The sequence below is a fragment of the Rhizobium mongolense subsp. loessense genome (assembly GCF_900099775.1).
In the GTDB taxonomy this organism is placed as follows: domain Bacteria; phylum Pseudomonadota; class Alphaproteobacteria; order Rhizobiales; family Rhizobiaceae; genus Rhizobium; species Rhizobium loessense.
In genome coordinates this window covers 389,472-499,777 of record NZ_FMTM01000001.1, presented here as the reverse complement: position 1 = coordinate 499,777, position 110,306 = coordinate 389,472, and the positions used below count along the sequence as shown (strand labels likewise).

At 61.8% G+C, this 110,306-nt stretch carries 113 protein-coding genes, 2 tRNA genes and 1 pseudogene (2 of these 116 cut by a window edge); 64 read left to right on the top strand and 52 right to left on the bottom strand.

The window, feature by feature from the left end:
- The 4 genes in view from BLP23_RS02555 to thrC are tightly spaced (at most 28 nt apart) and all read right to left on the bottom strand, a layout consistent with a single transcriptional unit that may run on beyond the window.
- Positions 1-1,527, bottom strand: the 5' portion of a protein-coding gene (locus tag BLP23_RS02555; RefSeq protein ID WP_092583407.1) for a sensor domain-containing phosphodiesterase. Its footprint begins 1,386 nt before the window's first position; the window shows 1,527 of its 2,913 coding nt (coding positions 1-1,527); it begins with the start codon at positions 1,525-1,527; its stop codon lies beyond the left edge, outside the window.
- Positions 1,524-2,138, bottom strand: coding sequence for a GNAT family N-acetyltransferase (locus BLP23_RS02550; protein WP_092583406.1), 615 nt, complete (start codon positions 2,136-2,138; stop codon positions 1,524-1,526). Before BLP23_RS02550 ends, BLP23_RS02555 begins: the two co-directional genes overlap by 4 nt.
- 28 nt (positions 2,139-2,166) lie before the next feature.
- Positions 2,167-3,465, bottom strand: coding sequence for a M16 family metallopeptidase (locus BLP23_RS02545; protein WP_092583405.1), 1,299 nt, complete (start codon positions 3,463-3,465; stop codon positions 2,167-2,169).
- 25 nt (positions 3,466-3,490) lie between these two features.
- Complete coding sequence (gene thrC, locus BLP23_RS02540) at positions 3,491-4,882, bottom strand: threonine synthase (RefSeq protein ID WP_407691760.1); 1,392 nt, start codon at positions 4,880-4,882, stop codon at positions 3,491-3,493.
- Positions 4,883-5,088: 206 nt separating this feature from the next.
- Here thrC and BLP23_RS02535 point away from each other — a divergent pair, with 206 nt between their 5' ends.
- The gene (locus BLP23_RS02535; RefSeq protein WP_208603127.1) at positions 5,089-5,739 is read left to right on the top strand and encodes a hypothetical protein; all 651 of its coding nucleotides are present in this window, start codon (positions 5,089-5,091) and stop codon (positions 5,737-5,739) included.
- Positions 5,740-5,758: 19 nt separating this feature from the next.
- Here BLP23_RS02535 and BLP23_RS02530 read toward each other — a convergent pair whose 3' ends face one another.
- Both BLP23_RS02530 and BLP23_RS02525 read right to left on the bottom strand, forming a co-directional pair.
- Positions 5,759-6,448 (bottom strand): HAD family hydrolase, encoded by a 690-nt coding sequence (locus tag BLP23_RS02530; protein WP_092583403.1) that lies wholly within the window; start codon positions 6,446-6,448, stop codon positions 5,759-5,761.
- Positions 6,449-6,568: 120 nt separating this feature from the next.
- Positions 6,569-7,255 carry an ArsR/SmtB family transcription factor gene (locus tag BLP23_RS02525; protein ID WP_092583402.1) on the bottom strand — a complete coding sequence of 229 codons (687 nt, stop codon included), beginning with the start codon at positions 7,253-7,255 and terminating at the stop codon, positions 6,569-6,571.
- A gap of 73 nt (positions 7,256-7,328) precedes the next feature.
- Here BLP23_RS02525 and BLP23_RS02520 point away from each other — a divergent pair, with 73 nt between their 5' ends.
- Positions 7,329-7,658, top strand: a complete 330-nt coding sequence (locus BLP23_RS02520) for an NIPSNAP family protein (RefSeq protein WP_092583401.1) — start codon at positions 7,329-7,331, stop codon at positions 7,656-7,658.
- Positions 7,655-8,002: an antibiotic biosynthesis monooxygenase family protein gene (locus tag BLP23_RS02515; protein ID WP_092583400.1), complete on the top strand. Its 348-nt coding sequence runs from the start codon at positions 7,655-7,657 to the stop codon at positions 8,000-8,002. The genes BLP23_RS02520 and BLP23_RS02515 overlap by 4 nt, the downstream gene beginning before the upstream one ends.
- On the opposite strand, the gene BLP23_RS35045 is transcribed toward BLP23_RS02515, so the two are convergent.
- Positions 8,003-8,512 (bottom strand): nucleotidyltransferase domain-containing protein, encoded by a 510-nt coding sequence (locus BLP23_RS35045; RefSeq protein ID WP_139187027.1) that lies wholly within the window; start codon positions 8,510-8,512, stop codon positions 8,003-8,005.
- Positions 8,513-8,654: 142 nt separating this feature from the next.
- On the opposite strand from BLP23_RS35045, the gene BLP23_RS02505 reads away from it, so the two are divergent.
- Complete coding sequence (locus BLP23_RS02505; protein ID WP_092583399.1) at positions 8,655-9,785, top strand: site-specific DNA-methyltransferase; 1,131 nt, start codon at positions 8,655-8,657, stop codon at positions 9,783-9,785.
- A 120-nt stretch (positions 9,786-9,905) separates the two neighbouring features.
- On the opposite strand, the gene BLP23_RS02500 is transcribed toward BLP23_RS02505, so the two are convergent.
- A complete protein-coding gene (locus BLP23_RS02500) occupies positions 9,906-10,523 on the bottom strand; it encodes an HAD family hydrolase (RefSeq protein WP_092583398.1) in 618 nt (205 codons plus the stop codon).
- A 3-nt stretch (positions 10,524-10,526) separates the two neighbouring features.
- A complete protein-coding gene (mutY, locus tag BLP23_RS02495) occupies positions 10,527-11,618 on the bottom strand; it encodes an A/G-specific adenine glycosylase (RefSeq protein WP_092583397.1) in 1,092 nt (363 codons plus the stop codon).
- A 97-nt stretch (positions 11,619-11,715) separates the two neighbouring features.
- On the opposite strand from mutY, the gene BLP23_RS02490 reads away from it, so the two are divergent.
- The 4 genes from BLP23_RS02490 (at position 11,716) to ppdK (ending at position 19,799) form a co-directional block, all read left to right on the top strand.
- Positions 11,716-12,204, top strand: coding sequence for a DUF721 domain-containing protein (locus BLP23_RS02490; protein ID WP_092584235.1), 489 nt, complete (start codon positions 11,716-11,718; stop codon positions 12,202-12,204).
- A gap of 286 nt (positions 12,205-12,490) precedes the next feature.
- A complete protein-coding gene (locus tag BLP23_RS02485) occupies positions 12,491-13,183 on the top strand; it encodes a DsbA family protein (RefSeq protein WP_092583396.1) in 693 nt (230 codons plus the stop codon).
- A gap of 78 nt (positions 13,184-13,261) precedes the next feature.
- Positions 13,262-16,723, top strand: a complete 3,462-nt coding sequence (locus BLP23_RS02480) for a chromosome segregation SMC family protein (protein ID WP_092583395.1) — start codon at positions 13,262-13,264, stop codon at positions 16,721-16,723.
- A gap of 403 nt (positions 16,724-17,126) precedes the next feature.
- Positions 17,127-19,799: a pyruvate, phosphate dikinase gene (gene ppdK, locus BLP23_RS02475; RefSeq protein ID WP_092583394.1), complete on the top strand. Its 2,673-nt coding sequence runs from the start codon at positions 17,127-17,129 to the stop codon at positions 19,797-19,799.
- On the opposite strand, the gene BLP23_RS02470 is transcribed toward ppdK, so the two are convergent.
- Both BLP23_RS02470 and BLP23_RS02465 read right to left on the bottom strand, forming a co-directional pair.
- Positions 19,787-20,056, bottom strand: coding sequence for a hypothetical protein (locus BLP23_RS02470; protein ID WP_233426615.1), 270 nt, complete (start codon positions 20,054-20,056; stop codon positions 19,787-19,789). The genes ppdK and BLP23_RS02470 overlap by 13 nt on opposite strands.
- 87 nt (positions 20,057-20,143) lie before the next feature.
- On the bottom strand, positions 20,144-20,533 hold the full coding sequence (locus BLP23_RS02465) for a hypothetical protein (RefSeq protein WP_092583393.1): 390 nt from the start codon (positions 20,531-20,533) through the stop codon (positions 20,144-20,146).
- Positions 20,534-20,753: 220 nt separating this feature from the next.
- Here BLP23_RS02465 and BLP23_RS02460 point away from each other — a divergent pair, with 220 nt between their 5' ends.
- Positions 20,754-21,659 (top strand): DUF1499 domain-containing protein, encoded by a 906-nt coding sequence (locus BLP23_RS02460; RefSeq protein WP_092583392.1) that lies wholly within the window; start codon positions 20,754-20,756, stop codon positions 21,657-21,659.
- Positions 21,660-21,668: 9 nt separating this feature from the next.
- Here the strand turns inward: BLP23_RS02460 and BLP23_RS02455 are convergent, their stop codons facing one another.
- From BLP23_RS02455 to BLP23_RS02440, 4 genes are read right to left on the bottom strand one after another with little or no spacing between them, the layout of a single operon-like run.
- Positions 21,669-23,366, bottom strand: coding sequence for a saccharopine dehydrogenase family protein (locus BLP23_RS02455; protein ID WP_092583391.1), 1,698 nt, complete (start codon positions 23,364-23,366; stop codon positions 21,669-21,671).
- Positions 23,363-23,815, bottom strand: coding sequence for a thiol-disulfide oxidoreductase DCC family protein (locus BLP23_RS02450; protein ID WP_092583390.1), 453 nt, complete (start codon positions 23,813-23,815; stop codon positions 23,363-23,365). Before BLP23_RS02450 ends, BLP23_RS02455 begins: the two co-directional genes overlap by 4 nt.
- Positions 23,812-24,735, bottom strand: a complete 924-nt coding sequence (locus tag BLP23_RS02445) for an MBL fold metallo-hydrolase (RefSeq protein WP_092583389.1) — start codon at positions 24,733-24,735, stop codon at positions 23,812-23,814. The genes BLP23_RS02450 and BLP23_RS02445 overlap by 4 nt, the downstream gene beginning before the upstream one ends.
- Positions 24,736-24,738: 3 nt before the next feature.
- Positions 24,739-25,035: a cupin domain-containing protein gene (locus tag BLP23_RS02440; protein ID WP_022716426.1), complete on the bottom strand. Its 297-nt coding sequence runs from the start codon at positions 25,033-25,035 to the stop codon at positions 24,739-24,741.
- A gap of 162 nt (positions 25,036-25,197) precedes the next feature.
- Between BLP23_RS02440 and BLP23_RS02435 the strand changes: the two genes are divergently transcribed.
- A tRNA-Gln gene (locus BLP23_RS02435) sits at positions 25,198-25,272 on the top strand.
- Between the two features lie 156 nt (positions 25,273-25,428).
- Here the strand turns inward: BLP23_RS02435 and BLP23_RS02430 are convergent.
- Positions 25,429-25,839, bottom strand: coding sequence for a hypothetical protein (locus BLP23_RS02430; RefSeq protein ID WP_092583388.1), 411 nt, complete (start codon positions 25,837-25,839; stop codon positions 25,429-25,431).
- Between the two features lie 269 nt (positions 25,840-26,108).
- Here BLP23_RS02430 and BLP23_RS02425 point away from each other — a divergent pair.
- Positions 26,109-26,185: transfer RNA gene (locus BLP23_RS02425), tRNA-Pro, on the top strand.
- 136 nt (positions 26,186-26,321) lie between these two features.
- Here the strand turns inward: BLP23_RS02425 and cysN are convergent.
- The 3 genes from cysN to BLP23_RS02410 form a co-directional block, all read right to left on the bottom strand.
- Positions 26,322-27,806, bottom strand: coding sequence for a sulfate adenylyltransferase subunit CysN (gene cysN / locus BLP23_RS02420; protein WP_092583387.1), 1,485 nt, complete (start codon positions 27,804-27,806; stop codon positions 26,322-26,324).
- 1 nt (position 27,807) lies between these two features.
- Positions 27,808-28,761 carry a sulfate adenylyltransferase subunit CysD gene (gene cysD / locus BLP23_RS02415; RefSeq protein WP_022716380.1) on the bottom strand — a complete coding sequence of 318 codons (954 nt, stop codon included), beginning with the start codon at positions 28,759-28,761 and terminating at the stop codon, positions 27,808-27,810.
- Between the two features lie 154 nt (positions 28,762-28,915).
- Positions 28,916-29,656, bottom strand: coding sequence for a phosphoadenylyl-sulfate reductase (locus BLP23_RS02410; protein ID WP_092583386.1), 741 nt, complete (start codon positions 29,654-29,656; stop codon positions 28,916-28,918).
- Positions 29,657-30,078: 422 nt separating this feature from the next.
- Here BLP23_RS02410 and BLP23_RS02405 point away from each other — a divergent pair, with 422 nt between their 5' ends.
- The 5 genes from BLP23_RS02405 (at position 30,079) to BLP23_RS02390 (ending at position 32,065) form a co-directional block, all read left to right on the top strand.
- A complete protein-coding gene (locus BLP23_RS02405) occupies positions 30,079-30,525 on the top strand; it encodes an RrF2 family transcriptional regulator (protein ID WP_092583385.1) in 447 nt (148 codons plus the stop codon).
- A 136-nt stretch (positions 30,526-30,661) separates the two neighbouring features.
- Positions 30,662-31,048: a DUF6152 family protein gene (locus tag BLP23_RS02400; RefSeq protein ID WP_092583384.1), complete on the top strand. Its 387-nt coding sequence runs from the start codon at positions 30,662-30,664 to the stop codon at positions 31,046-31,048.
- 7 nt (positions 31,049-31,055) lie between these two features.
- Positions 31,056-31,529, top strand: a complete 474-nt coding sequence (locus BLP23_RS02395) for a DUF6644 family protein (RefSeq protein WP_167363837.1) — start codon at positions 31,056-31,058, stop codon at positions 31,527-31,529.
- Between the two features lie 22 nt (positions 31,530-31,551).
- Complete coding sequence (locus BLP23_RS33565; RefSeq protein WP_167363820.1) at positions 31,552-31,701, top strand: hypothetical protein; 150 nt, start codon at positions 31,552-31,554, stop codon at positions 31,699-31,701.
- 121 nt (positions 31,702-31,822) lie between these two features.
- A complete protein-coding gene (locus BLP23_RS02390; protein WP_233426614.1) occupies positions 31,823-32,065 on the top strand; it encodes a PIN domain-containing protein in 243 nt (80 codons plus the stop codon).
- Between the two features lie 166 nt (positions 32,066-32,231).
- Here BLP23_RS02390 and betA read toward each other — a convergent pair whose 3' ends face one another.
- From betA to betI, 3 genes are all read right to left on the bottom strand, one after another.
- Positions 32,232-33,881 (bottom strand): choline dehydrogenase, encoded by a 1,650-nt coding sequence (gene betA, locus BLP23_RS02385; protein WP_092583382.1) that lies wholly within the window; start codon positions 33,879-33,881, stop codon positions 32,232-32,234.
- A 61-nt stretch (positions 33,882-33,942) separates the two neighbouring features.
- Positions 33,943-35,406 carry a betaine-aldehyde dehydrogenase gene (gene betB / locus BLP23_RS02380; RefSeq protein WP_092583381.1) on the bottom strand — a complete coding sequence of 488 codons (1,464 nt, stop codon included), beginning with the start codon at positions 35,404-35,406 and terminating at the stop codon, positions 33,943-33,945.
- Positions 35,407-35,470: 64 nt separating this feature from the next.
- Positions 35,471-36,055, bottom strand: coding sequence for a transcriptional regulator BetI (gene betI / locus BLP23_RS02375; protein WP_092583380.1), 585 nt, complete (start codon positions 36,053-36,055; stop codon positions 35,471-35,473).
- A gap of 141 nt (positions 36,056-36,196) precedes the next feature.
- Between betI and BLP23_RS02370 the strand changes: the two genes are divergently transcribed.
- The 5 genes from BLP23_RS02370 (at position 36,197) to BLP23_RS02350 (ending at position 41,130) form a co-directional block, all read left to right on the top strand.
- Positions 36,197-36,751, top strand: a complete 555-nt coding sequence (locus BLP23_RS02370; RefSeq protein ID WP_092583379.1) for an HdeD family acid-resistance protein — start codon at positions 36,197-36,199, stop codon at positions 36,749-36,751.
- A gap of 178 nt (positions 36,752-36,929) precedes the next feature.
- Positions 36,930-37,172 carry a ribbon-helix-helix domain-containing protein gene (locus tag BLP23_RS02365; RefSeq protein WP_092583378.1) on the top strand — a complete coding sequence of 81 codons (243 nt, stop codon included), beginning with the start codon at positions 36,930-36,932 and terminating at the stop codon, positions 37,170-37,172.
- A 142-nt stretch (positions 37,173-37,314) separates the two neighbouring features.
- Complete coding sequence (locus tag BLP23_RS02360; protein ID WP_208603114.1) at positions 37,315-39,120, top strand: GGDEF domain-containing protein; 1,806 nt, start codon at positions 37,315-37,317, stop codon at positions 39,118-39,120.
- A 76-nt stretch (positions 39,121-39,196) separates the two neighbouring features.
- Entirely contained in the window at positions 39,197-40,195 is a 999-nt protein-coding gene (locus tag BLP23_RS02355; RefSeq protein WP_092583376.1) for an NAD(P)H-quinone oxidoreductase, read from the top strand.
- Between the two features lie 212 nt (positions 40,196-40,407).
- Positions 40,408-41,130, top strand: a complete 723-nt coding sequence (locus BLP23_RS02350) for a class I SAM-dependent methyltransferase (protein WP_233426613.1) — start codon at positions 40,408-40,410, stop codon at positions 41,128-41,130.
- Positions 41,131-41,175: 45 nt separating this feature from the next.
- Here BLP23_RS02350 and BLP23_RS02345 read toward each other — a convergent pair whose 3' ends face one another.
- The gene (locus tag BLP23_RS02345; protein ID WP_092583374.1) at positions 41,176-42,597 is read right to left on the bottom strand and encodes an MFS transporter; all 1,422 of its coding nucleotides are present in this window, start codon (positions 42,595-42,597) and stop codon (positions 41,176-41,178) included.
- A gap of 105 nt (positions 42,598-42,702) precedes the next feature.
- On the opposite strand from BLP23_RS02345, the gene BLP23_RS02340 reads away from it, so the two are divergent.
- The 3 genes from BLP23_RS02340 (at position 42,703) to BLP23_RS02330 (ending at position 45,325) form a co-directional block, all read left to right on the top strand.
- Positions 42,703-43,323, top strand: a complete 621-nt coding sequence (locus BLP23_RS02340; RefSeq protein ID WP_092583373.1) for a helix-turn-helix transcriptional regulator — start codon at positions 42,703-42,705, stop codon at positions 43,321-43,323.
- 115 nt (positions 43,324-43,438) lie between these two features.
- A complete protein-coding gene (locus BLP23_RS02335; RefSeq protein WP_092584234.1) occupies positions 43,439-44,446 on the top strand; it encodes an asparaginase in 1,008 nt (335 codons plus the stop codon).
- A gap of 141 nt (positions 44,447-44,587) precedes the next feature.
- Positions 44,588-45,325, top strand: coding sequence for a hypothetical protein (locus BLP23_RS02330; RefSeq protein WP_092583372.1), 738 nt, complete (start codon positions 44,588-44,590; stop codon positions 45,323-45,325).
- Here BLP23_RS02330 and BLP23_RS02325 read toward each other — a convergent pair.
- Positions 45,300-46,055: a DeoR/GlpR family DNA-binding transcription regulator gene (locus tag BLP23_RS02325; protein WP_092583371.1), complete on the bottom strand. Its 756-nt coding sequence runs from the start codon at positions 46,053-46,055 to the stop codon at positions 45,300-45,302. The genes BLP23_RS02330 and BLP23_RS02325 overlap by 26 nt on opposite strands.
- A gap of 117 nt (positions 46,056-46,172) precedes the next feature.
- On the opposite strand from BLP23_RS02325, the gene BLP23_RS02320 reads away from it, so the two are divergent.
- The 7 genes from BLP23_RS02320 (at position 46,173) to nadC (ending at position 53,101) form a co-directional block, all read left to right on the top strand.
- Complete coding sequence (locus BLP23_RS02320) at positions 46,173-46,538, top strand: DUF4406 domain-containing protein (RefSeq protein ID WP_092583370.1); 366 nt, start codon at positions 46,173-46,175, stop codon at positions 46,536-46,538.
- Positions 46,539-46,626: 88 nt separating this feature from the next.
- Positions 46,627-47,247: a glutathione S-transferase family protein gene (locus BLP23_RS02315; protein WP_092583369.1), complete on the top strand. Its 621-nt coding sequence runs from the start codon at positions 46,627-46,629 to the stop codon at positions 47,245-47,247.
- 491 nt (positions 47,248-47,738) lie between these two features.
- Positions 47,739-48,635 (top strand): LysR substrate-binding domain-containing protein, encoded by an 897-nt coding sequence (locus BLP23_RS02305; protein ID WP_092583367.1) that lies wholly within the window; start codon positions 47,739-47,741, stop codon positions 48,633-48,635.
- A 104-nt stretch (positions 48,636-48,739) separates the two neighbouring features.
- The gene (locus BLP23_RS02300; RefSeq protein WP_092583366.1) at positions 48,740-49,627 is read left to right on the top strand and encodes an NUDIX hydrolase; all 888 of its coding nucleotides are present in this window, start codon (positions 48,740-48,742) and stop codon (positions 49,625-49,627) included.
- A gap of 69 nt (positions 49,628-49,696) precedes the next feature.
- Complete coding sequence (gene nadA / locus BLP23_RS02295; RefSeq protein WP_092583365.1) at positions 49,697-50,668, top strand: quinolinate synthase NadA; 972 nt, start codon at positions 49,697-49,699, stop codon at positions 50,666-50,668.
- Positions 50,665-52,203, top strand: coding sequence for an L-aspartate oxidase (locus BLP23_RS02290; RefSeq protein WP_092583364.1), 1,539 nt, complete (start codon positions 50,665-50,667; stop codon positions 52,201-52,203). Before nadA ends, BLP23_RS02290 begins: the two co-directional genes overlap by 4 nt.
- Before the next feature lies 1 nt (position 52,204).
- The gene (gene nadC, locus BLP23_RS02285; RefSeq protein ID WP_092583363.1) at positions 52,205-53,101 is read left to right on the top strand and encodes a carboxylating nicotinate-nucleotide diphosphorylase; all 897 of its coding nucleotides are present in this window, start codon (positions 52,205-52,207) and stop codon (positions 53,099-53,101) included.
- Here the strand turns inward: nadC and BLP23_RS02280 are convergent.
- The 3 genes from BLP23_RS02280 to BLP23_RS02270 form a co-directional block, all read right to left on the bottom strand.
- Positions 53,084-53,743, bottom strand: a complete 660-nt coding sequence (locus BLP23_RS02280) for a glutathione S-transferase family protein (protein WP_092583362.1) — start codon at positions 53,741-53,743, stop codon at positions 53,084-53,086. The two genes, nadC and BLP23_RS02280, sit on opposite strands and share 18 nt — an antisense overlap.
- A gap of 96 nt (positions 53,744-53,839) precedes the next feature.
- Complete coding sequence (locus BLP23_RS02275) at positions 53,840-55,165, bottom strand: TIGR03808 family TAT-translocated repetitive protein (RefSeq protein ID WP_092583361.1); 1,326 nt, start codon at positions 55,163-55,165, stop codon at positions 53,840-53,842.
- Between the two features lie 92 nt (positions 55,166-55,257).
- Complete coding sequence (locus tag BLP23_RS02270) at positions 55,258-56,232, bottom strand: glycerophosphodiester phosphodiesterase family protein (RefSeq protein ID WP_092583360.1); 975 nt, start codon at positions 56,230-56,232, stop codon at positions 55,258-55,260.
- A gap of 135 nt (positions 56,233-56,367) precedes the next feature.
- Here BLP23_RS02270 and BLP23_RS02265 point away from each other — a divergent pair, with 135 nt between their 5' ends.
- The 6 genes from BLP23_RS02265 (at position 56,368) to BLP23_RS02240 (ending at position 62,316) form a co-directional block, all read left to right on the top strand.
- Complete coding sequence (locus BLP23_RS02265) at positions 56,368-57,378, top strand: ligase-associated DNA damage response exonuclease (RefSeq protein WP_092584233.1); 1,011 nt, start codon at positions 56,368-56,370, stop codon at positions 57,376-57,378.
- 223 nt (positions 57,379-57,601) lie between these two features.
- Complete coding sequence (locus BLP23_RS02260) at positions 57,602-59,248, top strand: cisplatin damage response ATP-dependent DNA ligase (protein WP_092583359.1); 1,647 nt, start codon at positions 57,602-57,604, stop codon at positions 59,246-59,248.
- Between the two features lie 92 nt (positions 59,249-59,340).
- Complete coding sequence (locus BLP23_RS02255; RefSeq protein WP_092583358.1) at positions 59,341-60,267, top strand: alpha/beta hydrolase family protein; 927 nt, start codon at positions 59,341-59,343, stop codon at positions 60,265-60,267.
- A gap of 41 nt (positions 60,268-60,308) precedes the next feature.
- Positions 60,309-60,530, top strand: a complete 222-nt coding sequence (locus BLP23_RS02250) for a hypothetical protein (RefSeq protein ID WP_028739817.1) — start codon at positions 60,309-60,311, stop codon at positions 60,528-60,530.
- A gap of 88 nt (positions 60,531-60,618) precedes the next feature.
- Entirely contained in the window at positions 60,619-61,425 is an 807-nt protein-coding gene (locus BLP23_RS02245) for a L,D-transpeptidase (RefSeq protein WP_092583357.1), read from the top strand.
- 177 nt (positions 61,426-61,602) lie between these two features.
- Entirely contained in the window at positions 61,603-62,316 is a 714-nt protein-coding gene (locus tag BLP23_RS02240) for a L,D-transpeptidase (RefSeq protein ID WP_039844261.1), read from the top strand.
- 51 nt (positions 62,317-62,367) lie between these two features.
- On the opposite strand, the gene BLP23_RS02235 is transcribed toward BLP23_RS02240, so the two are convergent.
- Both BLP23_RS02235 and BLP23_RS02230 read right to left on the bottom strand, forming a co-directional pair.
- On the bottom strand, positions 62,368-63,243 hold the full coding sequence (locus BLP23_RS02235; RefSeq protein ID WP_092583356.1) for a cell wall hydrolase: 876 nt from the start codon (positions 63,241-63,243) through the stop codon (positions 62,368-62,370).
- A 150-nt stretch (positions 63,244-63,393) separates the two neighbouring features.
- Complete coding sequence (locus BLP23_RS02230; RefSeq protein WP_092583355.1) at positions 63,394-64,359, bottom strand: LysR family transcriptional regulator; 966 nt, start codon at positions 64,357-64,359, stop codon at positions 63,394-63,396.
- 116 nt (positions 64,360-64,475) lie between these two features.
- On the opposite strand from BLP23_RS02230, the gene BLP23_RS02225 reads away from it, so the two are divergent.
- Positions 64,476-65,876: an MFS transporter gene (locus BLP23_RS02225; RefSeq protein ID WP_092584232.1), complete on the top strand. Its 1,401-nt coding sequence runs from the start codon at positions 64,476-64,478 to the stop codon at positions 65,874-65,876.
- A gap of 38 nt (positions 65,877-65,914) precedes the next feature.
- On the opposite strand, the gene BLP23_RS02220 is transcribed toward BLP23_RS02225, so the two are convergent.
- Positions 65,915-66,382: a MarR family winged helix-turn-helix transcriptional regulator gene (locus BLP23_RS02220; RefSeq protein ID WP_092583354.1), complete on the bottom strand. Its 468-nt coding sequence runs from the start codon at positions 66,380-66,382 to the stop codon at positions 65,915-65,917.
- A 124-nt stretch (positions 66,383-66,506) separates the two neighbouring features.
- Between BLP23_RS02220 and BLP23_RS02215 the strand changes: the two genes are divergently transcribed.
- Together BLP23_RS02215 and BLP23_RS34225 are read left to right on the top strand one after the other, a co-directional pair.
- Positions 66,507-66,929: an organic hydroperoxide resistance protein gene (locus BLP23_RS02215; RefSeq protein WP_092583353.1), complete on the top strand. Its 423-nt coding sequence runs from the start codon at positions 66,507-66,509 to the stop codon at positions 66,927-66,929.
- A gap of 119 nt (positions 66,930-67,048) precedes the next feature.
- Positions 67,049-67,244, top strand: a pseudogene (locus BLP23_RS34225) (RES domain-containing protein); the annotation flags it as partial.
- Here BLP23_RS34225 and BLP23_RS02205 read toward each other — a convergent pair.
- Positions 67,245-67,688, bottom strand: a complete 444-nt coding sequence (locus BLP23_RS02205; RefSeq protein ID WP_092583352.1) for a MarR family winged helix-turn-helix transcriptional regulator — start codon at positions 67,686-67,688, stop codon at positions 67,245-67,247.
- Positions 67,689-67,777: 89 nt separating this feature from the next.
- On the opposite strand from BLP23_RS02205, the gene BLP23_RS02200 reads away from it, so the two are divergent.
- Genes BLP23_RS02200 through BLP23_RS02190 form a run of 3 tightly spaced genes read left to right on the top strand, consistent with a single transcriptional unit; the run spans position 67,778 to position 69,837 of the window.
- Positions 67,778-68,503, top strand: a complete 726-nt coding sequence (locus tag BLP23_RS02200; protein WP_092583351.1) for a DUF899 domain-containing protein — start codon at positions 67,778-67,780, stop codon at positions 68,501-68,503.
- 32 nt (positions 68,504-68,535) lie between these two features.
- Positions 68,536-69,003: a DUF1579 domain-containing protein gene (locus tag BLP23_RS02195; protein ID WP_208603113.1), complete on the top strand. Its 468-nt coding sequence runs from the start codon at positions 68,536-68,538 to the stop codon at positions 69,001-69,003.
- Between the two features lie 45 nt (positions 69,004-69,048).
- A complete protein-coding gene (locus BLP23_RS02190) occupies positions 69,049-69,837 on the top strand; it encodes a VOC family protein (protein ID WP_092584231.1) in 789 nt (262 codons plus the stop codon).
- Positions 69,838-69,952: 115 nt separating this feature from the next.
- On the opposite strand, the gene BLP23_RS34220 is transcribed toward BLP23_RS02190, so the two are convergent.
- Both BLP23_RS34220 and BLP23_RS34215 read right to left on the bottom strand, forming a co-directional pair.
- Positions 69,953-70,210 (bottom strand): hypothetical protein, encoded by a 258-nt coding sequence (locus tag BLP23_RS34220; protein WP_233426612.1) that lies wholly within the window; start codon positions 70,208-70,210, stop codon positions 69,953-69,955.
- A complete protein-coding gene (locus tag BLP23_RS34215; RefSeq protein WP_233426648.1) occupies positions 70,123-70,380 on the bottom strand; it encodes a transglutaminase-like cysteine peptidase in 258 nt (85 codons plus the stop codon). The genes BLP23_RS34220 and BLP23_RS34215 overlap by 88 nt, the downstream gene beginning before the upstream one ends.
- Here BLP23_RS34215 and BLP23_RS34210 point away from each other — a divergent pair.
- Positions 70,312-71,181, top strand: a complete 870-nt coding sequence (locus BLP23_RS34210; protein ID WP_233426654.1) for a hypothetical protein — start codon at positions 70,312-70,314, stop codon at positions 71,179-71,181. The genes BLP23_RS34215 and BLP23_RS34210 overlap by 69 nt on opposite strands.
- Here the strand turns inward: BLP23_RS34210 and BLP23_RS02180 are convergent.
- Positions 71,110-72,651: an ABC-F family ATP-binding cassette domain-containing protein gene (locus BLP23_RS02180; RefSeq protein WP_092583349.1), complete on the bottom strand. Its 1,542-nt coding sequence runs from the start codon at positions 72,649-72,651 to the stop codon at positions 71,110-71,112. The genes BLP23_RS34210 and BLP23_RS02180 overlap by 72 nt on opposite strands.
- Positions 72,652-73,101: 450 nt before the next feature.
- Here BLP23_RS02180 and BLP23_RS02175 point away from each other — a divergent pair, with 450 nt between their 5' ends.
- Positions 73,102-73,404: an alkylphosphonate utilization protein gene (locus BLP23_RS02175; protein ID WP_092583348.1), complete on the top strand. Its 303-nt coding sequence runs from the start codon at positions 73,102-73,104 to the stop codon at positions 73,402-73,404.
- Positions 73,405-73,512: 108 nt separating this feature from the next.
- Here BLP23_RS02175 and BLP23_RS02170 read toward each other — a convergent pair whose 3' ends face one another.
- A complete protein-coding gene (locus BLP23_RS02170) occupies positions 73,513-75,081 on the bottom strand; it encodes a helicase HerA-like C-terminal domain-containing protein (RefSeq protein WP_092584230.1) in 1,569 nt (522 codons plus the stop codon).
- A 232-nt stretch (positions 75,082-75,313) separates the two neighbouring features.
- Between BLP23_RS02170 and BLP23_RS02165 the strand changes: the two genes are divergently transcribed.
- Positions 75,314-75,706: a hypothetical protein gene (locus tag BLP23_RS02165; protein WP_092583347.1), complete on the top strand. Its 393-nt coding sequence runs from the start codon at positions 75,314-75,316 to the stop codon at positions 75,704-75,706.
- Positions 75,707-75,714: 8 nt separating this feature from the next.
- On the opposite strand, the gene zwf is transcribed toward BLP23_RS02165, so the two are convergent.
- Positions 75,715-77,268 carry a glucose-6-phosphate dehydrogenase gene (zwf, locus tag BLP23_RS02160; protein ID WP_092583346.1) on the bottom strand — a complete coding sequence of 518 codons (1,554 nt, stop codon included), beginning with the start codon at positions 77,266-77,268 and terminating at the stop codon, positions 75,715-75,717.
- Positions 77,269-77,435: 167 nt separating this feature from the next.
- Positions 77,436-78,206, bottom strand: a complete 771-nt coding sequence (tam, locus tag BLP23_RS02155) for a trans-aconitate 2-methyltransferase (RefSeq protein WP_092583345.1) — start codon at positions 78,204-78,206, stop codon at positions 77,436-77,438.
- A gap of 161 nt (positions 78,207-78,367) precedes the next feature.
- Between tam and BLP23_RS02150 the strand changes: the two genes are divergently transcribed.
- On the top strand, positions 78,368-79,030 hold the full coding sequence (locus tag BLP23_RS02150) for a CREC-EF hand family protein (protein WP_092583344.1): 663 nt from the start codon (positions 78,368-78,370) through the stop codon (positions 79,028-79,030).
- 24 nt (positions 79,031-79,054) lie between these two features.
- On the opposite strand, the gene BLP23_RS02145 is transcribed toward BLP23_RS02150, so the two are convergent.
- On the bottom strand, positions 79,055-79,681 hold the full coding sequence (locus BLP23_RS02145) for an isochorismatase family protein (protein WP_092583343.1): 627 nt from the start codon (positions 79,679-79,681) through the stop codon (positions 79,055-79,057).
- Positions 79,682-79,760: 79 nt separating this feature from the next.
- Here BLP23_RS02145 and BLP23_RS02140 point away from each other — a divergent pair, with 79 nt between their 5' ends.
- Positions 79,761-80,645 carry a LysR family transcriptional regulator gene (locus BLP23_RS02140; protein ID WP_092583342.1) on the top strand — a complete coding sequence of 295 codons (885 nt, stop codon included), beginning with the start codon at positions 79,761-79,763 and terminating at the stop codon, positions 80,643-80,645.
- Between the two features lie 90 nt (positions 80,646-80,735).
- Here BLP23_RS02140 and BLP23_RS02135 read toward each other — a convergent pair whose 3' ends face one another.
- Entirely contained in the window at positions 80,736-81,467 is a 732-nt protein-coding gene (locus BLP23_RS02135; RefSeq protein ID WP_092583341.1) for a metallophosphoesterase, read from the bottom strand.
- A gap of 13 nt (positions 81,468-81,480) precedes the next feature.
- Complete coding sequence (locus BLP23_RS02130; protein WP_092583340.1) at positions 81,481-82,521, bottom strand: zinc-dependent alcohol dehydrogenase family protein; 1,041 nt, start codon at positions 82,519-82,521, stop codon at positions 81,481-81,483.
- 251 nt (positions 82,522-82,772) lie between these two features.
- Here BLP23_RS02130 and BLP23_RS02125 point away from each other — a divergent pair, with 251 nt between their 5' ends.
- The gene (locus tag BLP23_RS02125) at positions 82,773-83,666 is read left to right on the top strand and encodes a branched-chain amino acid aminotransferase (RefSeq protein ID WP_092584229.1); all 894 of its coding nucleotides are present in this window, start codon (positions 82,773-82,775) and stop codon (positions 83,664-83,666) included.
- A 37-nt stretch (positions 83,667-83,703) separates the two neighbouring features.
- Here the strand turns inward: BLP23_RS02125 and BLP23_RS02120 are convergent, their stop codons facing one another.
- Positions 83,704-84,282, bottom strand: coding sequence for a hypothetical protein (locus BLP23_RS02120; RefSeq protein ID WP_092583339.1), 579 nt, complete (start codon positions 84,280-84,282; stop codon positions 83,704-83,706).
- A gap of 25 nt (positions 84,283-84,307) precedes the next feature.
- Positions 84,308-85,576 carry an adenylate/guanylate cyclase domain-containing protein gene (locus BLP23_RS02115; protein WP_092583338.1) on the bottom strand — a complete coding sequence of 423 codons (1,269 nt, stop codon included), beginning with the start codon at positions 85,574-85,576 and terminating at the stop codon, positions 84,308-84,310.
- Positions 85,577-86,073: 497 nt separating this feature from the next.
- On the opposite strand from BLP23_RS02115, the gene BLP23_RS02110 reads away from it, so the two are divergent.
- On the top strand, positions 86,074-86,625 hold the full coding sequence (locus BLP23_RS02110) for an RNA-guided endonuclease InsQ/TnpB family protein (RefSeq protein WP_092583337.1): 552 nt from the start codon (positions 86,074-86,076) through the stop codon (positions 86,623-86,625).
- A 161-nt stretch (positions 86,626-86,786) separates the two neighbouring features.
- Positions 86,787-88,880, top strand: a complete 2,094-nt coding sequence (locus tag BLP23_RS02105) for a catalase (protein WP_092583336.1) — start codon at positions 86,787-86,789, stop codon at positions 88,878-88,880.
- Between the two features lie 151 nt (positions 88,881-89,031).
- Here BLP23_RS02105 and BLP23_RS02100 read toward each other — a convergent pair whose 3' ends face one another.
- On the bottom strand, positions 89,032-90,261 hold the full coding sequence (locus BLP23_RS02100; RefSeq protein WP_092583335.1) for an MFS transporter: 1,230 nt from the start codon (positions 90,259-90,261) through the stop codon (positions 89,032-89,034).
- A gap of 168 nt (positions 90,262-90,429) precedes the next feature.
- Between BLP23_RS02100 and BLP23_RS02095 the strand changes: the two genes are divergently transcribed.
- Positions 90,430-90,771, top strand: coding sequence for a nuclear transport factor 2 family protein (locus tag BLP23_RS02095; protein WP_092583334.1), 342 nt, complete (start codon positions 90,430-90,432; stop codon positions 90,769-90,771).
- A gap of 354 nt (positions 90,772-91,125) precedes the next feature.
- On the opposite strand, the gene BLP23_RS02090 is transcribed toward BLP23_RS02095, so the two are convergent.
- Entirely contained in the window at positions 91,126-91,857 is a 732-nt protein-coding gene (locus BLP23_RS02090; RefSeq protein ID WP_092583333.1) for a sulfite exporter TauE/SafE family protein, read from the bottom strand.
- Positions 91,858-92,614: 757 nt separating this feature from the next.
- Here BLP23_RS02090 and BLP23_RS33560 point away from each other — a divergent pair.
- Both BLP23_RS33560 and BLP23_RS02080 read left to right on the top strand, forming a co-directional pair.
- Positions 92,615-92,764, top strand: a complete 150-nt coding sequence (locus tag BLP23_RS33560; protein ID WP_166677401.1) for a hypothetical protein — start codon at positions 92,615-92,617, stop codon at positions 92,762-92,764.
- A 74-nt stretch (positions 92,765-92,838) separates the two neighbouring features.
- The gene (locus BLP23_RS02080; protein WP_092583331.1) at positions 92,839-93,177 is read left to right on the top strand and encodes a GCG_CRPN prefix-to-repeats domain-containing protein; all 339 of its coding nucleotides are present in this window, start codon (positions 92,839-92,841) and stop codon (positions 93,175-93,177) included.
- A gap of 61 nt (positions 93,178-93,238) precedes the next feature.
- Here BLP23_RS02080 and BLP23_RS02075 read toward each other — a convergent pair whose 3' ends face one another.
- From BLP23_RS02075 to BLP23_RS02065, 3 genes are all read right to left on the bottom strand, one after another.
- Complete coding sequence (locus BLP23_RS02075; protein ID WP_092583330.1) at positions 93,239-94,042, bottom strand: COG3904 family protein; 804 nt, start codon at positions 94,040-94,042, stop codon at positions 93,239-93,241.
- The gene (locus BLP23_RS02070) at positions 94,039-95,340 is read right to left on the bottom strand and encodes a hypothetical protein (RefSeq protein ID WP_139187024.1); all 1,302 of its coding nucleotides are present in this window, start codon (positions 95,338-95,340) and stop codon (positions 94,039-94,041) included. Before BLP23_RS02070 ends, BLP23_RS02075 begins: the two co-directional genes overlap by 4 nt.
- A 117-nt stretch (positions 95,341-95,457) precedes the next feature.
- Positions 95,458-95,787 (bottom strand): hypothetical protein, encoded by a 330-nt coding sequence (locus tag BLP23_RS02065; RefSeq protein ID WP_028739543.1) that lies wholly within the window; start codon positions 95,785-95,787, stop codon positions 95,458-95,460.
- Positions 95,788-95,998: 211 nt separating this feature from the next.
- On the opposite strand from BLP23_RS02065, the gene BLP23_RS02060 reads away from it, so the two are divergent.
- The 3 genes from BLP23_RS02060 (at position 95,999) to BLP23_RS02050 (ending at position 98,121) form a co-directional block, all read left to right on the top strand.
- The gene (locus BLP23_RS02060; RefSeq protein WP_022714481.1) at positions 95,999-96,601 is read left to right on the top strand and encodes a superoxide dismutase; all 603 of its coding nucleotides are present in this window, start codon (positions 95,999-96,001) and stop codon (positions 96,599-96,601) included.
- A gap of 100 nt (positions 96,602-96,701) precedes the next feature.
- Entirely contained in the window at positions 96,702-97,547 is an 846-nt protein-coding gene (locus tag BLP23_RS02055; RefSeq protein WP_092584228.1) for a metallophosphoesterase, read from the top strand.
- A gap of 82 nt (positions 97,548-97,629) precedes the next feature.
- Positions 97,630-98,121: an anthrone oxygenase family protein gene (locus BLP23_RS02050; RefSeq protein WP_092583329.1), complete on the top strand. Its 492-nt coding sequence runs from the start codon at positions 97,630-97,632 to the stop codon at positions 98,119-98,121.
- Positions 98,122-98,162: 41 nt separating this feature from the next.
- Here BLP23_RS02050 and BLP23_RS02045 read toward each other — a convergent pair whose 3' ends face one another.
- Positions 98,163-98,858, bottom strand: coding sequence for a helix-turn-helix transcriptional regulator (locus BLP23_RS02045; protein WP_092583328.1), 696 nt, complete (start codon positions 98,856-98,858; stop codon positions 98,163-98,165).
- Positions 98,859-98,985: 127 nt separating this feature from the next.
- Between BLP23_RS02045 and BLP23_RS02040 the strand changes: the two genes are divergently transcribed.
- From BLP23_RS02040 to BLP23_RS02030, 3 genes are all read left to right on the top strand, one after another.
- Positions 98,986-99,627, top strand: a complete 642-nt coding sequence (locus BLP23_RS02040; protein ID WP_092583327.1) for a LysE family translocator — start codon at positions 98,986-98,988, stop codon at positions 99,625-99,627.
- A gap of 296 nt (positions 99,628-99,923) precedes the next feature.
- The gene (locus tag BLP23_RS02035; protein ID WP_092583326.1) at positions 99,924-100,370 is read left to right on the top strand and encodes a c-type cytochrome; all 447 of its coding nucleotides are present in this window, start codon (positions 99,924-99,926) and stop codon (positions 100,368-100,370) included.
- Between the two features lie 99 nt (positions 100,371-100,469).
- Positions 100,470-101,384, top strand: coding sequence for a cytochrome c (locus BLP23_RS02030; RefSeq protein ID WP_092583325.1), 915 nt, complete (start codon positions 100,470-100,472; stop codon positions 101,382-101,384).
- Positions 101,385-101,520: 136 nt separating this feature from the next.
- Here BLP23_RS02030 and BLP23_RS02025 read toward each other — a convergent pair whose 3' ends face one another.
- Complete coding sequence (locus BLP23_RS02025; protein ID WP_092583324.1) at positions 101,521-102,099, bottom strand: type 1 glutamine amidotransferase family protein; 579 nt, start codon at positions 102,097-102,099, stop codon at positions 101,521-101,523.
- Between the two features lie 34 nt (positions 102,100-102,133).
- Positions 102,134-102,628: a GNAT family N-acetyltransferase gene (locus BLP23_RS02020; RefSeq protein ID WP_092583323.1), complete on the bottom strand. Its 495-nt coding sequence runs from the start codon at positions 102,626-102,628 to the stop codon at positions 102,134-102,136.
- 297 nt (positions 102,629-102,925) lie between these two features.
- Here BLP23_RS02020 and BLP23_RS02015 point away from each other — a divergent pair, with 297 nt between their 5' ends.
- The 4 genes from BLP23_RS02015 (at position 102,926) to bla (ending at position 107,345) form a co-directional block, all read left to right on the top strand.
- On the top strand, positions 102,926-104,755 hold the full coding sequence (locus BLP23_RS02015) for a phospholipase D-like domain-containing protein (protein WP_092583322.1): 1,830 nt from the start codon (positions 102,926-102,928) through the stop codon (positions 104,753-104,755).
- Between the two features lie 408 nt (positions 104,756-105,163).
- A complete protein-coding gene (gene dmeR / locus BLP23_RS02010; RefSeq protein ID WP_092583321.1) occupies positions 105,164-105,436 on the top strand; it encodes a Ni(II)/Co(II)-sensing transcriptional repressor DmeR in 273 nt (90 codons plus the stop codon).
- Between the two features lie 20 nt (positions 105,437-105,456).
- On the top strand, positions 105,457-106,377 hold the full coding sequence (gene dmeF, locus BLP23_RS02005; RefSeq protein WP_092583320.1) for a CDF family Co(II)/Ni(II) efflux transporter DmeF: 921 nt from the start codon (positions 105,457-105,459) through the stop codon (positions 106,375-106,377).
- Between the two features lie 77 nt (positions 106,378-106,454).
- Positions 106,455-107,345 carry a class A beta-lactamase gene (bla, locus tag BLP23_RS02000; RefSeq protein ID WP_092583319.1) on the top strand — a complete coding sequence of 297 codons (891 nt, stop codon included), beginning with the start codon at positions 106,455-106,457 and terminating at the stop codon, positions 107,343-107,345.
- Between the two features lie 69 nt (positions 107,346-107,414).
- Here the strand turns inward: bla and BLP23_RS33555 are convergent, their stop codons facing one another.
- Entirely contained in the window at positions 107,415-107,561 is a 147-nt protein-coding gene (locus tag BLP23_RS33555; protein ID WP_167363819.1) for a hypothetical protein, read from the bottom strand.
- A gap of 434 nt (positions 107,562-107,995) precedes the next feature.
- Positions 107,996-110,306: the 3' portion of a glucose/quinate/shikimate family membrane-bound PQQ-dependent dehydrogenase gene (locus BLP23_RS01990; RefSeq protein ID WP_092583317.1), read on the bottom strand. 29 nt of this gene lie beyond the right edge of the window; the window shows 2,311 of its 2,340 coding nt (coding positions 30-2,340); the start codon falls outside the window, past its right edge; its stop codon occupies positions 107,996-107,998.

The following is a 110,306-nucleotide window of genomic DNA, read 5'->3' as shown; positions in this document are numbered from 1 at the left end:
GCCGAGCACCGGCCGCGCGCGGATCAGCAGCCAATGGAAATGCCCGTCCTCGGCGCGGATGCGGAACTCGTGGTTCAGGCGTCCGCGACGATGTTCGAGCAGCACGTCCAGCGTCGCGCGGAATCGGTCGCGATCGTCCGGGTGAAGCCGCGGCAGCCAGTTGCGAGCTGCGCCGTGCATGGTTCCCGGCGACAAGCCCAGCTTGATGGAAACATCCGGAATGGTGACGACGCGGTCGCGCGCCACGTCCCAGTCCCACACCATGTCGCCGGAGCCGGTCAGCGCCAGAGACTGGCGTTCGAGATCGGAAAACAGACCCTGCTGAAAGGCGCCGCCCGCAAAGGCGTGCTGCATCACCGTAAAACCGATCAGCAGAACGATGAGGACGAGGCCGCCGCCGAGCGCCGGCTGGATGATGTCGTTGTCGAGCCGGCCGGTAACGGTCAGCCAAGCCCCGAATATCCACACCAGGATCAGCGCCCAGGCAGGGACCAGCAGGATGGCGCGGTCGTAGCGGTTTAAGCCGAGATAGATGATGAGCACGATGCCCATCGTCGCCGTCAGCGCGAAGGAGAGCCGCGCAATACCGGAGGCGATCGACGGATCATAGATCGCGACACCGAAGAGCAAAGCGAGGCCGAGCACCCAGGCAAGCGTCGCATAGCCGAGATGTGTGTGCCAGCGGTTGAGGTTCAGATAGGTGAACAGGAAGATCACGAAACTCGACGCCAGCGCCACTTCCGCGCAGGCGCGCCATATTCGTTGGTCCGCCGAGGCGACGCTGACGAGTTTGCCGAGGAAACCGAAGTCGACGCAGATGTAGCCGAGCACCGCCCAGGCAAGTGCCGCCGTTGCCGGCAGCATAGAGGTGCCCTTGACCACGAAGAGGATCGTCAGGAACACGGCCAGAAGGCCGGCAATGCCGAGCACGATGCCGCGGTAGAGCGTGAAGGCGTTGATCGTGTCCTTGTAGGCGTCCGGCTCCCACAGGTAGATCTGCGGCAGCTCGGGCGTCGCAAGCTCGGCGACGAAGGTGATGACAGCGCCGGGGTTCAGAGTGATGCGGAAGACGTCGGCCTCGTCGCTCGGCTGGCGGTCGAGCGCAAAGCCCTCGCTCGGCGTGATCGCCATGATGCGCTGCGAGCCGAGGTCCGGCCAGAAAAGCTTGGAATTCACGAGGCGGAAATGCGGAGCGACGATGACGCGCTCGAGCTGTTCTTCCGAGACATTGGCGAGCGCAAAGACGGCCCAGTCGCCCTGATGGTTTTCGGAGCTGGCACGCACCTCGATGCGTCGGCGGATGCCGTCTGCGCCCGCGGCCGTCGAGACCTGGAAGGCCTCGCCCTGATTGGCATAGATTTCCGTGGTCGCCGTTAAGTCGAGCGCGGTGTCGTCGCGGGAAATCTTCACGGGTTCCGCCGCCTGCGCAGTGCCTGCAGCCAATGCAAGCATCGACAGCAAAAGAGCTGCGATCACCGCGATCAATCGGCCGGACGGTGATTTGGGCAGCATGCGGTTCGTGGTCATCGGCTGTCGGTTTTCCTGCCTGTATCCGTATCGGCGGCAAGCAGTGAATACATCACGTGATCATGCCACTGACCGTTTATTTTCAAGTATCCGCGCAGATAGCCTTCCCGCTGAAACCCGGCTTTCTCAAGCAGGCGAATGCTTCGTGCGTTCTCCGGAATACAGGCTGCCTCGATACGGTGCAACTCAAGCCCTGCGAAGATATAGGGTATAACCAACTGAAGTGCGGCGAACATATGGCCTTGGCCGGCATGCTTCTCGCCCATCCAGTAGCCGATCATGCAGCTCTGCGCCGCGCCGCGGCGGATATAGCCGATCGTGATCCCGCCGAGCAGTTCCATGTCTGGTTTCAGGAACAGGAACAGCGGTATCGCCTGGCCGGACGCGTATTCCTGCTTGCCGCGGATGACGCGGGCGCGATAGGCGCCCTCTGTCAGCTCGTCGCGACGCCATGTCGGTTCCCAGGGCTCCAGGAATTTGCGGCTGGCGGAGCGCAGCTTGTGCCACTGGTTGAAATCCTGATAGCGGGGAAGCCTCAGCGCATAGCGGTCGTTTTCGAGCTCCACCGCCTCCGGCTGCCGCGACAGGAATCGAAAAACCGATTTTGGCATCGATCACTCCCGGCAGATGGAACGCGGCTCAGAGGCTTGCAGTTTTCGACTGCGGCAGGGGAGCGGACAGCGAGGCGACGATATCTTCCGTCGGTGCCAGTTGCTCCAGCGGGCCGATTGCCGAAAGCGTCGGCACAGTGTCGAAGAACAGCCGGCCGGCGAGATCGGTGAGACGCTCGATTGTGATGCCCTCGAGCCGTTCCATCATTTCCTGATTGGAGATCGGGCCGCCGTAGAGCATCATCTGGCGGGCGATCTGGCCGGCGCGGGCGGCAGGGCTTTCCTGCCCCATCAGAAGCTGGGCGCGAATCTGCGCACGGGCACGCTCGATCTCCTTCTGCTCGATGAAGCCGGCCGACTTATGTAACTCGTCGATGATCACCGGTACGAGTTCGGGAAGGTTCTCGCCGCCTGTTGCGGCATGGATGCCGAAGATGCCGGTGTCGGAAAAGCCCCAGTGGAAGGCATAGATCGAATAGCAAAGGCCGCGGATCTCGCGCACTTCCTGGAAGAGGCGGGAGGACATGCCGCCGCCGAGGATGTTGGCAAGGATCTGCGAACAGTAGAAGTCGCGGGCATGATAGGCTTTGCCCTCGAAGCCGAGCAGGATCTGCGCGTCCATCAGGTCGCGCGTCTCGCGTACGCTGCCCCCGATATAGCGGGCGGTCTCGATGACCGGCGGCGCGCTCGGCGCGGTCGGCAGGCTCGCGAAGCGCTGTTCCACCATGCGCACGAATTCGTCGTGATCGACTGCGCCGGCGGCAACGACGAACATGCGATCGGTCGTATAGTTGCGGCCGAGATAGTTGCGGATCTGTTGCGGCGAGAAGGAGACGACGGTCTCCGGCGTGCCGAGGATGGCGCGGCCGAGCGTCTGGTTGCGATAGGCGGTCTCGGAAAACTTGTCGAATACCACGTCGTCCGGCGTGTCGTTCGCCGCATTGATCTCCTGCAGGATCACCTGCTTCTCCCGTTCGAGCTCGTCTTCCTCGAAGGCCGATTCGGTCAGGATGTCGGCGAGAATATCGACGGCGAGCGGCACGTAATCCTTCAGCACGCGGGCGTAGTAGGACGTCGTTTCGGTCGAGGTGGCCGCGTTCACTTCGCCGCCCACATCCTCGATTTCCTCGGCGATGTCGCGGGCCGAGCGGCGTGCGGTACCCTTGAAAGCCATGTGTTCGAGCAGGTGGGCTATGCCATGCTCGTCTTCCGTTTCGTTGCGCGAACCTGATTTGATCCAGACGCCCAGTGCGACGCTTTCAAGATGCGGCATTGTCTGGGTTACTACTGTCAGCCCGGATTTGAGCCGGGTGCACTCAACTGTCATTGGCTATCTTTCTGCGCCTGCCGCATCACGTCCGGGCGTGCTTGCCGATAAAGCCTTCAACGGCCTTGAGTTCCGGATCGACGACTTGGAAGCGCTCCTCCTTAAGCATCAGACCAGCAAGCCACGTCGGGAGCGCCGGGTCAATACCGGAGGCGGATTTTACCGCGGCGGGGAATTTTGCCGGGTGCGCGGTTGCAAGCGTCACCATCGGCGTGCTCGGCTTGTCGTGCTTGGCGGCAACGAAGACGCCGATTGCCGAATGCGGGTCGAGGAGATAGCCGGTTTCGGCGTAGGTATTCTTGATCGTCTGCGCCACCTGCTTCTCGCTGGCGCGGCCGGCGCGGAAGTCCTTCTTGATGGCGGCAAGCGCCTTCGGCGCGATCTCGAAGCCATCCGATTGCTTCAGGCTGTCCATCGCATGGCGCACCTTGGAAGCGTCCCGATCATAGGCTTCGAAAAGCAGGCGCTCGAAATTCGAGGAAATCTGAATGTCCATCGACGGCGAGGTCGTCGCCTTGACCTTCTTCATGTCGTAGCGGCCAGTCTTCATCGTGCGGGCGAGGATGTCGTTCTCGTTGGTCGCGATCACCAGCTTGCCGATCGGCAGGCCCATGCGTTTGGCCGCGTAGCCCGCGAAAATGTCACCGAAATTGCCGGTCGGTACCGTAAACGAAATCTTACGATCCGGCCCGCCGAGTGAGATCGCCGTCGTGAAGTAATAGACGATCTGAGCCATGATGCGCGCCCAGTTGATCGAGTTGACACCGGAAAGGCGAACCTTGTCTCGGAAGGCGGCGTCGTTGAACATCGCCTTGACGAGGTTTTGGCAGTCGTCGAAATTGCCCTTGACCGCCAGCGCGTGGACATTGGCAGCCGTCGAGGTCGTCATTTGCCGCTGCTGCACCGGCGAGATCTTGCCGTGCGGGAAGAGGATGAAAATATCGGTGCGCTCGCGGCCGGCGAAGGCGTCGATGGCCGCACCGCCCGTATCGCCCGACGTTGCGCCGATGATCGTCGCGCGCTCGCCACGCTTTTCCAGCGCATAGTCCATCAGGCGTGCCAGAAGCTGCATCGCCACGTCCTTGAAGGCGAGCGTGGTGCCGTGGAAAAGCTCCATGACGAAGCTGTTCGGTCCCGTCTGGACGAGCGGGGCGATCGCCGGATGGCGGAAGGTGCCATAAGCTTCGTCGATCATCGCCCGGAATGTGGCGGCGGGAATTTCGTCGTTCGTAAAGGGCGATAGGATCGCAAACGCGATCTCCTGGTAGCTCTTGCCGCGCAGCGCCCGGATTTCCTTCTTGGAGAAATGCGGCCAGTGCCGCGGGACATAGAGGCCGCCGTCGCGCGCAAGACCCGTCAGCAACGCATCGCAAAAGCCGAGAGATGGGGCCTCGCCGCGGGTCGAGATATAGTCCACGTTCTTCATCCTTGACGTTATGGCCGGAGGAAATCCGGATAGAGGATCCAGGCGCCGAAATTGCAGCAGATTGAAATGTGCGTCAAAACGGTGCTTACCCAATCGATTTTTCTTTGCGCCGCTGATATAGACCATCGCAAACTGTCACGAAAGGCCCTGCGAGCAAGACTTCGGGTCTGCCAGAAACTTTGTAAGAGGGTGGAATAATCGTGTTCGGCAAAGTCTCGCGTCTCATTGTTTCCGTATCAGTCGCCGCTCTTCTTGCAAGCTGCAATTCCCTGGGCGTCGGCGGTGAAAGCAAGTCCGCCGAAGCGCCGGCGCAGCCAAACGGCAATGCCCAGATCATGCCGCTTGCGCCCGCCAATCCGTCTTCCAGCGACAAGCCGATCGGCACCGCGACCAACGTTCAAGGTACTGCGCAGCCGGTCGTCCAGGGCTCCTGCCCGCAGATTTTCATGAAGGATCAGGACGCGATCTTCCGCACCTATGCCAAGGGCAAGACAGGTGACAACAGCCAGATCGTCCATCAGGCGGCAATCGGGGACTACACGCGTCAGTGCACGCTGAACGAACAGAACCTGACGATGACTGTCGTGGCCCAGATCCGCCTGATCGCCGGGCCGGCCGGCGGCCCCGGCCGCGTCACGCTGCCGGTCCGGATCACCGCCTTCGACGGCCAGGATGTGGTCACCTCGGAAGTGGTTCCGTTTACTGCCGAAATTCCGGCAGGGCAGACGGCCGCTCAGGTCCTCTTCCGCAAGGACGGCTTCAAGCTGCCCGTCGGCTCCGGCGCGCTGGTTCGCGTCAATATCGGTTTCGATCAGGGCCTGGCTGCGAAGACCAAGAAGAGCAGCTAAGAGCCGGACTGTTGCGCTTTTAGAGGACGCCAGCCCATTCCGAAAGAGCAGCAACGACGCCCGGCAGATCCTTCATCCGCGAGATGACCGTCTCCGCACCGGCATCCGTCAGGCGGTCGGCATGCGAGGAATAGGTATGCGATGCGCCGGTGAAGCCGATGACGCGCATGCCGGCATCACGCGCCGCATGGATGCCATGGACAGAATCTTCGACGACGACCGTCTTCGACGGCGAGACTCCCATCACCTCGGCGCCATGCAGGAAGATGTCCGGCTTCGGCTTGACGCGATCCGGCCCGAGATCTTTTGCGGAAAAGACGTTTGGAGCAAACAGCTTCTTCAGTCCCACCTTGCCGAGCATCATGTCGAGCCGGTGCGCGCTGGAATTCGAGCAGACGCAACGCTTCAGATCAAGGCGCGAGATGGCGAACTCGACGCCGGGAATGGCCTGCACGTCCCGTTCGAGGCGCAGGTCGAGCAGCTTTTCGGATTTGTCGAGCAGCGAGGCGGAAAGCGGGATGCTTGCTTCGCGTTCTACCTGCAGAAGAATGTTCTTCCAGGTCATGCCTGCGAAGCGCTCCGCCATCTCTTCGCCGCTGATCGGATAGCCTGCGTCAGTCAGAAGCTTGGACTCCACATCCGCCGCTATGATTTCGGAATCGACCAGAACGCCGTCGCAGTCGAAGATGATGAGGTCGAAGCCGTCCATGTACTCTCAAGCCTTGTTGGGGGATGATGCGATTTACACGATGGCCGTCGAAAGCTCAACCGGCACGCCGGCATGGCTGGAATGCGCCGCGCGGGCGGCTCGCCGCTGACGTTTGGCGGCTCAGGCTTCCAGCGGAAAGAGAGACAGGAACTGCTTCTCGCCTTCGGGCGAAAAGATCACCGAGCGGCTTCCCGCCGCCCGCCGCGCCCAGCCCTTGTCGAAGAAAGTCGAAAGCAGCGCCTTGCCGAGACTGCCGGCCAGATGCGCGCGGCGCTCGCTCCAGTCGAGGCAAGAGCGGCAGAGCGGGCGACGGGACGATTTGAGGCAGGAGACATCTATTCCGATGCATTGCAGCCGGCTCTCGCCTTTCGGGGTGACCGACAATCCTTCGCCGATTGCGTCGATCGCACCTGAAGCCACGAGACTGTCGAGCATGCGCACGCCGTAATCGCCGGCCAGATGGTCGTAGCAGATGCGCGCCTTGCGCAGCGCCGGTTCCTTCGGACCCGGCCGGTGGCGCAGATGTCCGCGGCTGGCAGCGAAACCCATCATGCTCTCGATCAGCAGGGCAGTTGCCTCGTCCGCGAGTGTGAAATAGCGGTGGCGGCCTTGCTTTCGCTGGGTAAGCAGGCCGCCGGCTTCGAGCTTCGCGAGATGCGTGCTCGCCGTTTGCAGGGTGATGCCGCCCACTGCCGCAAGCTCGGTCGCCGTTAAGGCCTTGCCGCCCGACAGCGCAGCCAGCATGTTGGCGCGGGCAGGATCACCGATCAGCGCTCCGATCTGGGCAATATCCGGTCCTTCTTTCATACTTCGATCGTAACCGAAGCATCGTCGTCACACAATGTGCGAAAACGCCTTTCACAAGCAAAGGAGAAACGTGATGCTTACCTGCTTCATCCGCTACGAAATCGACCCCTTCAAGAAGGATGCCTTCACCGAGTATGCCCGTGGCTGGGGGCAGGCGATTCCGCGCAACGGTGCCGATCTCATCGGCTATTTCGGCCCCCACGAGGGGTCCGCGACGACGGCCTACGGCGTCTACAACATCGAAACCCTCGCCGCCTATGAAGCCTATCGCGCCCGCCTTGCAGCTGATCCGCTCGGCAAGGAGAACTACGAATTCGCCAAACGCGAGCGCTTCATCCTGAAGGAAGACCGCATCTTCCTGAAGAACCTGTCCGTCCCTCATTCTCCGCCGGTGCTGCCATGATCGCTGTCATCTTCGAAGTCGTGCCCTATATGGGCGAACGCCACAAATACCTCGACCTTGCCGGCGAGCTGCGCGCCGAACTGGAAACGATCGACGGCTTCATCTCCATCGAACGCTTCGAGAGCCTGACGATACGCGGCAAGCTGCTGTCGCTGTCCTTCTGGCGGGACGAGGAGGCGGTCAGAGAGTGGCGCAATCGCGAAGCCCACCGCGCCGCGCAGAAGGCCGGTCGCAGCGGCATCTTCGCCGACTACCGCCTGCGCATCGGCCATGTGGTTCGAGACTACGGCATGTTCGAGCGGGCGGAAACGCCGGTCGATAGCCGGCAGGTGCATGCCGCTTAGTCAGGCTTCATCCACCTGCCTTTGAATGGCCGCGACAGCGATCCGGATTTTGGGACGTTCATCCACGATGACGCCCCAGATAATCCTGTCGGAAAAGCAATGATACTCGTGCTGCAGCGCGGTTTCGATCGCCCTGACGCGCCCCGCCGGGCAATTTTCGGCCGCGCGTTCTCGAGATTGTCCGAATGCCGCGGCTGGCTTTCGAGATGACCCGCTCCAGAGCGAAAGGCAGGATTGTCGTTCCGGTAGTCGCGAACGGCTTGCCGGCAAATTAGGTAGAAGTGCCGGATCTCCCGGGGGACAAAAGACCTGGAAGGCGGAATTTTCGATCCTGTCCTTCGACAGGGGATGGAGGGTTGTCGGATCGGAGTCGATGAAGGGGTCGAGGTCACTCGCCGGGCCTGTCTCCCCACACGCGGCCGAACCGAAAAGGTAGAGCGAAGTTGCACCGAGCGCCCGGATGGCGTCGGCCCGTCGCTTCAGTCTCTCAATGGTTTCGTTTCTTTTCACGAAGGAAGTCTAGCGCGGCGGCGAGTTTATTTCCGCGTCCTGCATTTATTTCCCGAAATCATCCACCGGTTCAGGCTTTAGTAACCAACTTGAGTAACCATAACGGCGAGTAAAAGCGTAATGTGTATAAGCGAGTATCCATATGGCGTCAGTTTTTCCGCTTGCCGATCTCAAGACCTCCGAAACAGCGGGTTCCTGGATCGACACGATCATCAAGGGTGATTGTGTTGCAGCCCTCGAAGCTTTGCCGACCAATTCCGTCGATGTCATATTCGCTGACCCGCCGTATAATCTCCAGCTCGGCGGCACGCTCCATCGTCCGGACCAGTCGCTTGTCGATGCCGTCGATGACGCGTGGGATCAGTTCGCATCCTTCGAAGCCTACGACGCCTTTACCCGCGCTTGGCTGCTTGCCTGCCGCCGCGTGCTGAAACCTACTGGCACGATCTGGGTCATCGGCTCCTACCACAACATATTCCGGGTCGGCGCGACCCTGCAGGACCTGAACTTCTGGATTCTCAACGACATCATCTGGCGCAAGACCAACCCGATGCCGAACTTCAAGGGCCGCCGCTTCCAGAATGCCCATGAGACGATGATCTGGGCGAGCCCGGACGCAAAAGCCAAGAGCTATACCTTCAACTACGATGCGATGAAGGCTGCCAACGACGACGTGCAGATGCGCTCCGACTGGTTGTTCCCGATCTGCAGCGGTGGCGAACGGCTGAAGGGCGACGATGGCAAGAAAGTTCATCCGACGCAGAAGCCGGAGGCGCTGCTCGCCCGTGTCATTATGGCGTCGTCGAAACCCGGCGACATCATACTCGACCCGTTCTTCGGATCCGGCACGACCGGCGCTGTCGCCAAGCGCCTCGGCCGCCACTTCGTCGGCATCGAGCGCGAACAGGACTATATCGATGCGGCGTCTGCCCGCATTGCCGCCGTCGAGCCGCTCGGCAAGGCAGAGCTGACCGTCATGACCGGCAAGAAGCAGGAGGTCCGCGTCGCCTTCAATGCCCTATTGGAAAGCGGCCTCATCAAACCTGGCCAGGTGCTGAGTGATGCCCGCCGCCGCTACAGCGCGATTGTCCGCGCCGACGGCACGGTTGCCTCCGGCGGCGAGGCTGGTTCGATTCATCGTCTCGGCGCGAAAGTGCAGGGGCTTGATGCATGCAACGGATGGACATTCTGGCATTTCGACGACGGGCAATCCCTGCGCCCCATCGACGATTTGAGGTCTGTGATCCGCAGTGATCTGGCGAAGGCGGAATGAGCAGCGGCCTGACCTGATCGAAACTACCTTCTTCCGGTTTTTGTACCTCCAGTTGCGGAAGAGGGCCTACGGCGCCCGGGATCAACACCCCGGGCGCCTTTTCTTTTCAACGCCAGTCCGTCACCTTGCCCTTACGCCATAGTCGGCAAGATCGCTGCGCAACTTGTCGGCACCGGTGAAAAGCACGGCGTTCCATCCTGCCGCCCTTGCGCCTTCGACATTCGCAGGCGCGTCGTCGATGAAGATCGTCGCCGCCGGCTCGAGGCTGAAGCGCCTTGTATGCGTTTCATAGATCGCGATATCCGGCTTGATTAGCCCGACATCGCCGGAAACGGTGACGCCGCGCGGTTTCGTCAGGAAGGTAAAGCGCTTCTGCGCCTCGCGGAACGTATCGGATGCGAAGTTCGTCAGCATTGTGACATCGCGGCCCTCCGCAATCAGCGCTTCCATGATCGCGACGCTGTCTTCGTAGGCATGCGGCACCATTTCGTGCCAATACTTGCGGAAGGCACGAATATGCTCTTCACGCGTCGGATGGGTTTCAATCAGGAGAGCTTCGGCATCGGCCCAGGTGCGTCCGCGGTCCTGTTCGACGTTCCAATCATGCGTGCAGACATTGTCGAAAAACCACTTGCGCTCGGCCGCGTCGGGAATGAGGCGGCTGTAAGGAATATTCGGATCGTAGTGGATAAGAACTTTGCCAATATCAAAAACGATATGATGGATTGATGCCGTCATGTGTCATCCCTTGGGCATTGCAAACGCAAGAGGAATAGCGGTGGCGATTGCTTTTTTCATGATGGTCGGCAGCGCCTGCGCTTCAAGATTTGTAACCGGCTCCCACCATTTGTCATCAGTCTGTATTCGCGACGGGATCGCAGTGCGGTAGATCGAAAGCCGCAGTTCGAAATGCGTGAAGACATGGATGACGCTGCCGCATGGTTCCCATTGTGCCGGAAAGGGCGCTGCATCCGCGGAAGTTTCCCCGTCCGCCCGCGATGTCCAAGCGGTCGTCGGCACCTCCGTCATGCCGCCGAGCAGCCCGCTTGCAATCCGCCGCCGCAGGAGGATTTCGCCGTCTGCGGTCACGGCGACGAAGGCTGCACCGCGCCGGACCGGCCTTTCCTTCTTTGCCGCCTTCACCGGAAACTGCTCGGGATCATGCAGGCGAAGCGCCTCGCACGATCCCCTGAACGGACAGATCGAACAGGCCGGCCGTTTCGGCGTACAGATCGTCGCACCGAGATCCATCATCGCCTGCGCGAAATCGCCGGGTCTGTCGGCCGGCGTCAAGAGCGCCACCTTCTGCTTCATCAGCGGCTTGCCAGCCGGAAGCGATGTCGCGATCGCGTAGAGCCTGGAGATCACACGCTCGACATTGCCGTCCATGACGGCAGCCTGCCTGTTGAAGGCGATCGCCGCGACCGCCGCTGCCGTATAGTCGCCGATGCCCGGCAGCGATTTCAGGCCGTCCTCGGTGTCCGGAAAGACGCCGTCATGATGCGTGGCGACCGCTTCTGCGCATTTCTTGAGATTGCGGGCGCGGGCGTAGTAGCCGAGCCCCGCCCAAGCTGCCATGACATCGTCGTTCGTCGCCTCGGCGAGGTCGCGAACCGTTGGCCAGCGCGCCAGGAAATCGGCAAAATAGGGCTTCACGGCCTGCACGGTCGTCTGCTGCAGCATGACTTCCGAAAGCCAGACGCGATAGGGATCGGCCCTCACGCCATGCGCCGCCATCGGCGGGGAGACGCGCCAGGGCAGGTCGCGGTGGTGGCGGTCGTACCAGGCGAGAAGAGGCGTTGCGGAAGGGGCGTTGAGTTTCGTTGATGTCATCATTTGCCGCAGGACGGGGAAGTGCCCTATACTTGGCGGAGCAATGCTGCGCGATCAAGGTGGTAGCGCCGATTGGCGGCCGCATCCGAAGGTTTCCATGAGTTATCCACGTAAAGCTGAAAAGCAGATATCCGAACTGGCAAACGGCCTGATCGACCCGGTGCTTGCAAAACGGGCCGGCATCAACACCGCGCTGCTCGGTTCCTGGGATGAAATTGCCGGCGAGGATTTCGCCGACTGCACACGTCCGGAAAAGATCGCCTGGGCGCGCAGCAATGAAGTCGGCACCTATAAACCCGGCGTCCTGACGATTGCGTGCGAAGGCGCGCGCGCCCTGTTTTTGACGCACGCGCAGGGCGAACTCATCCAGCGCATCAACAGTTTCTTCGGCTTTGCTGCCGTCCACCAGATCCGCATCGTCCAAAAGCCCGTTTCGCAAGCGATAAAGCGCTCGCGCACTCCGCCGCCACTGAAGGGCGAGGCTGCCCGAAAGCTCGAAGGCATGATGGAAGGCATCGAGGGCGACAAGCTGCGCGAGGCGGTGAAGCGGCTGGGCACTGCGGTGCTGGGGAAGGGGAGCAGATAACGGACTTTGAAAAGCCGTCTTCGTTCGCATTCTTGCATTCGAGAAACGGGTCCCGATCGCTTATAGAATTGAGAAAAGCAGCATTCAAATACGGAGGCTGTTCCAGACTGGCAGAAATACGCCTGCCGCCTTTTGGCGAAACTGAAATTGCAGATGCGGCGCGCAACGTCAGCTTTCGTCCCACCAAGGTCACAATTCTTTGAAGAAAGTTGCCGAAGCGTGCCTTGTTCGCGGCCGCGTGCCGTTATATCGCACATTCAGCCGCCACTCTCGATTAGGGGAACCCATGCTGATCTCTGAAATGCAACTGACGAAACGCCAGCTTCTGAGCGGCATGGCCGTAGCGACCGCGACACTTGTGGTTACCGGCACGGCAAACGCAGCAGCCGAACTTCCGCAACCGGCTGGCGATGTCGACATGGCGGAAGTGCTGAAGCCAGGCCCGCTGCCAGAAATGGCGCTCGGCAAGGAAGATGCGCCGGTGACCATCGTCGAATATATGTCGATGACCTGCCCGCATTGCGCCCACTTCCACAACACGACTTTCGACGTGATCAAGAAGACGTACGTGGACACCGGCAAGGCGCGTTTCATCATCCGCGAATTCCCGTTCGACCCGGCGGCTGCAGCAGCCTTCATGCTCGCTCGCTGCAACGCTTCCAAGCCCGAAGAATTGAGCACGCCGGAACAGTATTTCCCAATGGTTTCCATGCTTTTCAAGCAGCAGGAAACCTGGGCCGCCGCTGAAGATCGCCGTGCTGCACTTCTCCAGATGGCCAAACTCGCTGGATTTAGTGAGGATAGTTTTACGAAGTGCTTGACGAACCAGAAGCTTCTGGATGAAGTGAACGCCACGCGGGAAAGGGGCTCCAAGGAGTTCGGCATCGATGCCACGCCGACTTTCCTCATCAACGGGAAGCGTTATTCTGGAGACATGCCGGTTGACACCATGTCGGCCCTCATCGACAGCCTGCTTTGATCCGTACCGTTTCAAGATGACGGGCGGCGGCGAAAGCCATGCGCCCGTTTTTTGTTCTGCGCGCCGTGAGGGCGCCGCATGAAGTTCAACAAGCTCCGCGTCATCGGATTCAAGTCCTTCGTCGAGCCGACGGAATTCATCATCGAGCGCGGCCTGACCGGCGTTGTCGGGCCGAACGGCTGCGGCAAGTCCAATCTTGTCGAGGCGCTGCGCTGGGTGATGGGCGAGAACTCCTACAAGAACATGCGCGCCTCCGGCATGGACGATGTTATCTTCTCCGGTTCGGGAAACCGCCCGGCGCGCAACACGGCCGAAGTCGCGCTCTATCTCGACAACAGCGAGCGTACGGCGCCTGCCGCGTTCAACGACAGCGACGAAATTCAGGTGACCCGCCGCATCGAGCGCGAACAGGGTTCGATCTATCGAATCAATGGCAAGGAAAGCCGTGCCAAGGACGTGCAGCTTCTCTTCGCCGATGCCTCGACCGGCGCGCGCTCGCCGTCGATGGTCGGGCAGGGGCGTATCGGCGAGCTGATTTCGGCAAAGCCCCAGGCCCGCCGCCAGTTGCTGGAAGAGGCCGCCGGCATTTCCGGCCTGCATTCCCGCCGCCATGAGGCCGAACTGCGGCTGCGTGCCGCCGAAGGCAATCTCGAGCGCCTTGATGATGTGACCTCGCAGCTTGAAGGCCAGATCGAGAGCCTGAAGCGCCAGGCGCGTCAGGCGAACCGCTTCAAGACGCTGTCTGCCGAAATCCGCGCGCGCGAAGCCACACTCCTGCATATCCGCTGGGTGCAGGCGAAGGAGGCGGAAGCCGAGGCCGACAGCGCCCTTAACCAGGCGACCGTCGTCGTTGCTGAAAAGGCCCAGATCCAGATGGAGGCCGCAAAGGCTCAAGGGGTGGCCAGCCTGAAGCTTCCGGAGCTTCGCGAGAGCGAGGCGCGTGCCGCTGCTGCCCTCCAGCGGCTGCAGATCGCCAAGTCGCAGCTCGAGGACGACGCAAACCGCATCCTGCGCCGCCGCGACGAACTCACTCGCCGCCTGGCGCAACTCGCCGAGGATATTCAGCGCGAGGAGCGGCTGGTGTCGGACAATGCTGCGATCCTTTCGCGGCTCGATGCCGAGGAGGCGGATATTGCGGAGATATTGGCCGATTCCGGCCGCCATGCCGACGAATTGCGCGAGGCTTTCGAAGGTGCTGCGGCAAAGCTTGCCGACAGCGAGCGCGTTTTCGCAGCGCTGACCGCCGAGCGTGCCGAAGCTGCCGCTGGACGCCATCAGCTGGAACGGGCGATCCGCGATCTTTCAGACCGCAAGATGCGCCTCGAACGGCAGATGAACGAAGCAAACCGCGAGTTCTCCAGTGTGGCTGAAAAGATCACTGCGCTGCCCGATCCCGATGAGAAGCGGGCAGTGGTCGAAGCCGCGGAGATGGCTGTCGCCGAGGCCGAAACGGTGATCCAGGCGATCGAAGAAGCGCTCTCCGCAGCGCGAAAGACCGAAGCGCTTTCACGCGCGCCGGTCGATCAGGCGCGCTCGAAGCTGAATGCGCTGGAAACCGAAGCCCGCACGATCTCGCGCATGCTTGCTGCGGGTGCCGCGGCAGGGCAATTCCCGCCGGTTGCCGATGAACTCCGCGTCGATCGCGGCTTCGAAACGGCCTTGGGCGCCGCACTCGGCGACGATCTGGAATCGCCCCTTGATCCGAAGGCGCCTGCCCACTGGGCTGGAAATGGTGATGGCACTTCCGATCCCGCACTGCCGGCCGGTGCCGTGCCCTTGCTGAACCATGTCGGCGCGCCGGCTGCGCTGACGCGCCGCTTGAAGCAGATTGGCCTCGTCGCCGATGGCGACGCGATGCGGTTGATGAACGACTTGAAGCCCGGTCAGCGCCTGGTGACGAAAGATGGCGCGGTCTACCGCTGGGATGGCCATGTTACCGGCGCCGATGCCCCGAGCGCCGCCGCTTTGCGCCTCGCCCAGAAGAATCGCCTTGGCGAGCTGGAAAGCGAAGTTTCGCTCGCTCGCGATGTTCTGGCTGAAGCGGAGGAGCGGCTTGCCATGGCGGGCGAAGCCATTCGCGGCGAGGAACGCAAGCTCAACGAAGCGCGTGACATGAGCCGCCTTTCGGCCCGTCATCTTGTCAACGCGCGCGACGCGCTGGCTGCCGCCGAACGCGCCTCCGGCGATCTCATCCGCCGTCGCGACGTGGTTGCGGAAGCCGTCAACCAGCTCCAGTCGCAGCAGGAAGACCTCGCCGTTCAGGAAGAGACGGCGCGCATCGAGCTCGAGGATGCGCCGGATCTCACCGCACTCGACGACCGGCTGCGAATCCAGCAGGCCGAGGTCGCGACCGATCGCGGTCTTGCGGCCGAAGCGCGCGCCCGCCACGAAAGCCTGAACCGCGAGAATGAGGCTCGCCAGCGCCGCATCACTGCGATCGGCCAGGAGCGCGAGACCTGGCGCCAGCGCGCCGCAAGCGCCGAGGATCACATCGCGACCTTGCGCGATCGCGAGGAGGAGGCGCGCGAGGAAGCGGCCGAACTCGAAATGGCGCCGGATGAGTTCGAGGACAAGCGCCAGGCGCTGCTGAACGAACTGCAGAAAGCAGAATCCGCCCGCCGTGGGGCCGCAGATCTTCTCGCTGCCGCCGAACTCGTGCAGCGCGAAGCCGATCATAAGGCCGCCACCGCGCTTTCCGAACTTGCCGAAAGCCGCGAGCGCCGCGCCCGCGCCGAAGAGCGCCTCGTCTCTGCGCGCGAGAAGCGGCAGGAGAGCGAAAGCCGAATCCGGGAAGTGCTCAATGTTCCGCCGCATGAGGCGTACCGTCTGACAGGCCTGCAGGCTATGCAGTCCGTCCCAGACTTGCGCGAGGTCGAGCGTGAGCTGGAGCGGCTGAAGATGGAGCGCGAGCGCCTCGGGGCCGTGAATCTCCGCGCCGAGGAAGAGCAGAAGGAACTCACCGAAAAGCTCGTGGCGCTGATCAGGGAGCGCGACGACGTCATCGACGCCATCCGCAAGCTCCGCGGGGCGATCCAGAGCCTCAACCGCGAGGGCCGCGAACGCCTGATCGCCGCCTTCGACGTCGTCAACGGCCAGTTCCAGCGCCTTTTCACCCACCTTTTCGGTGGCGGCACGGCGGAGCTTCAGCTGATCGAGTCCGATGATCCTCTGGAGGCGGGCCTCGAAATCCTCGCCCGCCCGCCGGGCAAGAAGCCACAGACGATGACACTGCTTTCGGGTGGCGAACAGGCGCTCACGGCCATGGCCCTGATCTTCGCGGTCTTCCTCACCAATCCGGCACCAATCTGCGTACTAGACGAGGTGGATGCGCCGCTAGATGATCACAATGTTGAGCGCTATTGCAATCTGATGGACGAAATGGCGGCATCGACCGAGACCCGATTCGTGATCATTACTCACAATCCGATCACCATGGCGCGCATGAATCGACTTTTTGGTGTAACGATGGCCGAGCAAGGTGTATCGCAGCTTGTTTCCGTCGACTTGCAAACCGCCGAACGTCTTCGCGAAACGGCCTGAAAAACAAGCGCTTTCATAAATACCCAAAAAAGGTCACGTCCCAAAGGACACGTTAACCCAATTGGGTGATGCTCTTTTTCCAGAATTGAATTAGAAGTTGTTTCTAGATGGCGGACCTGAGATGCGGGCTTATGCGCATGTTGGATCGATCGGGTGGCATACCGAATAAGGGCAGTCGGATTTACCCGGTTTAACGTACCCCCCGTCCAGTTTCCTGGCTGGACGGAAACAAGGCTTTGCGGGACGGTTGTTGCAGTCCCGCAAAGCTTTTTTTCTTCCCTATTTCAATCAATCGGTTCGAAACGGCGAGCATCCATTGTGCGGTGCAATATTTCGCCGTATTTGTCGATTTTCATTTCAGGACCAAGGGAATAAGCTGGTCCTGATTTTGATCGGGGGGAAGATGACCAAACTGGTCTATACGTTCGGCAACGGGCAGGCGGAAGGTCGCGCACGGGACCATGACGTTTTGGGCGGTAAGGGCGCCAATCTGGCGGAGATGTGCAGCCTGGGCCTGCCGGTGCCGCCGGGCTTCACCATCGTCGCCGATGCCTGCAGCGCTTATTACACGCTCGGCAGACGGATCGATGCGGGCCTGAAAGATGAAATCCGCCGCGGACTGGAGACGATCGAGAAGGCGACCGGCCGGCTGTTCGGCGCAAAGGACCGGCCGCTGCTCTTGTCGGTCCGCTCAGGCGCCCGCATTTCCATGCCGGGCATGATGGATACGGTTCTCAATCTCGGCCTCAACGACGAAACCGTGCAGGCGCTGGGACATGATGCGGGCGACGCCCGGTTTGCCTGGGATAGCTACCGCCGCTTTATCCAGATGTATGCGGATGTCGTCATGGGTCTCGATCACGAAATTTTCGAGGAGATCCTGGAAGACCAGAAGGCGCGCCTCGGCCATGAGCTCGAAACCGAGCTGACAGCCAGCGACTGGCAGCATGTCGTTTCGCTGTATAAGGAGCTGATCGAGGAGGAACTCGGCGAGGAATTCCCGCAGGACCCCGAAGAGCAGCTCTGGGGCGCCATCGGTGCCGTCTTCGCAAGCTGGATGAGCGCGCGCGCCGTCACCTATCGCCAGCTCCACAACATTCCGGGAGGCTGGGGGACCGCCGTCAACGTCCAGGCCATGGTCTTCGGCAATCTCGGCAATGCGTCGGCAACCGGGGTCGCCTTTACGCGCAACCCCTCGACCGGCGAACGGTCGCTCTACGGCGAATTCCTTGTCAATGCGCAAGGCGAAGACGTGGTCGCCGGCATCCGTACCCCCCAAAGCATTACGGAGGAGGGACGCATCAACTCCGGTTCCGACCGTCCGTCGCTGGAAAAGCTGATGCCAGAGGCTTTCGAGGAGCTCACCCGTATCTGCACGGAGCTCGAAGCGCACTACCGCGACATGCAGGACATCGAATTCACTATCGAGCGCGGCAAGCTCTGGATGCTGCAGACGCGCTCCGGCAAGCGCTCGACAAAGGCGGCGATGAAGATCGCCGTCGATATGGTGGATGAAAAGCTGATCACCGAAGAGCAGGCGGTGCTGCGCATCGAGCCGTCAACGCTCGACCAGCTTCTGCACCCGACGATCGATCCGCGCGTAGACCGCCAGGTGATCGGCACCGGATTGCCGGCTTCGCCGGGGGCTGCGACGGGTGCGATCGTCTTTACCGCGGAAGAGGCGGTCGAGGCGGATGAGGAGGGCCGCAAGGTCATTTTGCTCCGCGTCGAAACGAGCCCGGAGGATATCCACGGCATGCATGCCGCAGAAGGTATCCTCACCACGCGCGGCGGTATGACCAGCCACGCGGCAGTGGTCGCCCGCGGCATGGGCGTCCCTTGCGTGGTCGGCGCCGGAACGATGCGCATCGATCTCCGCAACGAGCGCCTTATCGGTGTTGGCGTAACACTGAAAAAGGGCGACGTCATCACCATCGATGGCTCGGCCGGGCAGGTTCTGAAGGGCGAGGTTGCGATGATCCAGCCGGAGCTTTCCGGGGATTTCGGCCGCATCATGGGCTGGGCCGACAGGCTCCGCCGCATGACGGTGCGTACCAATGCCGATACCCCCGCCGACGCGCGCGCTGCGCGTGCCTTCGGCGCGGAAGGTATCGGCCTTTGCCGCACCGAACACATGTTCTTCGAAGGCGAGCGCATCCATGTCATGCGTGAGATGATCCTTGCCGAAGACGAGAAAGGCAGGCGTGCCGCACTCGACAAGCTGCTGCCAATGCAGCGGTTGGATTTCACCGGGCTCTTCAGCGTCATGCACGGTCTGCCGGTGACAATCCGCTTGCTCGATCCGCCGCTCCATGAATTCCTGCCGAAGACCGAGGAAGAGGTCGTGGATGTCGCCGCTGCCATGGGCATGGAGGCGGCCGCACTCCGACAGCGTGTCGATGCGCTGCACGAGTTTAACCCGATGCTCGGCCACCGCGGCTGCCGGCTTGCCATTTCCCATCCCGAAATCGTCGAAATGCAGGCGCGCGCCATTTTCGAGGCGGCTATTGCCGCCGCGCAGGAAACGGGGGCGGCCGTCGTGCCGGAAATCATGGTGCCGCTCGTCGGCCTGCGTTCGGAATTGGATTATGTCAAGGAACGGATCGACGCGGTTGCCGGGGAGGTGATGACTGAGGCTGGCATGAAGATCGATTATCTCGTCGGCACGATGATCGAGTTGCCGCGGGCAGCCCTGCGCGCGCACAAGATCGCCGAGGCCGCCGAGTTCTTCTCCTTCGGCACCAACGACCTGACGCAGACGACCTTCGGCATTTCGCGCGACGATGCCTCCGCCTTCATCCCGACTTACCAGCGCAAGGGGATCATCGAGCACGATCCTTTCATCTCACTGGATTTCGACGGCGTCGGCGAGTTGATCAGCATCGCTGCAGAACGCGGCAGGCGCACACGCAACGACATGAAGCTCGGCATCTGCGGCGAGCATGGCGGCGATCCCGCCTCGATCCATTTCTGTGAGACGATCGGCCTCGACTATGTCTCCTGTTCGCCGTTCCGCGTGCCGATTGCCCGGCTCGCGGCAGCTCAGGCGGTCATCAGCAACAGTCAGCGGCGGTAATAGCGCGGATAGTAGATCGGCCGGGTGAAGTCGTCGAAGTTTTCATCTGCCTGCGCGCGAAATGCCCGCGCGTCGGCGCGCCTGTCGAGATCAATGCGCTGCAAGCAGGTGGCAAACGCGTCGGTGCCGCGCCTGAAGCCGTAGCTGAGGCATCGCCGCTCGTCGGCAGCCCGCCGTTCTTCCGGGCTGAGAGTCTGGCAGGCCGAAAGGCTGATCGCGATGGCGGCGAGAGACAGGGAAAGAGCGGAAAGACGCATAGCACATTCTCCGATGCATGAACCGGTCGCCAGACAAGAGGCGATTTGTCGGCTCACGTCAACAAACATCGGAAAACGCGGCTGAGATCAGATTCGTTCCAGCACCTCGATGAAGGCATCGGCGAACTGCACGAGATGTGCGGTCTCCTGATCCGCCGCCTGCACGCGGATCTCCGAGCCATTGGTATCGAGAACGGCAAGCACGACACGCATTTTGGTGCTTGCCGACGGGATGCGCAGAACGGCAATACGCCGGCAATCCTCGATCAGCCCGGCTGCCGGAAGATCGAACAGGAATTCACCGTTTGCATTGGCGGCAGCCGCGCGCACGGCCTCACAGAAGCCCTCTTCACCGCCGTCGTAGCCTTCGAGCGAAAGCTCGAGCTCGAGAAGCTCCATCGGCAGGAAGGACTCGGATGGATCGCTTGCGCCAAGCGATGATACCTGTGGTCTTTCGGTTGTTTCCGATGAAAGCATCACTCTTCTCCTGGTCCTTCCCGTTGTTGGCAAATCCGCCGGGCTGTCTTTTTAGTGACATATCAGATGCTGCTTATTAAAGCCACCACCGCCTTTTGGTGGATTGCGGCCCTTGCGCGGAGACAACAGTTTCAATTTAGGCGAATCTTGCCATAAACAAGTGTGGGTGCTTCTTGCGCTCTCGCAGGCGGTTTGCGCCCACGAATAACCGGTAAGTTTGATGGCCATCCGCTTTGACCGCCCCGTTTCCAATTCGGCCCGCTTTGCGCGGCGCTTCGGGGCGTTTGCATTGGTCCTCTGGGTCGCGGTGCTGGTCGCGCACCGCTTCGGCGGGCTTGCCACGCCCTATCTCGTGCTCCTGCTGCTTGTCTCCATCGGCTTTGCGCTGCTTGCCGCCATGCTTGCGGCCGTCGGCCTCAGAAGCCTCTGGGTGACCGGAGCCGAAGGCGGCCTCGATGCGTTGAAAGCGCTGATCTTTGGAATCCTCCCCTTGGGTTTCGGCGGATTTATCGCTGAGCGCTATTTCACGCTTCCGGCCATCTACGACGTGTCGACGGATGTCGTTTCAGCGCCAGACTGGCTTTCGTCGCCACATGCCGATCAGATCTGGATGAAACGCAATCCCGACGTGTCGCCGCAGGAGCGCGAACAGCAGCTCCTCGCTTATCCGGAACTGACCGGCCGTCGTTATGAAGGCGCGATCGACCGCGTGCTCGAAGCGGTCAAAAAAGTGGCGAAGCTGGATGGCATCACGATCACCAGAAGTGCCGGCGAAGGCGAACCGGTCCGCGACCTCGAGGATGCGCCGTCAAGACCCCAGCCCGGTGGCGATGCCGTCGCCGAAGCGCCCGATCAGGTTCCCGTTCCCACGCCGAGGCCTTATGAGGACGATGTCGCAAAGCTTATTCGCGAGGCAAACGGCGTGACGCTTCAGGGCGAAACCCGCACGCTTATCACCGGCCTGTACTTCGACGTCGTCATCCGGCTGCGCGAAGAAGCCGAAACCACTTTCGTCGACATCCGCGTCGCCTCCCGCTACGGCCAGCACGACCTCGGCCTCAGCGCCGAAATCGCCGACCATTATCTCGAAGCCCTCGATATGGAATTGCTGGGCATTGCGGGGTAAGGCGAGGGCTCAACTGACTTCCTCTTCCAGCCATCCGGCATACCTCACGATCAGCCCGGTCAGCGGCCCGCCGATCTCCACATGAAAATGGAAACGGCTTTCGCGCTCCTCCTCGTAGATATCGCCGCCTGGCGCCAGCACCAAAGGCAGGGGGATGCCGAAAAATCGCCAGCCGCGAATGATGAAACGCAGCTTGGCGCCATCCGGCACCACAGCCATAAGAATCCGGAAAGGCCCGAAATCTTCTGCGAGCAGATGCGCATCCCGCCCCTGGCCCTCCAGTTGCACGCCGCCAAACTCTGCACCGCCGAAATCGCGCGTCCAGAACTCCGTTCTGCCTTTGGTGGTGAAACATACGCGGACCGCAACATCATCCTGCGCTTTCGGAAAGCCCACGGCGGCAGCGATGATTGAGGCCAGGAAGCCGGTCCCGCGCTCCACGCGTGCACGGCCGGAGAGCCTGTGCCCGCCTTCGGCTGTGTCATGCGTCGCGGCAATTGCACGGGGCAGCCGTTCCCAGGCCGAGCCGAGCAGGCGCCGGTAGAGAGGCAGGTTCACCTCTCCCGGTCGAACGTGGCGCGTGCCGCTGTGGATGGCGAAGCGCTCGAAGCATCTTTCGAATGCTTCAAGAGGAAATTCGCCGGCCGCCGAACGCGCACCATCGGCCGGTCGATTGCCATTCGCCAGCTTTCCTATCAGTACCTCCAGCCCGGTGACAGGGATGAATGGCCCGTCATCGCCTTCCGCGACCAGATGCCAGCTTGCTTCGAGCGGCTGGCCGGCCCTATCCGATCCTGAGGCGTGGACGAACATGCCGCCCCTGTGTTCCCCGAAGGCGAAGAGCTTGCTTGCCCGATACATCAACGGGGCAAATGGCAACAGCGAGGGAAGAAGCTTGAGCCGCACCAGTTGCGCCGTTGCGGCCAGCAGCCGTTGCAAGCTCTGCGGCTTTGTCGCCACACCGGTGAATACTGACGAAAGGCCTTCGAACCGCTGAGGCAGAAGATCGAGGTCCGGCGCGTCAACCAGTCGGAAACGGTTGCTTTTGAGCGGGATGCATCCCGGTGCGGCGACCGTCACCCGATGCCATTCGATGAGCCCAAGGCCAGTCGTGGAAATGCCGTTGCGAAAGATCGGCACGGGCTTTCCGGCATAGCTCGCAATCGCCCGCATGACGTTGGGGCCGATGTCGGCATGCGGCGAGGGCGCGATACCCGATGAAACATGGTCGATCCGCGAAAAATCCTGTTCCAGACGGTCGAGCGCGGCAAAGGAGAGAGCGGGAAGGCTGCTCAGTCCCGACAGAACGAATACGCCTGCCGCCCGCGCTTCCGCGTCTAGCGCTGCGATCCCGCGGACGAATTCGCGGCTGTCTGCCAGATCGGCGTAGTCGATGCCGAGAGATATGCAGGCTTTCGGCACGCGATAGGTATCGCCGCCCATCGTCTGAAACGGTCCGGAAGCGTCTACTGTCATGGCGGGCGCGAGTGCTGACAGCTGCTTGTAAACATCGCCGTTGCGGTCGAACTCCACCGGCTCCTTGCCGGCTTTGCCGCCCAGGCTGGACACGAAAGCAGCCGCCTTGGCAAGCGAACGTCCTCCAATCAGCAGGCAGAAGCGCTCGTCGTCGCAAAGAAGCTGCGCCAGCCTGGCGCCGAACGTGCCATAACCGCCGATGATGAGAATGCGAAGTGCCGAACCGCTCATGCCAGGAAGCGGCTCCGTTCCTCGGGCGTGGGCACATAGCATGTTGTCTGGCGCCCGGCGATCTTCAGGCGGTTCCTGGCGACGAACTCATAGAGCCGGTCGGCAAACGGGCGCGGCATGATGTAAAGGATACTGATGAGCGACCAGGGAAAGCCGAGCCGGGCAATCATGCGGATCGAACCCTCGGATTTGAAATGCGCGCGGCCGTCTTCGATCAGGATATTCGTCTCGTAGTCCCGCTCATCCAGGCCGTAGTGCCGGTAAAGTGCCGTGCCGAGCGGCGATTGCGCGGTAAGGAAGCGGTAACGCCCGGCCTTGTCGTGCTTCAGCGCAAATTTCACCCAACCGGAGCAGAAGACGCATTCGCCGTCGAAGATGATGAGCGGTTTGTCGTCCGGAAAGGCCGGAACAGCGGCATCGCTCCGATAGCTATAGTCATACCGTCTCATCGTCCCGCTCCAGCAGCCAATTGATACGCCCCGAAGATCGAAGGCGGTCCGTCCGCCTGCACAATGCCGCGCTCCACCAAATTCTCGATATGTGCGAGGACGGAGAGTGCCGCCGCGCCGTGCAGCTTGGGGTCTGTGTCGCGGTAGATCACCTTCACCATGTCGGGGATCAGCCGGTCGCCCGCCTTAATCCGCTCCACGACGGCGCGCTCGCGCATGCGCCGGTGGGTCTTCAGCGCCCGCATGAAGGAGACGGGACGTTTCACCGGCCCGCCATGGCCGGGGAAAAGCAGGTGGTCGCGGCGTGCGATCAGCTTGTCGAGCGAGACCATGTAATCGGCCATTGAGCCATCCGGCGGCGCAACGATGGAGGTCGCCCAGGCCATGACATGGTCGCCGGAAAAGAGGATGCCGGTGCCTTCGAGCGCGAAAGCCGCGTGGTTTGCGGCGTGTCCCGGTGTCAGCACCGCCGTCAGCGCCCAGCCGTCACCTTTGATTGTCTCGCCGTCGCCAAGTGCGATATCCGGCGCGAAACGCGTATCGGAGCTTTCAGCAAAGGGATTGACCTCGCCGTCATAGAGCGGCCTTGCTGCCCGGTGCATACCTTCGCCGACGGTGATGGCGCCTGTCTCTTTCTGCAACTTCGCGGCAAGCGGCGAGTGGTCGCGATGCGTATGGGTGATGACTATATGCGTGACCGTCCGGCCCTTGAGCGCCTTGATCAGGGCCTCAAAATGCGCTTCGTTCTCAGGCCCCGGATCGATGACGGCGACGGAAGAGGTGCCGACGATGTAGCTGTTGGTGCCGTGGAAGGTGAAAGGGCTCGGATTGTTGGCGGTGATGCGCTGGACCCCCAGCGCAACGTCCACCGCGCGGCCATAGCGAGGCTCGAAGGCAAGATCGAATGTCGGGCTGGGCATGGTTTACTTGTATTCTATCTCGATAAAGGACATCGGCTCGCTTCCGGCATTGACGACATTGTGCTCCGCGCCCGCCTCACGCCGGTAGGCAGCGCCCTTGGCCACGTCGACGCGCCGGCTGCCATCGCGATCCTCGAGCAGGAATTTGCAATCAGTCATCGGCACGACGACATAGCCGAACCCGTGGGTATGCACGCCGGTATCCGCACCCGGCTCGAAATCCCAGCGCGTAATGCGCACCACGGCATCGTCGAGAAGAAGTGTCGCAAGGGCAGGCGGGCGGGCACGGTACTGGCTCATCATCTCTCCTGAGACTTGATCGGGCGAACCAAGACGTAGCATGGCGCAGGAAGAAGCGCACAGAAATATGCCAGAAGCGCAAGTTAGTGATTGTGAGGCAGCCGGACCTTTGCTAATCAGGCCTCGCTTCCGGCAAAGCGGGTTTCCGCTCTCAAGCTCTGGTGGGGCGTCGCCAAGCGGTAAGGCACCGGTTTTTGGTACCGGCATTCCCAGGTTCGAATCCTGGCGCCCCAGCCACGACTGTTCGGGTCCATTCTGGACACAAAGGTTACGGTTTATTCCTGAGACATGGAAGTGGTTCCACACATGCATGTCTCTTCGTCGAAATAGCCAATAAAAGAAAAGGCAGCCTGCAGGCTGCCTTCCCGGACTGATACTGGCCGCGAAACTCAGCTACTGAGCCGTTTCCGGTGCCAGAAACTCCGCACAATAGGACTTGCTGTTTTCGCCCGGGATGTCACCGACGGTGCGGATGGAGCGGATGGTGTAGCTGGAATCGGCGGTCACTTCGACCTGGCAGCGGAGATAGAGCGTGCGGGCGGCAGCGAGCTGCTTGCCGCGCTTGCCGTTTTCGCCTTCGGCATATTTTGCTGGGACACGGATCCTCTTGTAGCCGCCCTTCCACGTGTAGACGGTGGCCGAGCCGTTTTCGGTATCGGCGATCGGCGGGCCGTAGGCGGCGAAGAACTTGCCGGCCGACTGGCCGGTCCAGCGTGCGGAAATCGGATCGCCTGCAGAAGGAATGGTCGTGCAGCCGGCAAGCGCAAAGGCAAGCCCGACCGCGGCAGTGGTGCGGAGTTTCATCTAATCGTCCCTGAATTTGTCGCGCATTCGACGGCGGGAATCGCTGTCTGCCAACGGTTTCCGCTTGTCCCGTGGAGCGCTTTAGCGCGGAACCCGGCAAAAGAAAATTGCCCTGTCTTCGCGATCGCGAAATTTGCCGCGAGTGTGGCTTTTTGTTGCAGTTTTAGGCTGCGCCGGGTCCTGTCGCGCCTCCGTCAAAAATGCGCCGGGTTTTGAAATTTGGTGCTTGCGCAATAAGATGGGCCGGTCTATAGAGGCGCCGCTGGTCACGGAGTGTAGCGCAGTCTGGTAGCGCACCACGTTCGGGACGTGGGGGTCGAGTGTTCGAATCACTCCACTCCGACCAGCCGATTTTCCCGAGTTTCCCTGGTCCCCGGCGAGTATTTGCGCCGCACACTGCGTGCGGCGATCCGTTTGCGCCAGATGCGTAACGCACGCCTCGAACCGCAAGAAAAAGGGGCCGTCCGGCCCCATCTTCAGTCTCAGATATCGCTTGCGGCGTTTTTCCAGAGTTCCGCCGCTTCCGCCGCAGTCATCCGGTGCACATGCGCCTCGTCGCGGCGGGTTGCGAAGATCTCGCTCGCCATAATCTGCTCGGCGAGGTCAGCTGGAAGCGAGAGGATGACGCGTGCGTCACCGGCGTGAAGTCCGCCGAGTTCCGAGCGCTTGCCGGTCACCATGCCGCCGGCGACCGTATTGTTGGTGTCCGGGTCGATGAGGATGAAGGAGCCGGAGGAGCGGTTCTGCTCATAAGGATCGAAGATCGCCGCTTCATCGAAGGCGAGGCGCACTTTGCCGATGGCATTCATGTAAAGCCGCTCGGCCATGTTCCAGGCGCCGGTCTTCAGCTCCAACTGGCTGATGGGCTGTACCTGGACGCGCTGGCGGCGGCTGCCGCTCTTCAGCCAGTAGCGCTTGCCGGCCTCGATGCCTTCCGGCTGCAGCGCCACGATCTGCGCGTCGAAGGCAAGGCCGACCTGCGGCTGGCTGTCGATCGAGACGATCATGTCGCCGCGCGCGACGTCGACCTGTCGGTCGAGCACGAGGGTGATCGCATCGCCCGCGACGGCCGCGTTGCGCACTAGGTCGAAGGTGACGATCTTGGAAACATTGGCGACCATGCCCGATGGCAGGATCATGACGCTGTCGCCCGGCTTCACCGAACCGCCGGCAACCGTGCCTTGATAGCCACGGAAGCTTTCGCCGGGACGCGAGACGCGCTGCACCGAGAGACGGAAGCCGACGGTCTGCGAAGAGCGCACCGTGGCAAGCTCCAGCGTCTCAACCAGCGTCGGACCTGTGTACCAGGGCATGGCGGCTTGGCCGGAATAGACGACGTTTTCCCCCTTCAGCGCCGACATCGGGATCGCGGTGATCTGCTTGACGCCGAGCGATAGGGCAAATTCCTTGAACTCGTGCGTAATCTTCTCGAATCCGGCGCGGTCGTAGCCGGTCAGATCGATCTTGTTGACGGCAAGCACGAACTGCTTGATGCCGAGCAGCGAGGCGATTGTCGCGTGGCGGCGCGTCTGCTCGAGGATCCCGGCGCGGGCATCGACCAGCAGCACGGCGAGATCGGCGGTTGAAGCGCCGGTTGCCATGTTGCGGGTGTACTGTTCGTGGCCGGGTGTATCGGCGACGATGAAGGCGCGCCTGTCGGTCTGGAAATAGCGATAGGCGACATCGATGGTGATGCCCTGTTCGCGCTCCGCCTGCAGGCCGTCCAGGAGCAGTGCGAAGTCGGGCAGGCCGAGATCATTTTGCTTGCCGGTGGAGTCGCGCTGGAGCGTCGCCGCCTGGTCTTCCTTGACGGCCTTGGTGTCCCAGAGCAACCGGCCGATCAGCGTGGATTTGCCGTCGTCGACGCTGCCGCAGGTGATGAGGCGCAATGGCCGCGTGTCGCGCGTGGCCTTCAGCGGCTCGGCGGCAGGCAGGGCGATGGCGGTTGCAGGTGCTGCTGCAGTCATCTCAGAAATATCCTTCACGCTTCTTCTTTTCCATGGAGCCGGACTGATCGCGGTCGATGGCGCGGCCCTGGCGCTCGGAAACAGTTGCGATTTCCAGCTCCGCTATGACGTCTTCAAGGGTGGTGGCGGTGGAGCGGATGGCACCCGTCAGCGGGAAATCGCCGAGGGTACGGAAACGGATCATGCCTTCCTGGCGGACTTCGCCGGGAAGGAGTTCCAGCCGCGGGTCTTCCGCAAGGATCATCATGCCGTCGCGCTCAACGTAGGGGCGCTTCTTCGCATAGTAGAGCGGCACCAGCGGAATGTCTTCGGCCTGGATGTAGCGCCAGATATCGACCTCGGTCCAGTTCGACAGCGGGAAGGCGCGCACGCTCTCGCCCTTGCGGATCTGGCCGTTGTAGATGTTCCAGAGCTCGGGTCGCTGGTTGCGCGGATCCCAGCGGTGGTCCGGCGTGCGGAAGGAATAGATGCGTTCCTTGGCGCGGCTTGCCTCCTCGTCGCGGCGCGCGCCGCCGAAGGCTGCGTCGAACTGTCCGGCGTCAAGCGCCTGGCGCAGCCCCTCGGTCTTCATGATGTCGGTGAAGGTCGCGGAGCCGTGGCTGAAGGGTGTGATTCCTTCGGCGGCGCCGCGCGGATTGATGTGCTCGACCAGGTCCAGGTCGTACTTCTTTGCGGTCTCGTCGCGAAAGGCGATCATCTCCTGGAATTTCCAGCCGGTGTTCACATGCAGCAGCGGGAAGGGCACGCGGCCCGGATAAAAAGCCTTGCGTGCCAGGTGCAGCAGCACCGACGAGTCCTTTCCGATCGAATAGAGCATCACCGGACGCTCGAATTCGGCTGCAACCTCGCGGAAGATATGGATGGACTCGTTTTCCAGAGCCTTCAGGTGCGGATCGAGCGGCGGCTTGGCGCTCTGTGGATTGTTGAGTTCCGTATCCGGACGGCTATCGGGCATTTCCTACTCCAAACTTTCGATCCTTGGCAAGAAGGCATTCGCCCCTCACCTCAACCCTCTCACGGAGAGGGAGTTAAATGCCGCACTCGGCGGCCCGTTTTCCGTCCCAGGGGTGAGGGGCCATGCAGTCGGCCGTCAAACTCACCCTTCCTGACTATCGTGCGGCAACCGCTGTCGCCTCTTCGCCGACATGCAGGCCGCATTCGCGTTTTTCATCCTGTTCCCACCACCAGCGGCCGGCGCGCTCCGGCTCGCCGGGCTTGATGGCGCGCGTGCAAGGCTCGCAGCCGATAGAAGGGTAGCCGCGGGCATGTAGCGGATTAACCGGCACGCTATTGTCGGCGACGTAGGACTTGATTGTCTCGATATCCCAGTCGGCAAGCGGATTGATCTTCAGGAGGTGCCGTTCGGCGTCATATTCCGCAAACGGCGTTTCCGCTCGGTTGGCGGACTGACCGCGGCGCAGCCCGGTGATCCAGATCGTTGCGCCTGCCAGCGCCCGCGCAAGCGGCTTCAGCTTGCGCACGCCACAACAGGCATGCCTGGCTTCGACGCTCTCGTAAAAGCCGTTCATGCCGTATTTTGCCGCATAGGCTTCGATATCGGCCTGCTCTGGCTCGTAGCGGGTGATGTGGATGTCGTACTGGTTTTCGGTTTCTTCGATCAGCGCCAGCGTCTCGGGGAAGAGGCGGCCGGTCTGCAGCGTTACGACGTCGATCGGCAGGCGATGATTGCCGATTTCGGCGGTGATCACCTGGTCTTCGATACCAAGCGATGTCGTGAAGACGACCCTTACGTCGAGGCCGGCGACAAACGACAGGCGTTCGGCCAGGCTCAAGGGCGCAAGTTTCGCATTCAGCGTTTCCGCTTCTTCGATGATATTGACAACAGTCATGAAAAACCCTGTCCTCGATGTTGGCCGGAGTATCGCAGCTTGAGGGCAGATCGCACAGAAAAACGGATTTCGAAAGCGGCGCATACGGGAGCAAATATCTCTCCGAAGCCGCTGCAATGCAGAAAAGCAGCCGCGTCAGGCCAGCATCCGTCGAGGCCGGTTTAATCTCTATAAATTTAGTAGAGTTACACGCTGCCTGTCAATTCGAAATCTGAAGTGATGTCGAAAAAGATGCAGGATGCGCAATTCCAGCGTAGAATTCTGTCCGTTGGCCGAGCAAGAAAAACAGGGCCAAAATGCTTGTCTTCCAAGGCTTTCGCAGGCGCGTTCAAATTCCGTTCATGCTGGCTGTGCAATAGGAGATAGGTAAGCTTCTGAGGTGATGCGGCACGTCGCATCGCTCGTGTGTGTGACGGTCCAAAATGATTACGCAGAAAGCAAAATACGCGCTCCGGGCGCTGACGGTACTGGCTGAAGCCGATGCCGGCGAGCCCGTCATGATTTCCGACATCGCAGCGCAGCAGAAAATTCCGAAGAAGTTCCTCGAGCAGATCCTGCTCGACCTTAAGCATCAGGGTATCGTCGCGAGCCGACGCGGCAAAGCGGGCGGCTATCTGCTGTTGAAGCCCGCCGACATGATCACCTTCGGCGAAATTTTGCGCATCGTCGACGGCCCGATCGCGCCGCTCCCATGCCTTTCGATCACCGCTTATCGCAAGTGCGACGATTGCGACGGCGAGCAGACCTGCAAAATCCGCAGCGTCTTCGCCAAAGTAGCGGATGCAACGCGCAAGGTTCTGTTCTCGACGACGATCGCCGACGCGGTTGCGCCGGCAAGAGGCGCAGAAGTCACCCGCCTTCTCGCCTGACGGCGGCTTCTTCTCTTTCCATGGGCAGTCGCACTTCGCAAAATCATCTCCCTGCTTCAAGATTTGGTGAAAAGCCTTTCAAAGCCGCCGGCATGCGCCAATTCGGACCTGTTCGAAAAAGGGCAGGGAGACTGAAATGCGTGTCTTATCCACAAAGCAGATCGTCTTGAGCGCGGCCCTCGCGACAGCTTTCGCGACCGGCGCTGCGGCGCATCACGGCTGGTCATGGGCCGAGGCCGAGCAGATGGAGTTGAGGGGGACGATCCAGAAGATTTCCATGGGCGGCCCGCATCCCGCGCTTGACGTTGCGACCGCCGATGACGGCGTGTGGCGCGTCGAACTCGGCAATCCGCGCCAGACGGAGCGCTCCGGTTTCGTCGAGGGCTCGGCGAAGAACGGCGATCCGATCGTTGCGATCGGAAACCGTTCGCTGGATCGGAATGAAAAGCGCATGAAGGCCGTGCGAATCACGGTCGGCGAGAAGCGCTACGATATCTATCCTGATCGAATCCAGACGAATTGACCGCATGGTGATCGAACTTCTGGAATGGCTTGCCGCAACGCCGTTCGCCGCCGGGTTGCGACGTTCAGCACTGCTTTACATGTTCGTCAACGCCTCGCATATCCTGTCCATTGGTTTGCTGCTCGGCGCCATCTTGCCGCTCGATCTCAGGTTGATGGGCTTCTTTCCATTGGTCCCGCTTTCGGTGGTCGGACCATTCCTGTCGCGCGCAGCGGCGGTCGGTTTGACGGCGGCGATAGTCACAGGCTTCTGCCTCTTCAGCGTCCGGCCGATGGAATATGCCGGAAACCCAGCATTTTTGGCAAAGATCGGATTGCTGGCCGTGGGCGTTGCCAATGCCGCGATCGTGCACGCCAGGGACAGCTGGCGAAAGGCGATTGCCGGAGTGGTCGTTGCAGCGAGCTTGCGCATTGCAGCTATGGTTTCGGCGGCGGTATGGATTACTGCTCTCGTCGCCGGGCGGTGGATCGGTTTCATATAGTTTTGATTGCGGACAGGATAAGATGGCAAAGAGCAAGAAGGTTTCCCGCGCCTCGCTCATCCGCAAAGCAGTCAACGATTTTCTGAATCGTCATGATCGGACAAAAGAGGCAGAAGCTTTCGGGCTCTGGGGTAATATCGAATACCAGGATAAAGTTCGAAGCGAATGGTGAAAGCGCTCTTCGATACGAACATCCTTGTCGACTATCTCAACGCCATACCGGAAGCCCGCGACGAGCTTGACCGCTATGGACGCCGTGACATGACATCAGCACCATCACTTGGATGGAGGTGTTGATTAGTGCTGATCCCGACGTCGAAGCAGCCGCGCGAAGCTTCTTGAATAACTTCCAGATCATCGCGGTTGATGATGCGATAGCGGAAGGCGCCGTTCGCTTAAGACAGCGCCACCGGATCAAAATGCCGGATGCGATAATCTGGTCGGCCGCCGATACGCATGCGTTGCTCCTGGTGACGCGCAATGCCAAGGACTTTCCGGCGGATAATCCTGGAATCCGCGTCCCATATCTACGCTGATTTGAGAACGTCAAAAAGCCGAGGGCAGCATCTGGCAGCTCCATCACATGAACCTGCCAGGCGCCACCATCGGGGCAACTGCGGATATCCAGTCGCTTGATATCGGCATAGGCGCGAACAACATCCCGGGAGACTGCTGGGCATTCGTGTGCCCTACTAGCTCTGATTACCGGTCGCTCAGTGCCCAGCGCGGATTGACCCAGGGCTCCTGGTTCGAGCGCGGCAGCGGCTGCTTGCCCAGGATATGGTCCGCCGCCTTCTCGCCGGTCATGATCGAGGGGCCATTGAGGTTGCCGTAGGTGATGTGTGGGAAGATCGACGAGTCGGCAACGCGCAGGCCGTCGACCCCGATGACGCGCGTCTCCGGGTCGATCACGGCCATCGGGTCGTTCTTAGCGCCCAGCTTACAGGTGCCGCAGGGGTGGTAGGCGCTTTCCAGATGCTCGCGCAGGAAGCCGTCGATCTCGTCGTCCGTCTGCACCTTCTCGCCCGGCTGGATTTCCGGCCCGCGATAGGGGTCGAAAGCCTGCTGGCCGAAGATCTCGCGGGTGAGGCGCACACAGTGGCGGAATTTCTCCCAGTCATCCGGATGACTCATATAGTTGAAACGGATGATAGGGTCGGCCTTCGGATCGGGCGAGCGCAGGGTGACGGACCCGCGCGACTTCGAGAGATTGTAGCCGACATGCACCTGAAAGCCATGGCTCTTCGCCGCCGCCTTGCCGTCATAGCTGATCGCCACCGGCAGGAAGTGATACTGGATGTCCGGCTGCTTGATTCCGGCTGCCGAGCGCAGGAAGGCGCAGGCTTCGAACTGGTTGGAGGTGCCGAGGCCGGATCTCGTGAACATCCATTGCGCGCCCGCCACGCCCTGCCAGAACCATGGCAGCCAGGAATAGAGCGAAACCGGCTTGGTGCTGACCTGCTGGAAGTAGAATTCCATATGGTCCTGCAGGTTGGCGCCGACGCCTGGCCGGTCGGCCTTCACCTCGATGCCGTGCTCCTGCAAATGAGCGCCAGGGCCGATACCGGAAAGCATCAAGAGCTTCGGTGAATTGAAGGATGAGGCGGAAACGATCACCTCGCGGTTCGCCTTGATGATTTCGACCTTGCCACGGCGCTCGATCTCGACGCCGGTCGCGCGGCCGTTCTCGATAACGATCCTGCGCGCCAGGCCGTAGGCGATGTCGACATTCGGCCGCCTCAGCGCCGGCTTCAGATAAGCGCTCGCCGCAGACCAGCGATGGCCGCGGAAGATGGTCTGCTCCATCAGCCCGAAGCCTTCCTGCTTCGAGCCGTTGTAGTCGTCGGTCACCTCGAAACCCGCCTGCTTGCCGGCTTCGATGAAGGCATGGAACAGCGGGTTGCGAAAGCCGCCGCGTTGCACATGCAGCGGGCCGTCGGTGCCGCGCCAGCCTTCCTCGCCGCCGTGCGAATGCTCCATGCGCTTGAAGTAGGGCAGCACGTCCGCATAGGCCCAGCCGGTGGCGCCGAGCTCTTCCCAACGGTTGTAGTCCTCGGCATGGCCGCGCACATAGACCATGCCGTTGATCGAGGAGGATCCGCCGATCACCTTGCCGCGCGGCGCGGTGATGCGCCGGCCGTTGAGGTTCGGTTCGGGTTCGGAGAGGTAGCCCCAGTTGTAGCGCCTCATGCTCATCGGCCAAGCAAGGGCTGCCGGCATCTGGATGAACGGCCCGAAGTCGCTGCCGCCCGCCTCGATGACGATCACGCTGTTTCTGCCGTCTTCCGAGAGACGATAGGCGAGGGCCGACCCTGCCGAGCCGGAGCCTATGATGACGAAGTCTGCTTGCATGATGGTACACTCAGTATGTGTTGGCCTTCCCCTCCCACAAGCGGGAGGGCTTGGCCTCTTCTCAATAAGGCGCCGCCACTGGCCCCATGCCCACGTAAACCGTCTTCAACTCCGAATAATGATCCAGCGCCGCAAGCGAGTTCTCGCGCCCGAACCCGGATTGCTTCGACCCGCCGAAGGGAATTTCGACCGGGCAGAGATTGTAGGTGTTGATCCAGAGCGTGCCCGCCTCGAGCTGGTCGGCGACGCGGTGGGCGCGCGTCAGATCGGCGGTGAAGACGCCGCCCGAAAGGCCGAATTCGGTGGCGTTCGCACGTTCGATGACTTCGGCTTCGTCGTCGAAATCGAGCACGCACATCACCGGCCCGAAGATCTCCTCGCGGGCAATGGTCATGCCGTCGGTCACGTCGGCAAACACGGTCGGCTGGACGTAATAGCCTTCGCCGGAAACATTGTTCGGAATGCCGCCGCCGGTGACGAGTGTGGCACCCTCGGCCTGGCCCTTGTCGATGTAGCTCAAGACCTTCTGTCGCTGGTCGAAGGAAACCATCGGGCCGAGCTGCGTCGCCTCGTCCATCGGGTCGCCGATCAGGATCGCCTCTGTGCGGGCCTTTAGCCGTTTCAGGAACTCGCCTTTGATCTTCCGATGCACAAAGACGCGGGTGCCGTTCGAGCAGACCTGGCCCGTCGAATAGAAATTGCCGAGCATGGCGCCGCCGATTGCGCTGTCGACATCGGCATCGTCGAAGACGATCAGCGGCGACTTGCCGCCGAGCTCCATCGTCACATGTTTGAGCTGGCCTGCCGCGGAGGCAGCGACCTTGCGGCCGGTCGGCACCGAGCCGGTGAGCGACACCTTTGCCACGTCCTTATGGTTGACGAGAAGCGGGCCAGTGTCGCGGTCTCCCTGGATCACATTGTAAAGGCCATTTGGCAGGCCTGCTTCGTGCAGGATTTCGGCAATCTTCAGCGCGCCGAGCGGCGTGTTTTCCGAAGGCTTGAAGACCATCGCATTGCCCGCAATCAGCGCCGGCGCCCCTTTCCAGCAGGCGATCTGCTGCGGATAGTTCCAGGCGCCGATGCCGACGCAGACGCCGAGCGGCACGCGCTTCGTATAAGCGAAATCGCCGCCGAGCGGGATATAGGAGCCGTTGAGGCCAGCTGCCGCGACGCCGCCGAAGAACTCGAAGCTGTCGGCGCCGGACGTTGGATCGGCGACGATCGTTTCCTGGATCGGCTTGCCGGTATCGAGCGTTTCGAGCTCGGAAAGCTCGCGATTGCGCTCGCGCATGATCTCGGCGGCGCGCTTCAGGATGCGGCCGCGGGCCGTCGGGCTCATCGCCGCCCATTCCGGCTGTGCGCGCTTGGCAGCCGCGATCGCTTTCTCGACGATGGCAGGCGTTGCCGCATGCAGCCGCGCGATCACTTCGCCGGTTGCCGGATAGATGCTTTCGATGACGCTGCCCGCTTCGTCCTCGACATATTCGCCGTCGATGAAGTGCGACGCTTTCGGCTGGGCTTTCATAATTCAATCCTTTGCTTTGTCCGACAGGGCAAAAATAAAGCCCCGCATTCCTGTGCGGTCAGCCTCATTCGATCCCCCTTAACTGCATCGTCACATAATCCTCCGTCAGCCCGATCGAAGCCTCGATGTTGATCGGCGCCGATTTCAGACTTTGGCGGATATAGAGCCCGTCGATCATCGCAGCAGCGCCTTCGGCGATGCGTCCTGCGGCATCCGGCGGGCAAAGTCTCTTGAGGTTGGCCAGCAGGTTCGAACGCAGCCGGCGGGCATAGATGACGAGGAAACGGCGCGTCTCTTCCGAGCGTTGCGCCTCGGCATAAAAGGCGAGCCATGCGGCGATCGTTTCCGGCGCAAACTGATCGGCCTGGAAGCTGACGCGGATGACGGCAGAGAGCTTTTCGCGCGGTGTCCCGGCAGCCTTCAGCGCTGTCACCGTGTCGTCACGCAACTGCCTGAGCAGCGAACGGACCGTCTCGACCAGCAGTTGCTCCTTGCTGCCGAAATAGTGGTGCGCAAGGGCAGGAGAGACGCCGGCCTGGCGGGCGATATCCGACATGGTGACGCTCAGCGAGCCGTGATCTGCGATTGCGCGCAGCGCAGCGTCGACAAGCGCCTTTCGGCGTAGAGGTTCCATTCCGATTTTTGGCACGAGCTCAGCTCCGACAATTCAGCGCATATTATTTTTGATTGACTGATCAATCAATAAAAATCTTTTGGCGGAGTTTGAGAAGCCTCAACCCTTTCCGACACGCGATTCTGCAGCATATCAACAGCTATCAGGAGGTGTGTCATGGCTAACGTCTTCGATGGGGCGCCGTCCTCGGCCCTACAGTCGAAATGGATATGGTTCGTGGGTCTCGGCATGCTGCTGTTGATCTGCGGCCTGATCGCAGTCGGAAATCTGCTTCTCGCCACCGTGGTGTCGGTCTATTCCGTGGGAATGCTGATGGTCTTCGGCGGGATCGTCTATCTCATCCACGCCTTTCAGGTGCGCGGCTGGGAGCACATCCTTTTCTGGGCGCTAAGCGGTGTACTTTACGTGCTTGCAGGCATATGCGCCTTCATCAATCCGATCCTTACCTCCGCTGCCCTGACGCTCTTTCTCGCTGTCGCTCTGCTTGTTGCCGGCGTCTTCCGCGTTTTTATCGGCCGCCGCATGAAGCCGCTCAAGGGCTGGGGCTGGATTGTCGCAAGCGGCGTGGTTACCGCGCTCGCAGGCTTTATCATCGCGCTCGGCTGGCCGGTCAACAGTCTCTGGGTCCTCGGTCTTTTCCTCGCGGTCGATCTCATTTTGCAGGGATGGACGATGATCGCGTTCGGCATTGGCCTTCGAAGCGTGCAATGAGGCTGTCCACAGGCTGTGCTCACGGAATGTTTCTTTTTTGACAAGCATGTGAGGCGAGACTAAAATTCAAAAGATACCAAGGAGCCGGCAGACGACATTGCCGGAACAGATGTCATGAGTGGTCATGCATCCCGCGTAGGGCAGGTTCTGCCCCATAGAAAAACAAGGGAGGAAGTTCATGCCGATGGTCACAGTTTCCATATCACCGGTCCAGGCAGCGGGCATTCGCGATGCCGTCGATCATGGCGGCTATGCATCGAGCAGCGAGGTTGTCCGTGAGGCGCTGCGCCTGTGGGATGCCGCCCGCAAGCTGGCAGAATATCGCAATGACGTTCTAAATGACGATGACCGCGCGAGTGGGGGCCGCTGCGTTGCAGACATGTTTGCCGATCACGAAGCGGAGCGCCGCCGATCCGCCTAGGTCGGACCTAAGCCATTGATCGGAATGCTGAAACATTCCGGTCCGCAACTTTCACAAAAGTTTCACATTGGCGAAAGGGTTCGTTGATGCTTTTTCACCATCTTCGCTGCGAAAAAGAAGACTTCACAGTGGAGAATTTGGCATGTCTTTGGCTGCCGCCGTCGAACCGGGCGTATTGCGCCGTTACGCCAGCGATCAGATCGTGACGCTTGCAAAACTCGTCATCGAAAATGCGTTCCAGCCGATTGTCGAGGCGGGGACGGGCACGGTCTTCGGCTACGAGTCCCTGATGCGCGGGCAGGAACGCATCGGCTTCGATTCCCCTGTTGAAATCCTCGATGAGGCGGATCGCGCTGGCCAGCTGCTGCAACTGGAGCAGATGGTCGCCAGCCGCGCGCTCGCCAAGTTCGCGACGCTCGGGAATTATTCGACCTCGACCCTTTTCCTCAATCTCGACGTCCGGCTGATCCCGCACGGCGACCGCCTGATTGAAACGCTCCTCCAGCACCTGAAGGCCGCCAACATCCCGCCGTCCTCCGTCTGCTTCGAATTCTCCGAGCGTTTCGACAACACCAGCGTGCCGGAATTCGAGGCGCTGGTATCCAAGTTCCGCAAGACCGGCTTCAAGCTGGCAATCGACGACTTCGGCGTCGGTCACGGTGAAATGAAGCTCCTTTGCGACTATGCCGTGGATTACCTCAAGATCGACCGTCACTTCGTCGCCGACATCGACCGCAAGCCGCGCAAGCGCCACCTGTTGAAAAATATCGTCAACATCGCCCATGTGCTCGGCACGCGGGTGATCGCGGAAGGCATCGAAACCGAAGCGGAATTCCTGGCTTGCCGTGAATATGGCGTCGATCTCGTCCAAGGCTGGTTCATTGCCCGACCGACGCCGCATACGTCCGAGCTCGTGTCCTCGTTTGCGCATCTGCAGGATCTCGGCAAGAGCAAGCACAACACGCAATCGCTCGATGAAATCCTTATCCGCAAACAGATTGAAGTGCTGCCGACGGTCTATGAGAACGACAGCATCGACACGGTCTTCGAGCTCTTTCGCCGAAATCCGCGCCAGGCCTTCTTCCCGGTGTTGAATGCCAATGGCGAGCCGCGCGGCATCATCCATGAGCACCATCTCAAGGAATATATCTACCAGCCCTTCGGCCGCGATCTCCTGAAGAACAAGGTCTATGGCCGTACGATTTCACACTTCGTCGAAATGGCACCGATCGTCGGTCTCGATTCCGATGCCGAGCGGTTGATGACGATCTTCGCCAATATGGAAGGCAGCAACTGCCTGATCCTTACGGACAACATGCGCTATGCCGGCGTCGTCTCCGCTGCCTCGCTCATCAAGGTCATCAACGAAAAGCAGCTGAAGACCGCGCAGGACCAGAACCCGCTGACCGGCCTGCCGGGCAACCGCGCCATCCGCGATTTCATGCGCCAGGCCGGTCGCGACGGCGACGAGGTACGGCATTTCTGCTATTGCGACTTCGACAACTTCAAGCCTTTCAACGATGCTTATGGTTTTCATCTCGGCGACCACGCGATCTCGCTCTTCGCCGCGCTGATGCGCCGTTACTTCTTCACCGAGCGTCATTTCCTCGGCCATGTCGGGGGCGACGACTTCTTCATCGGCGTCATCGGATGGACGAAGGAGGAACTGACCGAGATTCTTGACCGGCTCATCAGCGATTTCCACGAAGACGTCCGCGATCTCTATTCCGACGAGGACCGCGCTGCCGGGCGCATTCGCGGTCATGACCGTGCCGGTGCGGAAGCGCTTTTCCCGCTGATGCGCTGCTCGATCGGTGTCCTTGAACTGCCGGAAGGCTTGGTGATCGACGACATCAATCGTGTCAGCGCCGAAATCGCGCACATCAAGGCCGAAGCGAAGGAAAGCACAGAAGGGTTGATCTTCCATCCGCTGGGCGAGGCGAATTGACGCCTTTGCCACTTCTCTCCTTCCCAAGCACCGGGCGCTGAATTATCTCCTGGACTTTCGGAAAGAGGAGGCCGTCATGCCCTTGCCAGCGAACATGCGTTTCGTCGACCTGCCGTGCTTCGGTGCCCCGGAAGTCATGAGAATTGCGATCGGACCTGTTCCGGTGCCCGGCGAGGGGCAGATTCTCGTTCGCATGCAGGCGATCGGCATCAACCGTCCGGATGTGGCGCAGCGCCAGGGAACATACCCGCCGCCGAAGGATGCGAGTCCCATTCTCGGGCTCGAGCTTGCCGGCGAAGTGGCCGCGATCGGTCCGGGCGTTGCCGGATTCTCGGTCGGCGACAAGGTCTGCGGCCTCGCCAATGGCGGTGCCTATGCCGAATATTGCTTGCTGCCCGTTGGCCAGGTTTTACCGTTTCCGAGGGGCTACGATGCGGTGAAAGCCGCAGCCCTGCCGGAGACCTTCTTCACGGTCTGGGCGAACCTCTTCCAGATGGCCGGCTTGACGGAGGGTGAAAGCGTTCTCATCCACGGCGGCTCCAGCGGCATCGGCACCACGGCGATCCAGCTCGCCCGCGCCTTCGGCGCCGAGGTCTATGCGACCGCAGGCTCGGCGCAGAAATGCGAGACCTGCGAAAGGCTCGGCGCGAAGCGGGCGATCAACTACAAGAGCGAGGATTTCGCCGAAGCCATCAAGGCCGAGACCGATGGTCATGGCGTCGATGTCGTACTTGACATGATCGGCGCTGCCTATTTCGAAAGGAATATCGCATCGCTCGCCAGGGACGGCTGCCTGTCGATCATCGCTTTGCTGGGCGGCGCGGTCGCTGAAAGGGTCAACCTCGCGCCGATCATGGCCAAGCGCCTGACCGTTACCGGCTCGACGATGCGTCCGCGCACTGCAGAAGAAAAGCGCGCCATCCGCGACGACCTTCTCTCCCAGGTCTGGCCGCTCCTCGAATCCGGCAAGGTCGCCCCCGTCATCCACAGGACCTTTGCCTTCGAGGATGTCGCCGAAGCGCACAGGCTGATGGAAACGAGCAGCCATATCGGCAAGATCACGCTGACCGTTTGAGGTCAGCTTCGGACCAGCATCGATGCACAAGGTAAAACTGATCCTGGCCGTATGTGAGTCTCCGGGGTCGCTGAACTGTCGTCTGAAGCGAAACCCGGCCCCGAACTGCGCATCTTGATGTGGCGTTGATTGCGCGTCGTACGGTCCTTACGAGGAATGCAATGGCTCTATTCCACTCTTGCCCCATCTGCCGCAGCAGGATTCCGCATTTCGTGCCGCTTCCGCGGTATTATATCGACAAGGCGACCGAACATGGCTTTCCTTATCGGGTCGATGAATTCGAAACGATCAATCATGAGGCTTATAGTTGCCCCAACTGCCACTCGAGCGACCGCGACAGGCTCTATGCCCTGTTCCTGACGCCTGTGTTTCAGCGCCTCAACCAAGCGCAGCCGTTCCGGTTTCTCGATATCGCCCCAGGCCGCTCTTTGAGCTTCTGGCTGAAAAGCCACCCGCACATCTTCTATCGCAGCTGCGACATGTATATGCCGGAGGCGGACGACAAGGCGGACATTCACAATCTGCCTTACGCGGATGAGACTTTCGATTTTGTTCTGTGCTCGCACGTGCTCGAACACGTCGACGATCCGGTGCGCGCCACCTCAGAAATACGGCGTGTTCTCAAGCAGAACAGTATTGCCATCCTGATGGCGCCGATCTGCCTGTCGATCCAGGACAACTATGAAAATCCCGAAGTGACGACGCCTGAGGGGCGCTGGCAGCATTTCGGCCAGGATGACCATGTGCGCATCTTCTCGAAGCCGGGATTCGTCGATGTGATCCAGCGGTCAGGCCTTGCGGTGCAGGAGGTTCCGGTCAGCGAGTTCCTGACTCCCGAAGTCTGCGACACCTACGGCATCGGCCTCCGCTCCGTTCTCTATCTCGGCGTGAAGCAGCAGGCTGTCCAGCAAGAGCCGGAGCGCAGCGTCGCCTGAGATCGGCAAGCTCTTAGTCATGAAGAGGCGCCCCGAGGCGCCTTTTTAATTTCGGCCTTCTCTCAGCGTCAGTGCCGCCGCGATCGTGACGATGCCGGGGAGCGCCATGGCGGCGTAGAGCCAGTGGGCTGCCGAGATGCTGCCGGCAATGCCGCCCGGTGTGAGGAGCCCTGTGCTGTTGGCAATGACGCCCGCGACCGCCGCGCCGAAAGCGCCGCCGAGGGACTGCACGGTCGAGATCGCTGCCGATGCCTTGTCCTGCTCGGCACTGCTGACAAGGCGCAGCACCTTTGTCACCAGATGCGCCCATCCGAGGCCGACGCCGAAACCCATCATCAGCATTGCGACAGCCGCCGGTCCGAGAATTGCAAGGTTCGCCATCTGGTTGTCTCGGGCGAGAAAGATCGCGAGGAAAACGGTTGCCAGCGCTTCGATGATGCAGCCGGCGACGATCGCGTTGCTCGCGCGCCTGCCGGTCAGAGAGCCGCTGAAGAAGGCGGCGATCGTCCATCCGAGCGCGACAAGGGCAGTCAGATAGCCGGAAATCAGCGGCGTCACGCCATGCAGAGCCTGCAGGAAATAGGGAATATAGATGTCGCTGACGAGGATGAACAGTAGCACGAACATGATGAGGTAGACGCGCGCAACCGGCTTTGCGAGCATGACCGCGCCGGTCGGCAGAAGCCGGTTGTCGCCTCGACGTTCCGTCACCAGCATCAGTGAGATCGAGATGACGGACACGGCAATCAGTGCAGCCTTCGTGACCACATGCTCGACGGTGCCCGCGATGCTGACGAACAGCACGGCGACAAGCAGCAGGCAGATCTGCCAGACCGGCGTCTTGCCGTGCGCGCGGTCGTCCGTTGCTTTCGGTAGCAGCCATGGCGCAAGAACGGCCATCAGCAGACCGAGCGGCACGATGATGATGAAGGCGTATCGCCACGCACTCCCTTGCGAAAACAGGCCGCCTGCACTCGGCCCGAGCAGGGTCGCAACACCCCAGATTGCGGCATAGAGCGTGGAGGCTTTTGGCCAGAGCGGCTCCGGATAGGCGAAGCGGACGAATGCATAGGCAAGCGCTGCAAGGATGCCGGCGCCGAAACCCTGAACGGCGCGCCCGGCGAGTACCACTTCCATGACAGGGGCGACGGCGCAGATGAGGCTGCCTGTTGCGAAAATCAGGGCGCCACAGACATAGGCGCCACGCAAGCCCATACCGCGCGGCCGCATGGCGACGAAGATCGAACCGAGCACGGCGGCGGCAACGAAGAGCGTCGTCACCCAGGCAAGTAGCGGCAAGCCGCCAATATCGCGGACGATCGAGGGGGCGACTGTGGCGGTGATATAGCTCTCGATTGCATAGAGCGTCACGCCGCCGCCGAGCATCAGCGTGGCGGGCAGCAAGGCCGGCGTGAAAAGCTGGAAGACGGATGAGTGCGGCGCAGCGGCCTGATCGACACTGGTCATGACAATTACCTTGATGTTTTCCCTAGCGGCTCATTATTTTCCAAGATATAAATTGGAAAATTACATGCATGTCTCATTAAAGCAAGCAACGACTTGGAAAATTAAATGCGTCAATCGCCTGCCAGCCGCATTCTGCTTCTGCTAAAGACCGAAGGGCCGCAACGCGCAGCGTCGATCGGCGATGTGCTGGGCATCACTTCTGAAGCGGCGCGCCAGCAACTGACGAAGCTTGCCGAGGACGGTCTTGTCGAGCCGCTTACCGAGCCGGGTTCGGGCAGGGGACGGCCAGGCCAGCTCTGGCATTTGACCCCCGCCGGCAATCAAACCTTTCCGGACGGCCACGCGGAATTGACCGCGACCCTTCTGAGCACCATGGTCAAGACGCTCGGCAAGGATGCGCTGGATACCATCATCTCGGCACGCGAGGCAGAAACCGTGAAGCGCTACCGCGATGAGGTCTCGGCTTCAGATCTCGCTCTGCGCGTCCGCCAGCTGACAGCGATCCGGACGCGCGAAGGTTACATGGCGGATAGCTGGATGGAAGAGGACGGCTCGTTTATGCTTGTCGAAAACCACTGCCCCATCTGTGCGGCGGCCCGGGCCTGCGCCGGCTTCTGCCGTTCCGAGCTCGAGACCTTCCGCAATGTGCTCGGCGCCAACGTCGAGCGGTCCGAGCACATTCTCCTCGGCGCCCGCCGCTGCGCCTACCGGATCAGACCGCTTTAGGCTTCGCGACGAAACGGGCATGCAATTGCGCCGCAGCGCGGCCGAAAGGCGTTGCTTTATCGGCGCAACGCGTTATGGCTTTGCTCTCCCCAAAAACCGATCCGGATTCGTGCCCATGTCCAATCCCGTCACTGTCGAAGTCACTCGCGGCTCGCTCGTCGAAAGCCGCCATCGCGGCACGGTCGTTGCCGTCGACGGCGATGGCAAGGTCGTCTTCGGGCTTGGCGATATCGATGCCGGCGTTTTCCCGCGATCCTCCTGCAAGGCTATGCAGGCGCTGCCGCTGGTCGAAAGTGGTGCAGCCGATGCCTATGGCTTCGGCAACAAGGAACTGGCGCTCGCCTGTTCTTCACATAACGGCGAGGACGAGCATGTGGCACTTGCCGCCTCCATGCTGGCGCGCGCTGGAGGGAGCGTCGAAACGCTGGAATGCGGTGCCCACTGGTCATCGGACCGCAAGACTCTGATCCACCAGGCGCGCACGATCACAGCGCCGACGGCGCTGCACAACAATTGTTCCGGCAAGCATGCAGGCTTCGTCTGCGCCTGCTGCCATCGGGATATCGATCCGAAGGGCTATGCCGGCTACGACCACCCGCTTCAGCAAGAGATACGCGGTACGATGGAGAGCCTCAGCGGCGCCGTGCTCGGCCGCGACAATTGCGGCACCGATGGCTGCTCGATCCCGACCTATGCCGTGCCGCTCCGCGGCCTCGCGCATGGCTTTGCCAAGATGGCGACCGGCAATGGCCTTGAGCCTTTGCGCGCCAAGGCCTCGCGCCGCCTGTTCGACGCCTGCATGGCGGAGCCTTTCTATGTCGCGGGTACGGGCCGCGCCTGCACGGAGCTGATGCAGATTGCGCCGGGCAGGATTTTCGCCAAGACCGGCGCCGAAGGCGTCTTCTGCGCCGCAATTCCCGAAGAAGGGATCTCGATTGTCGTGAAGTGCGAGGACGGGACGACCCGCGCCGCCGAGGCCATGGTGGCGGCAGCGCTTGCCCGGTTCTTCGAAAGGGGCAGCGAGGTTCACGCGAAGCTGATTTCGATGGGCGTCAAGCCAATGCACAATTGGAACGGCATCCATGTCGGCGACATTCGCGTCACAGCTGCGCTTCTTGCGTAGGCCGTGCCGTTACGGCACAGGCTGCTTCGGATAATCAGCAATTCCTAATATGCGTTAAACCAAATCCTGCGAGAGGAGATGCGCGGCGGCGCAATTGTCCTAGTATGGTGCGGCGTTCAACCCGTGCCACGAGGGCAGGATATGTTTGCAGGCCGCTATCTCTGGTGGATGCTGATCGCCGTCGCGATCTTCCTGTTCTTTTCCATGTGCTTCGATTACGTGACCTGGGCGGTCGTCGCCATGTCCGGTTGCGCCGAGGTCGCCGGTTCCTGCGGGCCGATCATGCTTGCCATGTCCGGCGCAATGAAGCCTTCGGGTATTGGGCTTGCGGGAGCAATCATGGTGATCTGCACAATCGCCCGTTTGCGCTACCTGTCGGTCAACTGGTTCTGGGCGCCTGTCGCACTTGTCTGGTTTTCGGCGTCGGCGGCCTTCCCGGGGATTCTCGCGGGCGGCTGGACGGGCCAGTTGCGTCCGGAAATGGTCGTTGAAAGCCTGCCGGTGGCCTTCCTCTTCGTCACGGTGTTCTGCGGTTATCTCTTCATCGCCTTTGAAGAGGGGAGGATGGTTCCCTTTGGCCAACGCGCCTGGCTGCGGGTCGTCATCTGGATTGCCGCAGGCTACGGCGTCCTTACAGCAATCGCCGAAACGCCAGGCCTCGGCGCTCTCCCGGCGCGCATCCTCGGCATGCCGTGGATCGCCTCAGCAGTTGCGGCATTCCAGCCGCTTTTGGCAGCAATCTTCGATCTCGGAACCGGCAGCATGATGCCGGCCTATGCTATGCTGGCGCTCTTCGTGGCGGCTCTCTGCGCAAGCCTGCTGCCGCAGGACATCGCGCGGCTCGCCGCGCCCTTCATGCTTCGAAGATCGCGGCATTGAGCGCCCGGTAGGGCGCAAGCCGCTCTTCCGGCACTCCTGCCGAAACGATCAGTCCGGCAACATCGGCAATGCCGAGCACAGCGCAGGGCGAAACAAGATCGAATTTCTCCTCGGTCAGCAGGACATATGTTTCGGCCGCACAACGGGCGATATGGCGCTTGATCGCCGCCTCCTCGAAATCGCCTGTGGAGAGCCCGTGCACGGGATGGGCGGCGGTGACGCCGAGGAAGAAGATGTCGGGTCTAAGCTGCGAGATCGCCGCCATGGCTGCAGCGCCGGTTGCCACCATCGAGTGCTTGTAGAGCCGCCCGCCTGTGAGAATGATGTCGGCGGTCGGGTGATGCTCCAGTTCCGCCGCGATCGTCGGGCTATGCGTTGCGACGGTAAAGGCGATGTCGCGTGGCAGGTACCGGGCGATCTCCGCCGTCGTCGTCCCGCCGTCGAGAAAGATCATCTGCCCCGCTTTCACCATTTGCACCGCCCTGGCGCCGAGCCTCTGCTTGGCATCGGACGAAACGCTCCGTCGCGCCGAGAAATTTGGCAGGTCGGGCGCAATCGGCATCGCGCCGCCATGCACCCGGTTCAAGAGGCCGTCAGCCGCCATCTCCCGCAGGTCGCGCCGGATCGTGTCTTCTGATAGCGCTAAATCTTCGGCGACGCGTTTGGCGATGACCTGGCCGTCACGGCGCAGGATGTCGAGGATCAGGGATTTGCGCTGTGTTGTCAGCATTGCTCTGCACGAAATTCAACGAATTATCACGATAATGCCTGAAATGACTCGACATGCAAGCAATTTCACGCATTATCGTGAGATCCCGTGCATGATGCCGGGCCTGAGGAGTCTGAGATGTTGATCTTGATTGCAGGGCCGTACAGGTCCGGAACCGGCGATGACCCGGTAAAAATGGCGACCAACCTGAAGCGACTGGAAGAACCGGCTTACGCGCTCTTCAAGGCGGGCCATGTGCCGATGATCGGCGAATGGGTGGCCTTGCCGGTCTGGAATGCAGCCGGAGGCAAGTCGATCGGCGATGATCTCTATGAGCAAATCTTCCACCCCGTCGCCCACCGGCTTTTGGAGCTTTGCGAGGGCGTGCTGCGGCTGCCGGGAGACTCCAAGGGTGCCGACAACGACGTCCGCATCGCGCGCGAGCGCGGCATTCCGGTCTGGTACAAGCTGGAAGAGGTGCCGGGCTGCGCGAGAGCCGGGTGATGGCGCCGGGGCCGGCAACGGCCTCGATTTCCGCCATGGGCAGGGTGTGACGGCTGCGCTATAAAGTTCCCGAAAGGGAGTCTCGACCATGCTGACATTTTATTTCGCGCCAAGCACCTGTGCGCTGGCAAGTCTCATCGCGCTGGAGGAATCCGGCCTTGCCTATGAAGCAAGGATGATCAGCTTCAAGGACAACGAGCAGCGCTCGCCGGAATATCTGAAGATCAACCCGAAGGGACGCGTCCCCGCCCTCGTCACCGATCGCGGCATTGTCACCGAAACGCCGGCGATCCTCGCCTATATCGCGCAGACCGCCCCGGCGGCCAGGCTCGCGCCACTCGACGACCCCTTCGAGTTCGCCCACCTGCAGGCCTTCAACAGCTACCTCTGCTCGACTGTGCATGTAAACCATGCACACAAGCGCCGCGGTTCCCGCTGGGCCGACGATCCCGCCGCGCACGAAGCCATGCAGGCTAAAGTGCCGCAGACCATGACGGAAAGCTTCGAACTCATCGAGGAGACGATGCTCGCCGGCCCCTGGGTCATGGGCGAGCAGTATTCCGTCGCCGATCCCTATCTCTTCACGATGACCGGCTGGCTGCGCGGCGACGGCGTCGACCCGATGCGCTTCGCCAAGGCCACCGCCCACTACGCCCGCATGATGGATCGCCCGGCGGTGCAGCGCGCGCTGAGGATTGAAAAGGGATGAGGGCGCCCTTACTCCCTCATCATCTCGGTCGGCGAGAGCAGATGGGGTGGCTCAAGCGAGCAATCCTTGCCATGCCTGAGTTCCCGTCACGAGGACCGGAATGAGGTGCAAGGAGGGCCGGCGGCATCCAATCCATTGCCGTTGCTTGCGCAAAGACCCCAGCAGCAATCATGCACATTTCGAAAACGGCCGCGTCTCATATCGCGTTGGCTTCGGCGCCGGATAGTTTAAAGGCAGATCGGCCATTTGCCGCAGCGACATTGCGGCGATCTCCGGATGCGACAGCGGATCGTCGGCCTCAGGAGCCTCCGCGTCGGATGCCTTGGTCAAGAAAAACTTCAGCAATGACATGGCATGCCTCGCTTTCTCTGGTTCGGAAATGCAAGTGTGCGGCGAGAATATCGCGCCGTTACAGGTGCTCCGCCTCAATATCGGAGCCATGAGAAACCTTTTCAATTGAGATTATCAGCGACGCGCTATAGAAAATATATATGCGGAATCTCAACTCGGTGCATTTGAACGGGCTGCGCGCGCTGGAGGCCGTCGGGCGTCTCGGTTCGCTGCAGCTTGCTGCGGAGGAACTCGGGGTCTCGATCGGTGCCGTCAGCCAGCAGGTCATCAAGACCGAAGCGCAGCTCGATCAGCTGATTTTCGAGCGCACGTCGAAGGGCATGGTGGTGACGCAAGCGGGCGCGCCGGTGCTTGCCGCTCTGACGGAGGGCTTCAACCGTATGTCGCAGGCCGTCTCGATCGCGCAGCGCCGGGACGACGCGACGCTGACGATCTCCGTAGCACCCGTCTTCGCCGCTCGCTGGTTGGTGTGGCGGCTCGATCGTTTCGCCGCGCGTTTTCCGGATATCAAATTGCGCATCGACGCGACGACATGCCTCGTCAATCTTTCGACCTCCGACGTCGATATCGGCATCCGCGTCGGTGCCGGGCAGTGGCCGGGGGTGACGGCCGAACTGCTTGTGGAGCAGGAAGTGTTCCCAGTCTGCGCACCGCAGATGGCGCGCGATCTGAAGGAACCCGCGGATATCCGGAAGCTGCCGGCCGTCATCGATGGCCGCGCCATGTTCGGCTGGGAGGTCTGGATGCAAGAGGCGGGCCTTGCCGGTTCGGCGCCGGCGACGCGCCACGTCTTCAACGACGCATCGCTCTGTCTCGATGCGGCCATCGCCGGGCAGGGCGTCATGCTCGCCTGGCAGACGCTGGCAGACTATTCGCTGCAGGCCGGCCAACTCGCCGTCCCATTCGACATCCGCGCGAAAACCGGTTTCGGCCATTATTTTGTGGCAGCCGAAGGCGCGCGCGAGCCGAAGAAGGTGCGCGACTTCAAGGCCTGGATCCGCGAGGAGATGGCCGGCACGGTGAAGCTCTTTTCTTGAGGGCGTGACTGACAGGGGGCTGCGCTTCGCTGGCATTGGCATTGCACAACTCGTGTGGCAAAGCTGTTCGCTAGAACCACATTCGCAAAGGACGAACCGTCACAGTGCCCATCGGCGTCGCACACGCAGAACTGATCGCGGTCCTCGCTGCCGTAACCGACGAAGACCCGCGCGTCATGACGGTCAGGACTGGCGAGGCGCTGCCTTCCGGATCCTTCGAGATGGGGCACCGCACGCTGCAGAGCGGGCTGCGGGAGTGGATTCAGGAGCAGACGGCGCATCCGGTTGGCTATCTTGAACAGCTTTATACCTTCGCCGACCGCGACCGGCAGAACGAGATCCTCGGTGGACGGACGATCTCGATTAGCTATCTGGGGCTGGTGCGGGAGCACCCGGCGCCGGGTTGGCATAGCTGGTACGAATATTTTCCGTGGGAGGATCACCGCAAAGGCAAGCCGCCGGTCTTCGACGCGCTTGTCGACCGGCTGCGGCTTTGGGAAGCGACGGATGCTGCTCGCCTGCAGAACCGCAAGCGCCGGATCGCCTTTACCTTCGGCCTGGATGGCGCCGCATGGAACGAAGATCTCGCCCTGCAACGCTACGAACTGCTGTATGAGGCGGGTCTGGTGGCGGAGGCGGGCGCAACCGTGGCGGAGAACCCGGGTCGTCGGATGTTTGCCGATCACCGGCGGATTCTCGCGACCGGAATAGCCAGGCTCCGCGCGAAGATCAAGTATCGCCCGGTCGTCTTCGAGCTCATGCCGGAGAGCTTCACGCTGCTCAAGCTTCAGCGCAGCGTCGAAGCGCTGGCGGGCCTTACGCTTCATAAGCCGAATTTCCGCCGGCTGATCGATCAGCAGCAACTGATCGAGGAAACCGGCGAGATGGCCAGCGAAACCGGCGGCCGCCCGGCGAAGCTCTTTCGCTACCGGCATGCCGTTCTCGAAGAACGCGCGCTGTCCGGCTCGAAACTCCCACTCTCCCGCGCTTGACATAAACTCAAACTGAGAATAATTAGTTTGCCCTAGAAATACTCGTTTCGAGTATAAAAGGAGCTCGCCGTGAATTCTCCCGTTTCCGCGTCCTCTCTGTATGACCGTGTCAGCCGCGTCATTCCTAAGGCGGAATGGCTGACCTTTCAGGACGATGTCGAAGCGATCCTCGATCTGAAGCGCCGCCGCAACGCCGTCATCCTCGCCCACAACTACCAGACGCCGGAGATCTTCCACGGCGTTGCCGATATCGTCGGCGACAGCCTGGCGCTGGCGCGCAGGGCGATCGAGGTGGATGCCGATGTGATCGTGCTGGCCGGCGTCCACTTCATGGCCGAGACCGCGAAGCTGCTTAATCCCGGAAAGACGGTGCTCATTCCCGATATAGGCGCCGGTTGCTCGCTGGCGGATTCGATCACGCCGGAGGATGTCGCTCTGCTGCGCCAGGCCCATCCCGGCGTGCCGGTAATCACCTATGTCAATACCTCCGCCGCGGTGAAAGCCGCCTCGGATGTCTGCTGCACCTCGGGCAATGCGAAGCAGGTGGTCGAATCGCTTGGTGTGCCGCGCGTGCTGATGATCCCGGATGAATATCTTGCCCGCAACGTCGCAAAGGAAACCGATGTTGAGATCATCGCCTGGCATGGCCACTGCGAGGTGCATGAGCTCTTTAACGCGGATGATGTCCGCCAGCTTCGGGAAAATTATCCGGGCGTCACCGTGCTTGCCCATCCGGAATGTCCGCCGGATGTCGTCGCCGAAGCGGATTTTGCCGGCTCCACCGCCATCATGTCCGATTATGTCGGGAAGAAGCGACCGGCGCGCGTCGTGCTGCTCACCGAATGCTCTATGAGCGACAACGTCGCCGTGCACCATCCGGATGTCGAATTCATCCGGCCCTGCAATCTCTGCCCGCACATGAAGCGGATCACGCTTTCGAACATCCGCACGGCGCTTCAGGAAAATCGCCACGAAGTCACCGTCGAGCCCGCCATTGCGGTGGCCGCGCGGCGTGCGGTGGAAAGGATGCTGGCGATATGACCGAAATCCTCACCCATCTTGCCGGCCGCCCGGTCATCGTCGGCAGCGGCATTGCCGGCCTGATGGCGGCGCTCACGCTGGCACCGCAGCCGGTCGTCCTGATCACGCAAGCCGCCCTCGGCGCCGGGACCTCGAGCGCCTGGGCCCAGGGAGGCATCGCAGCAAGCATCGGCGCGGATGACAGCGCGGACCTGCACCTTGCCGATACGCTTGCTGCCGGTGACGGCCTGTGTGACCGTGAGATCGCCGCCGGTATCATAAGCGAGGCGCCAGCGATGATCGCGGCGCTTGAGAAATCAGGCGTCCGCTTTGATAGGAATGCCGAAGGTCGGCTTGCGCTCGGCCTGGAAGCCGCTCATTGCTGCCCGCGCATTGTACATGCCGAAGGCGACGGCTCCGGCGCCGCCATCATTCGCGCGCTGGTACGAGCCGTCTCGGCCATGCCGTCGATCACCGTGCTTGCTAATTTCGAGGTCCGACGTCTGGCGCTCGCAGACGGTGCGATCGGCGGCGTCCTTTGCGCGTCCGGCGGAAAGGCTTTCATCGTACCGACGCCATATGTCCTCTTGGCAACCGGCGGCCTCGGCGGCCTCTACGAGGCGACGACCAATCCGATCATCAATTTCGGCCAGGGCATCGTCCTTGCTGCAAGGGCAGGCGCCGAGCTTGCGGATATGGAATTCGTGCAATTCCACCCGACCGCACTCCGTTCGAAGCGCCGGCCGCTGGCGCTCGTCAGCGAAGCGGTGCGCGGCGAAGGCGCTATGCTGGTCAACGAGCGCGGCGAGCGCTTCATGGCGGATCAGCCTGCTCAGGAACTTGCACCACGTGACGTGGTGGCCCGCGCGATCAGCGCCGAGATCGCTCGCGGCGGCAAGGTCTATCTCGACGCGCGAGAGGCCCTTGGCGCTCGCTTTTCAAGCCGCTTTCCGGTGATCGATACCCTCTGCCGCGAAGCCGGGGTCGATCCGGCGCGGCAGCTGATCCCGGTTGCACCGGCCGTGCATTACCACATGGGCGGTGTCGCCACGGACAAGAACGGCCGCAGTTCCGTTCCCGGCCTGTGGGTCGCCGGCGAAGCGGCATCGACTGGCCTGCACGGCGCCAACCGCCTTGCCAGCAATTCGCTGCTCGAAGCCGCGGTCATGGGCGTGCGCTCGGCCCGGGATATCGCCGGCACGACCATATCCGTGCGGCCAACAGTGATCGAACCGCTGCCGCCGCAACCCGACGCATCGCCGATCCGGCGGATTGTCTCCGCGCATCTCGGCGTGCTGCGGAACGGCGGTACGATCCATGGCGCGATCGGCGCGCTCCTGCCCTTCGTCGAGAAGGAGGGGCCAGCAACGGATCCCGCCACCGTCGCGCTGCTGATTGCCGCCTTTGCGGCGCTGCGGACGGAGTCGCGCGGCGCCCATGCCCGAACCGATTTTCCGCTCAAGCACGCGCATGCCAAGCGCCAAAAGATGAATTTTCCTCAGGCTTTGAACTTTGCGCGGGCCGTTTCATCCGACCCCCTTGCCAGGAGTGCTTGACATGACGCTTGTTCCCCTGCCGCGGCTGCTCATCGAGCCACCTGTCCGCAATGCGCTGTTGGAAGATCTCGGCCTTGCTGGCGATATCACCTCGGCTGCCGTCATTCCGCAAGATCACCGCTCCACGGTCGTCATGGTGGCCCGCCAGCCGGGCGTGATTGCTGGGCTCGACGCCGCCGCGCTGGCGTTTGAGCTTGTCGATCCCGCAATCATTATGACCCCTCATGTCGAGGACGGGGCGGCGGTGAAACCCGGGGACGTCATCGCCACGATCGAAGGTCGTTCGCGCGCCATTTTGACCGGAGAGCGGACGGCGCTGAATTTTCTCGGCCATCTTTCGGGCATCGCGACGGTGACGGCCGGGATCGTGGCCGCGATCGGTGGTACGAATGCCTCGGTCGCCTGCACCCGCAAGACGACGCCGGGACTGCGCGCGCTGGAGAAATATGCAGTGCGCGCCGGTGGCGGCGTCAACCATCGCTTTGCGCTTTCCGATGCCGTGCTGATCAAGGACAATCATGTCGCCATTGCCGGCGGCGTCGCCGAGGCCATTTGCCGGGCCAAGGCTGGTACCGGCCATATGGTGAAGATCGAAGTCGAGGTCGATACGCTCGATCAGTTGCGCGAAGCCATGGAGACCGGCGTGGATGCCGTCCTGCTCGACAATATGACCCCTGACCAGCTTCGCCGGGCGGTCGAAATCGTCGCCGGCCGTGCGATCACCGAAGCTTCCGGGCGGGTGACGCCGGAGACTGCAGGTGCGATTGCCGCCTCCGGCGTCGATCTGATCTCGGTCGGCTGGCTGACGCACAGCGCGCCGACGCTGGACATTGGGCTCGATTGGAAATCCAACCATCGGTGTGATCGAACTGGCTTTGGTTCAGACAGGCTCCTTTAAGCGTACCGCCTGCATGGCGAGATAGGCCGGGCGGGACTGGCAGCGCTTTAGCCAGGCGTTAACCTTCGGATGAGCGTCGAACAGGCCCTGTTCCGTTTGGCCATAGCGCAGCACTTCCGCAACGTTGAGATCGGCAACGGTGAAGCGGTCGCCGACGATCCATTCCTTGTTGGCGAGGTGCTTTTCCAGCACGGCGAGCGGGCGCTTCAAGGAGCGGCAAGCGACGTCGATCGTGGCCTTTCCCGCCTCGGTGTTTTCCTGCTCGTTGTCATAGGTCACGACGATCCTTACCGTATGCGGCTCGAGTTCCGCCAGCGCCCAGATGGTCCACATCGTCAGCAAACCGTCCTCCTCGACGGTATTGCCGGAAATCGGGCCGCCGTGCTTACGCACAAGATAGAGATTGATCGCCAGCGACTCATGCATCACCAGCTCGCCGTCCTTGATCGAGGGGATCCGCGCCATCGGATTGATGGCGATGAATTCGGGCGAGAGCGTATTGATCGGTGCGTCCGGCGCCAGCGGATTGGCAAGCCGCTTCGCCTGGATCACCGGAACGGAGGTGAAGGTGATCCCGAGTTCCTCAGCCGTCCAGTAGACGCGCGCAGCGCGCGAACGGTAAACGCCGTAGATTGTCAGCATGCTTGGTCCCCTTTGTCGTTGCGCGCAAGTTAGAGCGCGGCCCGGCGAAGCGAAAGCGGCTGGTCCTGATGGATCAATGAAAGCTTTTGATGCGTCCTAGCTGGTGCGGTTCCCTTCGATGGTGAGATGCGGGTATCGCTCGCTCCCCGCTTGCGTGAGATCCCCCGAGACCTTCTTTTCCCATTCGAACCCTAAGACTGCGCCCTCGGTCATTTCCTCAAAGACGTTGTCGGTGATTACCGCCGTGCCTGAACCCTCCGCCACCGAGACCGCACACCCAACAGGCGCCTTGCGTATGACATTTCCGGTGACAACGAGATTGCGCAGATACGGCCCCCAGCCGAGCTGCATCGCCCAGAGCGGCGCATCTTCGATGACATTGCCTAAGATGGTCGTGTCGGCTTCCGCGGCAATTCCGATGCCGAAGCCGACCTCGGATTTGTAGGGGCCGTCGCGCCTCAGGTTCCGCACGATGTTGCCGATGATGGTGGCTAACCTTCCGCCTTCGTTGAAATTGGCGATCGAGATGCCGTTTGCAGCACCATCGACGAGGTTGCCGGATAAGACGGCGCCTTGAAAATCGAACTCGGCATAGATCGCCGTCTCGCCGGAGCGCAAGCATTGATTGCCGGTGATCTGCACATTGTCGCCGGAATTGGCCCGCACGGCGGTAAAGGCGCAATCGGCAATCTGGTTATTTGCCACCATCACGCCACCTGCGCGGAAGACATTAATGCCGTTGCCGTTCTGCCCCGTGCCGCCGTCATCCGCCCTAATGCGCCTAACGCGGTTGCCGATAACGACGGTGCCATCCTCGCCCTTTTCCCAGCGGTGCACGAGAATGCCGCCATTGCCGCAATCGGCAACGGTGTTTCCCGTGATCGCAAGCCCGGTGGAATCGACTGCGAAGATACCGGCCTGCGCCGCCCCCGAAATGCGGCTGCGCTCGATCCGGCCGCCGCAGCGCTCCAGGCGCAGGCCATGCTTGCCGGCCTCGCGGATTTCGCAGTTGTCGATCTGCACGTCGGCAATGCCGGTCAATTGCACGAGGCCGCTATTGTCCTTCCCGCTCGTTTCGCCGCTACCCTCGATGACGATGCCGGAAAGCTCGATCCGCCGGGCGCCTTCCGCCGAATTGACACTGCCTCGATGTAGAATCCGCGACGCCCCCGCAACGCCCATAACGCGGGCATTGTCCGGTAATACGAGGTTCGAAGCTTCATAGGTCCCGGCCGGAAGATAAAGCGGCGTGTCGCTGCGTGCCGCCTCGTCAACCAGAGCCTGCAGCCCGCGCGTTGCCGCGCCGGATGCATCCAGCGCCCCGCGCAGTTCGGGCCGTTTTGACGTAGCGAAGGCGCGACTGGCCATCGGCAGGACCAAAGCCGCACCGACAAAGACGAGCATATCGCGCCGCAGATACATTCAGGACCCTTTCGCCGCCCGTAGGACATCATTCGTGCCAAACGAATATCTGTTCTGACACAGAATCCTTGCCGCGAAGTATCTTGGGAAGCCTAATTTTCCCTGAGCTTGCCGATCGCCTCGATCTCGTTCGTCCATATGCCACCGGAATAATCGGCAGGCAGCTTTGCCAGCAGTTCGGGCGTATCGATCCCCGTCGAAAAATCGCCGCCGCGATAGGGGCCGAGCGCAAAGACCACGCTGTTTCCAGCCTCCATCCGATTGAGGAAACGGTCCGGCCAGCCCCAGAGCCAGGGAGCGATATTGACCGGCACCAGCATCATCGTGTTCTTGCAGGCTTGCGGCAGGATGCCCGTCCAGCCGTAGCCGATATAGGCGAGCAGGCAGGCTTTGAGGCTCGCGCGCGATGTCGTCTTGATGTCCGGCGCCAGGCGGCGGATGGTTTGGATGGGCTCGTCGCCGCCATAGACGATGATCAGTTCCCGGCGCTCGGCAGGCAGGGCGTTGAGGACGGCAGCCAGGTTTTTGCCTTCCAGCGGATCCCGGCTTTTGACATTGATCAGCAGCCGTCTGTCTGGAAACGTCTGAAGCACCTCGGCAAGCGTCGGCATCTGGCCGATGCCGGCACCTCGGAAGGGAAAGGTCTTTCCGCCGTCGGCCGTATAGCCATAGCCGATATCGAGCGCCTTCATCTCCGCCATCGAGTGCTCGCGGGTGACGCCGTGCCCATTCGTGCGGCAGTCGAGCGTCCAGTCGTGGAAGATTGCGAATTCCCCATCCGTCGTCGGATGGACATCGACCTCGACGATTTCCGCACCCAAATCGAAGCCCGCGCGCATCGAGAGGATGGTATTTTCCAGATAGTGGTGCTTCGGCGGAAGCATGCGCGCCGCCGTGCAGGTGTCGTTCGTCAAATCCCGCTCGTCGAAACGCTGGGCGATCCCGCGATGTGCCAGCAGCACCGGCTTGCCTTCCCGGTGCGATGCCAAAAGATTGGTATTGTTCAGATAGACGGCTACGGCGAAGACGGCGATTGCCGTAGTGCTATAACGCAGTCTCTTTCTCAAAACGGTTCCCTCCCAACGAATGGGGCGAATCGGTAAGGCGAGATTTGGGTCGATCTGCGGCAGCCGGCGGCAGGCGGACGGAATTGCAGGAAGCTACTGGCTCTGCGCCCATTTCCCGCTATCTTCCCGTTGATGATGCGACCCGATGCTCTTGTTTTTCCGGCTCCCGAAGGGCTTTATTGCCCTCAGGGCGGATTCTATGTCGATCCGGTGCGGCCGGTGGAGCAGGCGCTCGTTACTCATGGCCATTCCGATCATGCCCGCCCGGGCCACCGGCATGTTCTCGCGACGCGCCAGACGCTCGACATCATGCGCCTGCGCTGCGGCGACGGGTTCTGTGGCAGCGAGCAGGCCGTCGGCTTCGGCGAAGAGCTGGATTTGAACGGCGTCAAGGTAAGCTTCCATCCGGCAGGCCATGTCCTCGGCTCTGCTCAGATTGCGATCGAAAAGAACGGCACCCGCATCGTCGTTTCCGGCGATTACAAGCGCCGTCCGGACCCGACCTGTGCGGCCTATGTGCCGGTGCCCTGCGATGTCTTCATCACCGAAGCGACCTTCGGGCTGCCGGTGTTCCATCATCCCGATCCGATGGGGGAGATCGGCAAGGTGCTTGCCTCGCTCCGGCAGTTTCCGGAGCGCACGCATCTCATCGGTGCCTATGCGCTCGGCAAGGCCCAGCGCGTCATCCGTCTGCTGCGCGATGCCGGTTACGGCGAGCCGATCTATATCCACGGGGCCATGGAACGGCTCTGCGAGTATTATGCCGGGCAGGGCATCGACCTCGGCGACCTGCGGCCGGCCACGGTTGAAAGCCGCGACAAATCCGCCTTCAAGGGCGCCGTCGTCGTCGGACCGTCGTCGGCCTTCGCCGATCGCTGGGCACGCCGCTTCAACGAACCGCTCCCCGCCTTCGCCTCCGGCTGGATGATGGTGCGCCAGCGCGCCAAGCAGCAGGGTGTCGAGCTGCCGCTCGTCATTTCCGACCATTGCGACTGGCCGGAACTCACCGAGACGATCACCGAACTCAGCCCTGCCGAAGTCTGGGTCACCCACGGCCGCGAGGAAGCGCTAGTCCGCTGGTGCGAACTGCAGGGCATCAAGGCGAGGCCGCTGCATCTGGTGGGTTATGAGGACGAGGGGGATTGAGGAAGATGTGTGGGACTATTCGCAACGCCCCCTCCCCAACCCCTGCTTACAAGGGGCAGAGGGTACGATGCGGCTCCCTTTCGCCCCAATACAGCGTCGCTTCCTGCTACATCGTTGCGAATGAAACGCGGTGGGCACGGCGTCTAGGCCCCTCCTCCTTGTTGGGAGGGGTTGGGGAGGGGCCCTCAGCAGAAATGGCTTCTCGACCGGCTGGAGCGGCCCCATGAAACCCTTCGCCGATCTGCTCGACCGTCTCGTCCTGACGCCCAGCCGCAACGGCAAGCTGAAGCTCCTGACCGACTATTTCCGCGACACACCCGACCCGGACCGCGGCTATGGCCTTGCGGCGATCGCCGGCACGCTCGACGTGCGCAACGTCAAGCCCGCCATGCTCCGCGATCTGACGCTTGAGCGGATGGACGAGGTGCTGTTTCGCTACTCCTACGACTATGTCGGCGACCTCGCCGAAACGATCTCGCTCGTCTGGGACAACGAAAAGGACATCGAGCGCTCCGCCTTTGTCCAGCCGCGCCTCGGCGAGGTCATCACCCGCATGAATTCGCTCGGCCGCACCGAAGTTCGCAGTTTCGTGCGCGATACGCTCGACCGGCTGGATCCGTCTGGCCGCTTCGCCTTCATCAAGCTCGCCACCGGCGCCATGCGCATCGGCGTTTCGGCAAGGCTTGCCAAGCAGGCGCTGGCCGATCTCGGCGGTAAGGACGTGATCGAGATCGAGACGCTGTGGCACGGTCTGGAGCCGCCCTATGAATCGCTCTTCGAATGGCTGGAGGGCAGGGGCGGCAAGCCAGTGCTCGCGACGCCGGCGATCTTCCATTCCGTCATGCTCGCCCATCCGGTGGAGGACAATGATCTCGCCAGCCTCAACCCGGCGGATTATGCGGCGGAATGGAAATGGGACGGTATCCGCGTCCAGCTTTCCCGCTCCGGCGAAACGCGCAAGATCTATTCGCGCTCCGGCGACGACATCTCCAATGCCTTTCCGGATATTCTGGAGTCCATCAGCTTCAACGGCGTGCTCGACGGCGAACTGCTCGTTGGCGGAACCGCCCGCTCGAACAGCCCGACGAGAACCTTTTCCGACCTTCAGCAGCGCTTGAACCGCAAGACGGTGACGGCGAAGATGCTCGATGAATACCCCGCCTTCATCCGGGCCTACGACCTGCTGTTCGACGGCGAAGAGGATGTGCGCGGCAATAGCTTCATCGACCGCCGCGACCGGCTCTCGGAGATTATCGAGCAGGCGCCGCACGATCGGTTCGACCTCTCGCCGCTCGTCGCCTTTTCGACATGGGAGGAATTGGACGACTTGCGGACTTCGCCGCCCGACCCGGTGATCGAGGGTGTGATGATCAAACGCCGGGACAGCATCTATCAGGCGGGCCGCATGAAGGGCCCGTGGTTCAAGTGGAAGCGCAATCCTTACAACGTCGACGCCGTCTTGATGTATGCCCAGCGTGGTCATGGCAAGCGCTCGAGCTATTATTCCGATTTCACCTTCGGTGTCTGGGCCGAGACGCCGGACGGCGAACAGCTGGTGCCTGTCGGCAAGGCCTATTTCGGCTTCACCGATCAGGAATTGGAGCTGCTCGATAAATTCGTCCGCAACAACACCATCGAGCGCTTCGGTCCGGTTCGTGCCGTACGCGCAGATCGGGAGTTCGGCTTCGTCGTCGAGGTCGCCTTCGAAGGCATCAACCGCTCGACGCGGCACAAGTCCGGTGTGGCGATGCGCTTTCCGCGTATCTCCCGCCTACGGCCGGACAAGCCTTCCTATGAGGCAGACCGTCTCGAAACGCTGGTTGCGATGATCGACGAAAGCCGTGGAATAGGCCCGCCTGCGCGACAATGACGCAGGGCCGGATTTCAACGCAATGTGTATTGGCCGAAATGCCGTTCTGGTGCAGATATTTGAGTGCCCCGGGGGCTATCGGGTGCTGTGTCATGTCCTTTGACGACGATCGAAATGCCTTTTTCCGCCAACGCCGCGCTGTCCTCGCCGGTATCGCGGGTGCCCTCATGCTTCCCCGCGCTGCGTCCGCCTTTAATGTTCCGGATCAGCCGCGCCTGATCACCCACGACTATGCCAAGGTCCGCCGCCGCTTCCGCACGAAGCTGCTGCAGAAGGGTCCTGCGCCGGACAAATACGAGGCATTGGCCCCGCCGCCGGATGGCGAGCAGATATTCTACCGCTCGGGCGCCGGCGGCGAGCTCGAACTGGCGGCCTGGGTCAGCAAATACAAGCGCGGGCACCACGCAAAGCCCGGCGTGCTTTTCCTTCATGGCGGCAATGCCATGGGTGCTGGCCAGTGGCAGCTCCTGAAACCCTATGCCGAGGCGGGTTTCGTGGTGCTGATGCCGTCTGTGCGCGGAGAAAATGGCCAGATGGGCAATTTTTCCGGCTTCTATGACGAGGTGGACGACGTTCTTGCCGCCGCCGAGCGGCTGGCGCACCTGCCGGGCGTCGACCCGAGCCGGCTGTTTGTGGCGGGCCACAGCATCGGCGGCACGCTGACTATGCTTGCCGCCATGAGCACACACCGTTTCCGCGCCGCCGCCCCGATTTCCGGCAATCCGGACGCCTTCCGCTTCTTCAATCGCTACCCGCAGGACATCCGCTTCGACGACGGCAACAAGCACGAATTCGAGGTCCGCTCGGCGCTCTGCTATGCGCAAAGCTTCAAGTGCCCCGTCCACGTCGTTCACGGCACGGAAGAGGATCAATTCAACGACCGTGCGGGCCTGCTCGCTGCCCGCGCCCGTGCGGCCGGTATCCGCATCGAAACCGATAGGGTAGCCGGCAACCACACCTCCGCGCTGCCGGCCGAGATCGAGCAAAGCATCCGTTTTTTCCGTGGGGTGGCTGCTTGAACGCGTCTTCAATTTTCGCCGCGAGGGTCTATATTGGACGCATGATGGCGCAAATCGCAGACGAGATCATTCCGAATGACTTCCCGGAGCTGAAATCGCTCCTGATGGATCGCGATCCTCTATGCGCCATTTCCGCAAAGGAGGCCTTCGCCCTTTACGAGCGCAACTGGCGCTTTGTCGATGTTCGCAAGCTCACCGAACATGAAGCGCAGCTTGTGCGCGAATTGGCGACCGTCTACGGCCACGGCGTTGTGCTGGTGTGATGCCCAGCCGACGCCAGCTTCACGCCAGCCGCAAATGCCATCCTCCCGCCAGATATTGCTCCGCTGACAATGGATAAAGGGTGGGTTTATGGATTTTTCGCGCCGGGTGTTTCCCTCTGCCGGCCTTGCCGTGGCGGTCCTTGGCCTCAGCGGCTGCAACATCCTTATTCCGGATACGGGCGCGACCGATCCGGCCCGCTTCGTGCAGGAGACTTCGCCGGTCTTCTATGAGCCGCCGGGCGTTGATCCGCGCAAGGTAAGAGCGATCCCCGATCCGCCGGTGCCTCAGGTGCGCGATCTCTACTCGACGCAATTCAATCAGACCTACGGCCTGCCGGTCACCAATCCGGTGAACACCGCCTTGTACGGCGAGCTTCGCGATGGCGATTTCCTTTTGCCGGCCATTCCGGTCAGTCGCGTCAGCCCCGAGTATCTCCGTCAGGAAGTCGACTACCCGACGCAGGAAAGGCCGGGCACTGTGATCGTCGATACGCACGCCCGCCATCTTTATCTCGTCGAGCCAAACGGCAAGGCGATCCGCTACGGCGTCGGCATCGGCCGCGAAGGCTTCGCCTGGTCGGGCCGCGGCGTCATCCAGTGGAAGCAGAAATGGCCGCGCTGGACGCCGCCTGCCGAAATGGTCTCGCGCCAGCCGGATATCCGCCCCTTCTCGGCCGAAAACGGCGGCATGAATCCTGGCCTCGGAAATCCGCTCGGCGCCCGCGCAATGTACATTTTCAACGATGGCCGCGATACGCTCTACCGCGTGCACGGCACACCGGATTGGCAATCGATCGGCAAGGCGACCTCGTCGGGCTGCGTGCGCATGCTCAACCAGGACGTCATCGACCTTTACGACCGCGTTCCGGCCAAGGCCGAGATCGTTGTGATGTAGCGGCGCAACAGGGCGGGCGATATCGTCTGCCCGCACGGGGACACGACTTCGTGAGGGTATGGTTTATTTGGCGGCGGCAGATAGATTTCCGAGTCGTCACCGGCGTTGAATGAACCAACCGGGGTGGGTGCCGCATTCCGGCCCTTCCCCCGCGACAGAAGGAAATCCGTCCCGCGCATGAGTCTCGAAAAATCTCTCTCCCGCCGCAACTTTCTCTCTTTTTCGGCTTTGACGGCGGCCTCCGCGCTCGCCGGCTGCGCTTCCACTTCGGCACCGAGCGTCCAGCCCGTCGGTTTCCGTTTCCCACGCCCTTTCGAGACGACGCCCGCTCCCACGGATGCCGAGCTTGACGTGATATACGGTCCCATCGAGGACGGCGGCTTTTTGATCCCCGCCGTCCCCTATCAGCAGATCGATCCGCGCTACTATCGCCAGCAGGTCATCGACCCGACAGGCGAGCGTCCAGGCACGATCGTCGTCGATACGCCGTCGCGCTTTCTTTATCTCGTCCAGCCGGGCGGGACAGCAATGCGCTACGGCGTCGGCATCGGACGCGAAGGCTTTGCCTGGTCCGGCAACGGCGTCATCCAATGGAAGCAGAAGTGGCCGCGTTGGAAGCCGCCGAATGAGATGGTTGCCCGCCAGCCGGAACTCGCAAAATATTCGATCGAACGCGGCGGCATGGAGCCTGGCCTCCTGAACCCGCTCGGCGCCCGCGCGCTCTATATCTTCTCGAATGGCGAGGATACGCTCTACCGCCTGCACGGCAATCCGGAATGGCGCTCGATCGGCAAGGCCGTTTCGTCCGGCTGCGTCCGCCTGCTGAACCAGGATATCATCGATCTCTACGACCGCGTGCCGAACAAGACGCCGATCGTCGTCTGGCAGTGATGAATGAGCTCGACTTCCTTCTGCCTCGGAAGGAAGTCCTTTTGACCGGCCTCAGCCGCCCGCCGGCAGATGGCCGGCAGCCAGTCCTGCGCTGTTGTAGGCGGGGCGGGGCGTCGGCAGTGCGATTGGCGATCCTTCCGGCGGCATGACCGTGCCTGGTGGAGCCGTCGATGCCGGGGGAGCGGCCGGAATGGCGGAGGTCGTGGTGGCATCCGGCATCGATGCCACATCGGGCATGACCCCCGGGATTGGCCCCTTTGCCGGGAGCAACACGTCGATTTGTGTGGAAGTCGCGAACGGCTGCACGCCTGCGAACTGAACCGGGCCCGATAGCCGCGGGTCGGAAACGTAGTTCATCGCAACTTCATAGGCCGGCAGAGGTGCCGGCGTTTGCAATGCTCCGTCCCTGCCGCGCTTTTCATAAAAGACGTTGCCGCCGGCTTCGACGACATAATGCATGTTGCGATAGGGGAATTTCAGGCCGTCGGTGTGGAAGAACATGGCGTTCTGCACGCCGGGATGCCGTTCCCCCCGCAAGATTCCGTCCACGGCGGAATCAAGTTCCGGTCCGGCCTTCGGGTCGACGACCCTGGTCATGACGCCGGGCGCGAACTGCTTTTCCTGCGCTACGACCTCGCAAATCGTGTCGGGATAGGCAGGCGATGTTAGCCGGTTCATTACGACGGTTCCGACCGCCATGTAGCCATCGCGATCCGAGTGTTCGGATTCGAAATACATGGCGCGCTTCAGACAATCGCGGTCTCGTGCCGTGTAATTATAAGTCACTTTGGCTGATGCTGGTTTCGCGGTGGAAGAAGGACGTGCAGTCGACGATGGCGCCTTGGCGACCGTCGTGCACCCTGTTGCAGCCAGTCCGGCGAAGAGAATCCCGGAGATGGTTTTGCCCAATGCGTATCGCGCCCTCAACGGCCGGTGCCTCCTATTGTTATAGTCCAGCCCAAATCACGTCGCGAAAACGTTTTAACTCACGTTCGTAAATATTCCAAACACATTTCGTGATTTACAGAAAAATCCTTATATTTCAAAGGGAAGATGAGGCCTTTAATGGCTAAGTCGCTAGGCGGCTGCCCTGGAAATGTTCATCCGGCAGCCGGATGCTTCGAGTGCGGCGCTGGCAACGTCGATGAAGAGCCGGCGGAACCAGACGGAGCGTCCGTCCGCCCGGTCGATGCGGCGGTAAAGCATCGTGACCGGTTCGGCAGGCAGCGGGATTGGTGGCACTGAAACCGTTAGTCCATGCAATTGTGCCATGCAGCGGGCGATCGATTCCGGGATGGTCGCGATCGCCGGCATGGCCCGCAGCGCCGTCGGTAGGGCGGAAAAGCGGGGCACGGTGGCCACCACCTGCCTGCTATGCCCCAAGCGGGCAAGCGCGATATCGACATTGGTCGAGCCGTTGCTGCCTTCGAACGAGACGCCGACATGGTCTGCGCTGGTGAAGTCCTCAAGGGTCAGCGGGGTCTTCAGCCTGAGCTGCTTCGGATCGTAGATCGAGATCGAACACTGGTCGAAGAGCGGATCGCGGATATGCCAGGAGGCGGGCTCGTCGTGGATCGAGACGCTGAAATCATAGGCGCCCTCGTCGAGCAGGCGTGCGGCGTCGCGTTTGTGGAAAGCCACACCGACCAGCCGGGCGCCCGGCGCCAGTTCCCGCAGGCGCGCCGCGAGCGGGCCGAAGAAGGCTGATTCGAGATTGTCGCACAGGCCGATGCGGAATTCGCCCTTCCAACTAGCAGGGTCAAAGGCGGCGGGCGGGCGGATGGCCCGCTCGATGCCGGAAAGCGCATCCTCGATTGCCGGCGCGATGGCAAGCGCGCGCGGCGTCGGCTGCAGGCCGCGTCCGACACGGACGAACAATTCGTCGTCGAGTGCTTCGCGCAGCCGCCGCAACGCCGCCGAAAGTCCCGGCTGACCAAGCAGCAGCCGCTCGGCCGCGCGGCTTACATTGCGTTCTTGCATCAGCACTGAAAAGGCCAGCAGGAGGTTCAGGTCGATTTTCCGAAGGGTCGCGTCATTCATCATTATCAGTAATACCTGGCATGGTTACTATCAATTTGCAATAGGTTTCGGAGATGATCATTTTGGCGTTCCTCTGCCGCTTCCTCCCAACCCGCGCGGCAGCAAAAGGAACGATCTCGATGACTCTCACACAATCTCGAAGTGGGGCGGGGCTGGCATTGCTGTTGCTTTGCGCCGCCAATTTTCTTGACGCCATGGACGTTTCGACCATTGGCGTCGCACTTCCCGCCATTCAGGCCGAACTCGGCATGCAGGCAACTTCGCTGCAATGGGCCGTCAGCGCCTATGTCCTCGGCTACGGCGGCTTCCTGCTGCTCGGCGGGCGCGTTGCCGATGTTTTCGGCCACCGCCGCGTCTTCCTCTGGTCGCTTGCCGTCTTCGCCGCTGCGAGTATCGCGGGCGGCTTTGTCGACAGCGGGCCGACGCTGATTGCCGCCCGTCTCATCAAGGGCATCGCCGCGGCCTTCACTGCACCGGCCGCTTTGGCGCTTCTGCTTTCCGTCTTCGGGGAGGGCAGCGCCCGCGCCAAGGCGCTCGGGGTCTTCTCCTCCACCGGCGCCGCAGGCTTCGTGCTTGGCATGGTCCTTGGCGGTGCGGCCACCATTTTAAGCTGGCGGGCGACGCTCGTCATGGGCGCTCCGGTGGCGATCCTCACGCTGGCGATCGCGCCATTCGTCCTGCCCGCAGACGAGCGCCGGGGAGCCGACCGTCCGCGCTTCGACTGGGCAGGCGCCTTGACCATCACCCCCGGCCTGCTGCTCTTTGTCTTCGGCATCACCAACGCCGCAGCCGAGGGCTGGAGCGCCTTTCCCACCTGGGGTGCACTGACTGCGGCGGCCGTCCTGATCCTGCTCTTCCTTGCCGTTGAGGCCCGCCATGCCGATCCGATGGTGCCGCTTGCAATGTTCCGCCGGGCAAAACTCAGCCATGCCAATGCCGTCGCTGCTCTTTTTCAGGGCGTCTATGTCGGCTTCCAGTTCATCGCGACGCTCTACTATCAGAACGAGCTCGGCTGGTCGGCGTTCAGCACCGGCTTCTGCTTCGCTTTGGGCGGCGTCTTCGTCATGTTCCTGGCGCCACGCTTTGCCGCGATCGCGCAGAACCGCGGCACCACGGGCCTCATGGCGCTCGGCGTGGCGCTGCAGGCAGCAAGCTACATCTTCTGGGTCGCGGCCGTCGGCGAGATCAATCCGATCCTGCTCGTCATCCTGTCGCAGGTCCCGCTCGGCCTCGGTTACGCGCTGACCTATCCCTCCGTTCAGGTCGCGGCACTCGCTGATGTCGAGGAAGACAAATCGGGCCTGGCGTCCGGCATGCTCTTTGCCGCCTTCCAGATCGGCGGGGGCATCGTGCTCGCAGCCGCCTCCGTGGTCTACAGCGCGGCGCCGTCCTTCGGCTGGGATCCTTACGTGGCAGGCGTCGCCTTCACGGCGCTGCTTGCCGTCGCGGTCGTGCTTCTCGCCGCCCTCGGTCCGAGGACGTCGCCGTTGCGCGCCGCAGCCTATCAGGCCGCCGAATAGATCTTTGAACGCCCGCGCTTAAAGGCGCGGGCGATTTCTCACACGGCCGCATTCAGGTTTCCGCGCAGCTTCTGTAAGGATCCGCGGATTTCCGCCATTTCCTCGAGCGTGCAGCCGGCCGCCTGGCCGATGGCCGTCATGATCGTTGCCGCCTCGCTCTTCATCGATCGGCCCTTCGGCGTCAGTGAAACGATCACCTGCCGCTCGTCACGTGCGTCCCGGGTCCGCTTGATCAGCCCGGTCTGCTCGAGCCGCTTGAGCAGCGGCGAGAGCGTGCCTGAATCGAGGTCGAGCTGCTCGCCGATCGTCTTCACCGGAAGTTCGGCATTTTCCCAGAGCACGAGCATCACCAGATACTGCGGATAGGTGAGGCCGACCTTGTCGAGGATCGGCTTATAGGCGCGCGTGAAGGCATGCGCTGTCGCGTAGACCGCGAAACAGAGCTGTTTCTCCAGCCGCCTCTCCTCTTGCGGGATTTCCATCGTCTTTGCCATCTGCGCTTTCATGATCCTGTTCCTTTGAGGTGCAATTCTCCTCTTTTCAGATTCCGAATGCAATTTGCGAAATTCACTTGTGTACAATTTAATTGTGCGATATACGAAGTCCAGCCCCAACAGAAAGGAGACTGACATGCCTATCCTCTATACGACCCAAGCTTCCGCCACCGGTGGCCGCGCAGGCCGCGCCGTTTCCGAAAACGGCGTTCTCGACGTGACGTTGACTGTTCCGAAGGAACTCGGCGGCGATGGCGCCACCGGCACCAATCCCGAACAGCTCTTCGCGGCCGGCTATTCCGCGTGCTTCCTCGGTGCCCTGAAATTTGTCGCGGGCCAGCAGAAGGTCAAGATTCCGGAAGACACCACGGTTTCGGCCAAGGTCGGCATCGGTCCGCGCGAAGACGGCACGGGCTTCGGCATCGACGTGGCGCTCACCGTCAATATCCCTGGCCTGGATAGGGCCGCGGCTGAAAAGCTCGCCGCCGCCGCCCACATCGTCTGCCCCTACAGCCACGCCATGCGTACCTCGACAGAAGTTCCGGTCACAGTGGCTTGATGCGGAATCACCTTCTCCCCGCGGGGAGAAGGTGGCCCGAAGGGCCGGATGAGGTGGCGGCACGGCAAATGTCGTCTTCGCTTTTCGTTCAGACGCTCGCTCATTGCGTCGCTCTTTAGGAATCCGTCCGCGATCCGCATCATGGCAAGAAGCCACTGACGGCTAAGGCGCTTCAGCGCCCGCGAACCGGCCGAGCGCCAGGCATGGCGCATTCGCCTGTCGCGGGCAGGCGTTCAGGCGCTGTGCGAATTTCTGAAGATGCGGATCGGCGTTGCTGGGAGCGATTTCGGCAACGATGCGCGCATCGCCCGTTGATCAGGCGAGCGCCTGCAGCTCGCTTCGGAGCCGCTCGCTGCCGCCAGGCAGCGTCTCTTCCAGCACTGCATGCGTCCTTTCCCAGATCGGCAGCGCTGCGGCGAGCACCGCCTTGCCCTCCGGCGTCAGGCTGAGCAGCCGCCCCCGCTTGTCTTTCGGATTTTGCGTTACATTTACCCAGCCACGGCGTTGCAACGGTTTCAGCGCCGCCGTCAGCGTCGTCTGGTCCATGGCGAGAAGATTGGCCACGGGCCCCATCGGCGGCGGCTCCGGCCGGTTGAGGGACATCATCAACGAGAACTGCCCATTGGTGAGCCCGACGGGACGAAGCGCATCGTCGAAAAGCCGTGCGAGTGCTCGCGCGGCGCGCTGAACATGCAGGCACAGGCAGGTGTCCCGTACCAGCAGTGTCGTCGAAAAGGGAATCTCTATCGGGTTTGACATGCCCTATTTCTATTGATATCAATGTATTTAGTCAAGCGAATGAGAACGAATGCCGGTCTTGCCGGCGGCGCCGGAGGAGGGCGCTTGCGATGCAGAATCAAGTCGTTTCCCGTGAACAATGGCTCGATGCCCGCCGTGCGCTGCTTCTTAAGGAGAAGGAAGCAACGCATCTCAGAGATAGGGTCAATGCCGAGCGCCTGGCAATGCCCTGGGTCAAGGTCGACAAGGACTATGTCTTCGACACGCCGCAGGGAAAGAAGGGCCTATCCGATCTCTTCGACGGCCGCAGCCAGCTGATGATCTACCATTTCATGCTCGGTCCGGATTGGGAGGCCGGTTGCCCCGGCTGCTCGTTCCTTTCCGATCACGTGGACGGCGCGCTTCCGCATCTCAACCATCACGACGTCACCTGGGTCGCGGTTTCTCGCGCGCCGCTCGCCAAGATCGAGGCCTACAAGAAGCGCATGGGCTGGAGGTTTCCCTGGGTTTCGTCCTTCGGTAGCGATTTCAATTTCGACTACCACGTTTCCTTCAGCCCGGAAGATCTCGCCAAGGATAAGGTATTCTACAATTTCACCGCGATCGAACCCGCCGAGGCCCATGACGAACTGCCGGGGCTGAGTTCCTTCTACAAGAACGAGCGGGGTGAAATCTTCCACACCTACTCTAGCTATGCCCGTGGGCCGGAGGAACTGATCGGCACGCTGATGATACTCGACCGCGCGCCTAAGGGCCGCAACGAGGAAGGCACGATGGATTTCGTCAAGCGCCACGACGAATACGAGGGTGCTCGAACGACGCAATCCAGTCACTGAAATCTGCGAACATCACCCAAGGGAGAAGGATGATGGATACTGCAAGAGTGTTGGAGGAGCACCGCTTCCTCGAGAGGCTGGTGGGCGTATGGGATGTCACGGCATCCGAAATGACCGCTGACCAGCAATGGACGGAGATCGTGCGCTCGCTGCACGGCATCTGGTTCGTTGCCGAAGGCAATGGCGAAATGCCGGGCGGCGGGGCTGCCACCACCATGCTCACCCTCGGCTACAATGCGGCCAAGGGCAAATATGTCGGCAGCTGGATCGGCTCGATGATGGACCACATGTGGGTCTACGAGGGTGATGTATCGCCGGACGGCAAGGTGCTCAGCCTCTATACCCGTGGGCCCGATTTCCAGAACCAAGGCGCCGAGCAGGACTACCGCGAGCAGATCATCTTCGTCGATGACGATCACCGCACCTTCAACTCGGCGGCCAAGCAGCCGGACGGCAGCTGGAAGCAGTTTATGGAGGCGCATTACACGCGCAAGCCGTGATCCTGAACCAAACCCGATCCCATACGCACGAAAAGGAAAATGATCATGGCTTCCGACACGCATGGAAAATTCATCTGGTGCGAACTGATGACGACGGATACCAATGCCGCCGCCCGCTTCTACAGCTCTGTCGTCGGCTGGACGACGAAAGAGATGCCGATGGAGGACCTTCCTTCCCCCTATACCATCTTCGAGGCGGATGGCCGCGGCGTCGCCGGCATGATGACCTTTCCGGCCGAGCTCGAAGGGCAGGGCATTCCACCGAACTGGACAGGCTATGTCTGTGTCGACGATGTCGACCAATCCGTGAAGGATTTTGAGGCGAACGGCGGCCAGATCCGCCGCCCCCCCGAAGATATCCCGACGATCGGCCGCTTTGCCGTCGTCGCCGACCCGCACGGGGCCATCCTCTGCATCATGACGCCGCTGCCGATGGAAGGGGATAGCGGCTGGGAGCCGGAAATGGGTACGCCCGGCCATATCGGCTGGCACGAACTGATGGCCGGCAACATGGAGGAAGCCTTCGCCTTCTACTCGAAGGTCTTCGACTGGACCAAGGACCACGATTTCGACATGGGCGAGATGGGCGCATATCGCATCTTCGCTGAACATGGAAAACAGATCGGCGGCATGATGACCAAACCCGCCAATGTGCCGATGTGCTATTGGGGCTATTACTTCAACGTGCCGGCGATCGACAGCGCCATTGAACGCGTCAATGCGGGCGGCGGCAAGGTAATCGTCGGTCCGATGGAAGTGCCCGGCGGCAGCTGGATCATCAATGCGACGGACCCGCAGGGCGCTTTCTTCTGCCTCGTCGCGCCGGGCCGCTGACCTCGCAGCAACGTCCCGGAAACGGCGAATCGGGATACGGAAGTGATCGGCGGCGGCCTTGGAGGCGGGCCGCCCCTTCCATTTGAGCGGCAAAATTTGCCCCCGCTAACCCGTCTCAGTATGCCGCGCCTTCGCCCGGTGCGACCTTTTCCAGCGACATGCGGGAGGCAACCTGCATGTTGCCGGTCCGCGACCCGTGCAGATGACCCTTGCCGCCGGTGGTGGAAAAAAGCGGCTGGTAGTCGGGCAGGCGGCTGTCGGGCAGTACCTGGTCGCGCATGTTGTCTAGGATGAAGTAGTTGCCATCGACGGCAACCGAAAGCACCGCATGGTAGAAGTGACGCTTCTGGTCGAAGAGCACGACGATCGACATGTCCTGTCGGCGCCCTCGGCACGAAGCGCTGCCATCTTCAGGATCGCGAAATCTTCGCAATCGCCCTGCTGGCGGGCCAGCGTCTCGGAAGGTGCTGCCCAGTGGTCCGCCGCCTGATCGGTGTCCATGTCCCGGCGGTAGCGGATCGCGCGGTTGACCGCGACGTTCACCGCATTCAACTTGTCGCGGATCGAAGCTTGGCCGGTCTTGGCTATTGCCGCCTTGATGACATCGGTCGCAACCGTACATCCATTTGCGCCGCACTTGATGGCCGCGCCGCTCGCCATTTCAGTCAGCGAAGGCGCGCGACGCTTGACCGCGGCAAGACGCGTGAACGGAATGGTGACGGAGCCGAAAACCGCGTCGTTCGAAGAGGTGGCCTTGCGCGGCAGGTCCGGCTTGACGGAGGCGTCGTTTCCGCTGTGAACGATGCGGTCTCGACCTTCCTTGCCGGCGTCGCAGGCTGCCAGTCGGATGCGGACGGCCTGAACACGGTCAAGAATACCAACATCAAGGCGCCATCGAGCAAGGTCGAAGAGACCTTCGGCGAGACCGGTACGGAGATCACGCTGCTGCTGCCGAGAGGTGCGAGCGGCGTTTACGAGGGTGCCGCCCGCGTTGTGCGCGACGGCGCAGCCCTCAGCGTAGGCGAGCTCGGCAACGGCCTGGTCTTCATCAAGGTCGTCGATGTTTCGGGCGGCGCAGGTGCCGTGCCTGCCGCCGTCAGCGCCGCCAAGGCGCGCAATTCTGGTCGAGGCCCTTGGTTCGAGCCTGGTTGGTGGCCCGAAGGGTCGGACGAGGGGCCGACCGGCATGAGCCTTACTCGCTTGGGCACGAAGGGTCGGCGGATACCTACATCCCAAAGAACGCTTGCAGCAACCGCTCCTCCGATTTGGCGATCAGCCCCTTGGCCAACCATCTCCGCCAGCTGCCGACGCAAAGAACCCCTCGGGGCTCTCCACTTCCACTAGCCGCCGCTTCTCGATCAGCCAGAACCGGTTGCCGACGGCGCGCACGAAGCTTCGGTCGTGGGAAACGAGCAGGCAGCTTGCCTGGTGCGCCATCAGCTCGCCTTCCAGCGCTTCCTGCCCGTCGATGTCGAGATGGTTGGTGGGTTCGTCGAGCAGGTAGAAGTTCGGGTTGGAGAGCCGGAGCACCAGCATCCCGAGCCTTGCTTTCTGCCCGCCGGAAAGCTGGCCGATGGGGCGGCCCTGCATCTCGATCGACATGCCGGCGCCTGCCAGCAGTGCGCGCGCCCGCTGATCACCGATATCGAAGCGGCGGATGATCATGTCCATCGGCGTGTCGGCATCGCGCAGATCGGCAAGCGCCTGGTCGCCGTAGCCGAGCGCCAGCGAAGGCGTCGCCTTGATGCCGTTCTCGGCCGTCTCCGGGTTCGCGATCGTCTCGCGCAGCATGGCGATCAGCCGCGTCTTGCCGGCGCCGTTTTCGCCGAGCAGCACGATCCGGTCTCCCTGGCAGATGAATTGCCTGCCAGTCTTGAAGAGCAGCGTGCCGTCCGGCGTCTCAACCGCCGCATTGTCCAGCGTCACCAGAACCTTGGCATGCGTGCCGCGATTGGCAAGCCGGATCGCACCCGCCGAACGCTCCAGATGTGCGGTTTTTGCCGCATCCTCGAGTTTCTCGGCGCGCTGTTTCAGCTGCTTGGTCTTGACGACCAGCAGGTCGCTGCCGGAATTGATGCCGATATTGTTGAGCTTCGCCGCCTGCTTGCGCAGTTGCTCCGCCGTTTTCATGTCGCGCTCATAGCGCCGCGCATCTGCCGCATCGAGCTCGTCGATTGAAGTCCGCGCTCGGGAATAGGGCAGGGCGAAGATCTGGGATTGCTCCGGCCGCAGGAAGAGCGTGCGGTTGGTCACGGCGTCGAGGAAAGCGCGGTCATGGCTGGCCAGGATCACGGGCACGTCGCGGGGGAGCGCATTCAGCCATTCCTCGAGCCGCGCGATCTTGCCGAGGTCAAGATGGTTGGTCGGCTCGTCGAGCATCAAGAGGTCGGGTTCGGTCACCCAGACACGGGCAAGCATTGCCAGCCGCTGCCACCCGCCGCTGAGTGCCGAGAGCGAACGCCGGCGCAACTCCTCCGCCACCTCCAGAGACCCCAGCACGACATCGACGCGCCAGCTCTCGGTTTCCGCCTGCTCCGGAGCGAGCGCATCGAGAACGGCATCGTAGAATGTCCTGGCGAACAGGGCAGGCGGCACATTCTGCTCGACATAGCCGACCGTCAGCCCGCGCGCCCGGGTGATGACGCCTTCGGTCGGCTCCAGCGTACCGGCGATGCAGCGGAAAAGCGTCGATTTCCCGCGGCCGTTGGCGGCCACGATGCCGATGCGGTCGCCGGCATTGACCACGAAATTGAGCTTGGAAAACAGAGGGCTCGACAAGGTGATGCCGAGGTTGCGGATATTGAGGAGGGTCATGATCGTTCTCTGGTCTTGACCGCGCGATCATCCATCGAGGGCTCCTGGGCCATCATCGATGCGATGCGTCAGCGGTGGATCGGAAATCGCAGACGCTCAAGCGATAAAGCTCGACGCTGCGGGGCACCAAGGGCAGACCAAAAAAGAGGTTTTGCGAGAAACGGCCTCTGGTCAGCCCTGCAAACGCGTTTGCAGGGCGTTTACGGGGCCGCGCTGCCGGTTGAACCGGAAATAGTAATTATGCACGCGACCCTCCTTTGCTCTTTAGAGTGCACGCATGAAATATCATCACCTATGCAGGAATGCAACCATGGCGATCGCTTCAGGCTCTTCTTAAGAACACTCTACGCCGCACGAGGCCCCTTGCTCTTCGCGGCCGAACTTGCGCAAGATGGGCTGGCTGTTATAAGCGGCCCGACCGGGAACTTCTTGATATAGGGGGAGACGACCATGGCGGGCAATGACGACGAATACGTCTATGATGAGGTGACGGGCGAATGGCGTCCGGCTTCGGAATTGGCTGCCGCCGCGCAGGCGGCCGTCGAGGTCCGCGACGCTGCCGGAAATGCCCTCGTGGACGGCGATTCCGTCACGCTTATCAAGGATCTGAAGGTCAAGGGTGCCAATCAGACCCTGAAGCAGGGCACGGTCATAAGGTCGATCCGGCTGACGGACAACCCGGAAGAGATCGACTGCCGCCACGACACCATCAAGGGCCTGGTCCTTCGCACGGAATTCGTCCGCAAGCGTTGAGGATCTCAGCGAGCCAGGCATGATATACCCCTTGGCACTCCATCTGCCCGGCAGGGTAGGGAGGTTGCTGCAGAATGGCCTCACCCTTCAGGCTTCTGCCTCCGCGACCTACCGCTTCAAACTCCCCAGAATGCCGCGCACGAGCGCCCGGCCGACCTGCGTCGCAACCGTCCGCGCCACGCTTTTCATCGCCGCCTCGACGACCGTCTCTCGCTGATAGCCGGACGAACGCCCGCGCGATTGGCCGCGGTTCGGCGGCTCATCGTCGCTGTCGCCGAAGCCGGGCAGCGTCCAGCCAGAGGTCGTGCCGGAACTCGTCTGCTGCGCTTCGGCCTCTTCCTGCGCCCGCTTGGCCGCTTCTGCTTCGGCAGCCTTCTTCGCGCGGGCTGTGAGCATTTCGAAGGCGGAGTCGCGGTCGACGTCCTCGTCATAGATTCCAAGTACCGGGCTCCGGTCCATGATCTGACGGCGTTCCGCTTCCGTTACCGGGCCGACGCGGCCGGATGGCGGGCGGATCAGCGTGCGCTCGACGATCGATGGCGCGCCCTTGGTCTCCAGCGTGGAAACCAGCGCTTCGCCGGTGCCGAGATTGGTGATCACGGTGGCGCAATCGAAGGCCGGGTTGGGGCGGAAGGTATCGGCGGCTGTTCTGACTGCCTTCTGCTCGCGTGGCGAATAAGCGCGAAGCGCATGCTGCACGCGGTTGCCGAGCTGGGCGAGGACCGTTTCCGGCACGTCGAGCGGGTTTTGCGTGACGAAATAGACGCCAACGCCCTTAGAGCGGATCAAGCGCACGACCTGCTCGACGCGTTCGGTCAAGACACGCGGCGCGTCGTTGAAGAGCAGATGCGCCTCGTCGAAAAAGAAGACGAGCTTCGGCTTGTCCGGATCGCCGACTTCCGGCAACTCTTCGAAAAGCTCGGAAAGCAGCCAGAGCAAGAAGGTGGCGTAGAGCCTGGGGTTCATCATCAACTTGTCGGCGGCAAGCACCGAAATCTGGCCATAGCCATTACTGCTGGTGCGCATGATATCGGTGATCTTCAGCGCCGGTTCACCGAAGAAATGCTCGGCCCCCTGCTGTTCGAGAACGAGCAGCGCGCGCTGGATCGAGCCGATGGACGCCTTGGAGATCAGCCCGAACTGACTGGAAAGCTCGCTCGCATTCTCGCCCATGTAGTTCAGCAGCGAGGAAAAATCCTTAAGGTCGAGCAGCGGCAGACCCGCCTGGTCGGCGATCTTGAAGGCGATATTGATGACGCCCTCCTGTGGCTCGGAGGCATCCATGAGGCGGGCCAGAAGCAGCGGCCCCATTTCGGCGATCGTGGTGCGGACCCGGTGGCCCTGCTCGCCGAAGAGGTCCCAGAAGATCACCGGGAACTGGTCGAATTCGTAATCGGCAAAGCCGATCTGCTCGGCCCGCTTGGTGAGGAAATCCTTTGCTTCGCCCCTGGCGGCAATGCCGGAAAGGTCGCCCTTGATGTCAGCGGCAAAGACCGGGACGCCAGCCTTGGAAAAGCCTTCTGCGAGCACCTGCAGCGTGACGGTCTTACCGGTGCCGGTCGCGCCCGTCACCAGGCCGTGGCGGTTGCCGAATTTCAGGTCGAGATATTCCGGCTTGTTGATGCTGTCGTCCGGATTGCGGCTGGCGCCGATGAAAATCTTGCCTTCCTCGAGCATGAAGCAGTTCTCCCTTCGGCCGATGCCGCCGCTTGCGTTTGAAATGCGGAGATCGCAATAAGCCGCATTCATCTTACTATCGTCCACCTGTTATAAGCAGGGACCGGGATGCCGACAACTGTTTGCATTGAAAGCAAATCCGGGGAAAATGCCGGCTCTCGGCGGTGCGGCTTGAGTTGCGGACGAAACTCGAATAACGTTGACGTCAACGTCAAATAACAGGAGGCTGACGATGAATGAAGTTGTGACCCAGATTGCCGATCGCGTGGGCATTGCGCCCGATCTGGCGGAGAAGGCGCTGGGCATGATGCTCGGCTTCCTGCAGCGCGAAGGGGATGATGCAGCAGTCGCCAAGATGATAGAAGCCATGCCCGGCGGCGCCGATCTCGTCGCCCAGTATAACGGAGAAGGTGCCGGTGGCGGCGGTCTCCTCGGCGGTTTGATGGGCGCGCTCGGCGGCGGCGGAATCATGGGCCTCGGCCAGCAGCTCATGAGCCAGGGCCTCGGCATGGGCGAAATCACCTCGCTCGCCAAGGAAACCATCGCCATTGCCAAGCAATATGCCGGCGAAGAAGTCGTCGACGAGGTCGTCGCCTCGGTCCCGGGCTTGAGCCAGTTCGTTTGATCCGGCCTTCATGCCGAAACGGAAGGAGCCCCGCTTCCAGTTGAAGCGGGGTTTTTGTGCTTTGCATGCACCACGTCCAGAGGATGCCATTGCCGCCCGTCGCGTTCGATGAGGCGGTCGGCGCAGGCGGGCCCCATGCTACCGGGGGCGTAGGCTTCCGGCTCGCCGCCCTTCGCCCATAGGTCGAGGAAAGGCTGCACCGCCGCCCAGCCGGCTTCAATGCCGTCGGCCCGCTGGAACAGCGTCTGGTCCCCGATCAGGAGATCGTAGATGAGGGATTCGTAGCCGGTCATCTTAGCGATGTCGAACCGGTCGGCATATCGGAAGTCGAGCGAAACCGGCACGGTATCGACCGAAAGCCCTGGCGATTTGATGGATATCTCGAGGCTCATGCCTTCGTCGGGCTGCACTTGTATGACCAGCCTGTTCGGCGGCAGCCGGCGCGTGACGCCGGTCTCGCGGAACTGCGCGAACGGCACGGGCTGGAATTCGACGACGATTTCCGTGTCGCGTGCGGTCATCGCCTTGCCGGTCCGCAGATAGAAGGGCACGCCCGCCCAGCGCCAAGTATCGGCATAAAGCTTCAGCGCCACGAAGGTCTCGGTCCTGCTGTCGGGCGCCACTTGCGGCGTCTGGTGATAGGCAGGGATTTCCGCCCCGTTCAGCGTCCCGTCGGAATAGACGCCGCGAACGCCGTGTGTTGCTGCCTCCTCGGGCGTAAAGACGCGCAGCGCCTTCAGCACCTTGCTCTTCTCGTTGCGGATCGCTTCGGCGTCGAAGCTGTTCGGCGGTTCCATGGCGATCATGGCGAGCAGCTGGAACAGATGGTTCGGCACCATGTCACGCAGCGCGCCGGTCGCGTCGTAGAAGGCGCCGCGGCTGCCGACATCGACGGTTTCGGCCGCGGTGATCTGCACATGGTCGATATAGCGGTTGTTCCACAGCGATTCGATCATCGTGTTCGCAAAGCGCGCCGTCAGCAGGTTCTGAACGGTCTCCTTGCCGAGGAAATGGTCGAGCCGGTAGATCTGGCTTTCATCGACCTTGCTCAGGATCTGCGCGTTCAGCGCACGGGCCGAAGCGAGGTCCGTTCCAAAGGGTTTTTCGATGGCGATGCGACGGAAGCTATATTCGCTCTCGGAGGCAAGTCCGTGAGCCGCGAGCTTCTCCACGATACCGCCGAAGAAGCGGGGCGGCACGGCGAGATAGAAGGCCGCGTTGCCGCCCGGCGCCGAAGTGAGGCGTTTGGCGATCTCCAGATAGATATCGTCGCCGGTGAAATCGCCGGAAATATAGCTGATCCGCTGCCGCAACCGTGCCCAGGCCGGATCCTTGACGAGCGGTTCGCCGCCGCCGAGGCCGGCCAGGAAACCGTCTAGCCGTTTGAGCAGCATCTCGTCGCCGCCGGGCTCGATGCCGATGCCGAGAATGTCGAGATCGTCGCCAACCATGGCGCCGCGGGTGAGATTGATAATCGCCGGAACGAGAAGCCGCCGGGTAAGGTCGCCGGTCGCCCCGAAGATGACCAGAGTGGCGGGCGGCGTTGGCTTGGCCTCTGACATTGGGATCGCTCTCCGTGATTGTCAGCGTCGGAATATAAGGCCGCCGGGCGCTACCGCAAGCGTGGCCTGTTGTCACTAGGTCTGCTTCTCCTCTGCTTATCAAGTCAGTTGAGCGGCAACTAGGGCACAGCGTGGCGACTGCGCGGCACTCCATGAAGCGTGCGCGCTTAACCCTTCACCGCCACCATGAAAATCCGCGGGAAGCGGAGCAGCACCCGCCCGTCCGCCATCTTCGGATAGGCCTTTTCGACACGCGCAAGATAATCAGCAAGAAATGCCTCGCGATGCTCATCGCCGGCAGCCGTAAGGTAGGGCATCAGGCCCGTTGCCTTCACCCATTCGACGATGGCCGCGGCGTCCGCCATCGGGTGGTTGTAGATCGTGTGCCAGATATCCAGGCGCGCGCATTTGCCGATCAGGCGGCTGTAATAGGCCGACGGCGGGGAAAGGGGATTGCGGCGGACGCTCTTCTTTTCGAAGGCCGTCTTCCATTGTCCGACATGGGCGCTTTCCTCCATCAGCAGATGCGTCGGCTCGCCGAGATTGTCGGGCATCTGCACGGCAAGCACGCCGCCCCTGGTAAGCCCGTCCATCAGCCGGTCGAAGATGTCGAAATGATTTGGCAGCCACTGGAAGACGGCATTGGCGAAGAGCAGGTCGGCAGGCTCATCCTGCTGCCAGGTGGCAAGATCAGCGTGGGTGAAGGTGGTGCCTGGAAGCCGCTTTCGTGCCGCCTCCAGCATGTTGAGGTCGCTGTCGAGGCCGGACACGCCTTCCTTGCCGTAGCGGTCGATGATGAGTTCGGTCGAATTTCCCGGCCCGCAACCGAGATCGATCGCCTTGCTGACCCTATCCAGCGGCACCTGCGCCAGGAGATCGCGCGCCGGGCGTGTCCGTTCATCCTCGAACTTCACATACTGGCTGGCAGACCAGGCCATAGGCACCTCCCGTTTTCCCGTGTTGCGATACAGCAATGGTTCAAAGCGCGTCATGCTAGCAGCAATTCTCGGACACTTGTATGCGGCGCGTTGCAGCTGTGTTCGAATTGCCTGCACGAGTGGGTTGCATTATTGATGTCGTTTCTGAGCTTGGGGGATTCATGAGAGCCGGTTTCGTCTTTATCGCAGTCTTCCTATCGATCGCCGCAATGTCCGCAAGGGCCGAGACGCCGGCCGCTCCGCCGATTTTCCTTGTGGAAGGCATGGGCAGTGCGCGCGACCAATATATATCCAGCCATCTGGAGCCCTTTGCAGTCTACAGCGGTGCCGACCGTGCCCTCGATGAAGACGATATCGCCAGGCTCCGACAGGTCGATGCCGCACGCCAAAGGGCCGCCGCCGCAATGCCGTTCTTCATCGGCGACCTCGATGCCGACGGGCGCATGACGCTCGACGAGTACGAGCTCGCCAACCTCTATGAAAGCCGCGACGAGGCGGAACTCGGCATGAAAGCGCGCTTTGCGAATTTCGATCGCAACGGCGACGGCATCGTGACGCTCGACGAAGCGCTGAAATCACCGCCGCTGCCTCGCATGCCGCCCGCTTACGGACTGAGCGATACGGAGCGCGTCGCCGCTCTGCTGGCACTCGACCCCAACAAGGATGGCAAACTGACGGCGGATGAGTTCAAGGCGCTCCTCCTCTCCGCCTTCGCCTTCTACGACAAGAACGGCGACGGCGCTCTTTCGAAAGCAGAAAAGGCGGAGCGCGCCGCAACCGTCAGGCAATTTCGGCAAGAGCAGGAGAAGCGGGAGAAGCCGTAGAGGGAGACGGCTTCTTGCTGGCCGTCAGTCCGTCGCGGCCTGTTTGACAATCACCGCTATATCCGGGACGACCGTCGCGAAACGGTCAGCGATCTCCGCCAGCGCCGTACGGTGTACGGTCTTGGCCGGGATCATGCCGCCCAGCGGATCCGGCAGATCGCGGCTCATGGCGGCGGATGCGATGACGGTCGCCTTGATGCCGAGATCAAGTGCCGCACGCGCCGTGGCGCTGACGCACATATGCGTCATGAAGCCAACGAGGATCACATCGGAGCGCCCTGTCTGCTCGGCAATTGCTGCGAGAGCCGCGGCAAGCGTGGTTCCGGCAAAGGCATTGGGAAGCGTCTTCGCGATGACGGCTTCACCGTCGGCCGGCGTCAACGCGGAAATGATCTTCGCGCCATGCGAGCCGATCGCGAAGACGCCGCTGCCCGGCGCCGCGTGGTGAACGATATGAATAACCGGAACGCCATCGCGCCGGGCCGCATCGAGCAACTTGCGAATCTCGCCGACGGGTGCCGCGATGCCATGAAGCGGCAGTGCGCCAGCCACATATTCATTCTGGGCGTCGATGACGACAACGACCGACTTCGACCAGTCGGCGGTTTTCGGCGTGACGCCCGCATGTTGAAGCAGGGTGAGGGGAACCATTGGCATATCTCCTTGAATGGATCGATGCCAAGGACGCTAACCGCTTTCGTACTGAGCGAATATTCGCTATCAATTCACAATGATTGAGAAAAAGCGCACAGATATCGATTGGGAGGACCTGCGTTTTTTCGCGGCACTGGCAAGGCACGGCAGCCTCTCGGCGACGGCGCGTGCGCTGAAGGTCAACCATGCGACCGTCGCCCGCCGCGTTGGCGCGCTGGAAAGTGCTCTCGGCTTCGCGCTGTTCGAGCGGCGCGCCGACGGCTACCAGCTCAGCCGCCACGGAACCGCGATCCTGTCCGAGGCGGGTGCCATGGAGAGTGCCGCTGCGGCGATCCGCGACCGGTTGGCTTATTCGAACGGTCCGAGCGGTCGCGTGCGGCTGACGACGACCCGTTCGATCGCCGATCTCGTCATCGCGCCGCAGCTCGGCGGCGTGCTGCGCGGGCTTGCGAACGTCGAACTCGAAATCGTCACCGATATCCGCGTGCAGAGCCTTGCCCAGCGCGAGGCCGATATCGCCCTTCGACTGGGACACCCGAAGGACAGTGATCTCACCGCAAAACGCGTGGCGACGATCGGATACGCTTTCTACGCATCGAAAGCGGCCGTCGAGACTGTTGCGGGAAACGGGCCAGCCCGCCTCATCGGATTTGACCTGGATAGCGACGGCGTGGCCGAAGCGCGCTGGCTGGAAACGAAATTCGGCCCGGATGCCTTCGTCTTCCGCTCGAGCAGCAATGTCGTGCAGGCAAATGCCGCAGCCGCCGGGCTCGGCATCGCCATGCTTCCGCGCTTCGTCGCGAAACAGAATCCAGCTCTGGTCGAGATCGATTGCGGCGAAGCAATGCCCGATCGCGAACTCTGGATGCTTGCCCAGGCCAATCTGGTCGATATCCCGCGCGTCCGCGCGGTATGGGATGGCTTGGCTGAGATATTCGCTGTGTCGAAGGACAGGCTCTAAGCCGATCCTATGCGCATGGCGTCGACGATATCGCTGGCGGACGCCTCGAACTCTCCAGGCCCACGATTGGACATCCACCAGATCTTCCTATCAGAAGGAAACGTGACTGCTGACCAGCCGACCATTCCGAAGATCATGGATCATGAGGGCGGGAGGATCGGTGACAGGCGGTTCACGTGGGGGATCGAGCAGCAAAGGATTGGCGGGACAGATCGAGCCGCATATGTAGGCCGGAATGCCTGCGATCAGGCTCGACATCGGCCGATGGACGTGGCCGCTGCAGATTGCGATGGGGCGTCTTATGCCACTCGATAGCAGGTCGCCCAAGGCATCTGCACCCCTGCACATGAGATCATCCAGAGGCGATATTCCGGTGAGGAAAACATGGTGATGCGTAAAGAGCAAGGGTATGCCCGATGGACCGCTCGCCAGCGTCTGCCGCAACCACGCAAGATGCTCTGTGATGTCACCATGGGCATGTCCGTCGACGCATGTGTCGAGGCCGACGATCAAAGCGTCTCCATGGGGTTCGGCAAAATGCATTTTCTCGTCATCGCCCCAATGGCCGGCCTCGGGGATCGCCTCGCGCATGACGGAGCGGTCGTCCGCGTTGCCGGGGAGGATCAAGGTGCGGCACGCGAGGCTTTGCAACGCGGCAATGATCTGCCGGTAACCCTCCCGCCAGCCGCCGTTGACAAGATCCCCGGACACCACGACGATAGCCGGCTGCATCGTGGCGAGCCAGGAAATTGCCCTCTTAAGCCGGGCAAGGCTGTCATTGCCGGGGCTGGCGTGGATATCGCTTACCTGGGCGATGAGCATGGCACCACCTCATTCAAAACCGCGTAATCACGCTGATCCCGGTTCCTTCCGCCCTGTCCATCGCCATCAGCGCCGGCACAGCCTCTTCCAGGCTGATTGTCCGGCCGATCAGCTTCTGCGGCGCGATCTTGCCGGCGGCAAGCATGGAGAGCATGGCGTCGTAGCGCCAGGCCTGCATGCCGTGGCTGCCGTAGATTTCCAGCTCATGGCCGATCACCTGCGCCATGGGGACTTGCGGCGTGGCATATTCTCCGAGCATCAGGCCTATCTGCACATGGCGGCCGCGGCGGCGCAAGTTCTTGATCGAGTTGAAGCAGGTCACGGGATGGCCGAGCGCGTCGATCGAGACATGCGCGCCGCCCTTGGTGATCTCGCGCACGGCGTCCGCGACATCGGCAACCACCGCCGCATTAATCGTCGCCACCGCCCCGCATTCGCGCGCAAAGGCAAGCTTCTCCTTTGAAATGTCGATCGCGATCGGATTGGCGCCGAGCGCGCTGGCGATCATGATCGCCGAGAGGCCGACGCCACCCGCGCCATGGATGGCGATCCACTCGCCGGGGCCGGTGCGTGCCTGGTCGGCAACGGCGCGGAAGGAGGTGGCGAAGCGGCAGCCGAGGCTCGCCGCCGTCGCATCGTCTACGCTGTCGGGCAGATGCACGAGATTGGTGTCGGCATAGTCGATCGCGACATATTCGGCGAACGAGCCCCAATGCGTGAAGCCGGGCTGGAACTGGTTCGGGCAGACCTGCTGATTGCCGGAGTGGCATTCGCTGCAATGGCCGCAGCCGGAAACGAACGGCACGGTCACCCGGTCGCCCGCCTTGAAGCGCACCACGCCCTTGCCTGTGGCGACGATCTTGCCTGCAAGTTCGTGTCCCGGCACATGCGGCAGGCGGATATCCGGATCATGCCCCATCCAACCGTGCCAGTCGCTGCGGCAAAGACCGGTCGCGCCGATGGCGATGACGACGCCGTCCTCGGTCGGCGTCGGATCGGGCACCGTGCGGATGTCTGGGGTCTGCTCGAAGGCTTCGTAATACATGGCTTTCATCGGACGGCCTCCAGCTCTTTTGTTTGAGATTCCGCCGCCATGATGCCACGCGGGAGCCTGTCGTTCCAACACTCCGTTCGATCATTTCCGCTGATGGATCCATCGCTTTCATGCGAGCGAACGCGCATGATTGTTGCGGTGGCATGCGCGGTTGTGGCATTTTTCTTGCGTCCCTCTTAAGCGGCCGAATTTCTGCTTGACGCTGTCTGCAGGGAAGGATTTTGCTTCCCGGGCTTTGGAAGGAGAAGATCATGCCCGTCGATACATCGCCTCGCACGACCACCTGGACCCATGTCGAGGGCGAGTGGCTTCCCGGCAACCCGCCGCTGATCGGCCCGACCTCGCATGCCATGTGGCTCGCGTCCATGGTCTTCGACGGTGCCCGCTGGTTTGATGGCATCGCGCCGGACCTCGACCTGCACTGCCGGCGTGTCAACCGCTCAGCCGTCAATATGGGGCTGAAGCCCATCAAGACGGCCGAGGAGATCGAGGCGCTCGCCTGGGAAGGCATCAAGAAGTTCGACGGCAAGACGCCGATCTATATCAAGCCGATTTATTGGGGCGAGCACGGTTCGCCGGGCAGCGTCGTCTCCGTTGATGCGGAATCGACCCGCTTTGCGCTCTGCCTTTTCGAGGCGCCGATGGGCGGCCATAGCGGTTCGTCGCTGACCGTTTCGCCCTTCCGCCGCCCGTCGCCGGAAACGGCGACGACGGATGCCAAGGCGGGCGGGCTCTACCCGAACAGCGGCCGCGCCATCGCCGAGGCGCGAAGCCGTGGCTTCGACAATGCCCTGATGCGCGACCTGAACGGCAATGTCGCCGAGACCGCATCCTCCAACATCTTCATGGTGAAGGACGGCGTCGTCTTCACGCCGGTTGCCAACCGCACTTTCCTCGCTGGCATCACCCGCGCCCGCATCATGGGATTGCTGGGCCAGGCAGGATTCGACGTGCGCGAGGTGACGCTCTCGGTCGAAGACTTCATGAATGCCGACGAGATATTCACCAGCGGCAACTATTCCAAGATCGTCGGCGTCAACCGCCTCGACGGCCGCGAATTCGAAGACGGCCCGGTCACTCGCAAGGCGCTCGATCTCTACATGGATTGGGCCAACGGGCGCAGCCATAGCCACAGTGGCGAGTAGAGATCCGCGCGCAGGGAAGTGCGAGCCGGTTGCAGCCTCACGAGAAAGGTACGCGCGGATCCTGCATCAAATAGAACTCGGTAACCGGCGTGACGTCGGTGATAAAAAAGCCAAACGCCGGTCGGTCGAGGGGGTCAACGTGGCCGCTGGCGAAGCGTAGCCGGTCGAATTTCTCGAAGTGGTTCTCGAAACGGGCAAACCGGTTGGACGAAATGAGGTCCGGATTGGGGTTGGTCTGATCAAACGACAGACCGTCATAAAAGTCGCTCGGTTTTCCGAGAATCTCTTGAAGTTCGAATTCGAACTCGATCCAGGCCAATCCGCTCGTGTTCAGAGTGACAACGCGCAGATGGAAAGCGCCCTCAGGAAACCCGTGATGTTGAATTGGCTTTGCGGCCCTAATCACCAGAGTGACGGGGCTGGCCGACTTAAGTTCCTCGTTGATTTCGATTGGATCGGCTTTCGTACCTGAGCCTGTAACTGACAGGATGCGGAAGCCGCCAAGCTCATCGGAGAAGGAATAATCCCCAGCATACCAACGTCCGTCGTCAGCCGGTCCGGCACTGATGAGTGACAGTGTCAGCAACGCAGCCAGGATTCGCAAGTGACGCGTCATCGGTGAGTTCCTCTGGGAACGCAGTCTATCCGTGCAGCGACCAAGTGACCGAAGTACCGGCGAGAGTTTTCCTCAGATGCTCGTTCGCCTCCACGCCCGCCGCATCCGCCGCATATTCCGGTTTCAGCCGGTCGAGGAAATACATCGTCATCTTACCCTTGTTTTTCACGTCAAGGGCACCCCGCGAGGTGCAGTCGAAATATGATTTTACGTGTTGGTAGGTGCTTTCGGAGATATTCACCTGGTCTGCTTCGTCCGTGCTCTCCATACGAGCCGCTATATTCACCGCGTCGCCCCAGACGTCGTAGGTGAACTTCTTCCGGCCGACGACGCCGGACATCACACTGCCGGTATGCAGGCCGACGCGGAGGTGCCAGGGCCGCTGCCCGATCGCTGCCCAGCGCTGGTTCGACGCCACGACAAAGCGTCGAATCTCGAGAGCAGCAAGGCAGCTGCGGATCGCATGGTCCTTGCGGCCCTGCATCAGACCGCCGGCGCACATGTAGGAGTCGCCGATGGTCTTGAGCTTCTCCAACCCATGTCGCGCGACGATGTTGTCGAACTCGGAGAAGTACATATCGAGGTCATCGACCAACTCCCGGGGGGAGAGTTCAACGGCTGATTTGGTAAAGTCGACGAAGTCCGTGAATAGGATCGTCGCGGAAGGGTGGTGGCGGGGTTCGACCGAGCCCTTCTCTGCCAATTCCGCGGCTACCTTGAGTGGGAGGATGTTGAGGAGCAGGCTGTCCGCGCGCTGCTTCTCAGCGGCCAGTTCCTGCTGCGAGCGCAGCACCTCGGCCATCTTCAGGCGCAGTTCGAGCTGGGCGATGGTCTGGCGCGCGAGGCGACGGATGCCTTCGGCAGCCTCGAAGGCGAGCTCGCGCGGGGTGAGGTCCAAGATGCAGAGCGTGCCCAGCGCATGGCCGCCTGAATCGATCAGCGGCATGCCTGCATAAAAGCGGAAGAAGGGTTCAGTCGCGATGAACGGCAGTGCCTTGAAGCGATCGTCGGCGTGGGTGTCGGGAACAACCAGCATGTCGCTGCGACAGAGCGCATGGGCGCAACAGACGCCGCTGCGGGGCACTTCTTCGATGCCAGGAGGAACGCCATGACGGGATTTGAGCCATATCTTGGTGTCGCCGACGATGTTGACCATCGCGATCGGGGCACTGGCAATCAGGGCGGCGAGATCGGTGAGATCGTCGAATCCGGCTTCGGGATCGGTGCCGTAAACATCATAGGCCCGTACCGCGGCCAAGCGTTCAGCCTCGTTGTCAGGTAGAGGGAAGTCCATGCCGGCGCCCTCCGTTGTGCGAAGCCAAAATGGCGAGCCCGTTCAGATCGGGCGGGCGCGGCTCCGCTCTTGTCGATCATCGGTCCGGTGTTGTTCTCGTGCCTTGCCGTGGCGAAGCAGCTCACCCCGCCCGTCCGACACCTACGGCCACCCAAAACTTACTCTCGCGACCTCACTTAATCAATGACGCCGGCCGCTATCCAAGAGAAGCTGCTTGCCTTCGATCGCGATCAAGTTAGGTCGGGCGCAACCATGCGGGTCTCGCCGCTCCCTGCAAGCGGGACGAGCTCGGGACCCACTTTCGTTCCAGGTGTCCGCTTCGCGCGTAGGTGGACGGTGCGCCAGCGCCACCGAACGGCAAGTGGTCGGCCGCGCGCCTTCCCAAGATCGGCTGGGTGAAGTTCCGCGACACGCGGCTCGTGCGTGGCAAGACCATGAACGTACGGTGAGCCTGGCGGCGAACGGCTGGCACATCGCCTTCGCCTGCGAAATCGACCATGCCGTCACGGCGAACGATTGCCCGCCGTGGGATTGACCGAGGCGTGGTGAACACGCTGACGCTTTCGACCGGGGAGCATTGGTGGATGCCTGCCGGCCTTGCTGAGGTCGAGCGCAGGAAGCGCAGGAAGCGCAGGGCACAGCGCGAGCGCGGGTCGAGCCGCCACGCGAAGGCCCGCCGCCGCGTTGCAGCCTTGCAGGCCCGCGCTGCCCGCATCCGCCAGGATTGGCGGCACAAGGCCAGTCTTGATATCGCCCGTCGCTTCGCAACGGTGGTTCTGGAAGACCTCGCCACGCGCAACATGACGCGCAGCGCCAGGGGAACCGTCGACGCGCCCTGGCACGGCTTTGGAACCGTGTTGGCCTACAAGCTCGAAGAACGGGGCGGATACCTGTGCAGGGTCGATCCCCGCCACACCTCGCAGACCTGTTCGGCCTGCGGAGCCGTGGACAGGGAAAGCCGCGAAAGCCAAGCGTCTTTCCGCTGTCGCCAATGCGGCTTGCGCGCCCAATGCTGCAATCAACATCCTGCGTCGGAACACGGCGTATGATCGTGGAGGAAGGGCAGCGGCTCTCGGTTGAAGCGATAACTATCGCAGGAGCTTCGCGCCCTCGCAAATCCCCCGCTTTCGAGCGGGGGAAGATGTTAATTCAGGAACATTAGCCCACTGTCCTCGTTTGGCGTCTATCACCCAAAATGAGGGACGTAATCATGTCCGACAACCCGTTCGACACCAGCCGCGGCAATGGCGGCGAGACGCATCAGCATATTCCGGAAAATGGCCCGCACGAGGGCCTCGACCATCTGACCACCAATCAGGGCATCCGCATTTCCGACAATCAGAACAGCCTGCGCTCCGGTGCGCGCGGACCGACGCTGCTCGAGGATTTCGTGCTGCGCGAGAAGATCTTCCATTTCGATCACGAGCGCATTCCGGAGCGGATCGTGCATGCCCGTGGTTCGGCCGCGCACGGCTACTTCGAGTTGACGGAAAGCCTTTCCGGCATCACCAAGGCCGATCTCTTCCAGCGTAAGGGCGAGAAGACGCCGGTCTTCGTGCGCTTCTCGACGGTCGCCGGCGGCGCCGGTTCGGTCGACACCCCGCGCGACGTGCGCGGCTTTGCGGTCAAGTTCTATACGAAGGAAGGCAATTGGGATCTGGTTGGCAACAACATCCCGGTCTTCTTCATTCAGGATGCCATCAAGTTTCCCGATCTCGTCCATGCGGTGAAGATGGAGGCAGACCGCGCCTATCCACAGGCCGGCAGCGCCCATGACACTTTTTGGGACTGGGCGTCCCTGATGCCCGAAAGCACCCACATGCTGATGTGGGCGATGTCGGACCGCGCCATCCCGCGCTCTTTCCGGATGATGCAGGGCTTCGGCGTGCACACGTTCCGCTTCGTGAACGCTGAGGGCAAATCGACATTCGTGAAGTTTCACTGGAAACCTAAGCTCGGCATCCAATCGACCGTCTGGGACGAGGCGCTGAAGCTGCAGGCGGCCGACAACGATTTCCATCGCCGTGATCTTCACGAAGCGATCGAAGCCGGAAACTTCCCGGAATGGGAACTCGGCCTGCAGCTTTTCGACGAGAACTTTGCCAGCATGCAGCCTTACGACGTGCTCGATGCTACGAAAATCATCCCAGAAGAAGTGTTGCCGCTGAAAATCGTCGGCCGCCTCGTGCTGGACCGCAACCCAGACAATTTCTTTGCCGAGACCGAGCAGGTCGCCTATTGCCCCGCCAACATCGTGCCCGGCATCGATTTCACCAATGACCCGCTGCTGCAGGGACGCCTCTTCAGCTATCTCGATACGCAGAAATCGCGCCTCGGCACCGCTAACTTCCACCAGCTGCCGATCAACGCGCCGAAATGCCCGGTCATGAACTTCCAGCGTGACGGGCAGATGCAGATGAACGTGCCGACGGGTCGAGCCAATTACGAGCCGAACAGCCTTGGCGCGCATGGTGAGGGAGGCGGGCCGCGCGAATGTCCCGTCACCGGCTTCCCGACATTCAGTGCCGCGTCCGGAAAAGAAGAGCAGGGCGACAAGCTGCGCATCCGCGCCGAGCTCTTTGCCGACCACTACAGCCAGGCGCGGCTGTTCTGGAAGTCGCAGACGCATTCGGAGCAGGCCCATATCGCCTCTTCCTTCGTCTTCGAGCTTTCCAAGGTCGGTCTGAAGCAGGTGCCACCACGCATGGTCGGCAACCTGCTGAACGTCGATCCGGAGCTTGCAAAACGTGTCGCCGAAGGCCTCGGTATCGATCTGCCGCAGAAGAACCCGGCCGCCCGCGAGCCGATCGACATGGCCCCCTCGCCGGCGCTTTCGATCCAGAAAAACATGAAGCAGACGATCGAGGGCCGCAAGATCGGCATCCTGATCGCCGACGGCAGCGACGCTCACGCCCTGCAATCTCTCGTGAACTCGATCGAGGACGCGAATGCCACGGCTTTCGTCGTTGCCCCGAAGGTCGGGAAGGCGAGGCTGTCGGACGGCAGCACGATCAGGGCCGATGGCCAGCTCGCCGGTTCCCCGTCGCAGATATTCGATGCGGTCGCGGTTCTCCTGTCCGGGGAGGGCACCGGGATACTGCTGAAGGAAGGTGCCGCCGTACAATGGGTGATGAATGCTTTCGTGCATCTGAAGGCGATCGGCCACACGCCGGAAGCCTTGCCCCTGCTTCAAAAGGCCGGCGTCGAACCCGACGAAGGTGTCGTCGCGTTGGACGGCGCTTTCTTCGAGGCCGCCGCCAAGCGCTACTGGTACCGCGAGCCGAATGTGCGCATGCTGGCATAGATGTGTCGCGCCGCGGATTGCTTTTTGCCATGGACAAGTGAGGGGACGTCACGTCAAATCACCTTCTCCCCGGGGGAGAAGGTGCCAGAAGGGCGGATGAGCGGCGGCTCCTCGAGCCTTACAGTTGGCGACGCACAAGCAGCCAATAGAGCTAGCTCGTTTCCTCCCTCGGCCGCACCATCCAAGCATAGGCAGCACCCGCCAACAGCAGCACGCAGGTGCCGAGAAAGACCGCCCGCATGCCGATATGTCCGCCCACGAAGCCACCGAGCACGGGGCCTGCGACCTGGCCGACATATTGGGTCGAGATGGAGTAGCCGAGTATGCTGCCTGCTGCACTGTCCGGCACGCTGTGGCGGATGACGGCGGTTATGCAGGGCAACAGCCCGCCGAGCGCAATTCCCATCAGGAAGCGAAGCGCAATCAGCTGCCACGAACTGGTGACGAAGGCCTGCGGGATCAGGAGTAGCGCCGCAACAGCAAGCGCACACGCAATCACCGGCCAATGCCCGATCCTGTCGGCGAGCTTGCCGAGGCGCGACGCCGAAAGGATGCTGCCGAGTGCTGTCGCCGACATGACGATGCCGGCGGTCATCGTTACGCGTCCCTGGTCTTCGACCAGTTGCGCCACGTAGACGGTTATGATCGGTTCGATCGACATGTTGGCGAGCATCAAAAGCAGGCCGGTCGCCAGCATCGCGACCACCGGGCGCTTGTCCGGTATCGCGCGCCAGCCGCCGCTTGCCTTCGCCGCTTGTCTGCGGGCAGGGGACTTCTCCTCCTTGATCAGGAAGGTGGTCGCCAGGAAGGCGAAGAAGATGACGCCGCCCGCCGCCAGGAAGGTGCCGCGGATGCCGATGATGGGCGGCAGCGCTCCGCCGATCAGTGGTCCGACGAGATTGCCGGCCATGATGCCCGACGACAGCACGCCGAGTGCCCAGGCCGAGCGGTCCTTCGGCGTCTGCGTCGCGACGAGCACCATGGAGCCCGAGGCGTAGCCGCCTGCAAGTCCGACGAAGAGCCGCAGCGCCACCAGCTGCCAGACATTCTCCGCCATGCCCATCAGCGAGATTGCGATCGTCATGCCGAGGCTGGCGCGCACCAGCATCAGCTTTCGCCCGTAGATATCGCCGAGCCGGCCCCAGAGCGGCGCGACGAGCGCGGCGGCAAAGAAGGTCGCGCCATAGGCGATGCCCGACCACTGCACGATCGCGGCATGCTCGCCGACGCTAAGTTCCGCGACATAGAGCGGCAGGAAGGGGAGCAGCAGTGTCATTGCCACGATGGTGGTGAAGGAGCCGGTCAGGGAAATCGCGAGGTTTCGTTTCCAGTAGGCTGACCCGGCCGCCGCATCTGCCGCGTCCATCTGCGTCTCTGTCATGTCGGGATCTCTACGGGTACCAGTTTGGAAGAAGCGGAAACTTACGCCCCGCCGGCTCCGGTGCCAAGGACGGATCGGGCTTGAATCGTCCGGCAATTTGCATTGCGGCCCACTTCTTGTTATATAACTGATTGCAATTTGCAATCGGATGTCAAAAAGGAGAAGGCGATGGCCGCAACGACCCGTGAAGACACCGTCCGAAGCCTTTACAAAGCCTATGTCGAAGGCCGTAAGGATATCGTCCGCGGCATGCTGAGCCAGGATTTCACCTTCTCGAGCCCGCGTGACGATCATATCGACCGCAACGCCTATTTCGACCGCTGCTGGCCCGAACCGCCGCCCTTTCGCGGCATGGAGATCGAATTCCTGGCGATCGACGGTAACGAGGCCGTCGTCCGCTACCGCGCCCAAAAAGCTGACGGCACCGCCTTCCGCAATATGGAGGCGCTACGCTTCAAGGACGGCAAGCTTGCTTCGGTGGAGGTCTATTTCGGGCGTGAGACTTTCTAATCGCATTTACCTTGGTCAAGGTGGACTGGCCAGTCGGCATGCTCGCCCGTGTTTGCAGAACCGGCAACGCGGCGTAAACTGATTGATTGGATCGGCCCTCAGCGGCAATGTTTTCTCCAGTCCGGTCCGATGCGGGAGCGAGTTGTATCCACGGTCGCAAGATATAGCCGTGATAATCAACTCGTCTGACTGGTAGCGCCGCATTGAGAGCCCGAGCCCCGACCGAGCGCGAAGTGCGGAAGTTTTCTAGCATTGATCGAAGCTCGTTCGACAAACCGCGACCCTTAGAATCTTGGGGCTCGCGCCGAATCGGAAGTGCCGACCGGCGGGGAGCTGATCATGCGCCATTCGTTCCTAGAAAAACCGGATCGCCGACGTCGAGATGATGACGAACGAGACGGCGATCATCAAGGGCCTCACCGGCAGGCGCTTGACGAGCATCGCGCCGAGCGGCGCGGCGATCACGCCGCCAACGATGAGGCCGACAGCCGAACGCAGTTCCGACCAGCCCAGCGTCAGAACGAAGGTAAGCGAGATGGTGAGCGTTACCGCGAATTCCGTAAGGCTGGTAGAGCCGATCACCTTCTTCGGATCGTGCCCGCGACTGACCAGCGTGCTGGTGACGATCGGCCCCCAACCGCCGCCGCCGATCGCGTCGAGCACGCCGCCGCATAGCCCGGCCGGCGGCACGATCCAGTCCTTGACGTCGCGCGGCCAGTGCGGCTGGAATGCCTTGAAGAGGATGACGAGGCCGATGGCGATCAGATAGGCCGAAACGAAGGGCTCGATCGCCTTGCCTTCGACATTGGCGAGGATATAGGCTCCGACCGCCCCGCCGATCATCCCTGCAGGCGCCAGCCGCGCCACGAGTTTCCAGTCGACATTGCGGTGATAGACATGCGATGCGCCTGATGCTGCGGTCGTGAAGATCTCCGCCACATGTGTCATCGCGCTGGCATTGGCAACGGGCACGCCAAGCGCCAGCAGGCTCGTCGTCGAAAGCACCCCGAACGCCATGCCGAGCGCGCCATCGACGATTTGCGCGCAGAAACCGACCAGCACGAAAAAGAAGAAATCAAGCGTCATCAAACTCCCCGAACCGGCGGCTTCGCAAGGCAACACGCAAACGGCGAGAAAAGTTCCTTTCGCAGTGTCCGGCGATCGCTTGCTTCAGGTGCCAAGTTTCGCGCGATAACGCCTTTGGAGCAATGGTAGAATCGTGGGTGGCTGAAGCGGTCGAAGCGTTCATCGAACGCTGGCAGGGCCAGGAAGGCGGCCAGTAGAGCCCTCTTCCTGACGGACCTTTGCGATCCTGGGCCTGCCGCATGCCGATCCCGCCTCCACGACCACCGAAGGCAACGGCAACGGCTTCCAAAGGGCCATGCGCGAAGCCGGCCAGGACGGCACGGTCTTCAGTAGGCGCATCGATCTTTGCAAAGCGCGACTGCTTCATTCTCGAAGCCAAAAGAAGTTCGCCGACCCGCAGGATGCGCCGACGCTGCCGAGCGTCATCGCTTGAGGTCTCTGCCGCAGTTCGCAAAAGCACTTGGCATGGAGCGCGGGCAGCATTGGCTGCAGTTAACCCACGATTTGGTGACCTCAGTCGCTTGATCACCGGTTCATCCCCGAGGGTTCCACCAGATCAAAGCTGCAATAGTTGCAGAAAATAGAAGGATGAGGCTCTCTTCACGCCACAAGATGAATTGCCTTGGCGCACGGATTCGACATTGTGGCAATTTGCTACAATATTTTGGGCTTAACCATATCGCTTAGGCTTTCGTTCATCCTCCCGCATCAGTTTGCGCGCCGGTGGCTGGGAACCAACCATTGAGGATCGGAAGCTATGACCCATGCACTCGTGCTTTTCTCGGCCGTAACCGCGATCGTCGTATCGATATCGGCGATCGGCAGTCAGCCGGCGCCGAACAATTCGAAATGGCCGGAAATCCATCCGGCGAAGACATCGCGCGTTCTCTCCGCGCCTGAGCGTTGATGAACGGGTAGTTCATGATCGGTTCAGGACTGCACGGCTAAATCTCGCTCCGGCTGGATTTATGGAGACTCGCAATGAAGATTATCTCGCTGGCAGCAGCGCTCGTTATCGGAGGCCTTTCGGCAGTTTCGGCCGAAGCGATGCCGATGGCGCCGGCGCGTGCCGATACCGCCGCCCCGTCTGCGATCACGCAAGTCGATTATGCCTGCGGGCCCGGATGGCGCCTGAACCGCTGGGGCGAATGCCGCCCGCGCTTCTACCGTCCACCACCGCCGCGCTACTGGCATCGCCCGCCGCCACGTTGGGGCTGGGGCTGGGAGCGCCCGCACCATCGCCGCGACCGCGACTGGGGCCGCTACGACCGCTATGACCGCTATGACCGCTATGATCGCTACGAGCGCAGCAGCTTTTGAGCGGCGCAGCGATCGGTAAAGGCTGAGACTGACGAAGCCGGGACGAAATGTCGCCCCGGCTTTATTTTGCTTTCCGGGCTGCCACCTTCTCCGGCGTCGTCGCTAGTGCGAATTTCTTGATTTCCTCCGGCGTCAGATAGTAGAGCCGTTCGGGTGGCGTCTCCATCGCATGCAGCCAGAGGCCGGGCTTGATACCCATGTCGCCGAGATGGCGGGTGACGACGGCGGTCGTGCGCTGCGCCTCCGACATGGCGCGCTCCGGCGAAAGCTTCTCCTTCGAGCCGTTGAAGACCTGATGCACGCCGATGACGGCGCCGTCCTCGGCCTCGCGGGTCACACCGCCGGCCATGATGATCGGGCAGGAGGAGGCGCAGAGCGCGCCCCTTGCCACCTTGGTGCCGATCTTCCGTTCGCGAATGAGCTTCGACATCGCAAGCGCATCGCCGACGGCGCCGCCCGGCGAATCCAAAGAAACGGTCTTCACATATTCGCCGCGCGCGGCAATCTCCTGTTCGAAGCGGGCGCCAGCGCCGAGCTCGATTGCCCCCTGCGCCAGAAGAACACCGCCCGGCTGTAGCTCGAAACGGATCGGCTGCTTGAGCAGCTCGATGCTGGTCGTGATCTCGGAAGGTGGCGCCTGCGGTCCACCCTCCGTCAGCGCCGGCGGCAGCACCGGCATGGTCTCCGGCTGTGCCGGATCGAAGCCTGGCAGCTCGGCATTGGCGGCGCTGATCTCGCGCCAGTCGATGACCGCAAGCAAGATCGCTGCGGCAAGCAGGGCGTGGAAGGCGTGCCGTATCAGCGTGCCGTCATTTGTGGAAAGCATGTAATCCTTCAGCCGTTGCCCTGCCGTTTCCAGCATCATGCAGGCGGTCCCTTCCTCGGTCCCTTGCCGGAAAGATCGAAGCTCGCAATGTTCGATTGGTCCAGCGTTTCCGTTTTCTCTGCCTGAGTGAGTGCGGTTTCGAGATCGACGCCGCGCTGCTGGACGGCCCGCTGAACCTCCAGCGCCTGCAGAAGCTCCGCCGCGGTGATCCGCTCAGCAAACGGCAGGCGCTGGTCCTGGCGCCGCAGCGTCGAATGGACGATCGACAGTATGAAGACCAGCACCGCGGGTAGGATATCGATCGAAATTGCGCCGGCCCAGCTTGGGATGAAGTCGGAAGCATAGCGCAACACCGCTTCGGCAGAGGAGAGGGGCACGAACCGCCGCTCGGCGACCGGTTCGCGCGAAAGGATCTGGTCGGCTGCCTGCGACAGCACTTTGGATTGCGCCGCAACCGAGGAACGGATCGTCTCCATAACCTGATCCTGGCGGTTGGCGAGATCAGCCTCGCGGCCGTCGGCGACGGGGGCGATGAAGCCGAGCGAAAGGTCTTCCGCCGCACGCTTCACCGAAGGGGCGATGGAGGTCTGCTCCAGCGAGGTGATGACGCCGGAAAGCCCGACGACTTCGGCGGCGAATTGGTCGGCGCGCGGATCGATCGCGCCGGGGGCCGATACCAGCGTACGCATCGTTTCCAGGTGCTTGCGGCCCTCGTCGAAGAGCGAGGTGACGAGTTCGCGCGAGGCATTGATGCCGTTTTCGAGCTCCGTCAGCTGCGAGGCCATCTGCGAGAGAAGCTGCACGACGCTGCCTGCGCCGGTCGTGCCCGTCAGAGCGCCAGTTTCCCGCTCCTGGTCGGCCAGCCGCTCGAAGCGTTCCTGCGTGCGCTGGATGTCCGGCAGCAGGCTCTGGGCCGCAAGCGCGTTCTGATGCGCCTTGTCGAGGTCGGCGGTGTAATCCTCGAGCGTCTCGGCAAGATGCTGTTCGAGTGCGGCCGATCCTGCAAGGGCCGCTGCATTCAGCCAGCTCGACATGGCGATGATCATCGCGCAGCCGAGCGCCATGACGCCGAGCATCGCGCCGCGTCCTGCCGCACCGGTCACATGCGGATAGAAGCGCGCCATATAGGTCCAGAAGGCATAGATAGCCACCGAGACCGCGCTGGAATAGATGAGGGCGGCGAAGAACACGGCCGTTGCCGAACCGTCGAGGATGCTGCGCACGCCGAGATAGGTGTAGACGCCCGACGCGAGCGCCAGAACGGCGAGCGCGAAACGCGTCATTGTTTCGACGGCGTCGATGCCGTCCTGCAGGCGATGGGATGTGCCGAGCGCCATGGGTTTCCTCCCAGTGGTATCCTCTTAAGAAACCATTAAAATCCCGGCGAAAACAAGGCCCGCAAAAGCAGCGGATCGCTTACGCCGCAGGAGGTATGCCAGGGCAGGCGCCGGACCTTACTCTTCCGGCAGCAGGTTGAGCGTCTGCGTGTCCAGTTCGCTGCCGATTTCCGCGCCTTTCGATTGCTTATCGTAGACACAGATATGGGTGACGAAGCCGTTGGCGCCTTTCGGCCTGCCGGTTACCAGCGCCAGCCCATAATGCGCGCTGCCGATCGGATCGACGACCGCCCTTGCATCCGCGATGGATGCGGCCGCCGCTTGCCTGCACTTGGCCTCCACGTCCGCGGCAAATTCCTTCCATGCCTCGTCGGAGGAGGCGAGTGCACGTCCTGCCGTCATAAAAAGGAGGATCGTTGCGGAAAGGCGGATATTATTCCTCTGCATCTTGGTTCCCTTGGGCGTGGTGTTTGCCGGAAGCGCGGTTATATGCCGATGATGGGCGATTTTTGTCACCGAGGCCAGGCCTGCGGGCGAGGCAAATTTTCCTCGGAGGCGGCCGTTTTTTGATGTTTCCACCGTTGCCTCCCTACGTTTCCGCTCCTATGTTCCGCCTCACCTGCCGATCCCGCAATCTATTGCCAAGAGGAGATCTACAATGGCTTTCGAATTGCCCGCACTCCCGTACGACTACGAAGCTCTCGCACCTTTCATGTCGAAGGAGACGCTGGAGTTCCACCACGACAAGCACCACAAGGCTTACGTCGACAACGGCAACAAGCTGGCGGCTGAAGCAGGCCTGGCCGATCTCTCGCTCGAAGAGGTCGTAAAGAAGTCCTTCGGCACCAATGCCGGCCTGTTCAACAACGCGGCCCAGCACTACAACCACGTCCATTTCTGGAAGTGGATGAAGAAGGGCGGCGGCGGCAACAAGCTGCCGGGCAAACTGGAGGCGGCCTTCAACTCCGACCTAGGCGGCTATGACAAGTTCAAGGCCGATTTCGCCAATGCCGGCGCAACGCAGTTCGGCTCGGGCTGGGCCTGGGTTTCCGTCAAGAACGGCAAGCTCGAAATCTCCAAGACCCCGAACGGTGAAAACCCGCTCGTGCACGGCGCCACCCCGATCCTCGGCGTCGATGTCTGGGAGCATTCCTACTACATTGACTACCGCAACGCCCGCCCGAAGTACCTCGAAGCCTTCATCGACAGCCTGATCAACTGGGACTACGTCCTGGAGCGTTACGAAGCCGCCACCAAGTAAGCGGTCTATCGCGTTGAAATCCAGCACCCGGCGCCTTCAAACGCCGGGTGTTTTCGTTTTCGCTCCGGCCCTGTTATCCGATGCTCTTAAAGCAACCGCCATGCCTTCCTCGGACACTCTCCTTTTCCGCTTCGGCATCATTGCCGACCCGCAATATGCAGCGATCGCGCCGAATGCCGCGATGGACCGCTATTATGCCAACAGCCTCGCGAAGCTCGCCGAAGCGATCGAGGTTTTCAACGGCGAGGAGCTGAGCTTCGTGATGACGCTCGGCGATCTCATCGACGGGATTTGGGAGAGCTTCGACGATATCCTGCCGGTCTACGAAAAGCTCCGCCACGAGAACCTCTTCCTGCTTGGCAATCACGATTTCGCGGTCCCTGCGGAGCATCTTGCCTCTGTTTCCGCACGCGTCGGTCTGCCGTCGCCCTATTACGCCTTCTCGTGCCATGGCTGGCGTTTCGTCGTTTTGAACGGCAACGAAGTCAGCACGTCCGCTCCGCCGGACGGACATCCATACCGCGAACTTGCGGCCGAGCGTCTGGCGGCGCTGGCGGCGACGGGCGCAATCAACGCCCATCGCTGGAATGCATCACTGAGCGACGAGCAGTTCGCATGGCTTGCGGCCGAACTGGATGCGGCAGAAGCCGCCCGCGAGCGCGTAATCGTGATGAACCACTATCCGGTCTATCCGCCGAACGAGCACGACATGTGGGACCGCGAACGCATTATCGATCTCATCTCCGGCCATGACAGCGCCGTTGCCTATTTCTGCGGCCACAACCACGTTGGCAACTACGGCAAGACCGGCGGCTGCCACTTCGTCAATTTCAAGGGCATGGTCGACACCGAAACGGAAAACACCTTCGCCATCATCGAGGTCTTCGAAGACCGCCTCGAAATCCGCGGTTTCGGCCGCGAGGAAAGCCGCACGCTGCTGCTGTAGTGCCGGCAACGGTTATCCGCCCGATGGAAACCGATGCCTCTTCTGAAAAGTTAGGCATGAGACCCTTCAGGAGGCCATACCGATGTTCCAGGCTCTTGAAATACTGACTGTTCTCGTCGTCGCCGTCGCTATGGCATCGGCCCTTGCCCATGCGCTCGAGCTGCCGGGCAAGATGCGGCTGTCGAAGGAGAACTACCTTGCCGTGCAGCCCATCTACTATCCCGGCTTTACCTTCGGCGGTGTCGCCGAGCCGCTCGGCCTGATCATGATCCTGGCGCTGATCGTGCTGACGCCGCCCTTCAGCGGCACCTACTGGCTGACCGCCGGCGCTTTCGTGGCACTGCTCGCCATGCATGCGATCTATTGGATGGTGACGCATCCGGTAAACAATTTCTGGCTTAAGGAAAATCAGCCGGAAGGAGCCAGGAAACGCTTTTTCAGCTTCAGATCCCATGCGGAGGCCGAAGCGCCGGACTGGACCGTCCTGCGCGACCGCTGGGAGCGCTCCCATCTTCTGCGCGCCGTCTTCGGCCTGGTCAGCCTGATCCTGCTCGTTGCCGGCGTCGCAGCCTGACACATCGCAGGGCAGAGCCTTGCCATGTTTCAGCGTTTGGATCAGACGGCAAGCGGTCTTTCCGCCCAGCTGGTCATCCATTCTTCGCGCAACCCGTCGCCTTCGCCCCGGAAGAAGGCGCCGGCCGCTTCGCAATGTTCGACGCGGTCGCTGCGGAAATTACGGATGGCCCGGCGCAGTTCGCACCAGCCGACGATATTGGCGTAGTGTGAATAGTAGATCAGCGCGATCGGGCGGATGGTGCGCTCGGTGGCGCGTCCCAGTTCGTCGCGGTAGTTAAGCGCCAGCTTCTGCTCGTCGCGGATCGCCCGGCGCACCATGCCGAGATCGAAGCCCGCAGGCGGCTGCGCGATGGTGCCCCAGGCAAAGAGCGCCTTGTTCTCCATCGCCTGGCGCAGCGGTACCGGCACTGCGCCTGCGATCTTCTGGTTCACCCGCTTTGCCGCCTGCTTCAGCTCCGCGTCGCCGGTGCGCTCCAAGAGTGCAAGCGACAACACGATCGCCTCCAACTCCTCGATAGAAAACATCAGCGGCGGCAGGTCGAAGCCGGGGCGCATGATATAACCGATGCCGCGACCGCCCTCGATCGGCACGTGCATCGCCTGTAGTGCGGCGATATCGCGATAAATGGAGCGCACCGTCACTTCCAGCGCGTCCGCCATCGCCTGCGCCGTCACCGGTTTCTTTGCCAACCGCACGATCTGGATGATCTCGAAAAGGCGTGACGCCTTGCGCATTTTACCGGTCTCCTCCAAGGCTCCTGACAATACACTGTCAGTTGGGCTTTGGTATAGCACCTCCTATCGAATTGAAATCAAAGGCGGTCCGCCAACATGGCTACCGGCTCGAAGGCAGACAACTGACATGACTTACACGGAAAACCTCTGGCTCTACTTCACCCTTCTCTTCGGCATCATCATCGTGCCGGGCATGGACATGCTCTTCGTGCTCGCCAATTCTCTGACCGGCGGCAGGAGCCGCGGTATGGCGGCAACGGCAGGAATCATGGCGGGTGGCGCGGTGCATTCTCTCTACGGCGCAATCGGCGTTGGCATCCTCGCGAGCCTGCTGCCTTCGCTCTTCAACCCGCTGCTTTTCCTGGGCGCTGCCTACATGATCTGGATCGGCTTCACGCTGATCCGCAGCTCGATTACGGTGGATACGGTCGGCGAGGGGACCCTTCGCTCCGGCTGGCGCGCCTTCCGGCAGGGCGCGATCACCTGCCTCATCAATCCGAAGGCCTACCTCTTCATGCTCGCTGTTTATCCGCAGTTCCTCAAACCCGTCTACGGGCCGATCTGGCTGCAGGGCCTTATCATGGGCGCCATGACGCTCGCGACCCAATTCGCGATCTATGGCGCAGTGGCGCTCACCGCCTCGCGAAGCCGAACGCTGCTGATCTCCAATCCCGGCGCCACCATCATCGTCGGCCGCGCCGCCGGAGCACTGCTGATCGCCGTCTCGCTGCTGACTGCCTGGCATGGCTGGAAGGCGGTGGCAGTGTGAGGGGCAGATAGGTAGCGAGACTTGACCGAGCGCGTCTTATTGCTGTGCCTGTCACGGAAATTCAGCCACGGCGCCGACGCGCCGTGAATGACCCCTCCTTCTCCAACGAGTCTCCCGCGCCATGGAAATGGCGCTGCTGGAACTGGCACAGTGGGATTGCGGGTGGATTACCATTTTGAATTCCTTGTCATATCACCCACTTGTTACTTCGCGCCCGGTATAAATTTGCCATCATGCGGCCGCGAATATCAGGCGCCGGGCTCGGAGAGGCCTCGGTATCGAAGAGGAGTGGACATATGAAATTCAAAACAATTGCGGCGGCTGTGCTCGTTGCCGGCATGGGGGTGACAGCGGTCTTCGCGCAGCAGGAGGGCACGCATGAAGCGCGCGAAGCGCTGATGAAGAAGGTCGGCGGCTCGGCCGGCGCCATGACGGCAATCGCCAAGGGCGAAAAGCCCTATGATGCCGAGGTGGTGAAGGCAGCGCTGACGACGATCTCTGAAACCGCCAAGGTCTTCCCCGACCAGTTCAAGCCGGGCACGGAAACCGGCGACAAGGCGGCGAGCCCGAAGATCTGGGAAAACATGGATGACTTCAAAGCGCGCGCCGCAAAGCTTAGCAGCGACGCCGAGAAGATCCTCGCGCAGCTTCCGGCCGACGCTGCCGGTGTCGGCGGCGCGTTGAAAACGCTCGGCGCCAATTGCGGCGGCTGTCATGAGAATTACCGCATAAAGACGGATTAAGCGGTAGTCGTCCCCCATCCGAATCGCTCCGCGCCCGCCTTGCCGCAGGTGTGGACCGGTTTATCTTAGACCGTTGCAGTCGCTGAAAAGGGGAGCGGCATGGTCCGCAGGTTCATCCGGTTTGTGCTCTGTCTTGTCGGCATTGTCGCCCTCGGCGGTGCGGCCTTCTATTTTGTCACCGCGCCGAATCCGCTGCCGGAAAGTCATTGGGCCAATCTCGGCGCGCCGGATGTGAAGAACGGCGAAACGGTGTTCTGGGCGGGCGGCTGCGTCGGCTGTCATGCCGCTCCCGGTTCCGAAGGCGATGCCAAGCTCACGCTATCCGGCGGTCTTGCGCTGAAGAGTCCCTTCGGCACTTTCCATGTTCCGAATGTCTCGCCGGACGAGAAGGCGGGCATCGGCTCCTGGACGCTTGCCGAATTCGGCAATGCCATGAAGCGCGGCATCGCCCCCGGAGGCCAGCACCTCTATCCGTCCTTCCCCTATGGCTCCTATACGCGCATGAGCGACAAGGACGTCAACGATCTTTTCGGCTACATCAAGACGTTGCCCAAAAGCGACAAAGTCGCGCCGCCGCACCAATTGCCGTTCCCCTATGATATCCGGCTCGCGCTTGGCGGCTGGAAGCTCCTCTATTTCAACGACGCGCCCCGTATCGTGCTCGCCAACGCCGACGACAAGCTGAAGCGCGGCCGGTATCTCGTCGAAGGCCCCGGCCATTGCGGCGAATGCCATACGCCGCGTGACGCGCTCGGCGGCTTCGAGCCGGATATGTGGCTCGCAGGCGCTCCGAATCCGGAAGGCCGTGGTCGTATCCCGAACATCACCCCGGGCTCCAAGGACATCAGTTCCTGGAGCGAGGCCGATATCACCAACTACCTCGAAACCGGCTTCACCCCCGATTTCGACACCGCCGGCGGCTCGATGGCCGAGGTCCAGCGGAGTCTCGCGCATCTGCCGAAAAGCGATCTCGAAGCGATCGCCGCGTATTTGAAGGCGGTGCCGAGCCGATGATGATTGCAATATGACTGTTCCGCGTCGATCCCGAAATCCATGCACGCGCGCCAAAGGCCGCAGAACTTGCGGCAAGAGCCTCAACCAGTGGGCGCAAGAGATACTGTCGGGAGCCGGAAAGCCGGCCGCCTGAGCCTCACGCCGCCTTCGGCTGGTGCTCCGCGCCAAACATTAAAAGATACTGGTCGAGATCCTCATTGCGGAAGTCGAGGGCCCGGTAGATTTCGGCGGCAAAGGTGGTGGGGGCGGAACCGGGGGCGGTGACGAGCATCCCGTCGCGCACCGCCGCCGGCGCGTCCTTGTAATGCGCATGCCCGGAATAGCCGGGCAGGTCGGCGATGAAACGCAAGGCATTGCTGGTATGCGCCGCATTGTTCAGCGCGCCCGCCTTGGCAAGCGCCAGCGTTGCGCCGCAGATCCCCGCAACCAGTTTGCCGCGGGCCAAGAAATCGTCGATGACGGGCTTTAGATCCGGCGCCTTCTCGGTCTCCCAGATCATGCCGCCGCAAAGCACCAGGCCGTCGAAAGCCTCGGCCCGCAGCGTTTCGGCCGCTGTATCGGGCGTCACCCGCAGGCCGCCCATGGACTGCACCTCGGTGCCACCGGGCGCCGCCGTCACCACGTCGAAGCCGAATTCGGTGCGGGCGGAAGCCGTCAGCTGCCCGACCTCCCAGTCCGCGAAAGCCTCCGTCAGAACCACAGCAAGCCGTGTCATGTGTCTCTCCCTCGTTCGTTGGAGCGGCTGGCGCTCAAGCCAGCGCCTGCATATAGCGCATGCCGGTGACCGGGCGAGGGGTGAAGTCCATATGCTGGTAGAAACGATGTGCCTGGATGTTTCCGGTCGCCGCACTCACCGAAAGGTAGTCGCAGCCGGCATTCCTCGCGGTTTCGCGGGCGCGGTTGACGAGGTGCTGGCCGATGCCGTGGCCGCGATGGCCGTCGCGCACGAAGAGGTGGTGCAGGTCCATGCCACGCTTGCCTTCCTGCGCCCTGTAGAGCGGCACCAGGATAGCGTAACCGATCAGCCCGTCGCCGGTTTCGGCCACCAGCGCCGTGATCCACGGAACCGGGCCGAAAAGGTCGCGTTCCAGCTGATCGGGCGTGGCGATCGCCGCATCGCCGTGATGGGCGGCAAGCAGGGCGATCATCTCGTTGATGGCCGGCAGGTCCCGCGGCTTTGCCGTGCGGATCGTCACCACCGGGGGGCGGATCAATGAAATTTCGCTGTCTTCGGTTGCAATCATGGCCTTCGCGTCCTTGTTTGGTATTCTGCCGTCAGGACGCTGCCGATTACAACAAAGCCGCCTGACGGCGGCTTGTTGACAATATGATCTGTCCGGCCGCCCTTTACAGGTACAGCCAAAAATACGTGCTGGTGATGTGCGCGTTGTTGATCATGCGCGATAGATTCTCCAGAACGCGCGATTTGTCAATGGGGCGTCATCAATCGTGCATACTATCTGTTAAGTTGTTTAGCGTGGCGCTGCAGCCTTATGTAGACGATCCGACATTCCAGACGAACGCTTTTATGGAGGGGCATCATGCGTTTCGTTTCCAAGGAAGTTGAAGGATATCGCATTTTTGCGGTCACCGGTGTCAACACCGTCTCATTCGCCGTCGACTACCAAAATGCCGATACGAAAGGCCTGCTCGGTTTCGCGGTCGAGCGTTACGACCCCACCGAAAACCAGCGCTATTTCGTGTATGGCATGAAGGTCTTCGCAAGCGTCATCCCGCAGCCGGACGACAAAACGGTCGTCACGACCTACGATCACCCCGTGCAGAGTTTCGTCTGGGACGACTTCACGGCAAAGCCCGACCGTCGATACGAATATTTCTTCCATCCGCTGAAAGGCAAGCCGAAGAACATCGATCGCAACGCGCCGCTGGTGAAGATCGTGGTCAGGACTGAGCCGCTCTTTACGGAGCTTGAGCACGATATCTTCTTCAACCGCGGGGTTGCCAGCAGCCAGGCCTATCAACGCCGCTTCGGCAACGAAAAGCCTGACGATCTGCAGCCGGCGGAGAAGCGTCTTGAAGCGATGCAGTGGCTGAGCCGCGACCTCGACGAGGCGCTTTTCAGGTTCATCGATCAGGCGCAGGCCGGCGACACCCTCCTCGGATGCTTCTACGAATTCCGTTATCTGCCGGTCGCCGAGCGCCTGAAGGCCGCCATCGATCGTGGCGTCGTGGTAAAGCTCATCCTCGACGCGAAGATCAATGAACACACCGACAGCAAGGGCAAGTTCCATCCGAGCTTTCCGCGCGAGGACAACAAGGCTATGGTCAAGGACGCCGGGCTTCCGGCGACGACGATTGCCCGCTGGCGGGAAAACAATCCGAACAACATCCAGCACAACAAGTTCCTGGTCCTGCTGAAAGGTGCTGCGCAGAAGCCGGCGGAAGTCTGGACAGGCTCGACCAACATGTCGCCGGGCGGCATCCACGGGCAGACGAATGTCGGCCATTGGGTGCGCAATTCGGATGTTGCTGCGGCCTTTGAGGCTTACTGGAAGACGCTCGAAAGCGATCCGGGCGCAGTTGAGGGCGAAAGCAGAGCCTTATCCGATGCCAAGCGCAAGGCCTATCGCGAAGCCGTGATGGGGCTGGCGCCGATTCCGGTGGACTGGGAGAATATTCCGAAAGGCGTATCGAGCGTCTTCAGCCCGCGGTCAGGAAGCAAGGTGCTCGACATGTATGTCGACGCACTCGATTCCTCTACCGATTACGGCGGCATCACGCTTGCGTTCGGCATCGGCAAGAAATTCAAGACGGCGCTGGTCGACAACACGGAAGCAGAGATGCCGCAGCGCCCCGTGATCTTCCTGCTCTTGGAAAAGCAGGACAAGCCCAATCCCCGTGCCAGCGATCCCTTCGTGCCGCTGAATGCGAAACACAACGTCTATCAGGCCTGGGGATCGTTCCTGCGCGATCCGGTCTACCAGTGGACGAGGGAAACCAATGCCCGGGCGCTCGGGCTCAACCAGCATGTGGCTTACGTCCACTCGAAATTTCTGTTGAAGGACCCGCTCGGCGCCGACCCGATCGTCGTGTCCGGTTCGGCGAATTTTTCAGAAGCTTCCACCAACGACAACGACGAGAATATGCTGCTGATCCGCGGCAGCGAACGCGTGGCCGACATCTACTTCACCGAGTTCAACCGGCTCTTCAACCACTATTATTTCCGCTCGATCCAGGAGGTCATGGCCGGGCGGAGCGATGGCCAAGCGAATGCCTCGGCCGACACCAGTGCGAGCCTCTTCCTGGACGAGAGCGAGACCCAGGAGTGGCTGAAGAAATACAAGCCCGGCACGCTGCGCTGGAAGCGCGTGCAGGTGTTCACCAAGATGGCGGGTGCGAAGACGTTGTAGCGTTCCCAAGCCGCGGGCTCATCAAGCCGGTTGATGGGGACGTAAAGAAAACCGCACCCCATCACCCGCCTCGTCCTTCGAGGCTGCGCCCTGCGGGCTTGCATCGGCCCACATCCTGAGATGCCCGAAAACGAAGGCTCAGGGCCCCGAAGGATCACCCCCTCGCCGCCGCCGTGGCGGCATGGATCCGTTGAATGCGTGCCTTTTGCCAGCAGAAAGCCATCCCATACGCTCCGCATTCCTTTCACAAAGGACGGGAATGAGGGCGGGAAGGACGAGGCAGCGCCGGTCAGCAACGCGGTCTTTGCCGTTCCGCACGTCGAACATCACATGGAAACCAAAGATACACTTCCCTTTCGCTGTCGCTGCATATACTATACCCCCCTATACTAAAAATGGCGGAAACCCTTGTCGCACACCAGCCGTCACAGCAAAAAGCTCATCGCCCGCGTCAGCCGCCTCAAGGGCCAGCTGGAAGCCGTCGAGCGCGCTCTGGAGGCCGAGCGCCCCTGTGGTGACATCTTGCAGCTGCTGGCCTCGATCCGCGGCGCGCTGAACGGGTTGACCGGCGAGGTGCTGGAGGATCACCTACACGAGCACGTGCTGCATGCGGCCGACGAGAGGGCCCGCGCCGAGGCGGTCGAGGAAATTTCGCAAGTGCTGCGGACCTATATCCGCTGAAGAGAGCGAAGGAGCGCGCGATGAGTACACAAACGCTGGAGCATGACCATGTCTTCCTGGGTGCCGGCCACCAGCGCAACGAGCGCCGCGTCTGGTTCGTGATCGCGCTGACGGCGGTGATGATGGTCGTGGAAATCGGCGCCGGCACAATATTCGGCTCCATGGCGCTCGTCGCCGACGGATGGCACATGTCGACGCATGCCAGTGCGCTTCTGATCTCCGCCGTTGCCTATCTCTATGCCCGCAAGCAGGCCCGCAATCCGCGCTTTACCTTTGGCACCGGCAAGCTAGGGGATCTGGCGGGTTTCGCAAGCGCCATCATTCTCGCCGTGATCGCACTGCTGATGGCCTGGGAGAGCGTTATGCGCATCGCCAATCCGGTTCCCATCAGCTTCGCCCAGGCGATCGGCGTCGCCGTCATCGGCCTTGCCGTCAATCTCGTCAGCGCCTGGCTGTTGAAGGATAACGGCCATCACCACGGGCACAGCCACCATCATCACCACGGCGGAGCCGTCGACAACAACATACGCGCCGCCTACACCCATGTCCTCGCCGATGCGCTGACCTCCGTACTCGCGATTGCGGCCCTTTCCTTCGGCAGCCTTTACGGCTGGCTCTGGCTCGATCCGCTGATGGGCATCGTCGGCGGCTTCATCATCGCGCAATGGTCCTGGGGCCTGATGAAGTCCTCCGGCCGCGTGCTGCTCGATGCGATCGCAGACGGCGAGGAGCTGCCAGGAGAAATCCGCAAGGTGATCGAAACCGGCAGCGACCGCATCACGGACCTGCATGTCTGGCAGCTTGGCCCCGGCCATCACGCCGCGATCGTCGCCGTCGCGACGTCCGAGCCGCGCGAGCCTGCTTTCTACAAGGCGAAGCTCGAAATCCTGGACGAGCTCTCGCACGTGACCGTCGAGGTCACGCAATTGCAGGCGGCCTGATGACGCCGCAAAGGCGACGACAAGGCGCCACAATCGCGGCATAGCTCTTTGGCTGTTGATTGAGCCGGAGTGATTTCATGAATGATTTTCCAGTCCATCGCCGCACGATCTTGAAGACGGCGATGCTCTTTCCCGCACTTTCCCTTGCCTCGTTCGCCCGCGCCTCTGAAACCGATGACGACATTGAACACCGGTTGGCGGAGCTTGAAAAGCGCACCGGCGGCAGGCTCGGCATTTCCGTCATCGACACCGAAACAAAGGTCACGCTCGGCTATCGCGAGACCGAACGTTTCCCGATGTGTAGCACCTTCAAGGTGCTCGCCTCGGCCATGGTGCTTTCGCGCGTCGACAAGGGCGAGGAGAATCTCGAGCGCCGCGTGATCTATAACCAGGAAAAGCTCGTCTCATATTCGCCGGAAACGGAAAAACACGTCGGCGGGGAGGGGATGAGCGTCGGCGATCTTTGCAAGGCGGCGATTACGCTGAGCGACAATACCGCCGGCAATCTATTGCTTGAAAGCGTCGGAGGCCCGAAAGCGCTCACCAAATGGCTGCGCTCGATCGGCGACCGCGCGACCCGCCTCGATCGCTGGGAGACGGCGCTGAACGAGGGCAAGAAAGGCGATCCGCGCGACACGACGACCCCGGACGCGATGCTCGACACGCTCGGCAACCTCGCGCTCGGCTCGGTGCTGTCGGAGCCTTCACGCGAAAAGCTGATCGAATGGATGCTGGCGAACACCACCGGCGATGCACGTCTTCGCGCCGGTCTGCCGCGAGCGTGGAAGGTGGGCGACAAGACCGGAACAGGCGATAATGGTAGTGCTGCTGACATCGCCATCATCTGGCCGAAGGGCCGCGGCCCAATTCTTGTGACGACCTATATCGCCGAGGCAACGGCGCCGGTGAAGGAGTTGAACCCCGTCTTTGTCGAAGTCGCGAAGATCGTCGCGGGCATGACGGGATAATCAGCAAATTCAAAAGCATGCGGCGGAGATATGATTTTCCGCCGCATCGTCTTGAATCAGTTTGCGAACTTAGGCGGTCTGTTTGCCATGGATGTCGGCCGCCTGAGACCCGGAAACGGTGTTCTCGGTATCGTCTGCGCTGTCGATGCCGGGAAGCTCGCGCTTGATCGTCTCGGCAATCTGCTTTTCGCTTGCGTCGCGTTCCTCAGGCGGCATGGCGGTAAGGTCACTCGCGTATACCGGGTCCCTTGAGACCGCGCTCGCGGATAATTGTGTCCGGTGTCTTGCCGGCTTACCCGTGCAACCCGTCGAACGACTCGGTATGGTGTTTCTTGTCGGCGATATCGGCCTCGGTTTCCTCGGCAGTCGTCGTGTCGATGGAAATGGAAGCCGCCGTATAGCCCAGCTGCAGTCCGCCGCCGCTCTGGTTTGACGCATTGCGCTCCCGTGCGGTTATAGGGACTGAAGGCTTCGAATGCTTCCACCGAATTCCATCAAGAGACACCCTTAAAGACTGCAGCAGACCATGGGCGGAAAAACATGCACAGGGCTTTCATTTCCATTTCAGATTGTGCTGAAGGAGGCGGTGTTGAATTTTGCGGCTTGAAGTGGGAGGTCGCATACCCAGCGGCACCCAACCCCGGTAGTGCCTACGGCAGCGTATAAGCGATCACGTAATCGCCGGGCTTCGTCCCCACCGACCCATGCCCGCCGGCAACCATGACGACATATTGCTTGTTGTCGCTGGCCGTATAAGTCATCGGCGTCGCCTGACCGCCGGCTGGGAGACGCGCTTCCCAGAGCTGGTTGCCGTTGGTGGCGTCGTAGGCGCGCAGGTAGTTGTCGACGGCAGCGCCGAGGAAGGCGACGCCGCCCTTGGTGAGTATCGGCCCGCCGATACCGGGCACGCCAACCTTGAAGGGAAGCGGCAGCGGCGTCATGTCGTGCACGGTGCCGTTTTTGTGCATATAGGCGATCTTGCCGGTCCGGAGATCGACGCCCGCGACATAGCCCCATGGCGGCGCCTGGCAGGGGATTTGGAGCGGGCCGAGGAGCGGTCCCATGAACACGCCGTAAGGTGCCCCGTCATTGCGGTTCAGGCCCTGCTCGCTGCCCTTTTCGTCCTGGCCGCGCGGGGGAATCGCGGCGGCCGGAACGAGCCTCGAGGTGAAGGCCAAATAAGTCGGCATGCCGAACATGATCTGCCGCTCCGGATCGACCGCGACGCTGCCCCAGTTGAAGGTGCCGAAATTGCCCGGATAGACGATCGTTCCCTCCAACGAAGGTGGCGTATAGCGGCCTTCGTATTTGTAGCGGTGAAAGGCGATGCGGCAGGCGAGCTGGTCGATCAGCGTGATCCCCCACATGTCCTTTTCCTTCAGCGGATCGGGCGAGAAGCTGAGGTCGGAGATCGGCTGCGTCGGCGCCGTATGGTCTTCGGGAATCGCGCCGCCGGGCGCCGGGATTTCCTTGAAGGGAATGATCGCCTCGCCGGTGCGCCGGTCGAGTACGTAGATGTCGCCCTGCTTCGTCGGGGCCACGAGAGCCGGAACGACGCTGCCGTCCGGCTTCGTCATGTCGAAGAGCACGGGCTGCGCCGGCACGTCCATATCCCAGAGGTCGTGGTGGACGAACTGCTGCACCCATTTCAGCTGGCCCGTATTGATGTCGAGCGCCACGACGGAGGAGGAGAACTTTTCGACATTGGCGCTGCGGTTCATGCCGAGTTGGTCCGGCACCTGGTTGCCGAGCGGGATATAGACGGAGCCAAGCCCTTCATCGACACTGAAGACGGACCAGCTGTTCGGCGAGTTGGTGACGTAGGTCTGGCCTTCGGGCAGGGGCGCGGTCTGATCCGGGTTGCCAGAATCCCAGTTCCAGAGGAGTACGCCGGTGTTGATGTCGAAGGCGCGGATGACGCCGGATTGCTCCTGGGTCGAATAGTTGTCGTTGACGGCACCGCCGATGATGAGCTTGCCGGCGACCGCGACCGGCGGCGAGGTGGAGTAATAATAGCCGGCCGGGTTGTATTTCATGCCGGTCTCCAGATGCAGAACGCCCTTGTCGGCAAAAGTTTCGCAGATTTTGCCGTCAGCTGCATCGAGCGCAATCAGCCGTGCATCGGACGTCGGCAGATAGACCCGTGCGGCGCAGGGCTGGCCGGCCGCGACGGCCGGATCGGCATAGTAGGTCACCCCGCGGCAGGTCTGGTGCTGCCGGTCCGGGTTCATGCCGGAATTGGCGTCATATTTCCATTTCTCCTTTCCGGTCTTGGCGTCGAGCGCGATCGCCCAGTTGTGCGGTGTGCAAAGATAGAGCGTGTCGCCGACTTTGAGCGGCGTCACCTGATAGGTCGTCTCGCCGATATCGTCGGGCCGCTTCACGTCGCCGGTCTGGTACTCCCAGGCGATCTTTAAATCCTTCACATTGTCCTTGTTGATCTGGTCGAGCGGCGAATAGCGCTGGCCGAAAGGCGTGCGGCCATATTGATGCCACTCGCCGTCCGGCACATTGCCGCCGAAGGGCGGCGCGGCCGCCACGACCTCGCTGGGAAGATCGCCGGCAAGATCATGCGGATCGGTCGTCATCGAAAAACCGGCAACAAGAATGGCGATGATCACCGGCACGGCGAGCGGCCAGGGATTGGCAGGGTAGGGAAGGCCGCTCGGGCTCGAAAACCCGAGCGGCCTTCGGATCCACGGCGTCAATAGCCAAAGCCCGAGCAGAATGATCAAGCCGCCGCGCGGCCCGAGCTGCCACCAGTCGAACCCGACTTCCCACACCGCCCAGATGAGCGCCACGGCAACCAGTATCGCATAGATCCAGAGCGCCATGGCCTTGCGCATAAAAAGCAACGCTGCGGTGATAAGGAACATCAAGCCTGCAAACAAATAGAATACGCTGCCGCCGAGCGTCACGAGCCACAGCCCGCCGCCGCTAAGAACCAGTCCGATGAAAAGA

Coding starts and splice junctions, on each gene's coding strand:
- BLP23_RS02550 (WP_092583406.1), bottom strand. CDS start 2,138: ATGCCAAAATCGGTTTTTCGATTCCTGTCGCGGCAGCCGGAGGCGGTG.
- BLP23_RS02545 (WP_092583405.1), bottom strand. CDS start 3,465: ATGACAGTTGAGTGCACCCGGCTCAAATCCGGGCTGACAGTAGTAACC.
- BLP23_RS02530 (WP_092583403.1), bottom strand. CDS start 6,448: ATGGACGGCTTCGACCTCATCATCTTCGACTGCGACGGCGTTCTGGTC.
- BLP23_RS02525 (WP_092583402.1), bottom strand. CDS start 7,255: ATGAAAGAAGGACCGGATATTGCCCAGATCGGAGCGCTGATCGGTGAT.
- BLP23_RS02520 (WP_092583401.1), top strand. CDS start 7,329: ATGCTTACCTGCTTCATCCGCTACGAAATCGACCCCTTCAAGAAGGAT.
- BLP23_RS02515 (WP_092583400.1), top strand. CDS start 7,655: ATGATCGCTGTCATCTTCGAAGTCGTGCCCTATATGGGCGAACGCCAC.
- BLP23_RS02505 (WP_092583399.1), top strand. CDS start 8,655: ATGGCGTCAGTTTTTCCGCTTGCCGATCTCAAGACCTCCGAAACAGCG.
- BLP23_RS02500 (WP_092583398.1), bottom strand. CDS start 10,523: ATGACGGCATCAATCCATCATATCGTTTTTGATATTGGCAAAGTTCTT.
- mutY (WP_092583397.1), bottom strand. CDS start 11,618: ATGACATCAACGAAACTCAACGCCCCTTCCGCAACGCCTCTTCTCGCC.
- BLP23_RS02490 (WP_092584235.1), top strand. CDS start 11,716: ATGAGTTATCCACGTAAAGCTGAAAAGCAGATATCCGAACTGGCAAAC.
- BLP23_RS02485 (WP_092583396.1), top strand. CDS start 12,491: ATGCTGATCTCTGAAATGCAACTGACGAAACGCCAGCTTCTGAGCGGC.
- BLP23_RS02480 (WP_092583395.1), top strand. CDS start 13,262: ATGAAGTTCAACAAGCTCCGCGTCATCGGATTCAAGTCCTTCGTCGAG.
- ppdK (WP_092583394.1), top strand. CDS start 17,127: ATGACCAAACTGGTCTATACGTTCGGCAACGGGCAGGCGGAAGGTCGC.
- BLP23_RS02470 (WP_233426615.1), bottom strand. CDS start 20,056: ATGCGTCTTTCCGCTCTTTCCCTGTCTCTCGCCGCCATCGCGATCAGC.
- BLP23_RS02465 (WP_092583393.1), bottom strand. CDS start 20,533: ATGCTTTCATCGGAAACAACCGAAAGACCACAGGTATCATCGCTTGGC.
- BLP23_RS02460 (WP_092583392.1), top strand. CDS start 20,754: ATGGCCATCCGCTTTGACCGCCCCGTTTCCAATTCGGCCCGCTTTGCG.
- BLP23_RS02455 (WP_092583391.1), bottom strand. CDS start 23,366: ATGAGCGGTTCGGCACTTCGCATTCTCATCATCGGCGGTTATGGCACG.
- BLP23_RS02450 (WP_092583390.1), bottom strand. CDS start 23,815: ATGAGACGGTATGACTATAGCTATCGGAGCGATGCCGCTGTTCCGGCC.
- BLP23_RS02445 (WP_092583389.1), bottom strand. CDS start 24,735: ATGCCCAGCCCGACATTCGATCTTGCCTTCGAGCCTCGCTATGGCCGC.
- BLP23_RS02440 (WP_022716426.1), bottom strand. CDS start 25,035: ATGAGCCAGTACCGTGCCCGCCCGCCTGCCCTTGCGACACTTCTTCTC.
- BLP23_RS02430 (WP_092583388.1), bottom strand. CDS start 25,839: ATGAAACTCCGCACCACTGCCGCGGTCGGGCTTGCCTTTGCGCTTGCC.
- cysN (WP_092583387.1), bottom strand. CDS start 27,806: ATGACTGCAGCAGCACCTGCAACCGCCATCGCCCTGCCTGCCGCCGAG.
- cysD (WP_022716380.1), bottom strand. CDS start 28,761: ATGCCCGATAGCCGTCCGGATACGGAACTCAACAATCCACAGAGCGCC.
- BLP23_RS02410 (WP_092583386.1), bottom strand. CDS start 29,656: ATGACTGTTGTCAATATCATCGAAGAAGCGGAAACGCTGAATGCGAAA.
- BLP23_RS02405 (WP_092583385.1), top strand. CDS start 30,079: ATGATTACGCAGAAAGCAAAATACGCGCTCCGGGCGCTGACGGTACTG.
- BLP23_RS02400 (WP_092583384.1), top strand. CDS start 30,662: ATGCGTGTCTTATCCACAAAGCAGATCGTCTTGAGCGCGGCCCTCGCG.
- BLP23_RS33565 (WP_167363820.1), top strand. CDS start 31,552: ATGGCAAAGAGCAAGAAGGTTTCCCGCGCCTCGCTCATCCGCAAAGCA.
- betA (WP_092583382.1), bottom strand. CDS start 33,881: ATGCAAGCAGACTTCGTCATCATAGGCTCCGGCTCGGCAGGGTCGGCC.
- betB (WP_092583381.1), bottom strand. CDS start 35,406: ATGAAAGCCCAGCCGAAAGCGTCGCACTTCATCGACGGCGAATATGTC.
- BLP23_RS02370 (WP_092583379.1), top strand. CDS start 36,197: ATGGCTAACGTCTTCGATGGGGCGCCGTCCTCGGCCCTACAGTCGAAA.
- BLP23_RS02365 (WP_092583378.1), top strand. CDS start 36,930: ATGCCGATGGTCACAGTTTCCATATCACCGGTCCAGGCAGCGGGCATT.
- BLP23_RS02360 (WP_208603114.1), top strand. CDS start 37,315: ATGTCTTTGGCTGCCGCCGTCGAACCGGGCGTATTGCGCCGTTACGCC.
- BLP23_RS02355 (WP_092583376.1), top strand. CDS start 39,197: ATGCCCTTGCCAGCGAACATGCGTTTCGTCGACCTGCCGTGCTTCGGT.
- BLP23_RS02345 (WP_092583374.1), bottom strand. CDS start 42,597: ATGACCAGTGTCGATCAGGCCGCTGCGCCGCACTCATCCGTCTTCCAG.
- BLP23_RS02340 (WP_092583373.1), top strand. CDS start 42,703: ATGCGTCAATCGCCTGCCAGCCGCATTCTGCTTCTGCTAAAGACCGAA.
- BLP23_RS02335 (WP_092584234.1), top strand. CDS start 43,439: ATGTCCAATCCCGTCACTGTCGAAGTCACTCGCGGCTCGCTCGTCGAA.
- BLP23_RS02330 (WP_092583372.1), top strand. CDS start 44,588: ATGTTTGCAGGCCGCTATCTCTGGTGGATGCTGATCGCCGTCGCGATC.
- BLP23_RS02325 (WP_092583371.1), bottom strand. CDS start 46,055: ATGCTGACAACACAGCGCAAATCCCTGATCCTCGACATCCTGCGCCGT.
- BLP23_RS02320 (WP_092583370.1), top strand. CDS start 46,173: ATGTTGATCTTGATTGCAGGGCCGTACAGGTCCGGAACCGGCGATGAC.
- BLP23_RS02315 (WP_092583369.1), top strand. CDS start 46,627: ATGCTGACATTTTATTTCGCGCCAAGCACCTGTGCGCTGGCAAGTCTC.
- BLP23_RS02305 (WP_092583367.1), top strand. CDS start 47,739: ATGCGGAATCTCAACTCGGTGCATTTGAACGGGCTGCGCGCGCTGGAG.
- BLP23_RS02290 (WP_092583364.1), top strand. CDS start 50,665: ATGACCGAAATCCTCACCCATCTTGCCGGCCGCCCGGTCATCGTCGGC.
- nadC (WP_092583363.1), top strand. CDS start 52,205: ATGACGCTTGTTCCCCTGCCGCGGCTGCTCATCGAGCCACCTGTCCGC.
- BLP23_RS02280 (WP_092583362.1), bottom strand. CDS start 53,743: ATGCTGACAATCTACGGCGTTTACCGTTCGCGCGCTGCGCGCGTCTAC.
- BLP23_RS02275 (WP_092583361.1), bottom strand. CDS start 55,165: ATGTATCTGCGGCGCGATATGCTCGTCTTTGTCGGTGCGGCTTTGGTC.
- BLP23_RS02265 (WP_092584233.1), top strand. CDS start 56,368: ATGCGACCCGATGCTCTTGTTTTTCCGGCTCCCGAAGGGCTTTATTGC.
- BLP23_RS02260 (WP_092583359.1), top strand. CDS start 57,602: ATGAAACCCTTCGCCGATCTGCTCGACCGTCTCGTCCTGACGCCCAGC.
- BLP23_RS02255 (WP_092583358.1), top strand. CDS start 59,341: ATGTCCTTTGACGACGATCGAAATGCCTTTTTCCGCCAACGCCGCGCT.
- BLP23_RS02250 (WP_028739817.1), top strand. CDS start 60,309: ATGATGGCGCAAATCGCAGACGAGATCATTCCGAATGACTTCCCGGAG.
- BLP23_RS02245 (WP_092583357.1), top strand. CDS start 60,619: ATGGATTTTTCGCGCCGGGTGTTTCCCTCTGCCGGCCTTGCCGTGGCG.
- BLP23_RS02240 (WP_039844261.1), top strand. CDS start 61,603: ATGAGTCTCGAAAAATCTCTCTCCCGCCGCAACTTTCTCTCTTTTTCG.
- BLP23_RS02230 (WP_092583355.1), bottom strand. CDS start 64,359: ATGATGAATGACGCGACCCTTCGGAAAATCGACCTGAACCTCCTGCTG.
- BLP23_RS02225 (WP_092584232.1), top strand. CDS start 64,476: ATGACTCTCACACAATCTCGAAGTGGGGCGGGGCTGGCATTGCTGTTG.
- BLP23_RS02220 (WP_092583354.1), bottom strand. CDS start 66,382: ATGAAAGCGCAGATGGCAAAGACGATGGAAATCCCGCAAGAGGAGAGG.
- BLP23_RS02215 (WP_092583353.1), top strand. CDS start 66,507: ATGCCTATCCTCTATACGACCCAAGCTTCCGCCACCGGTGGCCGCGCA.
- BLP23_RS02205 (WP_092583352.1), bottom strand. CDS start 67,688: ATGTCAAACCCGATAGAGATTCCCTTTTCGACGACACTGCTGGTACGG.
- BLP23_RS02200 (WP_092583351.1), top strand. CDS start 67,778: ATGCAGAATCAAGTCGTTTCCCGTGAACAATGGCTCGATGCCCGCCGT.
- BLP23_RS02195 (WP_208603113.1), top strand. CDS start 68,536: ATGGATACTGCAAGAGTGTTGGAGGAGCACCGCTTCCTCGAGAGGCTG.
- BLP23_RS02190 (WP_092584231.1), top strand. CDS start 69,049: ATGGCTTCCGACACGCATGGAAAATTCATCTGGTGCGAACTGATGACG.
- BLP23_RS34220 (WP_233426612.1), bottom strand. CDS start 70,210: ATGTCGATCGTCGTGCTCTTCGACCAGAAGCGTCACTTCTACCATGCG.
- BLP23_RS02180 (WP_092583349.1), bottom strand. CDS start 72,651: ATGACCCTCCTCAATATCCGCAACCTCGGCATCACCTTGTCGAGCCCT.
- BLP23_RS02175 (WP_092583348.1), top strand. CDS start 73,102: ATGGCGGGCAATGACGACGAATACGTCTATGATGAGGTGACGGGCGAA.
- BLP23_RS02170 (WP_092584230.1), bottom strand. CDS start 75,081: ATGCTCGAGGAAGGCAAGATTTTCATCGGCGCCAGCCGCAATCCGGAC.
- BLP23_RS02165 (WP_092583347.1), top strand. CDS start 75,314: ATGAATGAAGTTGTGACCCAGATTGCCGATCGCGTGGGCATTGCGCCC.
- zwf (WP_092583346.1), bottom strand. CDS start 77,268: ATGTCAGAGGCCAAGCCAACGCCGCCCGCCACTCTGGTCATCTTCGGG.
- tam (WP_092583345.1), bottom strand. CDS start 78,206: ATGGCCTGGTCTGCCAGCCAGTATGTGAAGTTCGAGGATGAACGGACA.
- BLP23_RS02150 (WP_092583344.1), top strand. CDS start 78,368: ATGAGAGCCGGTTTCGTCTTTATCGCAGTCTTCCTATCGATCGCCGCA.
- BLP23_RS02145 (WP_092583343.1), bottom strand. CDS start 79,681: ATGGTTCCCCTCACCCTGCTTCAACATGCGGGCGTCACGCCGAAAACC.
- BLP23_RS02140 (WP_092583342.1), top strand. CDS start 79,761: ATGATTGAGAAAAAGCGCACAGATATCGATTGGGAGGACCTGCGTTTT.
- BLP23_RS02135 (WP_092583341.1), bottom strand. CDS start 81,467: ATGCTCATCGCCCAGGTAAGCGATATCCACGCCAGCCCCGGCAATGAC.
- BLP23_RS02130 (WP_092583340.1), bottom strand. CDS start 82,521: ATGAAAGCCATGTATTACGAAGCCTTCGAGCAGACCCCAGACATCCGC.
- BLP23_RS02125 (WP_092584229.1), top strand. CDS start 82,773: ATGCCCGTCGATACATCGCCTCGCACGACCACCTGGACCCATGTCGAG.
- BLP23_RS02120 (WP_092583339.1), bottom strand. CDS start 84,282: ATGACGCGTCACTTGCGAATCCTGGCTGCGTTGCTGACACTGTCACTC.
- BLP23_RS02115 (WP_092583338.1), bottom strand. CDS start 85,576: ATGGACTTCCCTCTACCTGACAACGAGGCTGAACGCTTGGCCGCGGTA.
- BLP23_RS02110 (WP_092583337.1), top strand. CDS start 86,074: ATGCCGTCACGGCGAACGATTGCCCGCCGTGGGATTGACCGAGGCGTG.
- BLP23_RS02105 (WP_092583336.1), top strand. CDS start 86,787: ATGTCCGACAACCCGTTCGACACCAGCCGCGGCAATGGCGGCGAGACG.
- BLP23_RS02100 (WP_092583335.1), bottom strand. CDS start 90,261: ATGACAGAGACGCAGATGGACGCGGCAGATGCGGCGGCCGGGTCAGCC.
- BLP23_RS02095 (WP_092583334.1), top strand. CDS start 90,430: ATGGCCGCAACGACCCGTGAAGACACCGTCCGAAGCCTTTACAAAGCC.
- BLP23_RS02090 (WP_092583333.1), bottom strand. CDS start 91,857: ATGACGCTTGATTTCTTCTTTTTCGTGCTGGTCGGTTTCTGCGCGCAA.
- BLP23_RS33560 (WP_166677401.1), top strand. CDS start 92,615: ATGACCCATGCACTCGTGCTTTTCTCGGCCGTAACCGCGATCGTCGTA.
- BLP23_RS02080 (WP_092583331.1), top strand. CDS start 92,839: ATGAAGATTATCTCGCTGGCAGCAGCGCTCGTTATCGGAGGCCTTTCG.
- BLP23_RS02075 (WP_092583330.1), bottom strand. CDS start 94,042: ATGATGCTGGAAACGGCAGGGCAACGGCTGAAGGATTACATGCTTTCC.
- BLP23_RS02070 (WP_139187024.1), bottom strand. CDS start 95,340: ATGGCGCTCGGCACATCCCATCGCCTGCAGGACGGCATCGACGCCGTC.
- BLP23_RS02065 (WP_028739543.1), bottom strand. CDS start 95,787: ATGCAGAGGAATAATATCCGCCTTTCCGCAACGATCCTCCTTTTTATG.
- BLP23_RS02060 (WP_022714481.1), top strand. CDS start 95,999: ATGGCTTTCGAATTGCCCGCACTCCCGTACGACTACGAAGCTCTCGCA.
- BLP23_RS02055 (WP_092584228.1), top strand. CDS start 96,702: ATGCCTTCCTCGGACACTCTCCTTTTCCGCTTCGGCATCATTGCCGAC.
- BLP23_RS02050 (WP_092583329.1), top strand. CDS start 97,630: ATGTTCCAGGCTCTTGAAATACTGACTGTTCTCGTCGTCGCCGTCGCT.
- BLP23_RS02045 (WP_092583328.1), bottom strand. CDS start 98,858: ATGCGCAAGGCGTCACGCCTTTTCGAGATCATCCAGATCGTGCGGTTG.
- BLP23_RS02040 (WP_092583327.1), top strand. CDS start 98,986: ATGACTTACACGGAAAACCTCTGGCTCTACTTCACCCTTCTCTTCGGC.
- BLP23_RS02035 (WP_092583326.1), top strand. CDS start 99,924: ATGAAATTCAAAACAATTGCGGCGGCTGTGCTCGTTGCCGGCATGGGG.
- BLP23_RS02030 (WP_092583325.1), top strand. CDS start 100,470: ATGGTCCGCAGGTTCATCCGGTTTGTGCTCTGTCTTGTCGGCATTGTC.
- BLP23_RS02025 (WP_092583324.1), bottom strand. CDS start 102,099: ATGACACGGCTTGCTGTGGTTCTGACGGAGGCTTTCGCGGACTGGGAG.
- BLP23_RS02020 (WP_092583323.1), bottom strand. CDS start 102,628: ATGATTGCAACCGAAGACAGCGAAATTTCATTGATCCGCCCCCCGGTG.
- BLP23_RS02015 (WP_092583322.1), top strand. CDS start 102,926: ATGCGTTTCGTTTCCAAGGAAGTTGAAGGATATCGCATTTTTGCGGTC.
- dmeF (WP_092583320.1), top strand. CDS start 105,457: ATGAGTACACAAACGCTGGAGCATGACCATGTCTTCCTGGGTGCCGGC.
- bla (WP_092583319.1), top strand. CDS start 106,455: ATGAATGATTTTCCAGTCCATCGCCGCACGATCTTGAAGACGGCGATG.
- BLP23_RS33555 (WP_167363819.1), bottom strand. CDS start 107,561: ATGCCGCCTGAGGAACGCGACGCAAGCGAAAAGCAGATTGCCGAGACG.